The 112842-nt window shown below is 63.2% G+C and carries 108 protein-coding genes (1 of these 108 running past the window's edge); 47 read left to right on the top strand and 61 right to left on the bottom strand.

The window, feature by feature from the left end; all coding sequences use genetic code 11:
- Both V6765_RS15335 and nadC read left to right on the top strand, forming a co-directional pair.
- Positions 1–362, top strand: the 3' end of a protein-coding gene (locus V6765_RS15335; protein WP_448430272.1) for an L-aspartate oxidase. The gene continues 1156 nt to the left of window position 1, outside the view; only the last 362 of its 1518 coding nucleotides appear in the window; its start codon lies beyond the left edge, outside the window; the stop codon is at positions 360–362.
- A gap of 10 nt (positions 363–372) precedes the next feature.
- Positions 373–1218, top strand: coding sequence for a carboxylating nicotinate-nucleotide diphosphorylase (nadC, locus tag V6765_RS15330; RefSeq protein ID WP_448430270.1), 846 nt, complete (start codon positions 373–375; stop codon positions 1216–1218).
- On the opposite strand, the gene V6765_RS15325 is transcribed toward nadC, so the two are convergent.
- The gene (locus tag V6765_RS15325; protein ID WP_448430268.1) at positions 1200–1742 is read right to left on the bottom strand and encodes a dihydrofolate reductase family protein; all 543 of its coding nucleotides are present in this window, start codon (positions 1740–1742) and stop codon (positions 1200–1202) included. The genes nadC and V6765_RS15325 overlap by 19 nt on opposite strands.
- A gap of 44 nt (positions 1743–1786) precedes the next feature.
- On the opposite strand from V6765_RS15325, the gene V6765_RS15320 reads away from it, so the two are divergent.
- Both V6765_RS15320 and V6765_RS15315 read left to right on the top strand, forming a co-directional pair.
- Positions 1787–2365, top strand: a complete 579-nt coding sequence (locus V6765_RS15320; protein WP_448430266.1) for a TetR/AcrR family transcriptional regulator — start codon at positions 1787–1789, stop codon at positions 2363–2365.
- A gap of 140 nt (positions 2366–2505) precedes the next feature.
- Complete coding sequence (locus tag V6765_RS15315) at positions 2506–2880, top strand: DUF2147 domain-containing protein (RefSeq protein WP_448430264.1); 375 nt, start codon at positions 2506–2508, stop codon at positions 2878–2880.
- Positions 2881–2884: 4 nt separating this feature from the next.
- On the opposite strand, the gene V6765_RS15310 is transcribed toward V6765_RS15315, so the two are convergent.
- Positions 2885–4711 (bottom strand): SLC13 family permease, encoded by a 1827-nt coding sequence (locus V6765_RS15310; RefSeq protein ID WP_448430262.1) that lies wholly within the window; start codon positions 4709–4711, stop codon positions 2885–2887.
- A 513-nt stretch (positions 4712–5224) separates the two neighbouring features.
- Between V6765_RS15310 and V6765_RS15305 the strand changes: the two genes are divergently transcribed.
- Positions 5225–6325: a DUF2778 domain-containing protein gene (locus V6765_RS15305; RefSeq protein ID WP_448430260.1), complete on the top strand. Its 1101-nt coding sequence runs from the start codon at positions 5225–5227 to the stop codon at positions 6323–6325.
- A 60-nt stretch (positions 6326–6385) separates the two neighbouring features.
- Here the strand turns inward: V6765_RS15305 and nrdF are convergent, their stop codons facing one another.
- From nrdF to cyoA, 9 genes are all read right to left on the bottom strand, one after another.
- The gene (gene nrdF, locus V6765_RS15300; RefSeq protein WP_448430258.1) at positions 6386–7366 is read right to left on the bottom strand and encodes a class 1b ribonucleoside-diphosphate reductase subunit beta; all 981 of its coding nucleotides are present in this window, start codon (positions 7364–7366) and stop codon (positions 6386–6388) included.
- 17 nt (positions 7367–7383) lie between these two features.
- The gene (gene nrdE / locus V6765_RS15295) at positions 7384–9573 is read right to left on the bottom strand and encodes a class 1b ribonucleoside-diphosphate reductase subunit alpha (RefSeq protein WP_448430256.1); all 2190 of its coding nucleotides are present in this window, start codon (positions 9571–9573) and stop codon (positions 7384–7386) included.
- Positions 9574–9575: 2 nt separating this feature from the next.
- On the bottom strand, positions 9576–9977 hold the full coding sequence (gene nrdI, locus V6765_RS15290) for a class Ib ribonucleoside-diphosphate reductase assembly flavoprotein NrdI (RefSeq protein ID WP_230722036.1): 402 nt from the start codon (positions 9975–9977) through the stop codon (positions 9576–9578).
- Positions 9978–10107: 130 nt separating this feature from the next.
- Positions 10108–10329 (bottom strand): glutaredoxin-like protein NrdH, encoded by a 222-nt coding sequence (nrdH, locus tag V6765_RS15285; protein ID WP_018065714.1) that lies wholly within the window; start codon positions 10327–10329, stop codon positions 10108–10110.
- A gap of 691 nt (positions 10330–11020) precedes the next feature.
- Positions 11021–11743 carry an SURF1 family protein gene (locus V6765_RS15280; protein WP_448430253.1) on the bottom strand — a complete coding sequence of 241 codons (723 nt, stop codon included), beginning with the start codon at positions 11741–11743 and terminating at the stop codon, positions 11021–11023.
- Positions 11744–11950: 207 nt separating this feature from the next.
- Positions 11951–12397, bottom strand: coding sequence for a cytochrome o ubiquinol oxidase subunit IV (cyoD, locus tag V6765_RS15275; protein WP_230722034.1), 447 nt, complete (start codon positions 12395–12397; stop codon positions 11951–11953).
- Positions 12394–13011: a cytochrome o ubiquinol oxidase subunit III gene (gene cyoC / locus V6765_RS15270; RefSeq protein ID WP_448430251.1), complete on the bottom strand. Its 618-nt coding sequence runs from the start codon at positions 13009–13011 to the stop codon at positions 12394–12396. Before cyoC ends, cyoD begins: the two co-directional genes overlap by 4 nt.
- The gene (gene cyoB, locus V6765_RS15265) at positions 13008–14990 is read right to left on the bottom strand and encodes a cytochrome o ubiquinol oxidase subunit I (RefSeq protein ID WP_448430249.1); all 1983 of its coding nucleotides are present in this window, start codon (positions 14988–14990) and stop codon (positions 13008–13010) included. The genes cyoC and cyoB overlap by 4 nt, the downstream gene beginning before the upstream one ends.
- Complete coding sequence (gene cyoA, locus V6765_RS15260; RefSeq protein WP_448430247.1) at positions 14990–16096, bottom strand: ubiquinol oxidase subunit II; 1107 nt, start codon at positions 16094–16096, stop codon at positions 14990–14992. The genes cyoB and cyoA overlap by 1 nt, the downstream gene beginning before the upstream one ends.
- 514 nt (positions 16097–16610) lie before the next feature.
- On the opposite strand from cyoA, the gene V6765_RS15255 reads away from it, so the two are divergent.
- A complete protein-coding gene (locus V6765_RS15255; protein ID WP_448430245.1) occupies positions 16611–17015 on the top strand; it encodes a hypothetical protein in 405 nt (134 codons plus the stop codon).
- Positions 17016–17203: 188 nt separating this feature from the next.
- On the opposite strand, the gene V6765_RS15250 is transcribed toward V6765_RS15255, so the two are convergent.
- A complete protein-coding gene (locus tag V6765_RS15250) occupies positions 17204–18265 on the bottom strand; it encodes an aldo/keto reductase (RefSeq protein ID WP_448430243.1) in 1062 nt (353 codons plus the stop codon).
- Positions 18266–18396: 131 nt separating this feature from the next.
- Positions 18397–19305, bottom strand: a complete 909-nt coding sequence (locus tag V6765_RS15245; RefSeq protein ID WP_448430241.1) for a LysR family transcriptional regulator — start codon at positions 19303–19305, stop codon at positions 18397–18399.
- 109 nt (positions 19306–19414) lie between these two features.
- On the opposite strand from V6765_RS15245, the gene V6765_RS15240 reads away from it, so the two are divergent.
- Entirely contained in the window at positions 19415–20050 is a 636-nt protein-coding gene (locus V6765_RS15240; RefSeq protein ID WP_448430239.1) for a class I SAM-dependent methyltransferase, read from the top strand.
- A 283-nt stretch (positions 20051–20333) separates the two neighbouring features.
- Here the strand turns inward: V6765_RS15240 and hslU are convergent, their stop codons facing one another.
- From hslU to V6765_RS15215, 5 genes are all read right to left on the bottom strand, one after another.
- On the bottom strand, positions 20334–21635 hold the full coding sequence (hslU, locus tag V6765_RS15235; RefSeq protein WP_230722026.1) for an ATP-dependent protease ATPase subunit HslU: 1302 nt from the start codon (positions 21633–21635) through the stop codon (positions 20334–20336).
- Positions 21636–21648: 13 nt separating this feature from the next.
- On the bottom strand, positions 21649–22152 hold the full coding sequence (locus V6765_RS15230; protein WP_448430237.1) for a GNAT family N-acetyltransferase: 504 nt from the start codon (positions 22150–22152) through the stop codon (positions 21649–21651).
- Positions 22142–22702 carry an ATP-dependent protease subunit HslV gene (gene hslV / locus V6765_RS15225; protein WP_448430235.1) on the bottom strand — a complete coding sequence of 187 codons (561 nt, stop codon included), beginning with the start codon at positions 22700–22702 and terminating at the stop codon, positions 22142–22144. Before hslV ends, V6765_RS15230 begins: the two co-directional genes overlap by 11 nt.
- An 83-nt stretch (positions 22703–22785) precedes the next feature.
- Complete coding sequence (locus V6765_RS15220) at positions 22786–23214, bottom strand: DMT family transporter (protein ID WP_448430233.1); 429 nt, start codon at positions 23212–23214, stop codon at positions 22786–22788.
- The gene (locus V6765_RS15215) at positions 23211–23690 is read right to left on the bottom strand and encodes a DMT family transporter (RefSeq protein ID WP_448430918.1); all 480 of its coding nucleotides are present in this window, start codon (positions 23688–23690) and stop codon (positions 23211–23213) included. Before V6765_RS15215 ends, V6765_RS15220 begins: the two co-directional genes overlap by 4 nt.
- Positions 23691–23831: 141 nt before the next feature.
- Between V6765_RS15215 and hisB the strand changes: the two genes are divergently transcribed.
- From hisB to coaA, 6 genes are read left to right on the top strand one after another with little or no spacing between them, the layout of a single operon-like run.
- Positions 23832–24440, top strand: coding sequence for an imidazoleglycerol-phosphate dehydratase HisB (gene hisB / locus V6765_RS15210; RefSeq protein ID WP_448430231.1), 609 nt, complete (start codon positions 23832–23834; stop codon positions 24438–24440).
- Between the two features lie 24 nt (positions 24441–24464).
- Positions 24465–25121 (top strand): imidazole glycerol phosphate synthase subunit HisH, encoded by a 657-nt coding sequence (gene hisH, locus V6765_RS15205; protein ID WP_448430229.1) that lies wholly within the window; start codon positions 24465–24467, stop codon positions 25119–25121.
- Between the two features lie 35 nt (positions 25122–25156).
- Positions 25157–25882 (top strand): 1-(5-phosphoribosyl)-5-[(5-phosphoribosylamino)methylideneamino]imidazole-4-carboxamide isomerase, encoded by a 726-nt coding sequence (gene hisA / locus V6765_RS15200; RefSeq protein WP_448430227.1) that lies wholly within the window; start codon positions 25157–25159, stop codon positions 25880–25882.
- A 4-nt stretch (positions 25883–25886) separates the two neighbouring features.
- Entirely contained in the window at positions 25887–26669 is a 783-nt protein-coding gene (hisF, locus tag V6765_RS15195) for an imidazole glycerol phosphate synthase subunit HisF (protein WP_448430225.1), read from the top strand.
- Positions 26670–26685: 16 nt separating this feature from the next.
- Positions 26686–27009 carry a phosphoribosyl-ATP diphosphatase gene (locus V6765_RS15190; RefSeq protein ID WP_448430223.1) on the top strand — a complete coding sequence of 108 codons (324 nt, stop codon included), beginning with the start codon at positions 26686–26688 and terminating at the stop codon, positions 27007–27009.
- Positions 27006–27998: a type I pantothenate kinase gene (coaA, locus tag V6765_RS15185; RefSeq protein WP_448430221.1), complete on the top strand. Its 993-nt coding sequence runs from the start codon at positions 27006–27008 to the stop codon at positions 27996–27998. Before V6765_RS15190 ends, coaA begins: the two co-directional genes overlap by 4 nt.
- A gap of 21 nt (positions 27999–28019) precedes the next feature.
- Here the strand turns inward: coaA and V6765_RS15180 are convergent, their stop codons facing one another.
- The 5 genes from V6765_RS15180 to V6765_RS15160 form a co-directional block, all read right to left on the bottom strand.
- Positions 28020–29543: a tripartite tricarboxylate transporter permease gene (locus tag V6765_RS15180; protein WP_448430219.1), complete on the bottom strand. Its 1524-nt coding sequence runs from the start codon at positions 29541–29543 to the stop codon at positions 28020–28022.
- Between the two features lie 10 nt (positions 29544–29553).
- The gene (locus tag V6765_RS15175; RefSeq protein WP_448430217.1) at positions 29554–29985 is read right to left on the bottom strand and encodes a tripartite tricarboxylate transporter TctB family protein; all 432 of its coding nucleotides are present in this window, start codon (positions 29983–29985) and stop codon (positions 29554–29556) included.
- 20 nt (positions 29986–30005) lie between these two features.
- Positions 30006–30953 (bottom strand): tripartite tricarboxylate transporter substrate binding protein, encoded by a 948-nt coding sequence (locus tag V6765_RS15170; RefSeq protein WP_448430215.1) that lies wholly within the window; start codon positions 30951–30953, stop codon positions 30006–30008.
- Positions 30954–31085: 132 nt separating this feature from the next.
- Positions 31086–32087 carry an alpha/beta hydrolase gene (locus V6765_RS15165; protein WP_448430213.1) on the bottom strand — a complete coding sequence of 334 codons (1002 nt, stop codon included), beginning with the start codon at positions 32085–32087 and terminating at the stop codon, positions 31086–31088.
- A gap of 79 nt (positions 32088–32166) precedes the next feature.
- Positions 32167–32616 carry a MaoC family dehydratase gene (locus V6765_RS15160; protein ID WP_448430211.1) on the bottom strand — a complete coding sequence of 150 codons (450 nt, stop codon included), beginning with the start codon at positions 32614–32616 and terminating at the stop codon, positions 32167–32169.
- Positions 32617–32770: 154 nt separating this feature from the next.
- Between V6765_RS15160 and V6765_RS15155 the strand changes: the two genes are divergently transcribed.
- From V6765_RS15155 to V6765_RS15140, 4 genes are all read left to right on the top strand, one after another.
- On the top strand, positions 32771–34195 hold the full coding sequence (locus tag V6765_RS15155; protein ID WP_448430209.1) for an aldehyde dehydrogenase family protein: 1425 nt from the start codon (positions 32771–32773) through the stop codon (positions 34193–34195).
- Positions 34196–34220: 25 nt separating this feature from the next.
- Positions 34221–34841 carry a nuclear transport factor 2 family protein gene (locus tag V6765_RS15150; RefSeq protein WP_448430207.1) on the top strand — a complete coding sequence of 207 codons (621 nt, stop codon included), beginning with the start codon at positions 34221–34223 and terminating at the stop codon, positions 34839–34841.
- Positions 34842–35138: 297 nt separating this feature from the next.
- Positions 35139–36281: a TAXI family TRAP transporter solute-binding subunit gene (locus V6765_RS15145; RefSeq protein ID WP_448430205.1), complete on the top strand. Its 1143-nt coding sequence runs from the start codon at positions 35139–35141 to the stop codon at positions 36279–36281.
- A gap of 10 nt (positions 36282–36291) precedes the next feature.
- On the top strand, positions 36292–38283 hold the full coding sequence (locus tag V6765_RS15140) for a TRAP transporter permease (RefSeq protein ID WP_448430203.1): 1992 nt from the start codon (positions 36292–36294) through the stop codon (positions 38281–38283).
- Positions 38284–38354: 71 nt separating this feature from the next.
- Here the strand turns inward: V6765_RS15140 and V6765_RS15135 are convergent, their stop codons facing one another.
- Together V6765_RS15135 and arfB are read right to left on the bottom strand one after the other, a co-directional pair.
- Positions 38355–38966 carry an alpha-ketoglutarate-dependent dioxygenase AlkB family protein gene (locus tag V6765_RS15135; protein ID WP_448430201.1) on the bottom strand — a complete coding sequence of 204 codons (612 nt, stop codon included), beginning with the start codon at positions 38964–38966 and terminating at the stop codon, positions 38355–38357.
- A gap of 5 nt (positions 38967–38971) precedes the next feature.
- Positions 38972–39409, bottom strand: a complete 438-nt coding sequence (gene arfB / locus V6765_RS15130) for an alternative ribosome rescue aminoacyl-tRNA hydrolase ArfB (protein ID WP_448430199.1) — start codon at positions 39407–39409, stop codon at positions 38972–38974.
- A 242-nt stretch (positions 39410–39651) separates the two neighbouring features.
- Between arfB and V6765_RS15125 the strand changes: the two genes are divergently transcribed.
- Positions 39652–40092: a glyoxalase superfamily protein gene (locus tag V6765_RS15125; protein WP_448430197.1), complete on the top strand. Its 441-nt coding sequence runs from the start codon at positions 39652–39654 to the stop codon at positions 40090–40092.
- Positions 40093–40413: 321 nt separating this feature from the next.
- Here the strand turns inward: V6765_RS15125 and V6765_RS15120 are convergent, their stop codons facing one another.
- On the bottom strand, positions 40414–42021 hold the full coding sequence (locus tag V6765_RS15120) for a phosphoenolpyruvate carboxykinase (RefSeq protein ID WP_448430195.1): 1608 nt from the start codon (positions 42019–42021) through the stop codon (positions 40414–40416).
- A 333-nt stretch (positions 42022–42354) separates the two neighbouring features.
- Here V6765_RS15120 and V6765_RS15115 point away from each other — a divergent pair, with 333 nt between their 5' ends.
- The 7 genes from V6765_RS15115 (at position 42355) to V6765_RS15085 (ending at position 48128) form a co-directional block, all read left to right on the top strand.
- On the top strand, positions 42355–43071 hold the full coding sequence (locus V6765_RS15115; RefSeq protein WP_448430193.1) for a response regulator transcription factor: 717 nt from the start codon (positions 42355–42357) through the stop codon (positions 43069–43071).
- Positions 43072–43195: 124 nt separating this feature from the next.
- Complete coding sequence (locus tag V6765_RS15110; RefSeq protein ID WP_448430916.1) at positions 43196–44902, top strand: stimulus-sensing domain-containing protein; 1707 nt, start codon at positions 43196–43198, stop codon at positions 44900–44902.
- On the top strand, positions 44899–45381 hold the full coding sequence (locus V6765_RS15105; RefSeq protein WP_448430191.1) for an HPr kinase/phosphorylase: 483 nt from the start codon (positions 44899–44901) through the stop codon (positions 45379–45381). The genes V6765_RS15110 and V6765_RS15105 overlap by 4 nt, the downstream gene beginning before the upstream one ends.
- Positions 45382–45494: 113 nt before the next feature.
- Complete coding sequence (locus V6765_RS15100) at positions 45495–45896, top strand: PTS sugar transporter subunit IIA (protein WP_448430189.1); 402 nt, start codon at positions 45495–45497, stop codon at positions 45894–45896.
- 8 nt (positions 45897–45904) lie between these two features.
- Positions 45905–46180: an HPr family phosphocarrier protein gene (locus V6765_RS15095; RefSeq protein WP_230721536.1), complete on the top strand. Its 276-nt coding sequence runs from the start codon at positions 45905–45907 to the stop codon at positions 46178–46180.
- A gap of 54 nt (positions 46181–46234) precedes the next feature.
- Positions 46235–47020, top strand: a complete 786-nt coding sequence (locus V6765_RS15090) for a ThuA domain-containing protein (RefSeq protein WP_448430187.1) — start codon at positions 46235–46237, stop codon at positions 47018–47020.
- Between the two features lie 16 nt (positions 47021–47036).
- Entirely contained in the window at positions 47037–48128 is a 1092-nt protein-coding gene (locus V6765_RS15085) for a Gfo/Idh/MocA family protein (protein ID WP_448430185.1), read from the top strand.
- Positions 48129–48207: 79 nt separating this feature from the next.
- On the opposite strand, the gene V6765_RS15080 is transcribed toward V6765_RS15085, so the two are convergent.
- Complete coding sequence (locus tag V6765_RS15080; protein ID WP_448430183.1) at positions 48208–48963, bottom strand: Crp/Fnr family transcriptional regulator; 756 nt, start codon at positions 48961–48963, stop codon at positions 48208–48210.
- A 317-nt stretch (positions 48964–49280) separates the two neighbouring features.
- Between V6765_RS15080 and V6765_RS15075 the strand changes: the two genes are divergently transcribed.
- Positions 49281–50351 carry a glycosyltransferase gene (locus V6765_RS15075; protein WP_448430181.1) on the top strand — a complete coding sequence of 357 codons (1071 nt, stop codon included), beginning with the start codon at positions 49281–49283 and terminating at the stop codon, positions 50349–50351.
- A gap of 14 nt (positions 50352–50365) precedes the next feature.
- On the opposite strand, the gene V6765_RS15070 is transcribed toward V6765_RS15075, so the two are convergent.
- The 7 genes from V6765_RS15070 to V6765_RS15040 all read right to left on the bottom strand — a co-directional run bounded on the left by V6765_RS15070 (position 50366) and on the right by V6765_RS15040 (position 58376).
- The gene (locus V6765_RS15070) at positions 50366–51886 is read right to left on the bottom strand and encodes an aldehyde dehydrogenase (NADP(+)) (protein ID WP_448430179.1); all 1521 of its coding nucleotides are present in this window, start codon (positions 51884–51886) and stop codon (positions 50366–50368) included.
- Positions 51887–51898: 12 nt separating this feature from the next.
- Positions 51899–53035, bottom strand: coding sequence for a fumarylacetoacetate hydrolase family protein (locus V6765_RS15065; protein ID WP_448430177.1), 1137 nt, complete (start codon positions 53033–53035; stop codon positions 51899–51901).
- A 98-nt stretch (positions 53036–53133) separates the two neighbouring features.
- Complete coding sequence (locus V6765_RS15060; protein WP_448430175.1) at positions 53134–54084, bottom strand: alpha/beta hydrolase family protein; 951 nt, start codon at positions 54082–54084, stop codon at positions 53134–53136.
- A 40-nt stretch (positions 54085–54124) separates the two neighbouring features.
- A complete protein-coding gene (locus tag V6765_RS15055; protein WP_448430173.1) occupies positions 54125–55327 on the bottom strand; it encodes a CaiB/BaiF CoA transferase family protein in 1203 nt (400 codons plus the stop codon).
- Between the two features lie 71 nt (positions 55328–55398).
- Positions 55399–56367 carry a Bug family tripartite tricarboxylate transporter substrate binding protein gene (locus tag V6765_RS15050; RefSeq protein WP_448430171.1) on the bottom strand — a complete coding sequence of 323 codons (969 nt, stop codon included), beginning with the start codon at positions 56365–56367 and terminating at the stop codon, positions 55399–55401.
- A 3-nt stretch (positions 56368–56370) separates the two neighbouring features.
- On the bottom strand, positions 56371–57933 hold the full coding sequence (locus V6765_RS15045) for a tripartite tricarboxylate transporter permease (RefSeq protein ID WP_448430169.1): 1563 nt from the start codon (positions 57931–57933) through the stop codon (positions 56371–56373).
- Positions 57930–58376: a tripartite tricarboxylate transporter TctB family protein gene (locus V6765_RS15040; protein ID WP_448430167.1), complete on the bottom strand. Its 447-nt coding sequence runs from the start codon at positions 58374–58376 to the stop codon at positions 57930–57932. The genes V6765_RS15045 and V6765_RS15040 overlap by 4 nt, the downstream gene beginning before the upstream one ends.
- 124 nt (positions 58377–58500) lie before the next feature.
- Between V6765_RS15040 and V6765_RS15035 the strand changes: the two genes are divergently transcribed.
- From V6765_RS15035 to V6765_RS15025, 3 genes are all read left to right on the top strand, one after another.
- Complete coding sequence (locus V6765_RS15035) at positions 58501–59448, top strand: LysR family transcriptional regulator (protein ID WP_448430165.1); 948 nt, start codon at positions 58501–58503, stop codon at positions 59446–59448.
- Between the two features lie 142 nt (positions 59449–59590).
- Complete coding sequence (locus V6765_RS15030; protein WP_448430163.1) at positions 59591–60133, top strand: biliverdin-producing heme oxygenase; 543 nt, start codon at positions 59591–59593, stop codon at positions 60131–60133.
- A complete protein-coding gene (locus tag V6765_RS15025) occupies positions 60130–62652 on the top strand; it encodes an HWE histidine kinase domain-containing protein (RefSeq protein WP_448430161.1) in 2523 nt (840 codons plus the stop codon). Before V6765_RS15030 ends, V6765_RS15025 begins: the two co-directional genes overlap by 4 nt.
- 17 nt (positions 62653–62669) lie before the next feature.
- Here V6765_RS15025 and V6765_RS15020 read toward each other — a convergent pair whose 3' ends face one another.
- Genes V6765_RS15020 through V6765_RS15010 form a run of 3 tightly spaced genes read right to left on the bottom strand, consistent with a single transcriptional unit; the run spans position 62670 to position 64332 of the window.
- Positions 62670–63032, bottom strand: coding sequence for a helix-turn-helix domain-containing protein (locus tag V6765_RS15020; protein WP_448430159.1), 363 nt, complete (start codon positions 63030–63032; stop codon positions 62670–62672).
- Positions 63029–63586, bottom strand: a complete 558-nt coding sequence (locus V6765_RS15015) for a Smr/MutS family protein (protein ID WP_448430157.1) — start codon at positions 63584–63586, stop codon at positions 63029–63031. Before V6765_RS15015 ends, V6765_RS15020 begins: the two co-directional genes overlap by 4 nt.
- 44 nt (positions 63587–63630) lie before the next feature.
- Entirely contained in the window at positions 63631–64332 is a 702-nt protein-coding gene (locus V6765_RS15010) for a Tim44/TimA family putative adaptor protein (RefSeq protein WP_448430155.1), read from the bottom strand.
- Between the two features lie 172 nt (positions 64333–64504).
- Between V6765_RS15010 and V6765_RS15005 the strand changes: the two genes are divergently transcribed.
- Together V6765_RS15005 and secB are read left to right on the top strand one after the other, a co-directional pair.
- Positions 64505–65029: an FxsA family protein gene (locus V6765_RS15005; RefSeq protein WP_448430153.1), complete on the top strand. Its 525-nt coding sequence runs from the start codon at positions 64505–64507 to the stop codon at positions 65027–65029.
- Positions 65030–65134: 105 nt separating this feature from the next.
- Positions 65135–65620, top strand: a complete 486-nt coding sequence (gene secB, locus V6765_RS15000; protein ID WP_448430151.1) for a protein-export chaperone SecB — start codon at positions 65135–65137, stop codon at positions 65618–65620.
- Positions 65621–65723: 103 nt separating this feature from the next.
- Here secB and V6765_RS14995 read toward each other — a convergent pair whose 3' ends face one another.
- The 13 genes from V6765_RS14995 to betI form a co-directional block, all read right to left on the bottom strand.
- Complete coding sequence (locus V6765_RS14995; RefSeq protein ID WP_448430149.1) at positions 65724–67160, bottom strand: aldehyde dehydrogenase family protein; 1437 nt, start codon at positions 67158–67160, stop codon at positions 65724–65726.
- 21 nt (positions 67161–67181) lie between these two features.
- Positions 67182–68252: an ABC transporter ATP-binding protein gene (locus V6765_RS14990; protein ID WP_448430147.1), complete on the bottom strand. Its 1071-nt coding sequence runs from the start codon at positions 68250–68252 to the stop codon at positions 67182–67184.
- A gap of 43 nt (positions 68253–68295) precedes the next feature.
- Positions 68296–69003 carry a GntR family transcriptional regulator gene (locus V6765_RS14985; RefSeq protein WP_448430145.1) on the bottom strand — a complete coding sequence of 236 codons (708 nt, stop codon included), beginning with the start codon at positions 69001–69003 and terminating at the stop codon, positions 68296–68298.
- A 38-nt stretch (positions 69004–69041) separates the two neighbouring features.
- On the bottom strand, positions 69042–69896 hold the full coding sequence (locus tag V6765_RS14980) for a carbohydrate ABC transporter permease (protein ID WP_448430143.1): 855 nt from the start codon (positions 69894–69896) through the stop codon (positions 69042–69044).
- Positions 69893–70834 carry a carbohydrate ABC transporter permease gene (locus tag V6765_RS14975; protein WP_448430141.1) on the bottom strand — a complete coding sequence of 314 codons (942 nt, stop codon included), beginning with the start codon at positions 70832–70834 and terminating at the stop codon, positions 69893–69895. Before V6765_RS14975 ends, V6765_RS14980 begins: the two co-directional genes overlap by 4 nt.
- Positions 70835–70916: 82 nt before the next feature.
- Positions 70917–71381, bottom strand: coding sequence for a hypothetical protein (locus V6765_RS14970; protein WP_448430139.1), 465 nt, complete (start codon positions 71379–71381; stop codon positions 70917–70919).
- Between the two features lie 7 nt (positions 71382–71388).
- Positions 71389–72987 (bottom strand): GMC family oxidoreductase, encoded by a 1599-nt coding sequence (locus V6765_RS14965; protein ID WP_448430137.1) that lies wholly within the window; start codon positions 72985–72987, stop codon positions 71389–71391.
- A gap of 30 nt (positions 72988–73017) precedes the next feature.
- The gene (locus V6765_RS14960) at positions 73018–74244 is read right to left on the bottom strand and encodes a mandelate racemase/muconate lactonizing enzyme family protein (protein ID WP_448430135.1); all 1227 of its coding nucleotides are present in this window, start codon (positions 74242–74244) and stop codon (positions 73018–73020) included.
- A 178-nt stretch (positions 74245–74422) separates the two neighbouring features.
- Positions 74423–75769 carry an ABC transporter substrate-binding protein gene (locus tag V6765_RS14955; RefSeq protein WP_448430914.1) on the bottom strand — a complete coding sequence of 449 codons (1347 nt, stop codon included), beginning with the start codon at positions 75767–75769 and terminating at the stop codon, positions 74423–74425.
- Between the two features lie 218 nt (positions 75770–75987).
- The gene (betA, locus tag V6765_RS14950; RefSeq protein ID WP_448430133.1) at positions 75988–77667 is read right to left on the bottom strand and encodes a choline dehydrogenase; all 1680 of its coding nucleotides are present in this window, start codon (positions 77665–77667) and stop codon (positions 75988–75990) included.
- Positions 77668–77891: 224 nt separating this feature from the next.
- Positions 77892–79355, bottom strand: coding sequence for a betaine-aldehyde dehydrogenase (gene betB, locus V6765_RS14945; RefSeq protein WP_448430131.1), 1464 nt, complete (start codon positions 79353–79355; stop codon positions 77892–77894).
- 3 nt (positions 79356–79358) lie between these two features.
- On the bottom strand, positions 79359–80876 hold the full coding sequence (gene betC / locus V6765_RS14940; RefSeq protein ID WP_448430129.1) for a choline-sulfatase: 1518 nt from the start codon (positions 80874–80876) through the stop codon (positions 79359–79361).
- Complete coding sequence (betI, locus tag V6765_RS14935; protein WP_448430127.1) at positions 80873–81463, bottom strand: transcriptional regulator BetI; 591 nt, start codon at positions 81461–81463, stop codon at positions 80873–80875. Before betI ends, betC begins: the two co-directional genes overlap by 4 nt.
- Positions 81464–81648: 185 nt before the next feature.
- Between betI and choX the strand changes: the two genes are divergently transcribed.
- From choX to choV, 3 genes are all read left to right on the top strand, one after another.
- The gene (gene choX / locus V6765_RS14930) at positions 81649–82590 is read left to right on the top strand and encodes a choline ABC transporter substrate-binding protein (protein WP_448430125.1); all 942 of its coding nucleotides are present in this window, start codon (positions 81649–81651) and stop codon (positions 82588–82590) included.
- A 181-nt stretch (positions 82591–82771) separates the two neighbouring features.
- The gene (gene choW, locus V6765_RS14925) at positions 82772–83608 is read left to right on the top strand and encodes a choline ABC transporter permease subunit (protein ID WP_448430123.1); all 837 of its coding nucleotides are present in this window, start codon (positions 82772–82774) and stop codon (positions 83606–83608) included.
- Entirely contained in the window at positions 83608–84648 is a 1041-nt protein-coding gene (gene choV / locus V6765_RS14920; RefSeq protein WP_448430121.1) for a choline ABC transporter ATP-binding protein, read from the top strand. Before choW ends, choV begins: the two co-directional genes overlap by 1 nt.
- A gap of 47 nt (positions 84649–84695) precedes the next feature.
- Here the strand turns inward: choV and V6765_RS14915 are convergent, their stop codons facing one another.
- From V6765_RS14915 to V6765_RS14890, 6 genes are all read right to left on the bottom strand, one after another.
- Positions 84696–85688 carry a WavE lipopolysaccharide synthesis family protein gene (locus V6765_RS14915; protein WP_448430119.1) on the bottom strand — a complete coding sequence of 331 codons (993 nt, stop codon included), beginning with the start codon at positions 85686–85688 and terminating at the stop codon, positions 84696–84698.
- Positions 85689–85840: 152 nt separating this feature from the next.
- Positions 85841–86179, bottom strand: coding sequence for a hypothetical protein (locus tag V6765_RS14910; protein WP_448430117.1), 339 nt, complete (start codon positions 86177–86179; stop codon positions 85841–85843).
- The gene (locus V6765_RS14905; protein ID WP_448430115.1) at positions 86176–86916 is read right to left on the bottom strand and encodes a glycosyltransferase family 2 protein; all 741 of its coding nucleotides are present in this window, start codon (positions 86914–86916) and stop codon (positions 86176–86178) included. The genes V6765_RS14910 and V6765_RS14905 overlap by 4 nt, the downstream gene beginning before the upstream one ends.
- Positions 86913–87563: an HAD family hydrolase gene (locus V6765_RS14900; protein WP_448430113.1), complete on the bottom strand. Its 651-nt coding sequence runs from the start codon at positions 87561–87563 to the stop codon at positions 86913–86915. The genes V6765_RS14905 and V6765_RS14900 overlap by 4 nt, the downstream gene beginning before the upstream one ends.
- Before the next feature lie 2 nt (positions 87564–87565).
- A complete protein-coding gene (locus tag V6765_RS14895; protein ID WP_448430111.1) occupies positions 87566–88192 on the bottom strand; it encodes a phosphodiesterase in 627 nt (208 codons plus the stop codon).
- Positions 88192–88935, bottom strand: coding sequence for a glycosyltransferase family 2 protein (locus V6765_RS14890; protein WP_448430109.1), 744 nt, complete (start codon positions 88933–88935; stop codon positions 88192–88194). Before V6765_RS14890 ends, V6765_RS14895 begins: the two co-directional genes overlap by 1 nt.
- A gap of 336 nt (positions 88936–89271) precedes the next feature.
- Here V6765_RS14890 and V6765_RS14885 point away from each other — a divergent pair, with 336 nt between their 5' ends.
- The 12 genes from V6765_RS14885 to V6765_RS14830 all read left to right on the top strand — a co-directional run bounded on the left by V6765_RS14885 (position 89272) and on the right by V6765_RS14830 (position 104219).
- Positions 89272–90273, top strand: a complete 1002-nt coding sequence (locus tag V6765_RS14885) for a Gfo/Idh/MocA family protein (RefSeq protein WP_448430107.1) — start codon at positions 89272–89274, stop codon at positions 90271–90273.
- 2 nt (positions 90274–90275) lie between these two features.
- The gene (locus V6765_RS14880; RefSeq protein WP_448430105.1) at positions 90276–91850 is read left to right on the top strand and encodes an acyl CoA:acetate/3-ketoacid CoA transferase; all 1575 of its coding nucleotides are present in this window, start codon (positions 90276–90278) and stop codon (positions 91848–91850) included.
- A gap of 382 nt (positions 91851–92232) precedes the next feature.
- Complete coding sequence (locus V6765_RS14875) at positions 92233–93000, top strand: enoyl-CoA hydratase/isomerase family protein (protein ID WP_448430103.1); 768 nt, start codon at positions 92233–92235, stop codon at positions 92998–93000.
- Between the two features lie 2 nt (positions 93001–93002).
- Positions 93003–94520, top strand: a complete 1518-nt coding sequence (locus V6765_RS14870) for an aldehyde dehydrogenase family protein (RefSeq protein ID WP_448430101.1) — start codon at positions 93003–93005, stop codon at positions 94518–94520.
- 99 nt (positions 94521–94619) lie between these two features.
- Positions 94620–95876, top strand: coding sequence for an ABC transporter substrate-binding protein (locus V6765_RS14865; RefSeq protein ID WP_448430099.1), 1257 nt, complete (start codon positions 94620–94622; stop codon positions 95874–95876).
- A 275-nt stretch (positions 95877–96151) separates the two neighbouring features.
- Entirely contained in the window at positions 96152–97054 is a 903-nt protein-coding gene (locus tag V6765_RS14860) for a carbohydrate ABC transporter permease (RefSeq protein WP_230721490.1), read from the top strand.
- Entirely contained in the window at positions 97051–97932 is an 882-nt protein-coding gene (locus tag V6765_RS14855) for a carbohydrate ABC transporter permease (protein ID WP_230721489.1), read from the top strand. Before V6765_RS14860 ends, V6765_RS14855 begins: the two co-directional genes overlap by 4 nt.
- A 5-nt stretch (positions 97933–97937) precedes the next feature.
- On the top strand, positions 97938–99047 hold the full coding sequence (locus tag V6765_RS14850; RefSeq protein ID WP_448430097.1) for an ABC transporter ATP-binding protein: 1110 nt from the start codon (positions 97938–97940) through the stop codon (positions 99045–99047).
- A 2-nt stretch (positions 99048–99049) separates the two neighbouring features.
- Positions 99050–100534, top strand: coding sequence for a GMC oxidoreductase (locus V6765_RS14845; protein ID WP_448430095.1), 1485 nt, complete (start codon positions 99050–99052; stop codon positions 100532–100534).
- Positions 100531–101283 (top strand): 3-ketoacyl-ACP reductase, encoded by a 753-nt coding sequence (locus V6765_RS14840; protein ID WP_448430093.1) that lies wholly within the window; start codon positions 100531–100533, stop codon positions 101281–101283. Before V6765_RS14845 ends, V6765_RS14840 begins: the two co-directional genes overlap by 4 nt.
- A 125-nt stretch (positions 101284–101408) precedes the next feature.
- Complete coding sequence (locus V6765_RS14835) at positions 101409–102989, top strand: GMC family oxidoreductase (RefSeq protein WP_448430091.1); 1581 nt, start codon at positions 101409–101411, stop codon at positions 102987–102989.
- A gap of 228 nt (positions 102990–103217) precedes the next feature.
- A complete protein-coding gene (locus V6765_RS14830; protein ID WP_448430089.1) occupies positions 103218–104219 on the top strand; it encodes a LacI family DNA-binding transcriptional regulator in 1002 nt (333 codons plus the stop codon).
- Positions 104220–104475: 256 nt separating this feature from the next.
- Here V6765_RS14830 and ispG read toward each other — a convergent pair whose 3' ends face one another.
- From ispG to V6765_RS14810, 4 genes are all read right to left on the bottom strand, one after another.
- The gene (gene ispG / locus V6765_RS14825) at positions 104476–105732 is read right to left on the bottom strand and encodes a flavodoxin-dependent (E)-4-hydroxy-3-methylbut-2-enyl-diphosphate synthase (protein ID WP_448430087.1); all 1257 of its coding nucleotides are present in this window, start codon (positions 105730–105732) and stop codon (positions 104476–104478) included.
- A gap of 53 nt (positions 105733–105785) precedes the next feature.
- On the bottom strand, positions 105786–106964 hold the full coding sequence (locus tag V6765_RS14820) for an MFS transporter (protein WP_448430085.1): 1179 nt from the start codon (positions 106962–106964) through the stop codon (positions 105786–105788).
- Entirely contained in the window at positions 106961–107746 is a 786-nt protein-coding gene (locus V6765_RS14815; protein ID WP_448430083.1) for a DeoR/GlpR family DNA-binding transcription regulator, read from the bottom strand. The genes V6765_RS14820 and V6765_RS14815 overlap by 4 nt, the downstream gene beginning before the upstream one ends.
- Before the next feature lie 97 nt (positions 107747–107843).
- Positions 107844–108326 carry a MarR family winged helix-turn-helix transcriptional regulator gene (locus tag V6765_RS14810; protein WP_448430081.1) on the bottom strand — a complete coding sequence of 161 codons (483 nt, stop codon included), beginning with the start codon at positions 108324–108326 and terminating at the stop codon, positions 107844–107846.
- Between the two features lie 78 nt (positions 108327–108404).
- Here V6765_RS14810 and V6765_RS14805 point away from each other — a divergent pair, with 78 nt between their 5' ends.
- Positions 108405–109286: an EamA family transporter gene (locus V6765_RS14805; protein ID WP_448430079.1), complete on the top strand. Its 882-nt coding sequence runs from the start codon at positions 108405–108407 to the stop codon at positions 109284–109286.
- A 37-nt stretch (positions 109287–109323) separates the two neighbouring features.
- On the opposite strand, the gene pyc is transcribed toward V6765_RS14805, so the two are convergent.
- Positions 109324–112785: a pyruvate carboxylase gene (pyc, locus tag V6765_RS14800; RefSeq protein ID WP_448430077.1), complete on the bottom strand. Its 3462-nt coding sequence runs from the start codon at positions 112783–112785 to the stop codon at positions 109324–109326.
- Positions 112786–112842: the final 57 nt, after the last annotated feature.

Raw genomic sequence — 112842 nt, 5'->3', positions numbered from 1 at the left:
CGCCCCCTGCCCCCGAGCGTCGGCTTCCGGCGTTGTCGCTAGCGGCAGCGCCCCGTCTTGCGACCGTGCGCGGCATCGCTTCGGGCGCGCTCGGCGTCACCCGGAACGGGGCAGCGCTTGGCGATGCCATCGCCGCCCTGCTGCCGCTCGCCGAAGGCAGCGGCCCGGATTCCGATCCGGCGATCGTCGCGCTCTCGATAGCAGTGTTCGCCGCGATGCGCGAAGAATCGCGCGGCGGCCATGCCCGCACCGATTTCCCGCAAAGAAACCCGGAAAGCCGGCGTCAGCGCATGACGCTCGACGACGTGTTCGCCCACGCCCGCGCCCTTGCCGCGCGCCCCGCGCTTGCCCGTAGCGCCTGAGGACCATGCCATGCTGCCCCGCCTGATCATCGAACCCACTGTCCGCCGCGCGCTTGAGGAAGACCTCGGCCTTGCCGGCGACATCACCGCCAATGCCGTGATCCCGGCCGGCCACCGCTCCACCGTGGTGATGGGCGCGCGCCGGCCCGGCGTGATCGCCGGCCTCGATGCCGCCGAACTCGCCTTCAATCTGGTCGACCCGGCCATCAGCATGACCCGAAATGTGGAAGATGGCGCGAAGGTTGAGGCCGGCGATATCGTCGCCACCGTCACCGGTCCCTCGCGCGCGCTACTGACGGGCGAGCGCACCGCGCTCAACTTCCTCGGCCATCTCTCCGGCATCGCGACTGTCACCGCCGGCGTTGTCGCGGCCGTCGAGGGCACGGGCGCTGCGATCGTGTGCACCCGCAAGACCACGCCGGGGCTGAGGGCGCTGGAGAAATACGCGGTGAAGGCCGGCGGCGGCGGCAATCACCGCTTCTCGCTCGCCGATGCGGTGCTGATCAAGGACAACCACATCGCGATCGCCGGCGGCATCCGCCCCGCGCTGCGGGCCGCGAAGAAGCATGCCGGCCACATGGTCAAGATCGAGATCGAGATCGACACGCTCGACCAGTTGCGCGAGGCAATGGACGAGGGCGTCGACGCGGTGCTGCTCGACAACATGTCGCCGGAAACGCTCAGCGAGGCGGTTTCGATTGTCGCCGACCGCGCGATCACCGAGGCCTCCGGCGGCATCACGCCCGAGACCGCCGGCGCGGTCGCGAAGGCCGGCGTCGACCTGATCTCGATCGGCTGGCTGACTCATTCCGCACCGGTGCTCGATATCGGACTCGATTACCGGGAAGCCGTCTGAGCAAAACTGTAATGCAGCCGGACACAGCCTCGATCTAGCGTGGTGGCGCTGATCAGGCGCGGTTGCGCCGCAAACCCCGTCGCCGGAAACAGCGGCGACCCGCCGCCGATCAACTCCGGCATGACATAGATCTCGATCTCGTCCAGCGCGCCGCGCTCCATGAACGCCATCTGCAGCTTGCCGCCGCCGAGCATCCAGACGTCGCCATCATCGAGCGCGCGCAGTTCCGCGATCAGGCTGTCGACGTCCGCCCTCGTCTCAATTGCCCCCTTCGGCCGGTCGATGGGGCGCGACGTCACCACCAGCGCCCGCTTGCCCTCATAGGGCCAGGGACCTTCCATGCGGTCCAGAAAGTCATAGGTGCTCCGGCCCATGACCACGGTGCCAATCCGCTCCAGGAAAAGATTGTAATCGTGCTCGCCGAGATCGAGCCCGTCATAGCGGAAAAGCCAATCGAGATTGTCGTCCGGTCCCGCGATGAAGCCGTCGAGACTGACGGCGATATAACCCACAATTTTTGCCATGGTTGCTCCTTGTTAATAAATAAACATTCATTTATAAATAGACCATGCCCAGACGCAAGACAATTTCCGAACCCGCCCTGCTCGCCGTGTTGCTCGACGCGATCGCCGAAACCGGTCCGGATGGCCTCACCTTTGCCAGGGCGGCAGCACGCAGCGGCCTTTCCGCGCCGACGCTGGTACAGCGCTTCGGCGACCGCGCGGCGATGGTCGAGGCCATACTGCTTTACGCCTGGGACCGGCTTGATGAGGCAACCGAAGCCGCCGATGCCGCCTTTCCGGTCTCGCCGCGCGGCGCGGTCGACCTGCTTCTGCATCTCACGCCCGATCCCGAACATGGTCTTGACGGTGGACTGCCGCTTCTGCGCGAGGACATGCGCAACCCGGCGCTGAGGGCGCGCGGCAGGGCCTGGGGCGAGCGGCTCGCGGCCGCGCTTGCGCGCCGGCTCGGCGACGACCCGGCACTGGGCCGGCAGATGGCGAGCCTGTGGCAGGGCGCGATCATCTGGTGGGGCTTCAACCGCAATGGCCCGCCGCAGGCGGCGATCGGCGCGGCTCTCGAAGGCTGGTGCCGCACCGCTGGCCTCGATCAGCTGGCTGCCCCATCGGGCTCCGCTTCCCGGTAGCGCGTCCGACAATAAAAACGCCGCAAAACGAACCGGCGGGCGTTTTTGCCCGTAATTCCCCTTGTCTGGTTGTTGTTGATGCGCGCGGCGCAAAGGCCCGCCTTTGCCGGTCGCGCGCAAAACCGTGAGAGGAGACAGGGATGAACCGGAGAACCTCATTTTTGCTTGCGCTTCCGCTGGCGGCCGCGCCCGGCCTCGCCGAAGCCTCCGACCTTGCCGGGGTGTGGGCGCGCGGCGATGGCAAGGCGCGGGTGGTGGTCGAGCAGTGCGGCGAAGACCTGTGCGCCACCAATGTCTGGGTCAGGCCGGGCACGCGCAACGAACGGGTCGGCGACACGCTGGTCATGGATGTCGACCCGGTCGGCCCGTCGCGCTATGAGGGCCGGGCCCGCGATGTGCGGCGCGGCCTCACCTATTCGATGGAGATCTCGCTCGACGGCGCGGCGATGGAGACGCGCGGCTGCATTCTCGGCAAGCTGATCTGCAAATCGGCGAACTGGACCAGCATGAACTGAAGGCTCAAAGCCCGTAATACCAGGGCGCCGTCAGCGCGAACACCACGGCGAGCAGCACGATCAGGGGCACGCCGGCGCGGATGAAATCGCCGAAACTGTAATGGCCCGGCCCCATGACCATGAGATTGGTCTGGTAGCCGATCGGGGTCGCGAACGAGCAGTTGGCGGCATAGATCACGGCTGCGGCGAAGGCCTCCGGCGGCGCGCCGATCTGCCGCGCCATGCTGAGCCCGATCGGGATGAACAGCGCGACCGCCGCATTGTTGGAAAGCACATTGGTGAGGATCGAGACGCCAACGAACAGCATCACGATCATCAGCCACGCCGAGGAGCCGCCGCCAAGCGCGACGATCCCTTCCGCGATCAGCTGCGCGCCGCCGGTTGCCTGAAGCGCGGTCGCCATGGCGATCGACGCGCCGACGAGCAGGTATATCTGCCGGTCGAAGGCGCGGGCTGCCTGTTGCAGCGTCAGGCAGCCGAACAGGATCATCAAAAGCGCGCCGGCGACGGCATTGACCACCATCGGTGTGAGACCCGTGGCCGAGAGGATGACGATCGCCGCGAAAATGCCGCTCGCCAAGAGCGCCTTGTCGCGCGGCGGGACGCTTTCGGCCGAATGCTCGAGCAGCAGGATATCGTGATTGCCGCGCATGGCGCGCAGATCGTCCTCGCGACCACCGATCAGCAGCGTATCGCCCGCCTCGAAACGCAGTTGCGAGAACGGCGTGCGCGCCATCCGGCTTTTGCGGCGGACGCCGAATATGGTGATGTTGAAGCGCTGCTGGATGCCGCTGAAGCGGACCGTGCGGCCCTCGAACAGCGAGCCGGGCGTGATCACCGCTTCGGCCAGATGATAATGCGCGCCGACCCGCCGTTCCGCCGACGGCGCGGTTCCATCCGGCGGCGCCATGAGGCTGATCTCGCCCTTGGCCAGCAGATCCATGAACCCCTTGCGGGTCCCTGTCATCTGCAGCCGGTCGCCCGGCTGCAGCGTCAGACCGTCGTCATAGGGCGGCAGCAGCACCTTCTCCTCACGGACCAGGGCATGCAGCGACATCGGCGTCAGCACGGGAAAGAAGCCCGAGCGGGCGCGTTCCCCGACAAAGCGGCTTTCGCCGAGCAGAACCACCTCGCCGAGAAACTGGGTGCCGGCGCTCTCCTGTTCGAAGCGCTTTTGCGACCGTTCCCGGGTGAAGATCCGCGGCATGACGAACAGCACATAGACAGCGCCGGAAACCGCAAGGATGACGCCCATGCCGGTGATATCGAAGAAGCCGAGATTGACGCCCTCGCGGCTGGCGATCCCGGCCGCGATCAGGTTCGTCGAGGAACCGATCATCGTGGTCATCCCGCCCAGAATGGTGATGAAGGAGAGCGGCATGAAAATCTGGTAGGGCGGCAGGCGGAACCGCGCGGCAAGCGAGGCCAGCACGGGGATGAAGATGACGACGACCGGCGTGTTGTTCAAAAAGGCCGAGGTGATGCCGCAGGTCGCCAGGATCACGACGATCAACATGCGCGGATTGGCGCCGTAGAACTGCCCGATCCGGTTGGTCACGCCCTCCAAAGCGTCGGTCGCAAACAGGCCCTGGCCGACGATCAGGAGAGCCAGCACAGTGACCAGCGCCGGCGAGGAGAAGCCGGCAAGCATATCCTCGATCGGCAGCGGCTTTCCGCCCTCCAGCGTAAACGGGAACGCGCCGAACAGCACCAGAAGCATGCCGAGCGCGGCGAGCGACACCGCCTCGATCGGGAACCGGTCGAGGGAATAGAGACCGATCGTCCCGACGATAATCGCCATTGTCGCCACAAGATGAAAATGTTCGATCAAAAGAGCCTCATCAAAGAAGTCCGGACACGCCTGCCCCGCGACCGAAGCGATCCCCTCGCTCCCGCAAAATCTGGCTGTCCCGGCGTCATCGAAAAGGCGACTTTGACAGCATTCCAGCGGCTTCCGCAAGTGTTGGCTAAAAAGTCCGCCGCGACTGCACCGTCCTCAAGCCTGCCGTATTTTCGGGCTTTATCGGACGTGGCCGCATTTTCTCCTATTTTGGGTTCTAGGCGCTCCTTGAACCCAGTGACGCAAACGTAAAGGTCAAATGACCCAATACCAAGAAGGCCAAATCCAGTGTTAGAGGACCAAGCCCGCATGCCGCCACGCAATTTTTTTTCCCTTCGTAAAACCCCGACATCCAAAGGCGCTTCCGCCTGTTCGGGCCGTCGTGACACCCGCCAGTCTCTGATCGTCCGCTCAGGCCGTAATGAAAAATTTACCCTGCGCCCAGTATTTTTCCGACTGGCACCTGTCACACCGTCTTTGAGTTTTGCGTAGGAAGTGTGTTTCGTGACGTCGATCAAGAATTCGAAATCCCGCCCCAAGCGAGATCGCAGGAACGGCTTGCTGCGGCTTTCGCTCGCGGGCATCATGGTGGCGATCGCCGGCGGCGCGATCATCACCATCGCCTCATCGCCGATCCTTTCGGCGACGGTCTCCAAACCCGAATTCGCCTCCTCGCGCGGCATCAGCCTCACGGTCAATCCGGCGTTCAAGGCGCCCCAGCGCGCCCAAAGCGCCAAGGAAGCGCGCCTTCTTGCCGCCAGAACCGGACAGAGCCGCGCGAAGCCGGCGCTTGCTCCGGATGATATAAGGCAGGCCCTTCTTGCGGGTCGGTTGGAACAGGCCGGTCGCATGGCGCTCGCCGATCTCCAGCGCGGCCTTGTCGGCCGCCAGATCGCCGATAATGCCGGCTCCGAAATTGCGCTTGCCGGGGTTCCGCCCGAGCTTCAGCCGAAGATGGCACCGGCGGCGGTCCCCTCGCCCGCCGCCCCGTCCACCGCGCTTGCGGCACTCGCTCCAAGCGGCGACACCAATGCCGACGACGCCTTCAAACTGGTGCTCCAGGGCGCCGATTCATCCCGTCTCTCGCCGGGCGAAGTGCCGGTGCCGGCCAAACGGCCCGCCGGCATGCAGCTTGCCTATGCCGATTTCGGCCATGACGATCTCAGCGACATCATGGGCGAGGTGCCCGGCCGCACCAAGAAGGTCGCCGTCTACGACATCTCCGCGGCCAAGGTCTACATGCCGGACGGCGAAGTCATGGAGGCCCATTCCGGCAAGGGCAAATACCGCGACGACCCGAACCATACGCATGTGAAGATGGCCGGCGCCGTTCCGGCGGCGACCTACAAGCTGACCATGCGCGAATCGCTGTTCCATGGCGTGCCAGCACTGCGCATGACCTCGGTCGACGGCACCAATCCGCTCGGCCGCACCGGCATTCTCGCCCATACCTATATGCTGCGCACGCCGGGCGATTCCCATGGCTGCCTGGTGTTCAAGGATTATTACAAGTTCCTGAAAGCGTGGAAGGCCGACAAGGTTGATTATATCGTCGCCGTTCCAAGCCTCGAGGAAGGGGCCAGCACGCTGCTGGCGAACCGGTAAAACTGACGCGGCCAGGCGTCTCCGCCTGGCCGTAAAATACCCGAGACTCTGCTGAAGGGATCAGAAATCCCAGTCGTCGTCCTCGGTGGCGATCGCCTTGCCGATGACGTAGGACGAGCCGGAGCCGGAGAAGAAGTCGTGGTTTTCGTCGGCGTTCGGCGACAGCGCCGAGAGGATCGCCGGGTTCACCTTGCAGGCTTCCGGCGGGAACAGCGCCTCGTAACCGAGATTCATCAGCGCCTTGTTGGCGTTATAATGCAGGAAGGCCTTCACGTCCTCGGTGAGCCCGACCGCATCGTAAAGCTGCTCGGTGTATTTGGACTCAATTTCATAGAGTTCGAACAGCAGGCCGAAGGTGAAGTCCTTGATCGCCTCGCGCTCGGCCTCGGACACCTTCTTCAGCCCCTGCTGGAACTTGTAGCCGATATAATAGCCGTGCACGGCCTCGTCGCGGATGATCAGGCGGATCAGGTCGGCGGTGTTGGTGAGCTTGGCGCGGCTCGACCAGTACATCGGCAGATAGAAGCCCGAATAGAACAGGAAGCTTTCGAGGAAGACGCTGGCGACCTTCTTACGAAGCGGATCGGTGGCGCGGTATTCCTGCAGGATGAGCTGCGATTTTTCCTGGAGGAAGGCATTTTCCTCAGACCAGCGATAGGCATCGTCCACTTCCGGCATCGAGCAGAGCGTGGAGAAGATCGAGGAATAGGAGCGCGCGTGGACGGCCTCCATGAAGGCAATATTCGTCAGCACCGCTTCCTCGTGCTGGGTCACGGCATCCGGCATCAGCGTGATCGCGCCGACCGTGTTCTGGATGGTGTCGAGCAGCGTCAGCCCGGTGAAGACGCGGATGGTGAGCTTCTGCTCGTCCTCCTTCAGCGTCGACCAGGACGGAATGTCGTTCGACAGCGGCACTTTTTCCGGCAGCCAGAAATTGCCGGTGAGCCGGTTCCAGACCTCGAGGTCCTTCTCATCGACGATACGGTTCCAGTTGACCGCGCGCGGCACGGCGATGGCGGGCTTCTTTGTCTGCATGTTCATGGTTTTTCCCCCGCGCATTACAGGCTGCACGAAACACAGCCTTCGACCTCGGTGCCCGAAAGCGCCATCTGCCGAAGACGGATGTAGTAAATGGTCTTGATGCCCTTTTTCCAGGCGTAGATCTGCGCCTTGTTGACATCGCGCGTGGTGGCGGTGTCGCGGAAGAACAGCGTCAGCGAAAGGCCCTGGTCGACATGCTGGGTTGCAGCAGCATAGGTGTCGATGATCTTCTCCGGCCCGATTTCATAGGCGTCCTGGTAATATTCCAGATTGTCATTGTCCATGAACGGCGCCGGATAGTAGACGCGGCCGATCTTGCCTTCCTTGCGGATCTCGATCTTGGAGACGATCGGGTGGATCGAGGCCGTGGCGTTGTTGATGTAGGAGATCGAGCCCGTCGGCGGCACGGCCTGAAGGTTGCGGTTGTAAAGCCCGCCCTTCATCACCGCTTCTTTCAGTTCCAGCCAGTCCTCGCGGGTCGGCAGGTCGATGCCGGCCTTTTCGAACAGGTCGCGCACGCGCTCGGTCGCTGGTGTCCATTCCTGCTCGGTGTATTTGTCGAAATATTCGCCGCTGGCATATTTCGACTTTTCGAAGTCGGCGAAGGAGACGCCGCGTTCGACGGCGATCCGGTTCGAGGCCTTCAGCGCGTGATAGGTCACGGCGTAGAAATACATGTTGGTGAAGTCGACGCCTTCCTCCGAACCGTAGAAGATGCGCTCGCGGGCGAGATAGCCGTGCAGGTTCATCTGGCCGAGGCCGATGGCGTGGCTTTCGTCATTGCCCTTTTCCACCGACGGTACGGAGGAGATGTGGCTCATGTCGGACACGGCCGTCAGCGCGCGGATCGCGGTGTCGACGGTGCGGCCGAAATCGGACGAATCCATCGCCATGGCGATGTTCATCGAGCCGAGATTGCAGGAGATGTCCTTGCCCATATGCTTGTAGGAAAGGTCTTCGTCGAATTCGCTGGCTTCCGAGACCTGCAGGATTTCCGAGCAGAGATTGCTCATCGAAATCCGGCCGGCAACCGGGTTGGCGCGGTTTGCCGTGTCCTCGAACAGGATATAGGGATAGCCGCTTTCGAACTGCAGCTCGGCCAGCGTCTGGAAGAAGGCGCGGGCATTGATCTTCTTCTTGCGGATTTCCGGGTTGTCGACCATCTCGCGATAGTGCTTGGAAATTTCCACCTCGGTCATCGCCTTGCCGTAGACGCGCTCCACGTCATAGGGCGAGAACAGGTACATGTCCTCATTGTTCTTGGCGAGTTCGAAGGTGATGTCCGGGATCACCACGCCGAGCGACAGCGTCTTGATGCGGATCTTTTCGTCGGCATTTTCGCGCTTGGTGTCGAGAAAGCGCATGATGTCGGGGTGATGCGCGTTCAGATAGACCGCGCCCGCGCCCTGGCGCGCGCCGAGTTGGTTGGCGTAGGAGAAGCTGTCTTCAAGCAGCTTCATCACCGGGATGACGCCGGAGGACTGGTTCTCGATCTTCTTGATCGGCGCGCCATGCTCGCGGATATTGGTGAGCGACAGCGCCACGCCGCCGCCGCGCTTGGAAAGCTGCAGCGCCGAATTGATCGAGCGGCCGATACTCTCCATGTTGTCTTCGATGCGCAGCAGGAAGCAGGAGACCAGTTCGCCGCGGCTCTTCTTGCCGGCGTTGAGGAAGGTCGGGGTCGCAGGCTGGAAACGGCCGGCGATGATTTCATCGACGAGCGCGGTGGCAAGCGTCTCGTCTCCCTTGGCAAGCGCGAGCGCGACCATGCAGACGCGGTCCTCGTAGCGCTCGAGATAGCGTTTGCCGTCGAATGTCTTCAGCGTATAGGCGGTGTAATATTTGAAGGCGCCCAGAAACGTCTGGAAACGGAACTTCTTGTCGAAGGCGTGGTCCCAGAGATCGCGCACGAAATTGAACGAATACTGGTCGAGCACTTCCTGCTCGTAATAGCCCTCGTCCACCAGATAATCGAGCTTTTCCCGTAGGTTATGGAAGAACACGGTGTTCTGGTTGACGTGCTGCAGGAAATACTGCTTGGCCGCCAGCCGGTCCTTGTCGAACTGGATGTGCCCGTTCTCGTCATAGAGATTGAGCATCGCGTTCAGGGCATGATAGTCGAGCGTCGCGGGCTTCGCCTTGGCGGCGCCCTTTTCCGCGACCTTCTCGGTGCCCTGCACGGTTTCTTCCTCGGCGCTTGTGGCCATCCTCAATTCTGCCGTTTCCAAAACTCTTCCAGCCCCTGTCTGACGTTGTTGACATCCTCTTCCGTGCCGAGAAGCTCGAAACGATAGAGGTACGGTATCTTGCATTTTGCCGCGATGATATCGCCGGCAATGCCGTATGTATTTCCGAAATTCGTGTTTCCGGAGGCTATGACGCCGCGAACCAGCGCCCTGTTTTCCGGATCGTTGAGGAACTGGATGACCGGTTTCGGCACCGCTCCCCTGCCGTCGCCACCCGCGTAGGTCGGCACGACCAGCACATAGGGCTCGTCCACCTTTTTCGTGTCGCCCTGCGGGCCGAGACGCTTTGCCGGAAGGCCTGTCTTGGTCACGAAACGATGGGTGTTGCCCGTAGCGCTGGAATAGTAGACGAGCATGCCCGTCATCCTCTTGTCCTCTTCACCAACACGGCGCGCCCGTCTGACGCGCCGTCTGATCGCTCAGGCGCCCGCCGCATGGATGCGGCGCAACGCCTTCTTCAGGCTTCGCCGGCTTGTCAGCCGGCGGCATTCATGGTCAGGCAAGCGCGCCGATCATGTCCGGACGGAAGCCCGACCAGTGCTGCTCGCCGGCGACGACGACCGGGACCTGCCGGTAGCCCATGCCAACGACCTGATCATAAGCATCGTTGTCCACCGACACATCAACCACTTCATAGTCGAGGCCCTTGCGCTCCAGCGCGCGGGTCGTTGCATTGCACTGCACGCAAGCCGGTTTGGAATAGACAGTGATCTTCATCGTTATCCTCGCATAATCATTTTCTTCAAAAAGCGCCGCCGGGCGAACCCTCGGCGCTTCCCGCGCATCTGGCGAGGCTGGCGGCCAATACGGCATAGCCTCGTCCCGGACCCATGGCCGGCTTCCGCCTGATCAAAACGCCGGCGGTTGCAAACGGCCGCCGCCACCATTTCTCAACAGACATCTCGAACACATTGACCGGACTGGCATTTCGGCTCTCCAGAAGCCGGCAGAAATCGCGCTGTCCACGAGGAACACCAATCCGACATATGCCTATGGAGACTCAAAAAACCTGAGAACCGGACGCCGCTGACGTGTCAGCATTGATTCGATAGACTCACCATAACACAATATCTGCGAACTGGAATGCCCGAACCAACCATATATAGTGTTTCGTGGACCTGTTTTCCACATTCAGGGTTAACGCATTGTGACAGGGAAAAAATACAGGCCGGAACGGGCGAACAGTGCTGATGCAGCATGTGCCGGCCCGGCGAATCGGTCTTGGGAAATTGCCGATGGCCGTGAAGATGGCCCCTCGCCACCGGCAACGGCTACCAACCGAAAGTTGAACCGTCATGCACGCGGGATTTCTTTCGCGCTTTCCACAGGGGGGACAAAAAGCAGGGGATGAACGAAACTTCAGGCCGGCAACAAAGCGCTCAAGGGACAAGCCTTTGAGAAGCCAGCCCTATTCGTCGTCGGGGGACGATGGCCGCCGCTCATAGCGCAGCACGAAGACATAAAGCCCGAGCGTGCCGAGCGCCATCGCAAACCATGTCAGCGCATAGCTCAGATGTGCATTGCGGAACGAGACCACGGTCAGGCCGCCGATCGGCAGCTTGCCCGCGGGGCCGCTGGCTTCGGCGTCGACGAAATAGGGGGCGAACGGCACAAGACCTCTGGTCCCCATGATCGAGGCGACGTCGCGGCGATACCATTTGCCATCGGCCGGATCGTTGGAGCGTGAAAACAGCCAGCCTTTGCTCTCCGACATGCGCAAAAGCCCATCGACGGTGACCTCGCCTTCAGGCGCGCGATAATTGGCGGGATTGTCCTGCCTGCCCTCCGGCACGAAGCCGCGGTTGATCAGCACATAGCTGCCGTCATCGCGTAGAAGCGGCGTCATTACGAAATAGCCGGCGCCGAGCTGGGTCGGATAGTAGATCAGCGTCTGCGCCGCCTCGATATAGCGCCCGGTGACGCTGACATGGCGATAGGCGTCGTCTTCGCGCGTGACAGTCTCGTCCGCCCCCGGCGCGGGCGCCGCCGGCGCCTCAACGCGGGCATCGACGGCGGCGATGAGATCGCGCTTCCATTGCAGGCGATAGACCTGCCAGATGCCGAGCGCGGTGAAGCCGGCAAACAGGATTGCGGCGATCGCGGTGATAATCAGAAATTTCTTGCGGGACATGGCGGCCATTGCGGCAAGGACCTTTCGGGCCGGTGTCTTACAATGCTTTGTAAAGCACGCAGGACGACGGCGCGTCACCTCCGGCGCAATCAAGGCCATCGCCCTAGAAGGCGCCTCGGATTGGAATGACGCCGGAACGTGGCGAAACGGCGTTCGCCGGATAAAAACGGAACCGCCCCGCAGCCTGGCTGCGGGGCGGACAAAGCGTTACTGCTGGCCCTGCACGATGATATTGCCGGTGACGCCGGCGTCGCGCAATTGCTGGGCAATCTCGGGCGTGGCGCAAACGATGGTGCCGTCGTCGAGATAGGTGAACCCGCTTTCCGGCAGCGGCATCATGTATTTGTTCATGTTGTGCATGACCCAGAGCGAGCCCGCCAGCACGATCAGGAGCAGGATCAGCGCCAGAAGCGAGGACGCCATGGTCCAGCCCTGTTCCTGATTGGTGCTGAGCAGCAGGAAATAGCGCAGATGCACCAGGATCTGGGCCGCGGCGCAGATCATCACCACCGTCAGCAGGAAGGCCTTGCTGGAGATTGCGTCCGCCATCACCAGCCCGAAGGGGATGATGGTCAGCACCGCCGCCAGCACGAAGCCGGTCATCAGCCCCTTGAAGCTGCCATGGCCGTGGGAAGTGTGTTCAGCGCTGCTCATAGGATCGCTCCAGTAAGATAGACCAGCGAGAAGACGCCGATCCAGATCAGGTCGAGGAAGTGCCAGAACATCGACAGCGTCGAGACCCGGCGGCGCATCGGCTCGTTCAAGCCACGCTTCGAAACCTGGAAAAGCAGGACGATCAGCCAGATCGTGCCGAAGGTCACGTGCAGGCCGTGGGTGCCGACCAGCGTGAAATAGGCCGACAGGAAGGCCGAACGGTCCGGCGTGGCGCCTTCGGAAATCAGGTCGTGGAACTCGTAGACTTCCATCGCCAGAAAGCCGACGGCAAACAGGCCTGCGACGATCAGCCACTTCATCACGCCGGCCTTGTCGCCCTTGTCCATGCGCAGCATGCCCATGCCGAAGGTGACCGAGGAGAACAGCAGCAGCGCCGTTTCCACCAGCGCGAACCACAAATGGAACAGATCGTTCGGCGCCGGACCGCCCGCATAGGAGCGGCCGAGCACGGCATAGGTCGCGAACAACGTGCCGAAGATCAGGCAGTCGCTCATCAGGTAGACCCAGAAGCCAAGCTGCGTCGGACTATCGTGATGGGCGTGGTCGTCGTGATGCGCGCTCGTATCGGCGCCCGTATCAGCGATCGTCGTCATACAAGTGCCTCCTTGGCCTTTTCCTGGTCGCGGGCGACCTGTTCGGCCGGAATGTAGTAATCACGGTCGAAATCGAAGGTATGGTAGATGATCGAGCCGACAGCGAGCACGAAGCTCAGCACCACCAGCCACCACATGTGCCACACCAGGCCGAAGCCGAGCGCCAGGCAGAAGAAGGCGGGCACGATGCCGGCCCAAGTGTTCTTCGGCATGTGGATCGGCTTGTATTCGGTCGGCCACTGGAAGCCTTCCTTCTTCATCCGCCACCAGGCATCACGGCCGGTCACGACGAAATCGGCAGGGAAGTTGTAGGGCGCGACCGGAGAAGTGGTCGCCCATTCCAGCGTGCGGCCGTTCCACGGATCGGGACCGCATTTCCGCGCGTCGCGGTTCTTGATGGAAACGACGAGCTGGATCACGGTGGAGGCGATGCCGCAGCCGATCAGCAGCATGCCGATGCAGGCGATGATGAAATAGATCTGCCAGCCGGCATCGGTGTAGCTCTGCAGACGGCGGGTGACGCCCATCAGGCCGAGCACATAAAGCGGCATGAAGGCGACGTAGAAGCCGATGCACCAGAACCAGAACGAGCGGCGGCCCCATTTGTCGTCCAGCTTGAAGCCGAACACTTTCGGCCACCAGTACTGGTAACCCGCCATCAGCCCGAAGACCACGCCGCCGATGATGACATTGTGGAAGTGGGCGATCAGGAACAGCGAGTTGTGGAGCTGGAAGTCGGCCGGCGGAACCGCCAGCATGACGCCGGTCATGCCGCCGATGGTGAAGGTGATCAGGAAGCCCACCGTCCAGTACATCGGGGTCTCGAACCGGATGCGACCGCGATACATGGTGAACAGCCAGTTGAAGATCTTCGCTCCCGTCGGCACCGCGATGATCATCGTCGAAATGCCGAAGAAGGTGTTCACATTCGCCCCGGAGCCCATGGTGAAGAAGTGGTGCAGCCAGACGACGAAGGACAGCACCAGAATGCAGGCCGTGGCATAGACCATGGTGCGGTAGCCAAACAGCGGCTTGCCCGAGAAGGTAGCTACCACTTCGGAGAAGATGCCGAAACAGGGCAGGATCAGGATATAGACTTCCGGGTGGCCCCAGATCCAGATCAGGTTCACATACATCATGGGGTTGCCGCCCATGTCGTTGGTGAAGAAGTGCATGCCGAGATAGCGGTCAAGCGCCAGCATGGCGAGTGTTGCCGTCAGCACCGGGAAGGCGGCGACGATCAGCACGTTGGCGGCAAGCGTGGTCCAGGCGAACACCGGCATGCGCATCATCGTCATGCCGGGCGCGCGCATCTTCAGGATGGTCGCGACCATGTTGACACCCGATAGCGTCGTTCCTATCCCCGCTATCTGTAGCGACCATATGTAATAGTCGACCCCCACATCGGGCGAGTATGCGATCCCCGAAAGCGGCGGCATGGCGAGCCAGCCGGTGCGGCCCAGAAGACCGATGAACAGCGAGACGTTGAGCAGGATGGCGCCCGAGACGGTCATCCAGAACGAGAAGTTGTTCAGCCAGGGAAAGGCCACGTCGCGCGCGCCGATCTGCAGCGGCATCGCGATATTCATCACGCCGACCAGGAAGGCCATGGCGAAGAAGAAGATCATGACCGTGCCGTGGGCGGTGAAGATCTGGTCGAAATGGTGCGGCGGCAGATAGCCCTGCGCCCCGCCGGCGGCGATCGCCTGCTGGGTGCGCATCATGAAGGCGTCGGTGAAGCCGCGGAACAGCATGACCAGCGCCAGCACGATATACATCACGCCGATCTTCTTGTGGTCGACCGAGGTGAACCACTCGCTCCACAGATAGCCCCATTTGCGATGGTAGGTGATCAGGCCGAACACCGTCAGAAAGGCAATCACCACGGCGGCGAAGGTCACATCCAGGATCAGGACATTATAGGGAATGTCGGCCCAGGTGAGCTTGCCGAAAATGAAGTTCCAGAAATCAGATCTCATTACTGCCTCGCGGATTCGGATGCGTTCGGCGCATTGTCGCCGCCGGCCAGGTTTGTGACCGTCTGGTCAGGGTTCTTGACGTTGACCGGGCCCTTGGTCGGCTCGTCCGGATTGGCGTGGAGCGTTTCCTCGAAGGCGTGCTGGTCGAAGCCCTCACCGGGCGCGAACTCGTCATAGACATAGGAATCCTTGGTTTCGATCCCCTTCAGTCCGCCGCCGCCCATCATGTCCTGCATCATCATGTCGCCGATGCAGACCTTGCCCGGTTCGACGCACAGGCCGACGATCTTGTCGAACAGGTTGTCGGCGACGCCGTTGTAATAGGACACGCTGTCGGCAACTGTCGGCTTCGCCAGCGTCTGGTAGGCGTCGACCGTAAGTTCGGAACCGGAGGTCTTGACCGTGCTTAGCCAGTTGTCGAACTCGTCTTCGGATACGGCGAAGGTCTCGAAATCCATATGGGCATAGCCGGGACCGGAATAGTTGGCCGAGCGGCCGTAATATTTGCCGGCGTCATCGGCCACCAGATGCAGCTTCGTTTCCATGCCGGCCATGGTGTAGATCATGCCGGCGAGCGCGGGGACCGAAAATGTGTTCATCACCGATGACGAGGTCAGCCGCAGGTTCACCGCCCTGTCGGTCGGCAGCACGAGCTGGTTGACCACGGCGATGTTTTCTTCCGGATAGATGAACAGCCACTTCCAGTCGAGCGAGACCGCCTCGATCTCCAGCGGTTCGCCGGCGATATGGTCGAGCGGCTTGTAGGGGTCGAGACGGTGGGTATAGACCCAGGTCAGCGCCCCGAGCGCGATGATGATCATCACCGGAACGCCCCAGATGAAGGCCTCGAACAGGTTGGAATGCTCGAATTCCGGATCGTAATCATCGGTGGCCTTGCGCGAATCGCGATAACGCCACGGAATGTAGACCGCCATGACCAGCACCGGCACGATGATGACCATCATCAGCACGGTGGAGGCGATCAGCAGGTCGCGCTCTTCATTGGCGACCCAGCCTGCGGGGTCGAGAAGGATCAGCTGACAGCCCGAAAGAGCGAGCACAAGCGGCAGCAGCAATGCCGGTTTTATTAGCTTGGAAAGGTTCACAATCGTTTCATTCTCTGCCAAACGCCCGGGTTTCGCGGAAAAACGCGGGCCTTGTTTTCGATGACGTGTCTGCAGCCTGCCGGCCCCTGGTCCCCGCGACACCGGTGCGGCACAGACATTCCCGTTGAGACCGCCCGTCCTTCAGGACCGGGCGCACATGCGGCAGCTAGTAACCCAATTTCGTCAAAAATAAACCGCTTTCGTGCTGTGGCATTTTGGCACAAGGGCGTTAACGCGTCACCTATACCCCCGATTTTTTCGCGCGCATTGCGTGAAAATTGCCACGTCGCAAGGCGGCGGCTTCCGCCGCGCGGCAGATTGTCACGTCGGGCCCGATCCCTCCAGTCGAAAATTTCACCCTGCCGGTCGCGATGCGACTGGGTGGAACCAGCGGGGCAGTCCGCCCGTTGATTCTCCAACAATCACTTTTCGCAGTTGCGGTACTGGAAACTTTCATGCGACAATACGACACATGTGACAAATTGCGCATGACCGTTTCGAGGAGGAAACGACTATGACCGGCCTATTTTTCTTTCCCTATGTGACCAGCGCCGTGGGCGTTCTGCTCGGCGTCTACTGGACCAATGAAGCGCGCGAATATAACCGCCTCGACTATATCCTGCGCGCCTGCTTCATCTTCGTCATCAATATCGTGATCTCGTTCCTGCTGGAATTCGCCTTCCCGATGGAAACCGTGACCAGTTCGGGCATCGCGCTGTCGACCGCCTATTTCCTGGGTCTTTCGATCTACGCCGTGGTGCCGGGCCTTGCCTTCGGCCGGTTCACCGCGTTCCGCGCCCGCAATATGGGCCTCGACAAGTCCGCGGCCTACTGGTCCGCGATCCCGTTCGTGTTCATCTATTTCATGCTGGTCGCCCACAAGAGCGAACACAAAAAACCGACCGCCACCCACGCCTGATTGGCGTAGGACGGAGGAAATCAAAAAGCCCCGGCGGTGTGCCGGGGCTTTTTTGTTTGCGTTTTTTCGTCTCGGAGGCCCCCGCTTTTCAGTCCGGTGTTATCCGACCTCGTCGACCTTCTTTTCAAGAAGGCCGAACAACATGATGTCGCGATCAAGAGCGCTCTGAAAACGCTGAGCGTCCCGCCTCACTTCCCTTCGAGATAGGGCCCGATCAGCGCCAGATCGGCCTCGCCGAGACGTTCGCTGGCCGAATTGCGCTGGTGCCAGTAGGGGTATTGCAGCCAGGGCTGGCTGACGGCATCGAGGCGGCTGCGCTCGTCATCGGTGAGTTTCAGCTCGGCGGAGGCGAGGTTATCGCGGAACTGATCTTCCGTGCGTCCGCCGATGATCACCGAGGTCACGCCCTTGCGGCCGAGCGTCCAGGCAAGCGCCACCTGGGCCGCCGAAACATCGCGGGCATCGGCGATTTCCACCAGCGTATCGATGATGGTCCACAGCCGCTCCTCGTCGCGGATCGGCGGCTCGGTCCAGCCGGCGAACTGGCGGGTACCCTCCGGCGCCTTCTGGTTGCGACGATGCTTGCCGGAGAGAAGCCCGCCGGCGATCGGGCTCCAGACCAGGATGCCGAGCCCCTGATCCACGCTGATCGGCACCAGCTCGTTTTCGGCATCGCGGCTTTCGAGCGTGTAGTGAATCTGCTGGCTGACGAAGCGCTGACGGTGCTCGCGCTCGGCAATGCCCAGCGCCTTCATGATATGCCAGCCGGAGAAATTCGAGCAGCCGACATAGCGGACCTTGCCATGGCGCACCAGCGTATCGAGCGCCTCCATGGTCTCCTCCAGCGGCGTCATCCCGTCCCATTCGTGAACCTGGTAGAGGTCGATGACATCGGTCTTCAGGCGCTTCAGGCTGGCCTCGCAGGCGGCGATCAGGTGGTGGCGGGACAGGCCGGCATTGTTCGGTCCGTCGCCCATGGCAAAGCGCGCCTTGGTCGCGATCATCATCTTGTCGCGGCGCGGCTTGTCCATGATCTCGCCGATGATTTCCTCGCACACGCCTTGCGAATAGGCGTCGGCCGTATCCATCAGGTTGACCCCGGCATCGATGCAGATATCGACGAGACGTCTTGCGTCATCAGCGCCAAGATCGCCCACGGTCTTGGCCCAGCCAACGCCGCCGAAGGTCATGGTGCCCATGGTGATGGTCGAGATTTTGAGGCCCGAACGGCCGAGCTGGCGATATTCCATGATGTTCCTCCGGGATGTCTTTTCGGATGTTTGAAAGGTGGCGTCGCCACGCGCGACACAACAATGAGAGTGGCCTCATCGTAAGCAGCGGCCGAAGCGAAATCAATTCCCGCGGAGAAATCCGCCCGGCGCTACCGGTCGGCCTCAGCCGAAAGCGCGCCAAGACGGTCGGCGATGATATCGAAGACCACCCGGATGCGCCGGCTCGAATGCAGTTCGCGGTGGGTGACCAGCCAGATCGGCACCGTGATCGGCCGGAAGGCCGGAAAAACCTCTTCCAGCTCGGCAAACAGCCCGGCATCCTCCCGCATCATCAGGCCGATGCCGAGCCCCGCGCGCATCAGCTCCATCACCAGCGTTCCGCTCTCGGTGATCACCGGAAAATTGTTGGCCGTGAGCTCGATCCCGGCCTCGGCATAGATCGGCAGCAGCTGCTCGCGATATTCGAAACCGATGAAATCGGCGGTCTGCAGCTTCTCGATGGTGACCGGCCGCCCCAGCCGGTCGAGATAGGCGCTCGAGGCATACATGACTGCGAAGGAAACGCCGACATGGCGGGCGATCAGCTCCGCCTCGGTCGGCCGGGCGTGGCGTATGGCGATATCGGCCTCGCGGCGGATGAGGTCGCTCAGATGGTTCGATGTCCTGATTTCGAGCGCGATGCCGGGCGCCTCGCGCCGCACGGCCTCCACGATCGCGGGCAGATGATAGGTCGCCATCGCATCGGTGGCGGCGATCCGCACCAGGCCCTCGACCGCCTGGGAATGACCGGACGCGACGAGCGAAATCCTGTTGGCGGCGCCCGTCATGGCACGCGCCTCGGCAAGAAGCTGAAGGCCCGCCGCCGTGAGCGTCATCGACCGGGTGCCGCGTTCGAACAGGATGACACCGAGGCTTTCCTCCAGACCCGCCACCTGGCGGCTCAGCGTCGGCTGGGTCAGCTTCAGGGCCCGCGCCGCGGCCGAAAGCGAGCCTTCCTCGGCCGTGGCGAGAAAGGCGCGCACCTGGTTCCAGTCATAGGACACTGCATTCCATTTCATCGAAATCCGTATAGCAGTTCTAGGAATTTAGGCAATTCCCGCATAGGCTGAAACCGAGTAGAAGCGGCCCGGCTTCATCAGACAGTGCGAGAGCAGCGGGGATAGTGCGATGCCGGTTTCCAAGACGAAAACCAAACGCTTCTGGGACAAGATAGCGGCAAAATATGCGAAGGATCCGATCGCCGACGAGGCGTCCTACCGGACCAAACTCAACGTCACGCGCGACTATCTGGGACCGGATATGCGGGTGCTCGAATTCGGCTGCGGCACCGGCACGACCGCGCTTTACCACGCCCCGGCCGTGGCCGAGATCGACGCCTTCGACATTTCCGACGCCATGATCGCGATCGCCCGCAAGAAGGCGGAAGATCAGGGGATCAGCAATGTCCGCTTCCAGCAGGGCGATATCGATGCGCTTGCGGGCAGCGCCGGTCGCTACGATGCGGTCATGGCGCATTCGATCCTGCATCTTCTGGAAGACCGCAAGAGCGTCATCGCCAAGGTCCACGCGATGCTGAAGCCCGGCGGCGTCTTCATTTCCTCAACCGCCTGTCTCGGCGATTTTTCATTCTATATCAGGGCGGCGATCCCGGTCATGCAGATGGTCGGCAAGGCGCCCCATGTCGGCATGTTCACCGAAGATGAGCTCGTCGCGGAAATGGAAGCAGCCGGTTTTGTAATCGCCCACCGATGGTGCCCCGGCAAGAACAAGGCGGCTTTCCTTGTGGCCCAGAAGGCGGAATAGCAAGGCCGGAACACGCGTTCCGGTCTCGGCCTGCATACGGCCATGATGCAGACCCTCTGAGCCTGCCTGCAACTCTGTCCGTCACCCCGGACTTGATCCGGGGTCCAGGGCTACGGAACGCCGCACGTGCAAAGGGCTACCGTTGATAGACCTCGAAAGCTGGCCCTGGATGCCGGGTCAAGCCCGGCATGACGAACGTATATTTCGAGGACGCCGCCAACAAAAGGAGGCCGGAAACATGCGTTCCGCCCTCCTTCTGCAAGAACGAACTGCGGAAATGCCGCTACAGAATATACCGCGACAGGTCGGTGTCCTGGGCCATGTCGCCGACATGCTTGCGGACATAGTCGCTGTCGATGGTCAACGCCTGTCCGGACTGGTCGGGGGCGGTGAAGGAGATTTCGTCCAGCACCCGTTCCATCACCGTCTGCAGCCGGCGTGCGCCGATATTTTCGACGGTGGCGTTGAGATGCACCGCAACATCAGCGAGCGAATCGATCGCATCCTCGGTGAAGTCGAGCGAGACTTCCTCGGTTCCCATCAGCGCCTTGTACTGGCGGATCAGGCTGGCCTCGGTTTCCGTCAGGATGCGGCGGAAATCTTCCTTGGTCAGCGCCTGCAATTCGACGCGGATGGGCAGGCGGCCCTGCAGCTCCGGCAGAAGGTCCGACGGCTTGGAGACGTGGAAGGCGCCGGACGCGATGAACAGGATATGGTCGGTCTTGATCGGACCATACTTGGTGGCAACCGTGGTGCCTTCCACCAGCGGCAGCAGGTCGCGCTGCACGCCTTCGCGGGAGACGCCGGCACCCATGCGGCCATCGCCGGCGGCGATCTTGTCGATCTCATCCAGGAACACGATGCCGTCTTCCTGCACGAGGCGAACGGCCTCACGCTGGATCACCTCGTCATCGAGCAGCTTGTCGCTTTCATCGCGAACCAAGTCGTCATGGGAAGCCTTGACCGTGGTGCGGACCTTCTTGGTCTTCTGCTGCTTGCCGAACATTTCGGAAAGGTTGAGCACGCCGATATTGGCGCCGGGCATGCCCGGGATCTCGAAGCCTCCCATGCCGGAACCGGTATCGTTGATCTCGATGTCGATTTCCTTGTCATCAAGTTCGCCGGCGCGCAGTTTTTTACGGAAACTATCGCGGGTGGCGGGCGAGGCGGTCTTCCCGACCAGTGCGTCAAGCACGCGCTCCTCGGCATTGGCGTGGGCCTTGGCCTGCACCTCCTGGCGCTTCTTCTCGCGCACCAGCACGAGGCCGATCTCCACGAGATCGCGGATGATCTGCTCCACATCGCGGCCGACATAACCGACCTCGGTGAACTTGGTGGCCTCGATCTTGATGAAGGGCGCGCCGGCGAGTTTGGCAAGCCGGCGCGAGATCTCGGTCTTGCCGACGCCGGTCGGGCCGATCATCAGGATATTCTTCGGCATCACCTCGTCGCGCAGGTCATCGGGAAGCTGCTGGCGGCGCCAGCGGTTGCGAAGCGCGATCGCGACGGCGCGCTTGGCGTCGTGCTGGCCGATGATGTGGCGGTCGAGCTCGGAAACGATCTCGCGGGGGGAAAAATTGGTCATCTGTCACTGCTCCTCAAGGGTCGCGGGCCATCAGCAGCGCCGGACCGCCTGTCATGCTGAAAGTTCCAAGCCGGACAAAGCCGGCCTTCTCGTAGGCGCGGATCGCCGCCGCGTTATCGGGATGCGGATCGACGAGCACGCGCTTCGCGCCGTCATTCAAGGCCCGCTCCGCCATGGCGGCAACCAGCCGTGTGCCGAGGCCCTTGCCGATCATCTCCGCCGGGCCGATGAACTGGTCGACGCCGAACGTGCCCTTGGGCTGGCCCTCAAGCGCCGGCTCGTTATCGCGCTCATGATCAAGATCGCAGAGCTGGATATAACCAAACGGCACGTCATCCAGCAGCACCACGAAGGGCGACACCGTCGGATCTTCGATATGGGAGCGCATCTGCTCGACCTGTTTTTCCGCGCGATGCCACCACGCGGCGACATGCGGCGCGGCGAGCCAGCGGGCCATCAGGTCGAGATCATCCTCGGCAAGCGGGCGGAAGCCTATGACGCCGTCACTATGCGGCATCCAGCGTTTCCACGATGATGTTGCCATTGGTGTAGACACAGATCTGCGAGGCAATTTCCATGGCCCGGCGGGCGACATCCTCGGCGGGCTTATCGGTATCCATCAGCGCAAGGGCTGCGGACAGCGCGTAATTGCCGCCGGAGCCGATCGCCATGACGCCCTGCTCGGGCTCCAGAACATCGCCATTGCCGGTGACGGCAAGGGTAATGTCCTTGTCGGCGACCAGCATCATCGCTTCAAGATTGCGCAGGTACTTGTCGGTGCGCCAGTCCTTGGCAAGTTCCACGCAGGCGCGCATCAGCTGGTCGGGATATTGCTCGAGCTTGCGCTCCAGCCGTTCCAGCAGCGTGAAGGCATCGGCGGTGGCGCCGGCGAAACCGGCGATGACATTGCCGTTCTTGCCGATGCGGCGCACCTTGCGGGCATTGCCCTTCATCACCGTCTGGCCGAGCGAGACCTGGCCGTCGCCGGCCATCACCACCTTGCCGTCCTTGCGCACGGTGATGATCGTCGTCGCATGCATGGTGCCGAAGGGATTGTGTTCGCTCATGATCAAAAAACCTCAATTGCGGCCCGTCGCGACGGGCCTTTCCGGCTCCCTATGTAGGCAGCCATGCCATATTTGCAATCCGCTCAGGCTCTCGGACGGGCCTGCGCCAGAAGAATGCCGGCCAGAATGAGCGCGAGGCCGGATATCCGAAGCACCGGCGAGGCCGTCACCCCCTCCGCCATATCCATCGCCGCGCCGGCGATCATCTGGCCGCCGATGATCAGCACCGCCGTGTTGACCGCGCCGATCTTCGGGATCACCCACGAGCCGGCGGCGACGAAGATCACCCCGAGCGGCCCGCCGAGCCAGGCATAGGGCGGAATATCGGAAAACGAGGTCGGCCACAGGCCGCCGATCGCAAGCAGTACCGCGCTCATGACCGCGAAGCCGACAAGATGGTTGTAGAAAGAGGACGTCATCGGCGAGGTGGAGAGGCTGAGGCGCCCGTTGACCTGCCGGCTGAGGATCACCAGGATGCCGGTAACGACTGCATAGATGATTGCCGCGATCATATCTCCGCCCCCGAAAGGATGACCAGAAGGCCGCCGGCGAGAATCAGCGCCACGACAATCACATCACGCCGGTCGAGCCGGCGCGCCGGCAGGCCGAAAAAACCCCAATAATCCGCGGCCAGTGAAAACAGCACCTGGCTGGCAAGCCCGATCGCGATCGCGCCGGAGAGCGCCAGCGGCGAATTGACGGCCAGTGCGGCGCATACCACGGTCGCCGCGCCGAACACGCCGCCGAGATAGGCCCACCACGGGATCGAAGGCTTCTGCACTGCCGCGCCCGCCCGCTTCCTGAGGCCAAGAAGCCCGAGCAGCGCGATCGACACCACCGTGCCGGTGGCATGCGCCGTCCAGGAGGCGAACATCGCGTTGCTGTGAAAGCTCATGACGGCGTTCAGATGCGTCATCAACGCCAGCACGCAGCCGGATGCGAAGGCGGCGAGGAAATAAAGCAAGGCGGGGCGTTGGGCGGCGGGCATCGGAAGGGCTTTCAATGACGATTGCTCCTCCCTTAGCCGAGAATGGGCGCGCGGGAAACACGCCCGCTTTTCTTTTGCGCTTCCCGACCCTGCCTGATAAGAAACGCCCATTATCCCGTTTCGATGGAGGCATCAGGCATTATGGCCGCTCAGACCGAAGCCCGCCGCGCGGAAATTTCGCGCTCGACCAAGGAAACTTCCGTTTCCGTGACCCTCAATGTCGACGGCACGGGCGAGGCGCGGATGGCGACCGGCATCGGCTTCTTCGACCATATGCTCGACCAGCTCTCCCGCCATTCCCTCATAGACATGACGATCGAGGCCAAGGGCGACCTCCATGTCGACGACCATCACACGGTGGAAGATGTCGGCATCGCCATCGGCCAGGCGCTGGCCAAGGCGCTCGGCAACCGCGCCGGCGTGACCCGCTACGCCTCGATCGATCTCGCCATGGACGAGACCATGACCAAGGCGGCGCTCGACCTTTCCGGCCGGCCCTTCCTGGTGTGGAACGTCACCTTCCCGAGCGAGAAGATCGGCACATTCGACACAGAGCTGATGCGCGAGTTCTTCCATGCGCTCGCCCAGAATGCCGGCATCACGCTGCATGTGCTCAATCACTATGGCGCCAACAGCCACCATATCGCCGAGACCTGTTTCAAGGCGGTGGCGCGGGCCTTGCGCGCGGCTGCCGAAATCGATCCCCGTCAGGAAGGCCGCGTTCCCTCCACCAAGGGCATGCTGGCCTGAGGCCATAACACCGGAAATGACACCATGACCCAGACAGTCGCGATCATCGACTATGGTTCGGGAAACCTGCGCTCGGCCACCAAGGCCTTCGAACGCGCCGCCCGCGAAAGCGGCGCAAACGCAGAGATCGTGCTCACCGACAGGGCCGATGTGGTCGCATCCGCCGACCGCATCGTGCTGCCGGGTGTGGGCGCCTATGCCGATTGCCGCGCCGGCCTTGCAGCCGTTAACGGCATGGTCGAGGCGATCCGCGAGGCGGTCGAGCAGAAGGCCCGCCCCTTCCTCGGCATCTGCGTCGGTATGCAGCTGATGTCGGAGCGCGGTCTGGAGAAGACCACCTCCGAAGGCTTCGGCTGGATCGCCGGCGATGTCGTGCCGATCACGCCCGCCGACCCCAACCTCAAGATCCCGCAGATCGGCTGGAATACGCTGACGTTGACGACCCCGCATCCGCTCTTCAACGGCATCGAGACGGGCGAGAACGGCCTCCACGCCTATTTCGTGCACTCCTATCACCTTGCCGCGAAGAAGCCGGAACAAGTGATCGCCACCACCGATTACGGCGGCCCCGTCACCGCCTTCGTCGCCGACGGCAACAAGGCCGGCAGCCAGTTCCACCCGGAAAAGAGCCAGACCCTCGGCCTCAAGCTGATCGCCAATTTTCTGACGTGGGCGCCGTGAGGCTGCCTCGCACTATTTCGAAAGACTGAAGCCAGATGATCCTTTTCCCCGCAATCGACCTGAAAGACGGCCAGTGCGTGCGCCTGAAGCTTGGCGACATGGAGCAGGCGACGATCTATAATCCCGATCCGGGCGCACAGGCGAAGGCCTTCGAGGATCAGGGATTTTCGTGGCTGCATGTGGTTGATTTGAACGGCGCCTTCGCCGGCGAGAGCGTGAACGGCGCGGCGGTTGACGCCATCCTGAAGGCGACGAAAAACCCGGTGCAGCTTGGCGGCGGCATCCGTTCGCTCGCCCATATCGAGAACTGGCTGTCAAAGGGTCTTGCCCGCGTCATTCTCGGCACCGTGGCGGTGCGTGACCCGGAACTGGTGAAGGCCGCCTGCAAGGCATTTCCGGGCAAGGTCGCCGTCGGCATCGATGCACGCGGCGGCAAGGTCGCGGTCGAAGGCTGGGCGGAAGCCTCCGAACTTGAAGTTGTCGAGCTTGCCAAACGCTTCGAGGGTGCCGGCGTCGCCGCGATCATCTACACTGATATCGATCGCGACGGCATTCTGACCGGCATCAACTGGGACTCCACGCTGGCGCTTGCAGCCGCCGTCGAAATCCCCGTCATCGCCTCCGGGGGGCTCGCCTCGATGGACGACATCGCCCGGATGACGAAGCCCGACGCCCAGATCCTCGAAGGTGCAATCTCCGGCCGCGCGCTCTATGATGGCCGGATTGATCCGGCGGAAGCGCTGGCACTGCTGAAAGGCTGATCCCATGACCCTCAAAGCCCGCGTCATACCCTGTCTCGACGTCAAGGACGGTCGGGTCGTCAAAGGGGTGAATTTTGTCGATCTTATCGATGCCGGCGATCCGGTGGAAGCGGCCGAGGCCTATGACGCGGCGGGTGCCGACGAGCTCTGCTTTCTTGATATCACCGCCACCTCCGACAATCGCGAGACGATCTTCGATGTGGTGACCCGCACCGCCGAGCACTGCTTCATGCCGCTCACCGTCGGCGGCGGGGTGCGGACCGTCGCCGACATCCGCAAGCTGCTGCTTTGCGGCGCGGACAAGGTGTCGATCAACTCGGCGGCGGTGAAGAACCCGGAATTCGTGGCGGAAGCCGCCGACAAGTTCGGCAATCAGTGCATCGTCGTGTCGATCGACGCCAAGCGGCGGGAAACGCCGGCCGGCGAAGGCGACAGCGCCTGGGAAATCTTCACCCATGGCGGACGCCAGCCGACCGGCATCGACGCGGTGAAATTCGCCCGCAAGGTCGTTAATCTCGGCGCGGGCGAAATCATGCTGACCTCGATGGATCGCGACGGCACCAAGGCCGGCTACGACATCGAGCTGACCCGCACGCTTGCCGATGCGGTTTCCGTGCCGGTGATCGCGTCGGGCGGCGTCGGCACGCTTGATCATCTGGTGGAAGGCATTCGCGATGGCCATGCCACCGCCGTTCTGGCTGCGTCAATTTTTCACTTCGGCACCTATTCCATAGGCGAGGCGAAACAGTATATGGCTGACAGCGGGATTGCCGTCAGGCTCGACTGACGGCAAAGGAGAGGACATGTCAGAATTCACGCTTGCCGATCTCGAGGCAATTGTCAGAACCCGCGCCGCGGCTTCGCCCGAGGAAAGCTGGACCGCCAAACTCATAGCCGGCGGCCAGCGCAAGGCCGCCAAGAAGCTCGGCGAGGAAGCCGTCGAAGCCGTGATCGCGGCGATCGCCGAAGACCGCGAGAACCTTGTCGGCGAAAGCGCCGATGTGCTGTTCCATCTCCTCGTGGTTCTGAAGATCGCGGACATTCCGCTCTCGGCCGTCATGGACGAACTTGCAAGCCGCACCGGCCAGTCGGGCATCGCCGAGAAGGCGGGACGCGCGCCCTCATGATCGCCGGTTTCGAGGAAACGCTGGTCGCGGAGGGTGATGTTTCCGGGGGAACCGTCTCGCCCTATCGCTTCTTCACCGCCGAGGAATGGTCGCATTTCCGCGCCGATACGCCGCTGACGCTGACCGCCGAGGAGGTTCGCAAGCTCCGCTCGCTGAACGACCCGATCGAACTTGAAGAGGTGCGGCGCATCTACCTGTCGCTGTCGCGGCTGCTGTCGAGCCACGTGGAATCCTCGCAGATGCTGTTCCGCCAGCGCGGCCAGTTCCTCAATTTCGGCGAGGCGGACGCGAAAACACCCTTCATCATCGGCATCGCCGGCCCGGTCGCAGTCGGCAAGTCGACCACGGCGCGCCTGTTGAAGCAGCTTCTCGCCCGCTGGCCCTCCAGCCCCAAGGTCGATCTCGTCACCACCGACGGCTTTCTCTATCCCAATGCCGTCTTGGAGATGGAAGGGCTGATGCGACGCAAGGGCTTTCCCGAAAGCTTCGACACCGCCGCGATCCTGCGCTTCCTTTCGGCGATCAAGGCCGGCATGCCGAATGTGAAGGCGCCGCTATATTCGCATCTGAGCTACGACGTTCTGCCCGACGGCTTCGTCACCGTCGATCGTCCCGATATCCTGATCTTCGAGGGCATCAACGTGCTGCAGGCCCGCGACCTGCCGGCCGGTGGCCGGATGGTGCCGATGGTCTCGGATTTCTTCGACTTTTCGATCTATATCGACGCCAGCACCGACCTCATCCATCACTGGTATGTCGAACGCTTCATGAAGCTGCGCCAGACCGCCTTCCGCGACCCGGCCTCCTATTTCCATCGCTATGCGCGGCTGACCGAGGAGGACGCGCTGTCAACGGCGGAGGATCTGTGGAACAACATCAACATGAAGAACCTGATCGAAAACATCCTGCCGACCCGCCCGCGCGCCGACCTGATCCTGCGCAAGGGCCGCGACCATCTGGTGGAAACGGTCGCGCTGAGAAAACTCTGAGCGCAACCGCGAGACAGCCGGTCAATCCTCGATCGGCTCGGGTTCCGGCTTCTTTTTCCTCTTCCTCGGCCCCAGATAGACGATCGAAACCACCGAGAGCGCCAGAAGCACGAGCGCGATCGGATGCTGGAACACGACCATCGGGTCGCCGCGGCTGATCAGGATCGACTGCACCATCTTCGACTCCAGCTCCGGCGTCAGCACATAGCCGATGATGAAGGCGACCACAGAAAAGCCGAAACGCTGCATGAAATAGCCGAGCACGCCGAAGGCGAGCATGATGTAGACACCGAACATCGAGCCGGCGGTGACATAGGCCCCGGTGATGCACAGAAGCAGCGCTGCCGGATAGACCACCGAATTGGGCGCGGCGATCGCCATCGACCAGATCCGCATGCCGACCTGGCCGACCCCGAGATTGCAGAAATTGGCGATCAGCATCGCCCCGAACAGACCGTAGATCAGCCTTCCCTGCTCCTCAAACAGGAGCGGGCCCGGCTGGACGCCGTGAATGATGAAGGCGCTGACCAGTAGGGCGGCCGCGATATTGCCGGGAATGCCGAGCGTCAGAAGCGGGATCAGATTGGCGCCGACCACAGCGGAATTGGCGGCCTCCGACGCCGCGATGCCGCGCGGATCGCCCTTGCCGAAGCTTTCCGGATCCTTCGCAGCCTGCTTGGTGACCGAATAGGATAGAAATCCTGCGGTCGCCGAGCCGAGCCCCGGGATCGCCCCGATCACCGTGCCGATCACGAAGGCGCGGATCGCGACATATTTGTTGGCGAGCAACTCCGTCAGGGTAACGCCCCTGTCGTCCGGATCGTCGGAACGCACCCGGATCGGCGAGGCCGTGCTTGTCGCCCGCGTGGTCGCCGCGATCTGGCGGAAGATCTCGGAGACGGCCAGAAGCCCGATCGACATCGCTGTCAGCGGCAGGCCGTCATAAAGATCGAGCGAGCCGAAGGTGAAGCGCGGCGTGCCCAGCCCCGGATCGATGCCGACGGAGGCGAACAGAAAGCCGAGCGCCGCCGCCATCAGCCCCTTCACCATCGAATTGCCGACAAGCCCGGTGATCACCGTGAAGGCGAGGATCATCAGGGCCGTAATCTCGATCGGCCCCATGCGGAGCGCCACCAGCGCCAGCGGCGCGGAGATGGTGATCAGCACGATGTCGCTCGAAATGTCGCCGAAGACCGAGTAATAGAGCGAATATTTCATCGCCTTCATCGGACGGCCTTTCTTGGCCATCGGGTGGCCGTCCAACGCGGTTGCCGCCGATTCCGGCGTGCCCGGCGTGTTGATCAGGATCGCCGGGATCGCGCCGCCAACCGTGCCGCCCTTGTTGACCGAAATCAGGAAGGCCAGCGCCGTCAGCGTGTCGAGCGTGTAGGTGAGCGGAATGGCGATCGCGAGCGCCATTAACAGCGTCATGCCGGGAATGGCGCCGACGATCTGGCCGACGGCGACGCCGAGAATGATATAGAGAAGATTGGTGAGCGTGAGCGCGTCCGTCAGCCCGCCGATAATGGTTGCAAAATCTGGCATCAGGGCGCTCTCAGAATGAAATTGCGGGCAGCGGACGGCCCATGACGATGACGAAGACGAACCATGTGCCGACCGGAACGGCGGCAATCGTCGCGGCAAGCCAGGCATAGCGCCGCTCGAACATGAAGGCGCAGATCACCGCCATCAGCGCCACCGCCGAGGGCAGGAAACCGATCCGCGGCATGGCAAGCGCCGCCACAAGCACCGCGACGGTGAGACCCGCCAGACGGGCGAACTCGTAGCCATCGAACCCGGCCGCCTCGCGGGGCTTCATGACGAGTTGCACCGCGCCGAGCAGGATGAACAGCCAGGCCGCGATCCTTGGAAACAGCGACGGATCGATCGGCCCGGCGCTGGCGGTGACCTGATCGGGGATCAGGTAGAAGAGAAGGAAACCGCCGAAGATGATGGCGGCTCCCCCGATCAGACGTTCGAACTGCATGCTGCCGGACCTTTCCCGCGTCACTTGCCGAGATAGGTTTTGTAGAACTTCGCGTTTTTGGCGATCCTGTCCGTCGTGCCCTGAGGCCCGAGGTTGAGCGGCTCGTTTTCAAGCCTCGTCATCAGCTCGCCATAGCTTTCGGAATCGACTGCCTCGTCGAGCGCTTCCTCTAGGCAGGTCCGGATCGCCGGGTCGACGCCCTTGGGGATCATGAAGATCGTCTGCCCCTCGATCGTGGCATCGAGACCGACCTCCACCAGCGAGGGCGAATCCGGCGCATAGGGCACGCGCGCATCGGTGAGCGAGGCGAGCTGGTTCATCGCGCCGGCCTTGATCTGCTGCACATGCTGGGTGCCCTGGGTGGTCGCGTCGACATGGCCGCCGAGTGTCGATTGCAGCGCGTCGGCAGCGCCCTTGCTCGGCACCGCGATCAGGTTGACGTCATAGTGCTTGGCCATCTGGTCGACAAGGATTTCCTGGCTCTTGCCGCCGACGGCGATGGTCGCGCCATTGTTTTCCTTGGCATAGGCGATGAACTCCTCGAGATTCTGGTAGGGCCGGTCGACCAGGGCGACGAGGCCGTAATTGATCTGCATCGCCGTGCCCAGGTAGTCGAAGCTTTCATAGGTATAGGGCGTGTCGTCATTCTCGTAAGGGTTCAGCGCCACCGTGCCGGTCGCGCCGACGCCGATCGCATAGCCGTCCGGCTTCATGTTCATCAGCATCGCCGACATCACCCCACCGCCGGCGCCCGGCTTGTTGTCGACGATGACCGTCCAGCCCTGGCTCTCCTCGATTTCGGCCGCGATCGCCCGCGCGATCGCATCCGTGCCGCCGCCGGCGCCATAGCCCACCAGCATCTGGATCGGCTTTTCCGGAAAGCCATCCGGGCAGTTCGCCGCGTAAGCGCCGGTTGCCGTCATTGCGGTCATGCCAAGCACGATCGTGCCGAAAATTCTCTTGTTCATGATAGTCCTCCTCCGTTGAGGGTGCTGGCCTCCATCCCCGATGCCATTTCACACCCTTCTCCTCCTGCTGCCTACCAAGCCCCGTTCCGCAATCATACCGCGCGGGCTGGGCGTTTCGACAGGCGAAATATCTCAGCGTCCCAGAAAGGCTTCCATTTGGCCGAGCATCGCATCCCGCCCGCGTTCCGGCCGGTCGAAAAGAATGTAATGCGTGGTGTTTTCCGGCTGCCAGTACAACACGTCCTCTGCATTGATCAGGTCCGCCGCCAGCGCATCCATGTCATCCTTCCGGCTCAGCGTGTCGAATTCCGGACGCACGATCATGACGCGCGCATAGACCTGGCTGGCATCGACCAGCTTGTGGCCGATGCCCATCAGAAACAGGTCTTCCAGCATGCCATTGGGGCTGCGATAGGTCGGCGGATCGCGATCCTTCGCGGTCGGGTCGCCGTCGATCAGCGCCTGTTCGAAGGCCTTGACGATCGCCGGATCGCGCCAGGCGGTCTTGTCCGCGATCGGGATCTGCCGGTCCCATTCGCGGGTCAGCATGTCGACGGCGTTGAAGGTGTAATTGCCGAAATGCGGCCGGTTGAAATGGCCGGGCCGCGCCGGGTCCTCCCATTGCGAGCCGTGGCAGAATTTCGGGTGGTTGCCGGTCGCGCCATACATCATGACGTAGAGCACGAGATGGCTGACCTTTTCGGGAAAGAGCGCCGCATAGGCCATCACGCAGGTGCCGCCGACGCCCCAGCCGAACATGCCGACCCTGCCCTGACCGCTCGCGGTGCGCAGATGGTCGACGGCGGCGTCGAGATCGCGCGTCAGTTCCAGCGTGCGGTAAAGCGGTCTCGTCTTTGCCGGCGGCTTTTCCATTTCGGGCGGGCGCTCGGACCGGCCGAAGCCGCGGCCGTCGACGATGTAGCAGCGATGCCCTCTTCTGGCGAGGTCTTCGGCAAGCGAGCCGTTCGGCACATCGAGATCATACTCCGACAGGCCGGGTATGCGGGTGCCGTGCATCAGGATCATCGGCACCGCTCGATCGGGCGCCGTGGCATCCACGACCTCCCGGATCGCGATCCTCACCCCGTCGCGCGTCGTTACGAAAAAATCCCTGCGGCTGATCTCGCCCACCATGCATCCCCCTTGTTGTTGCGTTGTTCACAGGCGCTGCGGCGCATCCCCTGCCGCCATCGCGTTTCGTCAGCCGGAAGACTTACCCGGCATTGCGCGCGGGCACCTGACCCAGAGACGTGTAGGTCATCACTGTCTCGCCATCCTGGTTGGTCATCGTCACTTTGGTGCGGATGCGGCCGTATTCGGGACGTTTTTCGTGCCTGGTGGTTTCCACCACCTCTCGGGTTACGGTCAGCTGATCGCCGGGCTTGACCGGCCTGCGCCAGCGCAATTCGTCGATGCCGAGGCCCACCATCGGCGTTTCACCATAGCCGCCCTCCTCCACGAAAAGACGCATGGACAGCGCCGCAAGCTGCCAGCCGCTGGCGATCAGCGAGCCGAACCGGCCCTTGGCCGCGGCTTCCGGATCGGTATGCATCGGCTGCGGATCATATTCGCCGGCAAAGCGGATGATATCGGCCTCCGACAGGGAAGTGGTCTTGCTGGTCCAGGTCTCGCCGACCTCGAAATCCTCGAAATAGCGCCGCATGCGGTCCTCCTTTTATGAGATGATGTTCTAGATAGCCGCGCAACGCCAGGCAAAAGCGCGCGGCCCTCATTTCGGCAGACGAAATGCGGCAGCGCCCCGATTGCGGCCCGGGCGGTTGCGGCTAAAGTCGCTGCAGCCGAGCGAGGGAGGGATCATGGACGCGCTTGAATTCTATATCGACGGGACCTGGGTGAAACCTGACGGCGCGCGCGAGATGGCAATCATCAACCCGGCCGACGAGCGCCAGATCGGCCGGGTCGCGCTCGGCTCCGCCGCTGATGTCGATCGCGCCGTTACCGCCGCGCGCCGCGCCTTCGACGCCTGGTCCACGACCACCCGCGAGGAACGGCTGGAGGCGCTCCGCCGCATCGTCGACGGCTTCCGGGCGCGACTGCCGGAACTTGCCCGGTTGATGACGATGGAAATGGGCGTGCCGATCACCTTTTCCACCGAGCGGCAGGCGACGGTGGCGCTGTTTCACTTCGAAGAGGCGATCCGGGTTCTGGAAGCTTACGAATTCGAGCGCGCAGAGCCGACCGGCATCATTAGGCGCGAGCCGATCGGCGTCTGCGGCATGATCACGCCGTGGAACTGGCCGCTGAACCAGATGGCCTCCAAGATCGCACCGGCGCTCGCCACCGGCTGCACCATGGTGCTGAAGCCGAGCGAGATCGCGCCGCTGAGCGCGAGGGCGCTTGCCGAAATCATCGATGCCGCGGGCCTCCCCGCCGGCGTGTTCAACCTCGTCCAGGGCGACGGCCCGACCGTCGGCGAGGCGATCGCGAGCCATCCGGAGGTCGACATGGTCTCGATCACCGGTTCGGCCGGCGCGGGCATCCGCGTGGCAAAACTTGCCGCCGATACGATCAAGCGCGTGGCGCAGGAGCTTGGCGGCAAGTCCGCCAACATCATCCTGCCGGATGCCGACATGGCGAAGGCCGTCGCCGCCGGCGTCCACGCCTGCAACACCAATGCCGGCCAGAACTGCCAGTCGCCGACCCGCATGCTGGTGCCGCGCGGCCACCGCGAGGAGGCGATCGCGGCCGCCCGCGGCGCGATCGAAACGATCGTGCTCGGCGATCCGATGGACCCGAAGACCACGATGGGCCCGCTGGTGAGCCAGTCCCAGTTCGACAAGGTGCAGACGCTGATCGCCGCCGGCATCGCAGAGGGCGCGACGCTGGTCGCCGGCGGGCCCGGTCGCCCGGCCTTTGCCAATGCCGGCTATTTCGTGCGGCCGACCGTATTCGCCGACGTCACGCCCGACATGCGGATTGCACGCGAGGAGATCTTTGGCCCGGTGCTGTCGATGATGTTCTATGAAAGCGAGGACGAGGCGGTCGCGATCGCCAACGACACGCCCTTCGGCCTTGCGGGCTTCGTGCAGTCGCCCGATCCCGAGCGGGCGCGCAAGATCGCCAATCGCATCCGCGCCGGCCGGGTCTACTATAATGGCGCGCCCTTCGACCGGTCGCTGCCCTTCGGCGGCTACAAACAATCCGGCAATGGCCGTGAATTCGGCCTTGCCGGCTTCGAGGAATATCTGGAAACCAAGGCGCTTGTCGGCTTTACGGCCTGACCGATGCACTAACGCGGAGGACAATATGCAACCCGAAACCGAACAGCGCCTGCTGGAGATGCTGGAGCGCGAGGAACTTTTCGACCTGGTGCGGCGGGAGCGCTTCGCCCGCGACCAGGGGCGCTTCGATGTGATGCGCGAGTGTTTTCACGACGATGCCTATGTGCGCACCAGCTGGTATGACGGCAAGGGCGGGGCCGCCTATGTCGATTCCACCCGCGCCTTCATGCAGAAGGTGCGCGGCGGCAAGCACTGGGTGTTTCCCGCCTTCGCCCGCATCAATGGCGACCGGGCGACCGTGGAAAGCCCGGCGATGATCTTCAACCGCGCGAAGCTGGAAGACACCGCTGTCGATTTCCACGTCTTCTGCCGTTTCTTCTCGCGTTGCGTGCGCGAGAATGGACGCTGGAAGATCATGAGTTTCGAAGTGCTGTTCGAGCGCGACGTGATGAGCGCGGTAAACCCGCGCGAGGCGCTGCCGATCGACTGGGACAAGCTCGAGAGCTATCGCCCGAGCTACTGCTTCCTGTCCTATCTCCAGGGCAGCCGCGGCATCACAGTCAACCAGGACCTGCTGGGCGACGACCGCCCCGAAGCCCTCGCCGCCTTCCACGACGGCGAGGAGGCGTGGCTTGCATCAAAGTGATTGGAGCTGATGCAGATATGATGGGGAGCTTTAGGCCGAAGCCTCTCGCAACAAGCGTCTGCGTTCTTAACCTCAAGTCTACAACTGTCAGCGGCTTTCAGGGCCGCTTTTTTTCTGCCGCCAGGGTATCATCGTCTCCGGCACATATCGCGGCACCTATTTCGTCTAGCGAAACGCATCTGGATTGAAATATCCCGGAAACGCAAGTCATCCTAGTTTCGGCGCGGGACGGCAGAAAGGCCGCGATTGCGCTGGCCATGCCAAGGAGTCAGCCAAAATGACGAGGAGGAAAGACCAATGAGATTATTTGCGCGCATGGCGCTCGGTGCACTCTGCCTGGTGGCGGGAGGCGCGGTCGCCGCTGATGATACCGTAACGCTGCCGAAAACGCTGGTGTGGACCAGCTTCGACACCGGCAGTCTTGGCTATAACCAGTCGATAGCGGTCGGCAAGGCGCTGGAAGATGCCTATGGCATTTCGCTGCGCGTGCTGCCGGCCTCCACCGACCTTTCGCGCATTGCGCCGGCGCGCGAGGGCCGTGTACCGTTCGCGCTGGCCGGGAGCGATGCCTTCTATGCTTTCGAGGGTGTGCTGAGCTATGCCGCGCCCGAACTCGGGCCGCAGAAACTGACAGCCGTGGATCTCGCGGGCGCCGATAATGGCGTGGCCATGGGCGTTGCCGAGAATGGCGACATCAATTCGATCCAGGACCTGAAGGGCAAGAAGATCGGCTGGGTGGTCAGTTCGCCCTCGCTTCAGTCCAATGTCCGGGCGTTTCTGGCCTTTGGCGGCCTTACCGTCGATGATGTCGAGCTTGTCGATCAGCCGAGCTATGGCGGCGCCTGGCAGGCGTTCACCAGCGGCCAGATTGACGCGATGACGGCGGTGACCTCCGGCAGCGGCGTGCTGGAACAGGCGGCGGCCTCGCCGCAGGGCCTGAAATGGCTGCCGCTGCCCTTCTCCGACAAGGAAGGGTGGGAGCGCCTGCAGGCCGTCAACCCGCACTTCACCCAGCGCAAGGCCACCGTCGGCGTCCATATCGACGAGGACCATCCGCTGGAATGCGCGGGCGTGCCCTATCCGGCGCTGATCACCTACACAGCACCTGAAGACCTGGTCTACAACGTCACCAAAGCGATCGACCTGCAGGCCCCGGTCTATTCCAAGATGCAGTCGGGAACCTCGGGCTGGGCGGCAGACCGCCAGGTGTTCGACTGGGTCGTGCCGTATAATGCCGGCGCCATCGAATACTACAAGGAGGCCGGCGTCTGGACGGACGAGATCCAGAAGCACAATGATGACCTCGTCGCCCGCGGCAAGGTGCTGCAGGATGCCTGGGCCACGATGGAAGGCGAAAGCGGCGACGGTTTTGCCGAGAAGTGGATGCAGGTGCGCGCCGATGCGCTGGAAGCAGCGGGCTTCCCGGCTTATTTCAGGTAAGAGAATAAGAATGTCCGAACCGGAAAAGATCTATCATGACGGCGAGTCTACGCCGACTCGCCATCTCCCCGGTCCGGCGCGATGGGCGGTCAGGGTCTTTACCCTGATCCTCCTCGTGCTCGGCACCAACCAGACGTTTAATCTCGGATCGCATTTCGGTTTCACGATCCTCGAAAACCAGTATTTCTATCTCGTGCTGGCGCTTGCCATCCCGATGGTGTTTCTGCTGATTCCCGGCTTCGGCGGCAACACCGCCAAGGGTCCGGGCATCATCGACTGGGCGCTTGCTGCGATCACCGTCGGCACGCTCGCTTATTTCGTCATCCATTCCTATGACATCGTGCTGCTCGGCTGGGAAATGTCGCCGCCTCAAACGGCGGTGATCTTCAGCGCGATCCTGTGGGTGCTCATGCTCGACGCCGGCAGGCGCGCGGGCGGGCTGATCCTCGGTCTGATCGTGCTGTTCTTCTCGGCCTATCCGCTGTTTGCCGACCGTATGCCGGGGCCGATCTCGGCGTTCTCATCGCCGTTTTCCTATGTCGCCGCCTATCACGCGATGAGCCTTGAAAGCATGCTCGGCATTCCGCTGAAGGCGTTCGCCAATCTCGTGTTCGGCTTCGTCGTGTTCGGCGCAGCACTGGAACATACCGGCGCGGGCCGGTTCTTCATCAATCTCGCCTTCGCGCTTCTCGGTCACGTCCGCGGCGGACCGGCCAAGGTCGCGATCCTTTCGAGCGGGCTGATGGGCTCGCTTTCGGGCAGCGTCGTCACCAATGTGCTGACCACCGGCGTCATGACCATTCCGGCCATGCGCAGGGTCGGCATGAAGGGCACGATGGCGGCCGGGATCGAGACCTGCGCCTCGACGGGCGGCGTTCTTATGCCGCCCGTCATGGGGGCCGCCGCCTTCGTCATGGCGGATTTCCTGCAGGTGCCCTACGCCACGATCGCGGTGTCTGCCGCGATCCCCGCCTTCCTCTATTTCATGGGCCTGTTCATCCAGATCGACGCGCGCGCCGCGCGTGACGGGCTGAAGGGCATTCCGGTCGAGGAACTGCCGAAGCTGAAACAGACTCTCAAGGAAGGCTGGCACCATGTCTTCGCCTTCGGGCTTTTGACCTTCATGCTGCTGGTGATGCAGAACGAGCAATATGCGCCCTTCTATGCCACCGCCGCGCTACTGGTGATCAACCAGATCGTCTCGAAGACCGATCGCTGGGGCAAAAAGGAACTGCTGCATTTCATCGATTCGCTTGGCCGACTGTTCGCAACGCTCGCCGCAACCCTTGCCGCCGTCGGCATGATCGTCGGCGGGCTTTCGATGACCGGCCTTGCCGGCACGCTCGTCAACGACCTGTTGTCGATTGCCGGCGACAGCCCCCTGCTGCTCCTGATCATGGGCGCGCTGACGAGCCTCGTGCTCGGAACCGGCATGACGGCGACGGCGTGCTACATCTTCCTCGCGGTGATGCTGGCGCCGGCGCTGATCCAGGTCGGGCTCGATCCGCTGGCCTCGCACCTGTTCATCTTCTACTGGGGCATGCTGTCCTTCATCACCCCGCCGGTGGCGCTCGGCGCGTTTGCCGCCGCATCGGTCGCCAACACGCCGCCGATGCGTACCGGCTTCGAGGCGATGAAGATCGGCAGCATCGTCTATTTCATCCCGTTCTTCTTCGTGTTCGATCCGGCGCTGATCGGCCACGGAAGCTGGGGCAATATCGTGGTCTCGCTGATGTTGGCGCTGTTCGGGGTATGGATGTTCGCGGGCGGCATCCAGGGCTATATCATGGGCATCGGTCCGGTGTTCCGCGACAGCCCCTATGCCTGGGTCCTCAGGCTGCCGCTGCTGATCGGCGCGATCCTGATCGCGCTGCCGGGCGAAGCGATCGCCGGGATCGGCGATCTGGAACTGCTGGCGATCGGCCTTGCGGTAATGTCGCCGGTGGTGATCGCGGCGCTCATCCAGAACCGCCGCGGGTTAAGTCCCACAAGCGCGGTGTGAACACAGCCTCCCAAGGCGCGCCGGCGGGTCATGCCCGCCGGCTTTTTTGTGTGCGGTGACAGGTAGACGCGCTACGCCGTCACCCGCCGCAGTGTCAGATTGATCCGGCCGCCATTCTTCAGAAGCGTCGAGGTGCCGGGATAGGTGCGGGTGACGCCGTGGAAGGCGAGGCGGCTCTTGCCGGCAAGCAGGACGATATCGCCGCTCTTGAGCTTCAGCGACACCGTCTTGCCGCCCCGCTCGGTCCCTCCGACGCGGAACAAGCAGGTATCGCCGAGCGAGACCGAGAGCACGGGCGCGTTGAAATCGGCCTCGTCGCTGTCCTGATGCAGGCCCATCTTGGCGCTCTCGTCGTAGAAATTGACGAGGCAGGCCTCGGGCGGACGCTCGTAATCGGCAAGCGTATCCCAGAGGTTCAGAAGGCTCGCCGGCATCGGCGGCCACGGCCTGCCGGTCACCGGATGGGTTTCCTGGTAGCGGTAGCCGCGCTGCTTGTCGGTGACCCAGCCGAGCGCGCCGCAATTGGTCATCCTCACCGACATCGGCTTGCCGGTGCGCGGCATGGTCGGCACATAGAGCGGGGCGTCCGCGACCACGGCGCGGATTTCGCCGACCAGCGCCTCCTGGGCGGCGCGATCGAGATAATCCGGCAGATAGCGGAAGCCTTCGGGCAGGTCGTTCATCGCTCTCACTCGTCCGGCGCGGGCTTGCCGCGCATCTTCTTGATGGCGCCGCGTCCGGTCTTGGCCTTCAGCCGGCGCTCGATCGAGCCCTTGGTGGGTCGGGTCTTGCGGCGTCTTGGCGGCGGCGGGGCGGCGGCGGCGAGGATCAGCTCCTTCAACCGCTCGCGGGCATCCTCGCGGTTGCGCTCCTGGGATCGGAACCGGTTGGCCTCGATCATCAGCACGCCCTCCTTGGAGAGTTTGCGGCCGGCGATGCGCGCGGCGTTGCGCTTGACCGTGTCCGAGAGCGAGGGCGAGGCCGTGAGCGGAAAGAACAGTTGCACGCCGGTCGCGACCTTGTTGACGTTCTGCCCGCCGGGCCCGCCCGACAGCACGAACTGCTCGGTCAGCTCCCAGCCGAAAATGGTGATCCGGTCGTTGATGATGAGATCGCTTGAGGCCATGGATGGCGTTATCTCACGCTCCACCCTGCCCTTCAAGGCCGCGGGCCTTGCTTGACGCGGAGAAAAAACCGGCGTACCGAGCAGGAACGGCAAGGGTCGCCGGCCGCCCGCGGGTTTATTGAAGCCCATGGTGAAGTGCCCGTTGAACCGATGAGCGAGTTTTTCAAACCTTGCGCATTCGCGTTTCAGGCAATGCGGGCACCGGAACACCATAAAAGCGAATGCGAAGGAAAGACTTCGCAATGTCTCATACACCACTGCCATCCCTTGAGACGCTCAAGGATCAGGCGAAACGCCTGCGTTCTCGGCTGGCCCAGGAAGGCCAGACCATCAGCCACTCCCGCGCGCTGGAACTGGTTGCCGCGCAATACGGTTTTCGCGACTGGAACACGCTGCATGCAAGGGTCGGCAACCGGCCGCCGCTCAATCCATGGATGCTCGGCGCGCGCGTCAGCGGAACCTATCTCGGCCATCCCTTCACCGCCGAGGTGATCTCCGTGCAGGCCATGCAGAACAGGCCCGGCTACTACCGGCTGACGATGAAATTCGACGAGGCGATCGATGTCGTCACCTTCGAGAGCTTCTCGGCCTTTCGCCGCCGGATCAACTGCACCATCAACGAAACCGGCCGCTCGCCGGCAAAGACCTCGGACGGACGCCCGCATGTGGAGCTGTCGTGGTAGCTGGTTGCTCGCGGAAAACAAAAATACCCGGACGACCTCAGTGTCCTTGTATCCAGTCTGTTAACAAACCTGTCCTTAAACTCGGCGTCACCCTCGGGCTAGACCCGAGGGTCCAGGCAACCCGGCAAGGATTCGCAATAAGTCCACTGAGATTCAATGACTTAAGTCGCCTGGATGCTCGGATCAAGTCCGAGCATGACCCCTGAGAGGAGAGGGCCATCCCCGCCAACACCTCGCATTTGGAAATGCTGCAGCAGCCCGAATACCCGGACGACCTTCGCCGTCCGGGTATCGCGCACCCTTTAAGGTCTCGCCTGTTTCTCAGGCCGCGGCCAGCACGCCCGGGGAAGCCGCCTTGACGCCGGCGTCCACATGGTCCTCGAACTTGGCGAAGTTGGCGACGAACATGGCGACCAGCTTCTTTGCCTGCGCGTCGTAGGCGGTCGGGTTCGACCAGGTGCCGCGCGGGTTGAGGATGGCGGCATCGACGCCCGGCACCGCGACCGGCACCTCGAAGCCGAAATTGGCATCGGTGCGGAACTCGGCGCCGGCGAGACGGCCCGACAGCGCTTCGGCCAGCATCGCGCGGGTCTGGCGGATCGGCATCCGGCTGCCGGTGCCATAGGCGCCGCCGGTCCAGCCGGTATTGACCAGCCAGCACTGGACGCCGTGTTTGGCGATCAGCGCCTTTAAGAGATTGCCGTATTCGGTCGGGTGACGCGGCATGAACGGCGCGCCGAAACAGGTCGAAAACGTCGCTTCCGGCTCGGTCACGCCCTTTTCGGTGCCCGCCACCTTGGCGGTGTAGCCCGACAGGAAGTGGTACATCGCCTGTTCGGGGCTGAGTTTCGCAATCGGCGGCAGCACGCCGAAGGCATCCGCCGTCAGCATGATGACGGTCTTGGGATGCGGCGCGAGACCTGTGCGCGAGGCGTTGGGGATGTAATCCAGCGGATAGGCGCAGCGGGTGTTCTCGGTCAGCGAGCCATCGTCGAAATCGGGCTCGCGGTCGGCATCGAGCACGACGTTTTCCAGGACCGTGCCGAACCGCTTGGTGGTGGCATAGATCTCCGGCTCGGCCTCCGCCGAAAGCCGGATGGTCTTGGCGTAGCAGCCGCCCTCGAAATTGAACAGGCCATCCTTGCCCCAGCCATGCTCGTCATCGCCGACCAGCGTGCGCGCCGGATCGGCCGAAAGCGTGGTCTTGCCGGTGCCCGACAGGCCGAAGAACACGGCGGCATCGCCATCCGGGCCGACATTGGCCGAGCAGTGCATCGGCATCACGCCGCGTTCCGGCAGCAGGTAGTTGAGCACGGTGAACACCGACTTCTTCATCTCGCCGGCATAGGAGGTGCCGCCGATCAGCACGAGACCGTTGACGAGATCGCAGGCGATCACGGTTTCGGTGCGGCAGCCATAGCGTTTCGGATCGGCCGAAAACGACGGCAGGTTGATGATCGTCAGCTTCGCCTCGAAATCCTCGACCTGATCGCGATCCGGGCGGATCAGCAAATTGCGGATGAACTGGGCGTGCCAGGCATATTCGGTGATCACCCGCGTCGGCAGGCGGTTGGCCTCGTCCGCACCGCCGATCAGGTCCTGGACGAACAGATCCTTGCCGGCGGCATGGGCCAGCATGTCGGCCTTCAGAAGCGCGAAATGCTCCGGCGACATCGGCTTGTTGTTGTCCCACCAAATCTGGTCGCGCGTGGCGTCGTCTGAGACCACGAACTTGTCCTTGGCCGAGCGGCCGGTGTGCTGGCCGGTAAGCGCGCGCAAGGCGCCACCGGCCGTCAGAACCGCTTCTCCACGACGGATCGATTCCTCGCAGAGTTCGGCCGGAAGGAGGTTGTAATAGACCGATTTCAGGTCTTTCAGACCCGCGCTCTCGACCGGAAAGCTGCGATTGTAGATTCCATGCTCCGCCATGTTCTCGCCTTTCAAGAGAAATTCAATTTTTTAAAAACATATTAAATTAATTCGCATCCGACAACCGGGGATGTCGCAAAATCTAATGAAATCAGTTATTTAATCGATTAAAGAAAATCCACACATGACAGTGTTATGAAATTTATCCTGCTTTCTCATGATCTTAACTGCTCATCCGAGTTGGTCCGCGGCTCGTTTTAAAACGCGGCGTCAGCGCGGAGCGGGCGGCCTTGCCACAATTTGTTCCAGTTTTTTTCCAAGAAATGCTAGAAACAGAGAGTTGGTCCGCTCTGCGGCGGCCCTTCCAAAAACAGATGCTGACAGGGAGTTCCCATGCAGACGATCGCTCTGGTCGATGACGACCGCAACATTTTGACCTCGGTGTCGATCGCGCTCGAATCGGAGGGGTACCGCGTCGACACCTATACCGATGGCGCGACCGCGCTGACCGGGCTCCAGGCCAACCCCCCGCAGCTTGCGATCTTCGACATCAAGATGCCGCGCATGGACGGGATGGAACTGCTGCGCCGCCTGCGCCAGAAATCCGATATGCCGGTGATCTTTCTGACCTCGAAGGATGAAGAGATCGACGAGCTGTTCGGCCTGAAGATGGGCGCCGACGATTTCATTACCAAGCCGTTCTCGCAGCGCCTGCTGGTGGAGCGCGTGCGCGCAGTTCTGCGCCGGGTCGCCGCCCGCGAGGCCGCCGCCAACGGCGTCAAGCCGACAGACGGCGAGGCCAACCGTCCGCTGGAGCGCGGGCCGCTGGTGATGGACCGCGAGCGCCACACCTGCACCTGGAAGGGCGGCCCGGTGACGCTGACCGTCACCGAATTCCTGATCCTGCAATCGCTCGCCCAGCGCCCGGGCGTGGTCAAGAGCCGCGATGCGCTGATGGATGCCGCCTATGACGATCAGGTCTATGTCGACGACCGCACCATCGACAGCCACATCAAGCGCCTGCGCAAGAAGTTCAAGATGGTCGATAACGACTTCGATATGATAGAGACGCTCTACGGCGTCGGCTATCGCTTCCGCGAGGCGGCCTGATTTTCAAGACGACGACCGGCGCACCACCGAGAGCGGCCGCGCCGGGTAGCCAGGACGTAGCGTGACGGACACAGCCAAGAAAACAGCCAAACCGGCCCGGCGCTGGCGAAAGCCCTTCGCCGTCATGCGCTGGGTGCTGGCCTCGACCGTGTTTTCGAGCCTCAACTGGCGCATCCTGTTCTTCAACCTTCTGGCGCTGTTTTTCCTGGTCGGCGGCATTCTCTACCTCAACCAGTTCCGCGAGGGCCTGATCGACGCGCGCGTCGAAAGCCTGCTGACCCAGGGCGAGATCATCGCCGGCGCGATCGCCTCCTCGGCCTCGGTCGAGACCGACACGATGACGATCGACCCGCAGAAGCTTCTGGAACTGCAGGCCGGCGAAAGCGCCCGGCCGACCGCCAGCGACGAGGATCTGCGCTTTCCGCTCAACCCCGAAAAAGTGGCGCCGATCCTCAGACGGCTGATTTCGCCGACAAGGACGCGGGCGCGGATCTTCGATCCCGACGCCAATCTGATCCTCGATTCGCGCTATCTCTATTCGCGCGGCCAGGTGCTGCGTTACGACCTGCCCGCCGCCAGCCAGGATGATACCGAAAGCATCGGCGACAAGCTCGGCAATCTCATGAACCGGTTCCTGCAGCCCGGCAACCTGCCGCGCTACGAGGAGGCGCCGGGCGGCGACGGCTCGATCTATCCGGAGGTCGTCAAGGCGCTTGATGCCCAACGGTCGGCGGTCGTGCGCGTCACCGACAAGGGCAAGCTGATTGTCTCCGTCGCCGTGCCGATCCAGCGTTTCCGCGCGGTGCTCGGCGTGCTGCTTCTGTCCACCCAGGCCGGCGATATCGACGAGATCGTCCATGCCGAGCGGATCGCGATCATCCGCGTCTTCGGGGTCACCGCGTTGGTGACGATGATCCTGTCCTTCATGCTGTCCTCGACGATCGCAAGCCCGCTGCGCCGGCTGTCGGAAGCCGCCGTGAGGGTGCGCCGCGGCGGCCCGCGCGAGCGCGAGGAAATTCCGGATTTCTCCGCCCGCCAGGACGAGATCGGCCACCTCTCGACGACGCTTCGCGAGATGACCACGGCGCTTTACGACCGGATCGACGCGATCGACAGTTTCGCGGCCGACGTCGCCCATGAGCTGAAAAACCCTCTGACCTCGCTGCGCAGCGCCGTGGAAACCCTGCCGCTGGCGAAAACCGAGGAATCCAAGGCCCGGCTCACCGAGATCATCCAGCATGATGTGCGCCGTCTCGACCGGCTGATCAGCGATATCTCGGATGCCTCCAGGCTCGACGCCGAGCTTGCGCGCGAGGACGCCAAGCGCTTCGATGTCGAAACCCTGCTCACTGATCTGGTGAAAATCTCGCGCGAGACCAGCAAGCGACACAAGCAGGTGACGATCGGCTTCACCGCCCATCCCGGCAATCACGGCAAGAGCGCGTTCGAGACCTACGGCCATGACCTGCGCATCGGCCAGATCGTCACCAATCTTATCGAAAACGCCCGCTCCTTCGTCCCGGAAAAGACAGGCCGCGTCGACGTGGCGCTGACCCGCACAAGGGCGCAGATCATCGTAACGGTCACGGATAATGGCCCCGGCATCCGTCCCGACGCGCTGGAGCGCGTCTTCGAGCGGTTCTACACCGACCGGCCCGACGGCGAGGCCTTCGGCCAGAATTCCGGTCTCGGCCTGTCGATATCGCGCCAGATCGCCGAGGCCCATGGCGGCACGCTGACGGCGGAAAACGTCGCCGATGCGGAAACCGGCGAAATCAAGGGCGCGCGCTTCACCCTCACCCTGCCGGCGGCCACTGGCAAGGCGTCATGACCGAAGCGGTCAATCTGCATGCAACCGCAATCGTGCTCGGCGCGACCGGCATCCTGATCACCGGTCCGTCAGGGGGCGGCAAAAGCGCGCTGGCGCTTTCGCTGATCCGGGCCGGACGGCTGCACGGTCTTTACGCAAGCCTCGTCGCCGATGACCAGGTGCTGGTCTCGGCGCTGAACGGCAGGGCGGTGGCGGCCGCGCCGCCGGCGACTGCGGGCCTTATCGAAATCCGCGGGACCGGCCTTGTGCCGATCGACCATCTGCCGGAGGCGGTGCTCGATTTCGCGCTTCTGCCCGTCGATCCGGCCACGGCCGAGCGGCTGCCGGCGACCGGCGAGCGGCTCGATCTTGTTGCCGGTCTGACGCTGCCGCTCGCGCGCCTCGTGTGGCCTTCGCCCGATCCGTTTTCGGCGCTTGCGGCACTTTGTCCCGGCCTCGAGCAGGGCCTTGCCGCGCGCCCGCGGCTGGCGGAATACTGATCGCGCCTCTTCGAGCGCGACTGTTTTCATGTGTGATTTCGCCGTTTTGGCTTGCACTTCGCGCCCGCTTCGACAAGATGCGAACGTTATCGCCCCGAGAAGGAGCTTGGTGAATGATCGGACTGGTTCTTGTGACCCATGGCGGCCTGGCGGAGGAATTCCGTCTGGCGGTCGAACATGTTGTTGGGCCCCAGGATGCCATCGAGACGATTTCGATCGGCCCGGAAGACGACATGGACCGCCGCCGCGACGATATCGTTGCCGCCGTCGGCAAGGTCGATGCCGGCCACGGCGTCATTATCCTGACCGACATGTTCGGCGGAACCCCCTCAAACCTCGCGATTTCCGTCATGAACAGCGGCACCACCGAGGTGATCGCCGGCGTCAACCTGCCGATGCTGATCAAGCTTGTGGCCGTGCGCCAGGAAAACGACATGGCAAAGGCGCTTGCCGAGGCGGAGGATGCCGGCCGGCGCTATATCAATGTTGCAAGCCGTGTGCTGAGCGGGAACTAGCAGGCCATATGGAAACCGTTACACGCCGCCTCACCATTCTCAACAAAAGGGGGCTGCATGCGCGCGCTTCGGCGAAGTTCGTCCAGACCGTCGAAAAATTCGATGCCTCCGTCGCCGTCGCCAAGGACGGCATGCGCGTGGGCGGCACGTCGATTATGGGGCTGATGATGCTTGCCGCCGGCATCAACAGCACTATTGTTGTCTCAGCCGCGGGCGCCGAGGCGGAAGCGGCGCTCGATGCCATCGAGGCGCTCGTCGCCGACCGTTTCGGCGAAGAAGGCTAAGCCCGACCGCAACGCGTCCCGCGCCGCGCCAATCCGGAAAAATGGATATCAGACATGACCATCAGAACCCTTGTTTGGGGCGAAAACGTCCACGAGCAGACCAACGAGACCGTGGCCGAACTCTATCCCGGCGGCATGCATACCGCCATCGCCGAAAGCCTCAACCGCAATGACGGCATCAAGGCGGACACCGCCGTTCTGCAGGACCCCGAGCACGGCCTGACGGAAGAGCGGCTCGCCGCAACCGACGTCTTGCTGTGGTGGGGCCATGCCGCCCATGGCGACGTTTCCGACGCGGTTGCCGAGCGCGTCTGCGAGGCGGTCTGGAGCGGGATGGGCATGATCTTCCTGCATTCGGCGCATTTTTCCAAGCCGTTCAAGCGGCTGATGGGCACGGCCTGCAATCTCACCTGGCGCGAAGCCGGCGAGCGCGAGCGGCTTTGGGTGACCTCGGCCAACCACCCGATCGCCGAAGGCGTCGGCCCGATGTTCGAGCTTGAAAACGAGGAGATGTATGGCGAGCCCTTCGGCGTGCCGGAACCGCTGGAGACCGTGTTCGTGAGCTGGTTCCAGGGCGGCGAGGTGTTCCGCTCCGGCCTCACCTACAAGCGCGGCGCGGGCAGTGTGTTCTACTTCCGCCCCGGCCACGAGACCTATCCGACCTATCACGACGCCAATGTCCAGCGCGTGATCGCCAATGCCGTGCGCTGGGCCCATAACCCGGCCCGCCGGATCGCCGATCCGACCGCCGCCCCCAACGTGCCCGTCGACGAGGCGCCCGAGAAGATCACCGAGCGCGGCGCCCGCCTGCACAATCCCGGCGAAGACGGTTTTCGCTGACCACGGAGACAGCCCGATGACGAAGACGAAGAAACCGGTACGGGTGCTGATTGTCGGCACCGGCGGCATGGCGCGCGTTCATGCCGAAGCCTTTGCCGAGATGGATGGCGTGAGCGTGGTGGCGGGCGTCGATCCGCGCGCCGATGTGCTCGCCGCCTTCTGCGACAAACACGGGATCGAAGGCCGCTACGCCACGCTTGCCGACGCGATCGAGCAATGCGATTTCGACGCCGCCTCGGTGGTGACGCCCGACGGCCTGCACTATGCCACGACCATGCCGCTGATCGCCGCCGGCAAGCATGTGCTGTGCGAGAAGCCGCTCAGCACCGATTACGCCTTTGCCTCCGAGATGGCGTCTGCCGCCGAGGCAGCGGGCATCGTCAACATGATCAATCTCAGCTACCGCAATGTCGCCGCGCTGCAGAAGGCGGCGGACATGATCGCCGCCGGCGAGATCGGCGCGGTGCGCCATTTCGAGGCCTCCTATCTGCAGAGCTGGCTGACACAGGACGTCTGGGGCGACTGGCGCACCGAGCCCGGCTGGCTGTGGCGGCTTTCCACCGCGCATGGCTCCAAGGGCGCGCTCGGCGATGTCGGCATCCATATCGTCGATTTCGCCACCTTTGCCGCCGGCTCCGCGCCGCATTCAGTCTCCTGCCGCACCGCCGTGTTCCACAAGGCGGAGGGCGACAGGATCGGCGAATATACGCTCGACGCCAATGACAGCTTCGTCATGCATATGGACCTCGCAAACGGCGCGATCGGCACGGTCACCGCGTCGCGCTTCGCCTCCGGCCACCACAATGATCTTCGCCTCAGGATTTACGGCGACAAGGGCGGGTTGCAGGTGCTTTTCGAGCGCAATGAGAGCCGTTTGCGCGCGGCCATCGGCCCGGATGCGCTTGCCAAGGAGGAGTGGAGCGATATCGACTGCCCGCCGGTCCCGACGATCTACCAGCGCTTCATCGCCGCGATCCGTGGCGAGGCGCCGGCCGAGCCGACCTTCCTGCGCGGCGCGGAACTGCAGCAGGTTCTCGACCTCGCCGGCCGCTCCCAGGAAATGGGAAGCCGTTCGCTGACGCTCGAGGCGGTTGCGGAACCGTCGTGAAACCCTTCCTCGCAGAGCAAATTAACTGAATTTCAGTTAATTTGCCCTAACAGGCTGAAAACAAAGGGATTCGACATATTCAGGCCTCGACGGGCGTTCCGTCGGGAAACCAGGATGTGTCGAGATTGGTGTGGCGGTCGGAGAAGTCGCAGATGCGCTTCATCCGGTCCTCCTCGAGAATTTCCACCGAGCCATTGGAGCGGCGGATCAGGCCGTCCTTTTCTAGCGCGGTGAAACTGCGGCTGACATAGACATTGGTGAGCCCCAGGACGTCTGAAATCTCGGTCTGGTTGAGCGGCAGGCGGAAGGTCGTGGTCATCGTCGTGTTGGTGATGCGCAGCCGGGCCTGGAGGTCGAGCAGCAGATAGGCGATTCGTTCGCGCGCGCTCATGCGACCGATGGCGCGCAGGAAATCGATCATGATCACCTGGTTGCGCACCGCAAGCGCAAACAGCAGCGCGGCAAGCTGCGGCGCGCGCTTGAACACCTCATCGAGGTCCTTTTTCGGAAACGGGCAGAGCCGCACGTCTTCGGCGGCCCTCAGCACCGTCGTGCGTTCGGTGAAGGCGATATCGGGAAACCCGACGATATCGCCCGGATGATGTATCTCCACGATCTGCCGGCGGCCGTCCTTGAGGTCGGCATAGCTGTAGAGCCATCCCTTCTTAACCACATAGAGGTGAATATTCTGGTCGCCCTCCTGGTAGACTTCGTCATTCTTGGCGAAATCCTTTTCCTCGCGTTCGAAGCGGGCGATGCTCTCAAGCGAAGCCTCATCGAGTTCGGCATAATGCGAGAGCTTCTGGGCCAGACAGCTTTTCGTGTGCGCGTTCATCTTTCCAAAACCTTCCGGCAGGGCGACTGTGGTGAAATGCTCGCTGCCACTGCAATTATGGCCGAATGATGGCGGCAACTGCAATCATCATGGTCGGGTCCGGCGATACTTTATGCGCGGCGTCCTCGTTTTCAACGTAATTTTAGACGATTTGTAACCAGTTTAATGCGCGCCTTTTCTAAACAGTTCAGGTAAATGACAAACGAGGAGGGCCCGATGTCAGAATTGCCATCGGGCCAAAAGAAGCAGTTCGCGGCCGGGCGGTTCCTATGGTCCGTGAAAATCCTTCAAAACGAACAAAGAAAGGAGGCACTCTAATGTCCTCCGCCATTGCTGTTATAGATCCTTATTGCCTTACACCCTACACGCTCGGCTCGCTGGAAGCCGGGGTGCTCAGCGGCGCCGAATCGATCGCCATGCGCGTTGCGAAAGCCCATGGCAGAAATTTCCGGTTTCACTTCTACCAGAACGGCCGCACCGATATCGACCGCGACGTCTGCGGCTTCTACCGGCCGCTCGGCTCGCTGAAGGCGGACGATCTCGCCGGCGTTCAGGCGATCGCGGTGGTCAGCTCTTGGAAATCCGCTCTGAAGGCGCGCAAACTCAACGCGCACGCCCCGATTTTTCTCAGGCTCCATTCGAACCCGGGACGGCACAACCGCCGCATGGGCGAAGCGCTTGCCGACGCCGGAATCGAGATCGTCTGCGTCTCTCATGCGCATGCGCGTCACGTGCGCGAATTCCTGAGCGCGGAAAACGAGAGGCTGCCGAAGATCACGACGATCTACAACCCGGTCGATGACCATCTCGCACCCGATGACACGCCGCGCGACGTGAACCGGCTGTTCTTTCCCGGCGCGCCGCTCAGGGGCATTTCGGAGGTTCTCGCCAAGTTCGAATTGCTCCGCCAGCAGCGCCCCGAGCTGAAGCTCGATATCGCCGAAGACGGCAACAAGATCTGGCCAGATGGCGCGCCGCCGGCCGGCGTCGCCTTCCTGGGGCGGCTCGACCATGACGAGATGATTGACCGAATGCGCCGGTCGCTTTGCGTCTTCTATCCGCAGACGCGGTTTTTCGAACCCTTCGCCCTGCAGCTTGCCGAGGCGAATGCGGTCGGCACGCCGGTGCTCGCGGATGAGGGGCTGGCGGTCAATATGGAAATTCTGGGCGGTGAGAGCCAATGCGTCGACACCGGCGACATCGATGCGATTATCGACCGGCTCGACGCTTGGCGCGAGACGCTGCCGAAGGTTACGGCCGCGCCGCATTACCGCATTTCCAATGTCGCGGAGTTGTGGCGGCAGAAGCTGACCGGAGTGCTTCAGCCGCCCTTGGGCGGCGCGAACGCCGCCCCGGATGCAGCTGCGGCGGCACCGGTTTTTCGTTAGAGCCCTGAAGGGCCTTAGCCCGTATGCCGCAAATCCTCCGGCAGCAGCGCCGTCGGCATGTTCTGATAGCAGACCGGCCGCAGGAAGCGACGTATCGCCATGGTGCCGACCGAGGTTCCGCCGAAATTGGTGGTCGCCGGGTAGGGCCCGCCATGGACCATGGCATCGGCAACGGCGACCCCGGTCGAAAACCCGTTGGCGAGCAGCCGGCCGGCCTTGCGCTCCAGCACCGGCAGCAGCGAGCCGGCGAACTCGGCGTCATCATGATCCATGTGCAGCGTGCAGGTCAGCTGTCCCTCCAGTCGCTCGGCAACCGCACGCATCTCCTGGGCGTTCGACGCCACTACAACGATGCCGAGCGGGCCGAACACCTCGTGGGAAAGCGCCGGGTTTTCGATGAACGCTGCCGCGGAAACCTTGTAGAGCGCCGGCGCCGCATTTCGCTCATGCGCCTCCATCTTGACCAGCGTCTCGACCCCGGATGCATGGGCAACCGCATCGCTGCCCTTGCGAAAGGCCTCGGCAATGCCGTCGGTCAGCATCGTCGCCGCCCCGACCCGGCCGAGCTCCTCGGCAGCCTCTTCGGCGAAACGGTCGGCCTCGGGGCCCGCCAGCGTCACCATCAGGCCCGGATTGGTGCAGAACTGGCCGACGCCCATGGTCAGCGAGCCGGCCCAGCCCTTGGCGATCTCGCTGCCGCGATTGGCGAGCGCGTCCGGCAGCAGGAAGTTCGGATTGACCGAGCCGAGCTCGCCGAAGAACGGGATCGGCTCATCGCGACGGGCGCAGAGATCGAACAGGGCCTTGCCGCCGGCAAGCGACCCGGTGAAGCCGACGGCCTTGATCAGCGGATGGGTGACGAGCATCGTGCCGGCCTCATGCGAGGCGCCCTGAAGCAGGGAGAACACGCCGGGGTGAATGCCGCATTTCTCCGCCGCCGCGGCAATCGCCTCGGCCACGATCTCGCCCGTTCCCGGGTGGGCGGGGTGGCCTTTGACCACCACCGGGCAACCGGCGGCAAGTGCGGAAGCGGTATCGCCGCCGGCCGTTGAAAACGCCAGCGGGAAATTCGACGCGCCGAACACGGCCACGGGACCGATCGGCCGCTGGATGAGTTTCAGATCCGGCGTGGGCGGGGTCGCCTCGGGATTGGCGGCATCATGCCTGCGATCGAGATAGTCGCCGTCCATGATGTGACGCGCGAACAAGCGGAGCTGGCCCGTCGTGCGGCCGCGCTCGCCTTCGAGGCGGGCTTCCGGCAAGCCGGTTTCCGCCACGGCGATCGCGGTGATGTCGCTGCCGCGTTTCTCGATCTCGTCGGCGACCTTGTTCAGAAATTCCGCACGGGTCCTGCGCGACGTGTAGCCATAGTCCCAGAACGCGGCCTCGGCGGCCTTGGCAGCCTCATCCACCAGCGCCTCATCGGCTTCGAAATAGTCGAGCGGCTTGCCCGTCACCGGCTGTAAGCTGAAGCGTTTGGCGGTTTCTTTCCATTCGCCGCCGACCAGGTGCCGGCCATGTGGTTCGAAAGTCATAGATGTCTCCATTCAGATGAGGTCGCGTTCGCCGAGATTGGTCATCAGCGCACGAATGCCGAAAGTCCACGGCGGGCATGACGTCGAGAGGCGCACGGTGTTGGTGAGCCGGCCAAGTCCCGCGGCTTCGATCGTAACCCTGTCGCCGATCTTGTGGGTGAAGCCTTCACCCTTCACGTCCCGGTCCTCGGTGGGCGCAAACAGCGTGCCGAGGTAAAGCATGAAGCCGTCGGGATATTGATGATGCGTGCCGATGGTCTGGGCGACGAGCATTTCCGGGTCGCGGCTTATCTCCGACATCGATGAATGCCCTGTCATGGTGTAGCCGTCCTCGCCCTCTACCGTCAGCGTCAGCTCTGCCCGGCGCACATCGTCGAGCTTGAAGCGATCATCGAACAGCCGGATCATCGGCCCGATCGCCGCCGAGGCATTATTATCCTTCGCCTTGCCCAACAGCAGGGCGGAGCGGCCTTCAACATCGCGCAGATTGACGTCATTGCCGAGCGTGGCGCCGACGATGCGGCCCGTCGAAGATACAGCGAGAACAATTTCGGGCTCCGGATTGTTCCATTTCGAGACCGGATGAAGGCCCACATCCGCGCCGGGTCCGACCGAGGACAAAACCTGCGCCTTCGAGAACACCTCCGCATCCGGGCCGATGCCGACCTCGAGATACTGGCTCCACAATCCTTCCTCGATCAAAGCCTCTTTGACCCGGGCCGCAGCCCTGGAGCCAGCCTCCAGGTTTTTCAGGCTGTCGCCGATCTTCTCGCCGATGCGAGCGCGGATGGTTTCCGCCTTCGCGGGGTCGCCGGCGGCCTTCTCCTCGATCACGCGCTCGACCATGGAGCGCGCAAAGGTGACGCCGCACGCCTTGATGGCCTGCAGGTCACAGGGGCTCAGCAGGTGGACCGGATCGCCGGGACGCGCCGCTGCAATGTCATCGAGCGGACCGAGCAACCGGCCTTCAGCGTTGCGGACATAGGCGACAGGGTCCGCCATCTCGCAAATGTCGCGCACCGTCGGCGCCGCTCTGTCGGTTATGTCGAAGAGCGCGCCATCGCGCACCGTTACGATTGCGGGTCCGTTTACTTCCGCAAGCCAGACGCGGCCGACATAGACGCCGGTTGGGTCGTCGATAATGCTCATCCCTGCCTCCCTTGGATCTGGCCTGCAAGAATGCGCAAAATGGCGTTTGACGCAAGCGCCCTCGCCGGCAGACGCGCCTCCCGGGCCGCGGAAAAGCGCTACTTGCGCGATATCTGCGCGGGCCAGTCGGCGATGCGGTCTTCAAGCGCGGTGAGCCATGCCCGCGCATTTTCGTCATCCACAAGATGGGCATCAAGGAAGGCGAGGGTCAGCATGGAGACCGCTTCGCGCTGGTCGGGGTGGCCGGGGGTCGGGTCGTTATCGGTCATGCCGCCGAGAAAATGATCGGCCTCATGCAACACGGCGAGATATTTGTCGCCGGCGGGCGCATGATGAAACGGCTCGGTCTTCCAGTTCCAGTCCTGCCCCTTGGCGCCGCCGTCCAGGGTGCCGGTCACCGTCAGCACGGGCCCGTCCATCGCGGCCCAGGAGCCCTCGCGCAGGCCCTGCTGGCCGCGGCCCTGGCCGCTCAACAGCACGGCGGCCGCAAACCGCGGATCCCGGAAGCTGCGCGGGCCTTCGCCCGGCATGTCGATTTCCGCGCCAGCGAGCAACTGCGAGGTATAGGCGCCGAAGGAATGGCCGGCGATGGCGGTGGGCAGGGGCGTGGACGATGCACCGATGGTTTTCTCCCGGATTTCCGCCAGATTGTCCATGATGGCGGTGACAATCCGGATCCGCTCCATCCAGTAGTGCGGCGTAAGCAGAATCTGGAACATCCGGTCTCTCAGCGGCGGAAAGATGATCCACTTTGAAACTTCCGGACCATCGGGCGCGAAGCCGAGCTCGCGCGCCACAGCTTCGAGCGCGGCGACGCCATCGGCAAAGGTCGGATGGATGACGAGATAGCCATGGCTTGCCAGAAACGTGGAAAGTTCGACATGATCTCCGCCATGGCCGCCGAGGCCATGGCAGAAAATGACGATGCCCTTCGCCTGTCCTTCGGCGGGAAAACGGCAGACGAGCGGCAGGCGCGCGTCCCGGTCCTTTATGTCAAACCGGACGGTGTTGACGGCGCCGGCCTGTCCCGGCCAATCGTTTGCGTCCATTGTCATGTCCTCACTTTCACCTCATCACGGTGCGCCTCGTTCAGATAACGCCGGCGCCGCGCAAGTCGTCGATCTCGCCGTCCGAAAGGCCGATCTCCTGCAGCACGTCCGCGGTATCGGCGCCGAGTTCGGGGGGCGGCGCATGCGCGGTCACCGCCTCGCCATTGGCGCGGAAACTCATCGAGGGTACATGTATCGGCCCGGCATGGCCTTCGATCCGGAATTCGGAAAGCAGGCCGCGCGCGGCAATATGCGCTTCCGAAAGGGTTTCGTCGAGACTGCGCACCCTGGCGGCGGGAACATCGACTTTTGCCAGCAGGGCCTCCCATTCATCCGCCGTACGCGTGAGGAAAGTGACGTTCAGCGTTTCGCGCAATGAGGCCGCATTCTCCTTGACGGCGGCGGGCGTGTTCCAGCGCTGATCGGCGAGAATATCATCGCGGTCGATCGCCTTGCAGAGCCTCATGAACTGCGGCGCATTGTTGGCGGCCAGCATCAGCACGCCATCCTTTGTCTCGAATGCGCCCGAGGAGGGGCTGGCGCTCCAGGCCTCGTTACCGCTCTGGGTCGGCATCCATCCGGCGGTCATGTGCTGGGTCATCAGCGAGGCCATCAGCATCAGCGCGGTATCGAGCATGGCGACGTCAACCTCGACGGCCTTGCCGGTGCGGGCGACCTCCAGCAGCCCGGCCATGATCGCCTGCGCGGCATTCATGCCGGTTGCGAAATCGATATAGGGCGCGCCGACCTTGGTCGGGCCGTTGCCCGGCTTGCCGGTGGTCAGCATGATGCCGCACATGCCCTGGATGACGTGGTCATAGGCGGGCCTGGCGCTCCACGGTCCGTTCTGGCCATAGGCGGAGATCGAGCAATAGACGATATCCGGCTTGATCGCCTTCACGGCCTCGAAGCCGAGGCCCAGCCGCTCGGCGACGCCGGGCTTGAAATTCTCCACGAAGACATCCGCGCCCGCGATCAGCTTCTTCGCGATCTCAAGACCCTTCGGGTTTTTCAGATCGAGCGTCACGGATTTCTTGTCGGCATTCTGGGTCAGGTAGCTCGAGGCCATGCGCCGCGCTGTGAGCTCCGGCAGCAGGCCGCCGATGCGCGTCCAGTCACCCTCGCCGGGCTTTTCGATCTTGATGACTTCGGCGCCCATCAGGGCCAGTTGATAGGTGGCATAGGGGCCGGCCAGAACCTGGCTCAAATCGATGACCCTGACGCCCTTGAGTGGCTGAAACATAACGGATTTCCGGTCTTGGGAGAGGAGCGCCGCGCGATCGCGCGACGCGATTTCGTCTGGCAGGCGGCCTGCTATTGCGCCGCCTTCTTGGCGGTCTCGATGATCTGCCTGTTCTTGTCGTAGGAAGAGTGTATTTCCTGATACGCCTCATCGACACCCAGGAACTTGATCGGGATATCGGCAGCAGCAGTGATCTTCTGGAAGCTCTCATCGGTTTCGGCGAAGGAAAGCGCCTCGGCGAGACGCTCGAGGATCGCGCGGGGCGTTCCCTTGGGCAGGAACAGGGTCGTGCGCGAATCCATCGCCATCGGATAGCCCTCCTCATCGATGGTCGGAACATTCGGCGCGGACGGGTGGCGGAAGGTGGTGAGCGCCGAGATCGTCTTCAGCTCTTCCGGATAGCGATAGTGGATGCCGCCGGAAAACGCCGCCGCCACCTGGTTGCCGAGCAGCGCATTGATCATCTCGCTGCCGCTTTGCAGCGGCACGATATTGACGTCGATATCATTCTGCTTGCTCAGCGCCTCGATGTAGAGCCGCGCTTCGGGGCTCAGCGCGCCGAAGCTGGAGCCCGGATTTTCCTTGGCCCATGCCAGATATTCGGTGAGATTGTCGTAGGGGCTGTCCTTGCGGGCGGCCATGCCGACCTGATAGGCGGTGATCATGCCGGCATATTCGAAATCATCCGAGGTGAAGTTGATGCCCTCCATGATGAATGGCGCGGTGTTGACCACCGAGTTCGACTGGAACAACATGGTATAGCCATCGGGCTTGGCCTTGGTCAGCTCGCGCGCGGCGACCGCTCCGCCTGCGCCCGGCTTGTTGACGATATTGATCGGCTGGCCGAGATGGTCGGACATGACCTGAGCGGCCGCGCGGGCGACCAGATCGGTCTGGCCGCCGGCGCCGTAACCCACCAGCATGGTGATCGGCCGGTCGGGATAGGCGTCTTGGGCAAAGACCACGCCGGAGAGACTGGCTAGGCTCAAGGCCGCGCCGCTGAAAAGGCCGAAAAGGCCCCGTTTGGTTATCGATTTCATCGCTCATCCTCCCTTTTGATTGCGAGAAACGTCCCGGTCTTCCGGACCGGTAAAATCATGCGCGTCGTGCCGGCCGAGCGATACCGCCATCTTGCTGCCATGGCCGATCCACCAGGCAATCACCACGGTCAGGACCAGAAAGACGAGCGCGATCGGGTGTTGCAGCAGGTTGAGTGCGTTGTGATCGAGCAGTTGCAGCGACTGGCGGAAGCTCAGCTCCAGATTGGGGCCGATGACGAAGCCGATCAGGAAGGTGACGAAGGAAAAATCGAGCTTGCGCGCGAAGAACCCCACCACCGCGAAGGCGAGCATCACATAGATCGAGAAAATGCTGCCGGTTTCCATGTAGGCCCCGATGCTGCATAAAAGCAGCACGCCCGGAATGATCAACCGCATCGGCGCCTTGATGATCTGGGCGAAGACGCGCTGGCCGAGATAGCCGATCGCCAGCATGATCACGCTGGCGCACAGCATCGCGGCATAGACATCGGCGACGAGGCGCGGCTGCTGCTTGAACATCAGCGGGCCGGGCGTCAGCCCGTGCAGGATGAAGGCGGCGATCAGGATCGCGGCGATGACGCTGCCGGGAATGCCGAGCGCGAAGAGCGGGATCAGGCTTGCCGGCACGACGGCGTTGTCCGCGCTTTCGGCGGCCGCCACGCCCTCGATCATACCCTTGCCGAATTTCTCCGGCGTCTTGGAGGCCTTGCGGGTTGCGCCATAGGACATGAACGAGCCAACGCTCGCGCCAAGGCCCGGCAGGATGCCGACGACCGAGCCGATCAGCGTGCCACGCGCGATCGCGGGAAAGCAGCGACGCCACTCCGACCACAGGATCACGCGGTCCTCGCGCCTGTCGCTGTCGCGGATCTGGTCGGTCGCGGAATCGAGCGCCTTGAGATTGCCCGCCTGCACCACCATCTCGGCGACCGCCAGCATGCCGATCGCCATCGGCACCAGCTTGATGCCGTCATCGAGTTCCAGCAGACCGAAGCTCATGCGCGGCACGAAGGTCTCGGTCTCGAACCCGATTGTGGCGAAGAAGATGCCGAGCGCGCCGGCAATCAGCCCCTTGGTCATCGAGGTGCCGGAAAGCCCGCCGATGAAGGTGAGCGAGAACAGCAGGATCGCGCAGAGCTCCACCGGTCCGATCAAAAGCGCATAACGCGCCAGCGGCGCGGCCAGCATGATCAGGATGATGGTGGAGAGAAAATCGCCGATCACCGAGGCGAACAGGCCCATTTTCAGCGCCTTCTGCGCCTTGCCCTGGCGCGCCAGCGGATAGCCGTCGAGCGCGGTCGGCGCCGAGGACGGTTCGCCGGGCGTGTTGAGCAGGATGGCGGAGACCGCGCTGCCCGCGCCGCTGCCCTTGGCGATGCCGATCAGCATGCCGATGGCCGCCGGCGGCGTGAGATAGAAGGTCAGCGGAATGGCGACCGCCACGCCGGTGCCCTTGCCAAGCCCCGGCAGCGCGCCGACGACATAGCCGATGAACACGCCGAGCGCGACCCATATCAGCGTGGCCGGGTGCAAGACATCCTGAAAACCGAGAAGGATATGGCTCATAGAATGCCCGTCCCCAGCAGCTTGTAAAACAGCAGCCAGACCGCGATCAGCAGTCCGGCGGTCATGCCGATGATCACCAGCGGCCGCCGCTCGCCCAGAAGCATCAGGCTCGCCGCCACCAGGAAGATGCCGCCGGCAAGCGGGGCGAGAAGCAAATAGAGCGCGATCGAGATCAGGAACACCGCGCCGATCTTGACCAGCGCCAGCATTTCGCCGCGCGTGATCGTCGGCTCGGCATCCTCCGGCGCGGGTTTGGCGCGCAGATTGGAAAACGCCAGAAAGGCCGACAGCGCGACCACGACGATCATCATCATGTTCGGCACGAGGCGGGGCGACATCATGCCCTGAGGCCCCTCGCTAATCCCTTTCGGAATGATGAAGACAAGCGCAAACAGGCCCAGAAGAGCCAGAACAACGCCGGAAACGATATTGGCGCGTCTCAATTTTTCCTCCCGATCGGTGACGCGTCGGCGATAAACGCCTGCCGTCACGCTCCTCGGTTGCACTATTTGCCGATTTAGCCAAAAGAAATAGTAGAAACTTTCTTCAATATGATAAGTTACGCTTATGGCTAGTGCATCACACCGACTCGATGGCCTGCGTTTCAGGCATCTGCGCATCCTCGAACTGATCGACGAGCATCGCTCCCTGCGCGCCGTCGGGCAGGTCCTCAATCGGACCCAGCCCGCGGTTTCGCAAATGGTGAAGGACCTGGAATATGCCTTCGGCGTCGAGCTGGTGGCGCGGTCGGTGCGCGGCGTCGAGCTGACGCCCGCCGGCCGCGTCGCCCTCGAGCGTGCCCGCTCAGGGCTGTCCTCGCTTGACCATCTTGTGGCCGAGCTGAAGACCAGCCCCTCGCCGATCGTCAGGATCGGCGCCAATCCGGCGCTGAACTTCAATCTGCTGCCCGCAGCGCTCAAAATTCTCGACGCCGAAAGGAGCGCGGTCCGCTACCGCATATCGGTCGGCGTTGTCGGCGATGTGTTGCGCGAGCTCTGGGAGGGCCGGCTTGACTGCTATGTCGGGCGGATCGACTGGAACCATATCCCGAAAAAGGTGATGCCGGTGTTGCGCCACGACCCGCTGACGCGCTCCGATCTTGTGATTGCCTGTTCGAAGAACCATCCGCTGGCGGAACGAACCGACATCGACATCGCCGAGCTGGCCGCGTGGCCATGGCTGCTGCCGCCGGAAGAGAGCAATAACCGCGTCGAGCTCGAAACCGAGCTGCGCAACCACGGCGTGATCCTTCCCCAGCCAATGCTGGAGCTCAACGCCGGCCCTGGTTCGCTGCTCACGCTGACCCATGAAATGCAAGTGCTGACGCTCACCCCGCGTTTCATGCTTGAAAGCCGGCTCGCCGGCGGCGAGGTGGTCGCGCTCGACATTCCCGGTTTCACGCTGCCGCAGATCCAGGTCGGGTTCGTCACGCTGGCCGAACACGAAACCATGGCCTCCGTCCGGGCCTTCCGCGAGGCCCTGCGTCAGGCCGCCAGGGCGCTGACGGGCGAATAGAACCGGCCGATCGCGACCCGGTTTAATCTGGTTTAAAGCCCGCCCCTTTCTGTCTCCCCATAATCGCAATCTTCTGGCGCGGCCTGCATTATTCGTCTACAAGGTCGCGTTTCCCGTATATTAATTTTCCCTAAAGTGGCGAATGGAACTGCTTGCCGAACTGCGAAACAATACCAGCGACCTGCATGAGCGCCTCGATCGCGCGGTCAGCCGCACTCCGTTCGCCTCGCCCCAAGGCTATCAGCGTTTCCTGCTGATGCATGCCCGCGTGCTGCCTGAGGCCGAGCGCTGGCTTGCCGCCCAACCGCTCTATGCGACGCTTCCCGGCGACAGGCTGCGCACGGCGGCGCTTGCGCGCGATCTTGATGCGCTTGCGCTTTCAATGCCGGCCGGCGATTGCGTCGCCGACAACAGCAGCTCGGTCGCGGGTCTGGCTTATGTGCTGGAAGGCTCCCGGCTGGGCGCGCGTTATCTGCTTGGCCAGTTGGCGAAGGCCGGCGCGCCCTACCCCGTCGCCTTCCTGCGCCATGGCGAGGGCGAGGATCACTGGAAAACTTTCCGGGTCTGGCTTAGCGCCCAGCCTGCAACCCAAAGCGCCGTCGCAACGGCCGTGACGTCAGCCAGGGCACTTTTCGATGCCTATCTGGAGGCCGTTTGCCATCTTGAAGGAGAACAGGCGCAATGAACGACCGGGTCGATCTGACCAATTGCGATCGCGAGCCGATTCATCTTCTCGGCCGCGTGCAGGAATTCGGCTTTCTGGTCGCCGTCGCGCCCGACTGGACGATCTCGCATGTCTCCGAAAACATCGGCAATTTTCTCGCCGTCGCGGCAGCGCCGTTGCTTGGCCGGCAGGCAGAGGCGCTGTTGCCGGCGGAGACGATCCACACCATCCGCAACCGCCTGCAATTCCTCAACCCGCATCGCGGCGTCGAGGTGATCTATGACCTCAGCATCGCCGGTTCTGAGAGCCGGTTCGATGCCTCGGTGCACCGGTTCAACGACACCATCATCATCGAGTTCGAGCCCGCCACCCCGGTGGAGGGTGCTGCCACCGACATGGCCAATGTGCGCAACGCCATCGACCGCATGGCCGAGCTTCCGTCCTTCGCCGCGGTCTATAGCCACACCGTGCGCTTCGTGAAGCTGATCACCGGTTTCGATCGGGTGATGCTTTACAAGTTCGGCGCGGACGACACCGGCGAAGTGGTGGCGGAAGCCAAGAAGCACGATCTCGAACCGTTCCTGAACCTGCGCTATCCCGCCACCGACATTCCCAAACAGGCGCGCGCGCTCTATGTCGAAAACCCGATCCGGCTGATCGCCTCGGTCGCCGACGAGGGCGCGCCGCTCCTCGCCCGTGACGGCAAGGTGCTGGACCTTTCGGGAAGCCGGCTCAGAAGCGTGTCGACCATCCATCTCGAATATCTGCGCAACATGAATGTCGGCGCCTCGATGTCGATCTCGGTGATCGTCAACGGCGCGCTGTGGGGGCTGATCGCCTGTCACCACGGCGCGCCCCATGTGCCCTCGATGCGGCTTCGCAACGCCGCGCTGCTGTTCGGCCACATGCTGTCGCTGGTGCTACAGACCCGCCTTTCGGCGGACGAGCGCGCCAATGACGAGGTGGTGCACCGGCTGACGACGCATATTTCCCGCACGCTTTCGAAAGACACCACCACGCCGGAACTGCTGCGGTCCTCCGCCGAATCCTTCGCCGACATTCTCAAGGCCGATGGCTACGCCGTGGTTCAGGAGAACAAGGTCGTGACCGGCGGCGATGCGCCGGAGGCGGCCGATATCCTCGCGCTCTGCGACCATCTGAACGCGCTGCCCGGCAACGCCGTCTACGCCAATCACGAGATCCAAAAATTCATGCCGGACGCAGAGCGCCTTGTCGAAAAGGCAGCCGGCGTGCTGTCGATCCCGATCTCGCGCTCGCCGCGCGACTATCTGCTGTTCTTCCGCGCCGAACTGGTGCAGCAGGTCAACTGGGCCGGCAATCCGGAAAAGCCGGTGAGCTACGGCCCGAACGGCGCCAGGCTGACGCCGCGTAAGAGTTTCGAAACCTGGCAGACCACGGTGCGCGGCCAGAGCGCGCCCTGGTCCGCCGCCGACATCCGCGCCGCCTCGCAATTGCGGATCATGCTGCTGGAAGTCGTGCTGCGGCTGACGGAAGAGGCCGGGCGCGAACGCAAGCGCGCCAATGAGAAGCAGGAATTGCTGATCGCCGAGCTCAACCACCGGGTCCGCAATATTCTGGGCCTGGTGCGCGGCCTGATATCGCAGACCAGCGTTGGTGCGATCTCCACCACTGAACTGGTCGCCAAGCTCGATGGCCGGGTGCAGACGCTGGCGCGCGCCCACGACCAGATTACGCGCCACCACTGGGCCCCGGCCGCGCTGACGGAACTGATCGAGGCGGAGGCGGAAAGCTACCTGCTTGACCGAAAGACGCGGCTTGAAACCAGCGGCCCCAACGTGCTTCTGACGTCGAAGGCCTATACCGCGATGGCGCTGGTGATCCACGAGATGATGACCAATTCCGCCAAATACGGCGCGCTGTCATCACCGCGCGGCACGGTCAGGATCGACTGGAGCCTCGGCCCGGACGAAAGCCTCCAGATCGACTGGCGCGAGATTGGCGGACCGCCGGTAAAAGCGCCGGAGCGCCGCGGTTTCGGCTCGACCATCATAGAGCGCACAATACCGTTCGAGTTGTCCGGACGGGCCGATATTTCCTATCGGCTTGAAGGCGTGACGGCCGCGTTCTGGCTGCCGGGCGAACATGTGGTTGCAGAGGAGTCCGCGTCGGTGCCCGCCGCTGCCCATGAGGTCGCCGCGGCGGCCGTCTTCACGCCCCCGGAAACGGTACTGGTGGTCGAGGACAATCTGATGATCGCCATGGATGCCGAGATGATCTTCGAGAAGCTCGGCAGTCTGGAGACCGTCATCGCGCCGACGGTGGAGGCGGCGATGGGCATGCTCGACCAGCGCGACAGCCCTTTCGGCTTCGCCCTTCTCGACATCAATCTCGGCAATGAGACCAGCTTCGAGGTGGCCCGGCGGCTGCAACGCGACGGCATACCCTTCGTGTTCGCCTCCGGCTATGGCGACAGCCTGACGCTTCCCGAAGGCCTCGAAGATATCCGCATTCTGTCGAAACCCTACGACAAGGACATGATCAGGGGACTGTTCGGCTGACTGCGGCTGACAAAGCCTCAGCGTTTCAAATGCTTTTCCAGCACCGCCTCCAGTTCCGCCACCGCATCCTCATCCAGCCGGCCGATACTGCGCGACAGATGGTTGGCGAAGGCGGTGTGGGCGGAGGGCAGGCCGATCGTGTCGATCACGACACGCGGATCGGACTGGTCGGCGATCTCGAAGAACGCCTCGGCGTCGTCCCAGATGATGTGGAAATAGCCCGCGACCCGCTGCAGGAAATCGAAGCTCGGCTTGCCGCGCCGGCCATGTTCCAGCGCGGACAGGTAGGCGGGGGAGACGCCGATCGCCTCGGCCATCTGCTTTTGCGTGACGCCGCGTCTTGCCCGCAATTCGCGCACGGCATCGCCGAAGGGGGTCATGCCGCCCCTCCCTTCCGGCGCGCAAGGCGGACATAAAGCGCGCCTTCGCCGCCATGCTGGCGGGCGGCGGTCTCATAGGAGGAAATCAGCGGCCGAAAATCCGGCAGCGAGAACCATAGCGGCACAGTGCGCTTCAGCACGCCGTCGCTGCCAAGCGACGCGCCCTTGCCGGTGATCACCAGGATATGGCGGTGGCCGCGTTCATGGGCGCGGCGCAGGAAGGATAGAAGCAGCGCATGGGCCTCGTCCTGAAACAGGCCGTGCAGATCGATGCGGGCATCGATGCCGATCCGCCCGCTGGCGAGCTTCCGTTTCACCGGCCGCTCGAGCGGATGGTGGCGCGGCTCCTTCGGCTGCCGGAGCGCAAGCGGCGAAACGCCGGCGCGCGGCGGCTCGGCCTTTATGGGTGCGGGCGCTTTCGGGCTCATCATCTCGGCGAAATTTTCGTCCGGGGCCTCAAGTTTTTCCGCCTTGCGGCCGGGAAGCGGCCGCGCCGTGCGGGCTACCTTGTTCCACAAATCGCGTTCCTCGGACGAGAGCTTGCGCCGGCTCATCAGTCGAACTCCCGTCAGGCGGCAGGCGCCGCCGGATCAATCGCCTATTCGGAGGCCGTGGCGATCAGCTTCCAGTTCGGATCGCGCGCCTTGGTGTCGCGGGCGAAGGTCCAGAGATCCCGGATTTCCGCGATTTCTTCCGGATCGCCCTCGACGACCTCGCCATCCCTGCCATAGGTGGCCGAGATCATCTGGCTGACGATGCGGAGCGTGATCCGGGCTTCGGACTTTTCGACCTCCGCCTCGGTAATCTCCGCCTTCTCGATGCCGACGAAATTCGCCCGCACCGTCTCGCCCTTGGCCTCGCGCTCGCTGATGGCGGCGTTGAAGCCGTCATAGACCTCCTTCGACAGAAGGTTCTTGAGGCTGCGCCGGTCGCCCTCGGCAAAGGCCATCACGATCATTTCATAGGCCGAGCGCGCGCCCTTCAGGAAGGCGTCGGGATCGAACTGCGGATCGGCGGCGGCAATCGCCTGGAGGCCGGAATTGACGTCGCTTCCCGCCGGCGCGATCCTGTCGATCGCGGCCTTGCGGGCGGCTTCCTGTTCCTTCTCGACGCCCGGCAGAGTGATCACCTTGCCCTCGCCGCGTCCCGGCTCCAGCGCATCGGTGCGCGAACGCACCGGCGTCTGCTCGTAACGTGGCTTTTCGTTGCCGGTGCGCCGCCCGAGAACGTTGCGAAGCTGGAAGAAAATCACCACAGCCGCAATCAGGAAGAAGAGGGTTATCAGATCGCTTGTGCCCATTTCGTCGTACCCGCGGCTTTCCTTGTTGTTTTCCTATCCCCATATAGACTTCACAGGGCCATGATTCAAATGTAACACATCGGATTATCAAGCGCATTTCCCATGGGCCGCGAAAAGGGAAAGAAAGCCAGAAAATACAATCTGGAAAAGACAAGCCAGACAGGAAACCGACTTGCCGCTTCTCATCGCCATCATTCTCTACCCGTTCATCGAAATCGCCGGCTTCATCGTCGTCGGCCGCGCGATCGGCCTGTTTCCGACGCTGGGCCTGATCATGCTGACCGCCGTGATCGGCGCGATCCTTTTGCGTATCCAGGGCTTCAGCGTGTTGCAGAGGCTGAACCAGGACGTCCGCGACGGCGGCAATCCGGGCCGCGACCTCGTGCATGGCGGCATGATCGTGCTCGCCGGCATCCTGCTGCTGCTGCCCGGTTTCGTCAGCGATATCTGCGGTTTCCTGCTGTTTGTGCCGCCGTTTCGCGATTTCGTGTGGAAGCGGATGAGCCGCAACATGGTGGTGGTTTCCGAGCGCTCCGCCGGGTTCAGCTACACGAGGCGCGAGCCGCCCAGCCACGAAGGCCCGCGCGAGGGGCCGAAAGTGGTCGATCTCGATGCCAATGATTTCTCCCACGACCCCGATCCGAATTCGCCCTGGGCGGGCAAGGGCAAGCCCGACGACAACGACAAGCCCAAATAGGCTGAAATGCAGGCCTTCACGGCCCGAACCGCCGGCACGAAGGGTTGTACGCCCGCCGGCGAGATGCTAATTCGCACACAACGACATTACTCGAAAGGACGCGCAATGGCCGAGGAAAACGGAGCGGCGGAGAAGAAGCCGAGCCCTGCACTGAGCATTCTCACCCAGTACATCAAGGATCTTTCCTTCGAAAATCCGGGAGCTCCCGCCTCGCTGCAGAAGCGCGACGCCCAGCCGGCGATCAACATCTCCGTCAATGTCAACGCCAACCCGCTCGGCGACGACACCTACGACGTGCTGCTGTCGCTGAAGGCGGAAGCCAAGTCGAACGACAAGCCGATGTTCCTCTGCGAACTGGTCTATGGCGGCGTATTCCGCGTGGCCGACTTCCCGAAGGAGCACGTGCTGCCGATGCTGTTCATCGAATGCCCGCGCCTGCTGTTCCCCTTCGCCCGCCAGATCGTCGCCGACGCCACCCGCAATGGCGGCTTCCCGCCGCTGCTCGTCGACCCGATCGACTTCGCGCAGATGTTCCAGAAGCGCATGGCCGAGGAACAGGCCCGCGCCAAGGTGCAGCAGCCGGCCAACTGAGCGGCGCAGCACTTTCTGAATTGAAAAAACCCGGCCGCGAGGCCGGGTTTTTTGTTGGGCACATTCCCTTGGCCGCCATTGCCGCCAAGGAACGTTGTGCCGGTTACGACGACCAGCCAGAGACCGATTTCACGGTCATGTATTCCTCGAGCCCCCAGACGCCGCCCTCGCGCGCGCCGCCTGAATGGCCGACGCCGCCGAAGGGCGAGCCGGCACCGCGCGGCTCGCCGTTCATCTCGACCATGCCGGAGCGCAGCAGCCGCGCCAGCCGGTTGCGCCGCGCGCCATCGCCGCTCTGGACATAATTGGTGAGGCCGTAGCGCGTGTCGTTGGCGATCGCCACAGCCTCCTCCTCATCGGCAAACGGGATGATGCTGAGAACGGGGCCGAAAATCTCCTCGCGCGCGATGGTCATGGCGTTGTCGACATCGGCGAACACCGTCGGCTGGACGAAATAGCCGCGGTTGAAGCCGGTCGGCAGGCCGGGACCACCCGCCACCAGCCGCGCGCCCTCGCGAATGCCGGTCTCGATCAGGTCCTGGATCTTGTCGAACTGCCCCTTCGATATCACCGGCCCCATATGCTTCCCCTCGGCCGATGAGGGGCCGAGCGCGATCGCGCCGGCCGCCGCTTGCGCCTTTTCCACGGCGGTCTCGTAGACCGAACGCTCGACCAGCATCCGGGTCGGGGCGTTGCAGTTCTGGCCGCTGTTGATGAAGCATTGCCGCACGCCGCGCGCGACGGCATCCTCGTCGGCATCGGCAAAGATGAGGTTGGCGCCCTTGCCGCCCAGTTCCAGCGCGACGCGTTTGAAGCTGTCGGCCGCGCCGCGCATGATGCTGGCCCCCGCGCGGGTGGAGCCGGTAAAGCTGATCATCGCGACATCGGGATGTTCGACGAGCCGCGCGCCGGCGGTCGCGCCATCGCCGTTAACGAGGTTAAAGACGCCCGCGGGCGCGCCGGCCTCGTGAATGATCTCGGCGAGCAGGTTGGAAGACAGCGGCGCGAGCTCCGACGGCTTCAGCACCATGGTGCAGCCGGCAAGAAGCGCCGGTATGACCTTCAGCGCGACCTGGCTCATCGGCCAGTTCCACGGCGTGATCAGGCCGACGACGCCGATCGGCTGCATCAGGATGCGATCATCCGGCGCATGCGGCCCGAGCGGCCTTACGAAATCGAAATGCTCCATGGCGGTAAGAAAATTGGTCATATGGCGCAGGCCTGCCGCCGCCTGACGGGTGCGGGCAAGCTCGATCGGCGCGCCCATTTCCTGAGAGATGACGCGCGCCATCTCTTCGATGCGGCCGGCATAGATATCGTGGATGCGTTTAACGAGCGCGACCCTGACTTCCGGATCGCTTTCCGCCCATGCCGGAAAGGCGCGCTTGGCGGCCGCCACTGCGGCATCGACCTCGTCTGTCCCGGCAAGCGCAACCGTGCCGAAGGGCTGCTCGGTGGTGGCGTCGACCAGCGTGTGGCTTGCTGTCGAAGCCGCTGGCGTCCAGCGACCGTCGATATAGAAATTGCTGAGTTCAAGCATCGGTCTTTTCCTTTCGCGCGGTCACACCGGATCTTCCAGCGCCAGTTCCGGCACCGGAGCGGCATCGAAGAAATGGATCGCATCCGGCGCGACTTGCAGATGGATCGTATCGCCCGGCTCCGCATCCGTGCGCCCGCGCACCAGGATGCGGATAACCTCGTCGGCAAGGCGGGCCGTGATCTGGGTTTCCGAACCCGTCGGCTCGACAATCGTGACCATCGCCGGCCAGCCGCTTTCGGCAAGCACGAAATGCTCGGGCCTGACGCCGACCGTGACGCGCTGCCGCCCCTTCGGTTCGGCGGTGGGCAGCGGCAATATCCGCCCGTCGGCAAGCTTCAGCCCGTTCCCGGCGACGATATCGCCCTGCAGGAAGTTCATCGGCGGCGAACCGATGAAGGCCGCGACGAACAGGCTGGCCGGCTTGTCGTAAAGCTCGAGCGGCGGGCCTTCCTGCTCGATCACGCCGCCATTCAAAACCACGACGCGATCGGCAAGCGTCATTGCCTCGATCTGATCGTGGGTCACGTAGATGGTCGTGGTCTTCAGCCGCTGGTGCAGCTCCTTGATCTCGGAGCGCATCTGCACGCGGAGCTTGGCGTCGAGATTGGAGAGCGGCTCGTCGAACAGGAACACATTGGGATCGCGCACGATCGCGCGGCCCATGGCGACGCGCTGGCGCTGGCCGCCGGACAATTGCCGCGGCTTACGCTCAAGCAGCGGCTCGAGCCCGAGAATGCGCGCGGCATCGCCGACGCGCCGCTCGATCTCCGCTTTCGGCACGCGTCGCTGCTTGAGCGCGAAGCCCATATTGTCGCGGACATTCTTGTGGGGATAGAGTGCATAGTTCTGGAACACCATAGCGATGTCGCGATCCTTCGGCGCGACGTGGTTGACCACGCGGTCGCCGATCACGATGTCGCCGCCGGTAATGCCTTCAAGCCCGGCGATCATTCTCAGAAGGGTCGATTTTCCGCACCCGGAAGGGCCGACCAGCGCGACGAATTCGCCATCCTCGATATCGATCGAGACGCCGTGCAGCACCTCGACCGCGCCGTAGGATTTGCGCACCTTGCGGATTTGAACCGTACCCATTCCAAAACTCCTCCCTTTGCCGCCCCTTTCCGGGACGCCTGATTTATGTCGCGGAAGCGCGGCGGCCCTCGGCCCGTCGGTTCGCGCCCTTGGCCGGCGCGGCCTCGATCAGATCGATCAGGAAATCGCCGGTGTTCTTTTCGTGCTGGTTCACAAGCGCGGCCGCAGCCGTGAAATCGCCCGCGCGCAGCCGGTCGCGGATGGCCTTATGCTCTTCCAGGGCATCGGCGAGACGCCCCGGCTGCGGCGGAATGCCGTGGCGCTGGGCCGACATGAGGCCATGCATGTTTTCAAGCAGCCTGCGGCACCAGGGCGATTCAGGATTGTCGCAGAGCAGCAGGTGAAACTCGTAGTTCTTGGACCCGAACAGGTCGAAATCCTCGGCTTGCAGCGCCGTGGCCGAGATCGCGATGTTCTCGTCGATCTTCGCCAGCCGTTCTGCATCGAAATTCCGGGCGCCAAGCTCCACCGCAAGGCCGCATATCAGGCCGCGCAGGGCGCTGATCTCGCGGATCTGCTCGGCGCGCAGGCCCTGCACCACGGCGCCGATATGGTTCTGCACCTCCAGCCAGCCATCGGAGGCAAGGCTGCGGATCGCCTCGCGGATCGGCGTCTCGCTGATGCCGAGCGCAAGCGACACTTCCCGCGTGGTGATCCTGTCGCCCGGGCCGACCGTGCCGGACAGCACCATATCCTGGATATGCTGCCGGGCATGTTCGGCCTTGGTCATGTAGGTCTTCGGGTGGTCCATGGTTTCCGTCCAGTTCCGGTTTTGAGGCTCCGGCGCAATTATCCCTTGGTCGCGCCGTCAGCCAAGCCCTTGATAAGCCACTTCTGCACCAGAAGCGCGAAGATCACCACCGGAACGACGGTGATCGTGCCGACCGCGGTGAGCGCGCCCCAGTTCGCGCCGTTGACCGTGTCGCCCGCAATACCGGCAATCGCCACCGGTATGGTCGAGGCATTGCGGTTGGTGAGCACGAGGGCGAACAGCAGTTCCTCCCAGGCCAGAATCATGCTGAAGATCAGAGTCGAGAGCAGGCCAGGCAGCGAGATCGGCAGGATGATCTTGAAGAAGGCGCCATAACGCGAGCATCCGTCGATCATGGCGGATTCCTCGAGTTCCTTCGGCAGCGAAAGGAAGAAGCTGCGCATCAGCCACATCACATAGGGGATCAGAAAGGTGCTGTAGGCGAGGATCAGGGTGATGTGCTTGTCGGTCAGCCCGAACTTGCGCGCCACAAGAAACATCGGAACCGCCAGCGCGATCGGGGGCACGCCGCGCGACAACAGGATCAAAAGCCCGATCGTGCCGGCTCCACGCAGCCGGATGCGGGCAAGCGCATAACCTGCCATGGTGCCGACCACGATCGACAGCAGCCCGGAGCCGGTGGCGACGATGACGGTGTTGATCAGCCGCCGGACGATATCGGCGCGCGCGATATATTCCTTGTAGGTCGCAAGCGTCGGCGTGAAGAAGAAGGTCGGCGGATTGGTGAAGATGTCCACCTGCTGCTTGAACGAGGTCAGCACCATCCAGTAGATCGGAAACAGGAAGAACAGGCTGACGATGATGGCGGCGGCGATCCGCAGCCTGTGCCCGAACGCGCCTGCAGGCGCTGACGATGGGACGGGGGCGCTCAAAACAGTTCCTCCAGCTTGCGGCTGCCGCGCAGGAAAATGCCGGTCAGCACCATGGTCAGGATCAGCACGATCACGGCCATCGCCGCGGATTCGGCAAAGCGCAGCGAGCGGAACGCCTCCTCGTAGATGAACAGGTTGATGACATTGGTGGCCTTGCCCGGCCCGCCATAGGTGGCGGCGAGCACAATGTCGAACATCTTCACCGCGCCGAGCCAGCGGATAACGAAGGTGGCCGCGATCACGGGCACCAGCAGCGGCACGGCGACGGACCAGAGCGTGGACCACCAGCCGGCGCCGTCGATCTTGGCGGCCTCGAACACATCCTTGGGCAGGGCAAGCAGCGCGGCGGTGGCGATCAGCACGATGAACGGGGTCCAGCGCCATGTGTCGATGATGATGATCGAGGCCATGGCGAGCCTGGCGTCGCCGAACCAGTCGAGCGGGCCGAGACCGACAAGGCCGAGCCAGTAATTGGCGATGCCCCAGAGCGGATCGAGGATCATCCGCCACATGCCGCCGGCGACCGCGGGGGCAACGACCATGGGAATGATGAACAGCGCGCGCAATATGCTCCGGCCCCACCACTCGGCATTGATAAGATAGGCGATGCCGAAGCCGAGCACGACCTGCAGCGGCAGGGCGATCACCAGATAGATCAGCGTGACCTTCAGCGATTCCCAGAACCGGTAGTCGCCGATCACCTCGCGGTAATTCTCCCAGCCGACCCATTGATCGGCGCTGAAACTCGCAAGATCGAAGGAGGAGAAGCTGATCTCGATCGTGTAGAAGATCGGATAGGCCAGCATGACGATCAGCACCAGCATGCTCGGCATCAGGAATGACCAGCGGCCAAGAAGGTCGGCGAGCGCATGCCGCCGGGCGTGGCGGGCGGCCCCGCCATCCGCGGCATCGCGGCGCAATGCAGTCTCAGTCGTCATCCCGGTCTCCTCTCATGCTTCCTCGTCCTTTCCGCCCCTCATCCGATGGCATCTTTCTCGCTGTCGCCAGTGCGCGCCTTGTTCAGGGCGCACGCCAGATCGGACCGCGCGCCCGCACCGGATCAAGCAGCGACAGGTCGCCCGCCTCCACCGCATATCCTTCCGGAAACGGCGGACGGACCTCGATGCCGATCGATGCCATGACCCTGTCATCGCGATAATAGCAGCGCGCGGTGACGGCCTCCATCACGCCGGCAAGCGCCGGCTCATCGGCGCGGAAGACCCGCAGGATCGTGGCCTGCTCCTCGCGCGAAAGCCCGGCAAAGCCGGTCACGGCCCGCGCCTCGACCGCCGCCAGCGCCTCTGCCAGCGCCTGCCGGTCACGGCCGACCGATCGCAGGATATCGGCATAGATCGCCGGATCATCGGCGCCGGGCACGCCGTGGCGCGCGCTTGCCGGGATCATGTGTCCGACGATCGCAAGCAGCGTCTTGCTATCGTCCTCGAATGGCGGCGGTTCCGCGCGGTCTGTCATCGTCTGTGTCATGGCCGGTTCAATCAAAAAGCTCGTAGAGGCGGGTCTTGATCTGGTCGGCGACGTAGAGCGCCACCGCCTGGATCGTCGAGGTCGGGTTGACGCCGCCGGAGGTGACGAAAACGCTGCCGTCGACGATGAACAGGTTCTTCACATCGTGGCTGCGGCCCCATTCATTGACGACGGAGCTCTCCGGGTCCGTGCCCATGCGCGCCGTTCCCATGAGATGCCAGCCGGCATAGGGCAGCGGCGACCGGGTGGTGATATCGCGCGCGCCGGCGGCTTCCAGTATCTCGATGCCGCGCGCGACCGAATGGTCGAGCATGAGGCGCGAATTCTCGCTCAGCCGGTAGCTGATCTTCGGCGCTGGAATGCCGTTTTCATCCTTCAGATCGGGATCGAGCGTGACACGATTTTGCGCCTCGGGCAGATCCTCGCAGATCGCCAGCATGCCGGCGCTGTGGCCGAACAGGCGGCGGAAGGCATCATGATGGTCCTCGCCCCAGGGCAGCAGGCCATCCGCCATGCCGGTCATCGCCGTGCGAACCGGGCCCATGCCGCGCGAAAACTGATAGCAATAGCCGCGCACGAAGCCGCGCGCCGCTTCCGTCTCATAGAATTCATGGCTCCAGATGCAGATCGGCGAGCCGCGATGACCATCCATCGGCTGGTCGAAATGGCCGCGTATCTGGGCATAGGGGTGGAGCATCAGGTTGCGCCCGACAAGGCCGCTGGAATTGGCGAGGCCATCAGGAAAGCGGCCGGACGCCGAGTTCAGCAACAGGCGCGGCGTGCCGATACCGTTGCAGGCAAGGATCACGATCTCGGCCGGCTGGAACTGCTCCTTGCCGTCCGCGTCGAAATAGTGAGCGCCCGTCGCCATGCCGTCCGGGCCGGTCTCGATCCGGCTGACGCGACAGCGCGGCCGTATCTCGACGCGCGCGCGCTGCGCCTCCGGCCAGTAGGTCAGATCGGTCGTGCCCTTGGCCCCCTGAGCGCAACCGGAGCCGCATTGGCCGAGATTGATGCAGGGCGCGCGGCCCTCATATTCTCGCGTCGCGATCGCCGCATCCGACGGCCACCAGTGCCAGCCGAGATCGTTCATGGCCTTGCCCAGCACCTCGCCCGTGCGCCCGAGCGGGATCGGCCCCATGACCTGATCTTTCGTAGGATAGGCCGGGTCGCCCGCCAGGCTGGCAACGCCCATCATCCGGTCGTTGAGCGCGAAGAAGGGCTCCAGCGTCTCGTAGTCGATCGGCCAGTCATCGGCGACGCCATCCAGGCTGCGGACCCTGAAATCGGAGGGGTGGAGCCGGGGATAGTGCCCGGCATAGAGGATGGTGCCGCCGCCGACGCCGTTGAAATTGGAGATCTTGATCGGCGAATCGTCGTCATTGACCGGATAGTCGGCGGCAAGCCGCCGACGGTTCGGGCTGAGGGCGAAGTCCTCCGTCAGGCGCGCTTCCCAGTCCCGCCCGTTGCTGGGGAAATCTGACGTATTCTGCCAGTCCCCCTGATCCAGGCACAGGATACGCATCCTGGTATCGGCAAGGCTCCAGGCCACGGCCGCGCCGGACGCGCCCGCGCCGATGATGAGGACATCCACTTTCTCATTCATGATCGAAGCCCGCGCCTCCCTCGCTTGCCATTATACCGAAAGCTTCGAGGCTTCGGTGCGCTGCCACATGCCGGCGCCTGGAACCGGCGGATACTTGGCAAGCGCCGCCTCGATCGGTTCCGTGCCCCAGCCGGGCCTGTCGGGAAGGATGAGATAGCCGTCCTTGAATTCCGGCTGATGGGTGAAAATTTCCGCATCCCAGCCGATCCGGTCGATATCGGTTTCCATGATCGTGAGGTTCGGCACTGCCGCGCAGAAATGCGCATTCATCATCGTGCACAGATGACCATAGAAATTGTGGCAGGCGACATTGGTCTCGTAGGCCTCCGCCGCGGCGGCGATCTTCATCGACTGCCAGACGCCGTTCCACGGCGTATCGATGATCGCGACATCGACGGCCTGTGCGCGGAAGAAGGGCAGAAACTGCTGCAGACCGATCAGGGTCTCGCACGAGGCGATCGGATGCCGGCTCTGCGAGCGGATATAGGCGAGCGCCTCGGGATCGAGCGTGTCGATCTCGACCCAGAACAGGTCCAGATCGGCGATCTCCCGCAGCATCTTCACATAGCCGTCCGTCTTTCCGTTGAAATTGAGGTCGAGCAGCATGTCGATGTCGGGACCGGCGGCTTCGCGCATGATCTCGAGATGCTGGCGCAGGCCGGCAAGCGTCTTGCGCTCGACATTGCGGCCGGTCTCGTAGGGACGGCCGAAGCCGGGAGACCAGGGCTCGATCCGGCCCTCCGCGTCATAGCGGAAGATATTGGTCTTGAGCGCCGAAAACCCCTTTTCGCCGACCTCGCGGGCGATCTGCTTGACACCGTCGATATCGGTGATGCCGGGCGAGAAATGCTGGGTGCGGGTGCGATAGGACACGCAATGCGACCAATAGACCCGGATCCTGTCGCGCACCTTGCCGCCGAGCAGAACATGGCAGGGCACGTCCAGCGCCTTGGCCTTGATGTCGAGAAGCGCGTTTTCGATCGCCCCCAGCGCCTGGCCGACGACGCCGCCGGAGCCGGGCCGCGTGACATTGCGCAGATCCTCGCGGATATGCTCGTGATGCATCGCGCTCTTGCCGATCATGCGCGGCGCAATCTGGCTGATCGCCGCGCCGACGCCGGGCGAGCCGAAATACTCGTCGAACTCGCTCCAGCCGACGATCCCGTCCTCGGTGGTGATCTTCAGGAAATTGTAGTTGCGCCAGGAATTGCTGCAGGACAGCGTCTTGACGTCACTGATTATGGCCTTCGTTGGCATCATGGTCCTCAGTCGGTATGGGCGCGGATATCTCCGACCCAGGCATTCGATGCCGAAAGCATCGACACGATCTCGCTCGCGCCGCGTCTCCGCCGGCAAAAGCTCTCGATAAATTCTGGAAGTTCGGCGGCGGATGCGGGAATGCCCCGCATCCGTATCGTCTGGTTGGCTGAACGGCCTAGTTCAGCACCCTGGAAATCTTCTTGGAGGCGGTATCGAGCGCCTCCTGCGCGGTCGCCTGACCGGCAAGCGCGCGGGCAACTTCATCCGCAAGCACCTGCTGGGCGGCATCCGATTTCGGGCTGCGGATGCGCCACATCTTGCCCTCTTCGGCAACTTCATAGGCATTCTGCAGCGTGGCATAGACCGGCGCCAACCACGGCTCGCTCGGCTCTCCGGAAAGCGTCGACTTGCGGGCCGGGAACGAGCCGACCAGCGCGGCGTTTACGCTCTCGCCCTCCTTGGAGGTCAGCCACTGGAGGAAGGCCCATGCCGCCTCGGGATGTTCCGTCTTGCTACTGATCCCGGCAATCCAGATGCCGCGATGCGTGCCGGCGCGGACATCGCCGACCGGAAGCACCTGAATGCCGACCTCATCGGTGGTGAGCGTCGTCGACTGCGGATCGACGGCGGTCGACTTGTAGACGCTGCCCCAGGTAATCATGTTGGCGACCGCGCCCTGGCGGAAGGCCTGGAGCGATTCCGAGAAGCCATGGCTGAGGCCGCCGGGCGGCGCATAGTCCAGCAGACGCTTGTGGGTTTCCAGCGAGGCGACGCCGACTTCGTTTGCAAAGGCGGGGTTGCCGTCATCATCGAGCAGGCTGCCGCCATTGGCATTGAGAATTGACTGCCAAATGGTCGGCGTCAGCGGCTCGCGCACGAAATAGGTATCGATCGCCCAGGCATCGACCTTGCCGTCGCCATCGGTATCCTGGACCAGCTTCGGCGCATTTTCGAAGAACTGCGTCCAGGTAAGCTCCGGCGTCGGCGCGGGCACGCCGGCCTTGTCATAGAGTGAGCGGTTATAGAACATCAAAAGCATGTTGGAGCGGACCGGGACCGCATACTGGACGCCATCCCATTCGCCGGCGGCAAGCGGCGCGGCATTGAAATCGGCCCAGTCGTAATCCGCGTCGGTGATCGCGGCGATCTCGTCGCCCTTGAGATCCATCAGCGCGCCGATTGAGGCGAGCTGCGGCACCCACGGATCATCCGCCAGCAGGATATCATATTCCGGATCGGGGCTCGTGGCATCGAGCATCATCTTGGCGAGCAGTTCCGTATAGGGAACGCCGTCGATGCGCACCTCGACATTCGGAAACTTCTTGTTGAATTCCGGAACCAGAATTGTCTGCCAGGTATTGGCGAATGCCTCATTGGCCATGATCTTGATTTCGACCGGATCGCCCGGCGAACCCAGGCCCTCCTGCGCATGGGCCGCAGCGAGCGGCATTGCCGCCAGCACCAAAGCCGTAGCCATCCCCTTGAGCACGCGCCGTCTTGCGGCACCCTTTCCTCCAATCATGCTTTTCACGACTTGCTCCTCCTCCGCGTTGCGTGTTCTATATTCTATAGAATATGGAAATTGGGTTCGTCAAGCGCCCGCAAAAGAGGTTCTTGCGATGGACGAATAGCCGCGTCACGGCGGAACCGGCGCGCAGGGAGGCTTGGACCGAACGCCCGGATCGGACATTCGGTCTCAGAAATAACTATTGAAAATCAAAGAGGTAAGTGGCGGCTCGCCTATCGGTCCGACGTGTGCCGGCGCGGGTTCATCCACGGCTCGGCATTTTCGGGCGCAAGCGGGTGGCGGCCGAGGATGTGGTCGCTGGCCTTTTCGCCGACCATGATCGACGGCGCGTTGAGATTGCCGTTGGTGATGCGCGGGAAGATCGAGCTGTCGGCAACCCGCAGTCCGTCGACGCCGATGACCCGGCATTCGGGATCGACCACCGCCATCGGATCGCTGGCCGCGCCCATCTTCGCCGTTCCGCAGGGGTGGTAGGCGCTTTCGGCATGCTCACGGATGAAGCCGTCGATCTCGTCATCGCTCTGGATATCGGAGCCCGGCTGGATTTCCTTGCCGCGATAGGGATCGAAGGCGGCTTGCGCGAAGATCTCGCGGGTGAGACGCACGCAGCGGCGGAAATCGGCCCAGTCTTTCTCATGGCTCATATAGTTGAACACGATCTTCGGGTCCTCCGCCGGATCGGCGCTTTTCAGCGTGATCTCGCCGCGAGAGGGCGAGCGCATCGGGCCGACATGGGCCTGGAAGCCATGACCCTCGGCTGCCGCCGTGCCATCATAGCGCACCGCCATCGGCAGGAAGTGATACTGGATATCGGGATAATCGACGCCCGCCGCCGAGCGCAGGAAGGCGGCGCTCTCAAACTGGTTCGAGGCGCCGATGCCGTTCTTGAAGAATAACCATTGTGCCCCCGCCAGCGCCTTTCCGAACAGGTTCCAGTGCTTGTAGAGCGTGATCGGCTGGGTGCTCGCCTGCTGGATATAGACCTCCAGATGGTCCTGCAGGTTCTTGCCGACGCCGGGACGGTCCGCAACGACGGCGATATCGTGTTCGGCCAGCTCCGAAGCCGGACCGATGCCGGACAGAAGCAGCAGTTTCGGCGTGTTGATCGAGGAGGCGGCGAGGATGACCTCGCGGCGCGCCCGCACCGTTTCGACCCTGCCGCCGCGCTCGATCTCGACGCCGACGGCGCGGCCGTTCTCGATGATCACCTTGCGGGCGAAACAGCGGATGAGGTCGAGGTTCTCGCGCTTCAGCGCGGGCTTGAGGTAAGCATTCGCCGCCGACCAACGCCGGCCTTTCCACACCGTCTGCTCCATCGGCCCGAAGCCTTCCTGCTTCTCGCCGTTATAGTCATCCGTCAGCTCGAAGCCTGCCTGTTTACCCGCCTCGACAAAGGCGTGAAACAGCGGGTTCTTGCGCGGGCCGCGGGTGACATGCAGCGGACCGGCATTGCCGCGCCAGGACGGATCGCCGCCATGGCCGCTGTCATGCCAGTTTTCCATGCGCTTGTAATAGGGCAGCACATCCGCATAGCCCCAGCCGCTCGCACCGCTTTCGGCCCAGTGGTCGAAGTCCATCGCGTGGCCGCGCACATAGACCATGCCGTTGATCGAGGACGATCCGCCGATCACCTTGCCGCGCGGGGTGGCGAGCCGGCGGTTGCCGAGGTTGGGCTCCGGCTCGGAGGTAAAGCCCCAGTCATAGCGCTTCATGTTCATCGGATAGGAAAGCGCTGCCGGCATCTGGATGAACGGCCCGATATCCGTACCGCCATATTCCAGCACCAGCACCGAATATTTCCCGTCCTCCGACAGCCGATAGGCCATCGCCGCGCCCGCGGAACCGGAACCCACTATGACAAAATCTGCTTCAGCCAATTTAGAACCTTTCATTGCCGCAGTGGGCGACCTTTTTCTCAGACGAACCGCATAGCCCCCAATCGATCTCCCCCCTTGAGGGGGAGATGTCGCGAACGCGACAGAGAGGGGTAGAGGGCGTAAGCCCTAAAAGCCGCAGTCTCCGTGCTCTCGGAGAGGATTCACCCCTCTCTGCCCCTGTCGGGGCATCTCCCCCTCAAGGGGGGAGATTGTTTGGTGCGGAGGCGCCGCTCTGAAAATCAATACGGACTATCCACCTTGCCCAGCGCCACATGCACCGTCTTCACCTGCGAATAAAACTCCATCGCCGCCCTGCCGTTCTCGCGGCCAAAGCCCGAATGCTTGACCCCGCCGAAGGGGATTTCGACCGGCGTCAGGTTATAGGTGTTGATCCAGCAGATGCCGGCGGCGAGCCTGCCCGCCACGCGGTGAGCGCGGGAGATATCCTTGGTGAACAGGCCAGCGGCCAGGCCGAACTCCGTACCGTTAGCGCGTTCGATCACCTCATCCTCGCTGTCGAAGGCGAGCACGCTCATCACCGGCCCGAAGATTTCCTCGCGCGCGATCGTCATGTCGTCGGTGACATCGGCGAACACGGTGGGTTCGATATAGCTGCCTTTGTCGAAGGCATCGCCCGGTGGAACGCCGCCGCCGATCACGAGCCGCGCGCCTTCCGCCTTGCCTTTTTCGATGTACCCCATCACCTTTTCGCGCTGGCCTTCGGAGATCAGCGGGCCGAGATGGGTCTCGGGGTCGAGCGGATCGCCGAGACGGATCGCTTTCGTGCGCTCGGCAAGCCGCGCCAGGAATTTCTCCAGAATCGACTTCTGCACGAACACGCGGGTACCGTTCGAGCAGATCTGGCCGGTGGAATAGAAATTGCCGAGCATCGCGCCGCCGATCGCGTCTTCCAGATCGGCATCCTCGAACACCACCAGCGGCGACTTGCCGCCGAGCTCCATGGTTACATGGCGCATGCCGGAAGCGGCCGCGGCATAGACCTTGCCGCCGGTCGGCACCGAGCCGGTGAGCGAAACCTTGGCGGTGGCCTTGTGGGTGGCAAGCGCCGCCCCGACATCGCCAAAACCCTGAACGACATTGAACAGACCCTTGGGCGCGCCGGCCTCGATGAAGATCTCGGCGAGTTTCAGCGCGCAAAGCGGCGTCATTTCGGAGGGCTTGAACACCATGGCATTGCCGCAGGCAAGCGCGGGCGCCGCCTTCCAGCAGGCGATCTGGGTCGGATAGTTCCACGCTCCGATGCCGACGCAGACGCCAAGCGGCTCGCGCACCGTATAGGCAAAGGCATCCCCCAGCGGCACGCTTTCGCCGGAAAGCGAGGCGGCCTGCGCGGAAAACCATTCGAGGCTGTCCGCCCCCGACGTCGCATCGGCCACCAGCGTTTCCTGTATCGCCTTGCCGGTGTCGAGCGTTTCGAGCTCGGAGAGCGCCTCGTTTCGCTCGCGAATGATATCGGCCGCGCGGCGCAGCACCCGGGCGCGCTCGACCGGCAACCACGATGCCCATTCCTGTTGCGCGCGAACGGCGGAAGCCATCGCCTTGTCGATGATCGCAGGCGTCGCGCTATGAAGGTTCGCGATCACCTCGCCGGTCGCGGCATAGACGCTCTCGAACGCCTTGCCGGCCGCGTCTTCCGCATATTCGCCGTCGATGAAATGGCTTGCTTTCGGCTGAGCCCGCATAATTTACTCCCCTCGCGGCCAGCGCTGGCTGGCCTCGAGTATGTTGAGATCCATGTGATTGCGCATGAAGCGCTCGGAGGCATCCTTGAACGGCTGGAAATCCCAGGGACGGTAGTGCCCGGCCCTCAGCGCCTCATAGACGACATGCCGTCGCGCCTGGCTTTCGCGCACCTCGTCGTCATAGGCCTTCATGTCCCAGTATTCCCGCACCTTCGCCGCAAACGCCGCCGCCTTTTCGGCATGGGCCGGATCATCGGCGAGGTTGTTCAGCTCATGCGGATCGGCCTCGAGGTCGAAGAGCTGGGGCGGGTCGAGCTCGCAGTGATTATACTTGAACCGGCCCTCGCGGATCGAGACCAGCGGAGCCTGAGAGGCTTCGGCCGCATATTCCATGCGCACCGGAAGCTTGCGTTCGGCACCGCGCGCGATCGGCAACAGGCTTTCGCCATCGACCCACGGTTCGATTTCGCCAAGGTCAATGCCGGCGATATCGGCAAGTGTCGGCGTGATGTCGATCGAGGAGGCCGGCGTCTTGACAAGACCGGGTTCAACGCCGGGCGCTGCCACCATCAGCGGCACGCGGGCCGAGCCCTCGTAGAAGCTCATCTTGTACCACAGCCCGCGCTCGCCCAGCATGTCGCCATGGTCGGAGACGAACACGATCGCGGTGTCCTCGCCATAGCCGACGCTATCGAGTGCGGCGAGGATTTCGCCAATCTTGTCGTCGATATAGGAGACATTGGCGAAATAGGCCCGCCGTGCATTGCGGATATCCTGCTTGTCGATCGTGGCCTTGTGCCAGTCATTGGCATCCAGAATGCGCTTGGCGTGATTGTCCTGTTGATCGTAATCGAGCGTGCCGATCTCGGGATCGAGGTGATCGCAATCCTCGTAGAGATCCCAGTATTTCTTGCGCGCCACATAGGGGTCGTGCGGATGGGTGAAGGAGACCGTCAGCATGAATGGCCGATCTTCCTTGCGGCGGCCGAGATCGTAGATCTTGCGCACCGCCTCATAGGCGACCTCGTCGTCATATTCGAGCTGGTTGGTGATCTCGCCAATGCCCGCCCCGGTGACCGAGCCCATATTGTGATACCACCAGTCGATCCGCTCGCCGGGCTTGCGGTAATCCGGGGTCCAGCCGTAATCGGCGGGATAGACATCGGTGGTCAGCCGCTCCTCGAAGCCGTGCAGCTGGTCGGGCCCGACGAAATGCATCTTGCCGGAAAGCGAGGTCTGGTAGCCGGCGCGGCGCAGGTGATGGGCATAGGTCGGGATATCGGGCGCGAACTCGGCGGCATTGTCATAGACGCGAGTGCGGCGGGGAAGCTGGCCGGCCATGAACGAGGCCCGCGCCGGCGCGCAGAGCGGCGAGCCGGTATAGGCGTTCTGAAACCGCGCCGAGCGGGCGGCGAGCTTCTTCAGGTTGGGGGTATGCAGAAAATCGGCCGGGCCATCGGGAAACAGCGTGCCGGCAAGCTGGTCGACCATCAAAACGAGAATGTTCGGTCGCGCACTCATGAAGACATCTCCTTGGCGAGCGTGAGTTCGAGATATTCCAGCGTCATGGCGACGGCGTCGCTCCGGCTCATGCCGAAATCCTTCAGCGCGGCGCGCAGGTAGAAACCGTCGATCAGGGAGCCGAGCCCGGTGGCGATCCGCCGGGCGGCCTCAAGGGGTACAAGCTGGCGCAGCGCGTAGACCAGGTTGGAGCGCAGCCGCGCCTCATAGATCGAGAGCAGCCGACTGGCATCGCCCTTCTGCTGGGCCTGGACGTAAAAGGCGAGCCATGCGGCCACAACAGCGGGGTCGAACTGATCCGGCCCGAACGAGGCCTCGATGATCGCCTCGAGCCGCTCTCTGGGCGTGGCCGCATCCTTGTAGCGGGCCTTGACCGAACTGCCGAACTCGTCAAGGATACGGCGCATGGCCGCAAACAGGATCTTTTCTTTGGAGCCGAAATAGTGATGCGCGAGCGCAGGCGAAACGCCCGCCCGCTTGGCGATCTTGGCGACCGTAACCTCGACCATGCCGACCTCGCCGACTTCGGTGATGGCCGCACGTACAAGCGCTTCGCGACGTATGGCTTCCATTCCGATCTTAGGCATTGGCTGAACCCGCTGAAAAAATGCTCACTGGCGCTGTCTGGCGAATTTCTGGGCAACCCGCCGTTTACATGACTTAGCATATGTTATATTGATTGACCGATCAATCAAGGAAGCCGCCAGTTTATTTTGACACGCCGAACGATCCATCACGGCCTTCGACAAACGAACCGAAAGGAAACGCTGACATGTCTTATAACTTGAAACTGACCCTCGCCGCGCTTGCCGCCGCGACCGCTCTTTCCGCCGGCGCCGCCAGGGCGCAGGAAGCAACCGCCTGCGATAGCGTCAGCTTCTCCGATGTCGGCTGGACCGATATCACCACCACCACGGCAACCGCCAAACACATTCTGGAAGGCCTCGGCTACAAGGTCGACGTCAAGGTTCTCTCCGTGCCGGTTACCTTCGCCTCGCTGAAGAGCGACGACGTCGATGTCTTCCTCGGCAACTGGATGCCGGCCCAGACCAGCGCGATCACGCCTTATATCGATGAAGGCGAGATCGATGTTATCGCCACCAATCTCGAGGGCACGAAATACACGCTCGCGGTGCCGACCTACACCTATGAAAAGGGTCTGAAGACCTATGGCGACATTGCCAAGTTCGGTGATGAGCTGGACCACAAGATCTACGGCATCGAGCCGGGCAATGAAGGCAATGCCTATCTGGTTTCGCTGATCGAGGCGAACAAGGATGGTCTCGGCGACTTCGAGGTTGTCGAAAGCTCCGAGCAGGGCATGCTCGCCATGGTCGGCCGCAAGTACCGCCAGGAACAGCCGATCGTGTTCCTCGGCTGGGAACCGCATCCGATGAACGCCACCTATTCGCTGAAATACCTCACCGGCGGTGAGGATTTCTTCGGTGGCGAGGGCATCGTGCGCACCGTCACCCGCAAGGGCTATGCGGAGGAATGCCCGAATGTCGCCAAGCTGCTTGAAAACCTGAAGTTCACCCTGCCGATGGAAAACGAAGTCATGGGCAAGATCCTGAACGACGGCGAAAACGAGGGCGATGCCACCGCCGAATGGATCAAGGCCAATCCGGATGCCCTTGACGCCTGGCTTGAGGGCGTGACCACCACCTCCGGTGAACCGGGGCTGCCGGCGGTCAAGAAATCGCTCGGTCTCTAAAATACTTCAAGCCCGGCAAGCCAACGCTTTCCGGGCTTTCCTTTTTCGATGATGATAGCTTTTCAGCCGCGCATTTCGCGGCGCGGGCCCGGGGCAAAATGCCGGGGCCGGATCGCTCTGCGTCGCCCTGGCCGGCCGCGCGTTTCGACACACTGAATTCGGGGAACAAAGGAGCAGTCTCTTGCACTGGCTGACGGATTACAAAATCCCGCTGGGACGATGGGCCCAGGATATTTTCGACTGGCTGCAAATGCATGGCGGCTGGTTTTTCGATGGACTCGCAGAGGTCATGGGCTGGCTGATCGACCAGCTCCTGTGGATCCTCCAGGCGCCTGGACCGATCGTGATCGCGGTGATCGTGACCGCGGCCTCCTACTGGCTGCAGCGCAACTGGAAGGTCTCGCTGTTCGTCTTTCTCGGCTTTTTGTTCATCATCAACCAGGGCTATTGGGAGGAAACCACCGAAAGCCTGGCGCTGGTGATCTCGTCCTGCATCATCTGCATGGCGATCGGCGTTCCGATCGGCATCTTCGCGGCCCACCGGCCCCGCCTCTATCAGGTCCTGCAGCCGATCCTCGACCTGATGCAGACGCTGCCGCCCTTCGTCTACCTGATCCCGGCGATCGTGTTCTTCGGCATCGGCATGGTGCCCGGTCTGCTGGCAACGGTCATCTTCGTCGTGCCCGCCTCGATCAGGCTCACCTATCTCGGCGTCTCCTCCGTGCCCAAGCCATTGCTTGAGGCGGCGGACGCCTTCGGCGGCACCGGCTGGCAGAAGCTAACCAAGGTCGAACTCCACTATGCCCTGCCGCAAATCATGGCCGGCCTCAACCAGACCATCATGCTGTCGCTGTCGATGGTGGTGGTTGCAGCCCTCGTCGGCGCCGACGGGCTCGGCGTGCCGGTGGTGCGCGCGCTCAACCAGGTCAATCCGGCGCTCGGGTTCGAAAGCGGCTTCGTCATCGTCGTCGTCGCGATCATCCTTGACCGCGTTCTCAAGATCGAGAGGAAAAGGTAATGGCCGATTCAGTCGTTTTTGAAGATGTGAACATCGTGTTCGGCGACCGGCCGCAATCAGCCCTGCCGATGATGGACGAGGGCAAGAGCCGCGCAGAGGTGCAGGAGGAAACCGGCCAGGTGCTCGGCGTTCACAACTGCTCGCTTTCCGTCGGCGAGGGCGAGCTTCTGGTGCTGATGGGGCTGTCCGGCTCCGGCAAGTCGACGCTGCTGCGCGCCGTCAACCGGCTGAACCCGGTCTGCCGCGGCCGCGTGCTGGTCAATGACGGCAACGGCATGACCGACGTGACGGCCGCGGACGCCAAGACGCTGAGGAACATCCGCCTGTCGCGGGTTTCCATGGTGTTCCAGCAATTCGGTCTGCTGCCGTGGCGCACCGTCGTTGAAAATGTCGCGCTCGGGCTGGAATTCGCCGGCATGGGCCAGAAGGAGCGGCTTGAAAAGGCGCGGGCCCAGCTTGAGCTGGTCGGGCTTCAGGACTGGGGCGACAAGCTTGTCGGCGAATTGTCGGGCGGCATGCAGCAGCGCGTCGGCCTTGCCCGCGCCTTTGCCACCGAGGCGCCGATCCTATTGATGGACGAGCCGTTCTCCGCGCTCGACCCGCTGATCCGCACGCGGCTTCAGGACGAACTGATCGAGCTGCAGAGAAACCTGAAGCGCACCATCATCTTCGTCAGCCACGATCTCGACGAGGCGTTCAAGATCGGAGACCGGATCGCGATCATGGAAGGGGGGCGCATCGTCCAGTGCGGCACGCCGTCGGAAATCGTGCGCAAGCCGGCCGACGCCTACGTCGCGGACTTCGTCGCCAATGTGAACCCGCTGGGTGTCCTGCGCGCGCAGGATGTGATGAGCGAAGACGAAGCCCTTGCGGATTCGCCCACCGTCGAGGCCGAAACCAAGCTTTCCGCGATGATGGATGCGCTCGGCGACGGCAAGGTGCTGCGTGTGGTGAGCAAGGATGGTAAGACGCTCGGCAGCATCCGCCCCTCCGACGTGGTCACCGCGCTCAATCCTGAAAGCAACCAGGAATCGGCATGACGCGTTCCTGACTCTGTTCCCGGCCTTGCGCCGGGAGCGCGGTCATCTCAGCGCGGCAGCAGGAAAAACTCCAGCACGCCGGTTCGGATTGCCCGGCGGCGGACCTTGCTCTTGAACGGCAGCGAGATGACGTTGCCGATCAGACGACAGATCTTGTAGGGCTTGTAGAACTTTTCAATCCGCTCGCGCTCGGGGTCTTCCACAGGCACCGGCGTGCTGGCGTCGACATGCTTGCGGTAGAGCCCGATCCACTCATTATGGGTGTAGCAGGTCATGAACGAGTTCGGATGCACCTTCATCACGAAGGTCGGCTTGGAGGGCATCAGGTCGAACTGGTCGAAGGTGAGAAAGACGAAATTCGAGGCGAAATATTTCTCGGTTTCGAGGATCGCCTGCGGATTGGCGTCCTTGTAAAACGCGCAGGGCACATGCCGGCCGTCGCGGCGCAGGGCGTTGACGAAAATATGCTGCTCGGGCGTGTAGCGGTTGTAACGCTGGCCGCCGGTATCCCAGTTCGCCTCCTCCTCGGTCATCAGCGGTACGTCGAACATCTTGCGGATGTCGTCGGTGTAGCCGAAGAAGGCGAGGTCCGAGGGGTGGAACGGAAAGCTCACCCGCGAGCGCGGATTGCGCGAAAAATAGCAGGCCGCCAGCAGCTTATGCGAAAACACCTGATAGGCATCGACGCTGTCCGGATAGGCATCGAAAAACCGCAGGAATCCGTCGCCCGTCAGCCTGAAATCGGTGCGCATGCGGAAGCAGAAACGGGTATCGACCTTTTCCAGCCCGGCGCGGGTGCCGACGATCTGGCGATTGACATTATTGGGCTTCTCGCCGGCGCGCGGGGAATAGTAGAAAAAGCCCGGATCCTCGCACAGCACCACTTCGTCGCAGTCGAGACCCGAAGTATCGGTTCCGACCCAGGTCGACAGAATGATCCTGGAGGAGGGAAAAAAGCGTCTGACCGCTGCGAAGCTACCGCGCAGGAAAGACTTGTCCACCACGCCCTGGAACAGAAATGTGATTTCGCCTTTGTCCATTTTCCCGCACCCCGCTGCTGCCAGCGTGCCCCAACTGAAGTCAACTAATATACTACACGTAGACCCAACAGATGTTGAGCGCTATTACCGAACGCCGTTAAGGTCCGGCGCCAACCGTATGCGAAACGCCGGCGTTCCGGGTTCGCTCCATTTCATACCTGCCCGGCGGGCCCCATATACTTGTCATTACTGGCGCCGGGAAGCTTCACCACCACATTGATGCTGCCATCCTCCAGACATTCGAAATCAGTTGCCTCTCCCGGCTCCATCACGATGATGTCGCCGGCGCCATACTCGACGCCATTCATGCGCACACGCCCCTGAACCACGACGGTGTATTCGGTGGCGACCTTGTGAAAATGCATGGCCTCGCTGTCGCCGCGATCATAACGCTTGACAGCGACCTCAACATCCTCGGTCTTTGCAAGGCTGGGTTCGAAATTGCCGATGAACCAGCCCTTCACCATGTCGTCGAGCCGCGCGGTTTTCAATGCAGCAGCCCCTCCTTGTGGTCATTGAGCTGGGAGATGTACTGCGCAAGCTGCATCTCCGTCTTCAACGGATGAAACCTGTCATTGCTGATGAACTCGATGCCGACCTTGGCGTGGCGCAGGATCATCTCGTTGATGGTCTGGCTGATGTAGAAAGCGTTGTTGATCTTGCGATCCTTGCGCACGACGTTGAGCGCCGCGCGCACGAAATCCTTGCCGCTGCGGAAATAATAGAAGCTCACCAGCGCATGCTTGCTGATCGGCCGCTTTTCGGCGACCTCGCAGACATCGCCGTCCTCACCGAGCAACGCGAAGGAATAGCGCGGATGCACCGAGCGGAAGGCCAGCACGCCGGCATCGCAGTCGCGCTCGCGGAAGGCTTTGACGATACCGTCAAGATCGGCCTCGACCAGTTCGTCGGCGGCGACCAGCACGATCTCCTCGTTCTCATCGATATGTTCAGCCGCCAGCAGCGCGGTGCACACCGAACCCGCCGTCGGGCCCGCAACCTCAACGCAGAGGCCGTTATCGGTGGTCTGGCGGATCACGTCATCGACATTGAACTTGCGGATATCGGCGGACCTGACGCAGAAGATGATCTCTCGCGGCGAAAGCTTCTGGAGGCCGGCGATCTGGCGTTCCAGAACCAGCTCCTCGTTGAACTCGGTCATGTAGAGCGGATAGAGCTCGCTCTTGATGTCGAGGTTTTCACCGCCCATCAGCACAACGATTTTCATGCCGCCGATCCCACTGACTTGGCTGCCTGATCGATCTCGGCGATCCGCGCCTTGATCCCGGCATAATTGACTTCGTCCACTTCCTTCACGACCATCACATGCGCGCCGGAAGCGGTCGCGGCCTTTATGCCGTTCGGATTGTCCTCGACGATCAGGCATTCCTTGGGGGAAAGCCCCATCCGCTCGATCGCCTTCAGGTAGATTTCCGGGTCCGGCTTGCTTTTGGTGACGTCCTGATTGGACAGCTTGAAATCGAGATAGGGCGCAAGGCTCGCCTTTTCCATCATCAGCGTCACGGTATCGCGCATGGAATTCGAGGCCACCGCCAGATGATAGCCTTCCATCCGCAGACGCGACAGCGCGTATTCGTGGTCGAAGCGCGGCCGGCAGCGCTCATAGATGATCTCCATCGTGTAGCGCTGCTTCATCTCATTGAGGAAGTCATGAAGATAGGGCGGCAGTTTCTTCTCCACGCTCAGCCGCTGCAGCTTGGTGCGCGTCGGCAGGCCGTCATAGACGGTGCGATGCTCGTGGCGCTCGATGGTGAAGCCGAACAGGCCGAGCGCCCGGTTGAGCGCGTCATAGTGCCATTCCTTGGCCTCGATCAGCACGCCGTCCATGTCGAAAATGACTGCCTTGATCGCCATCTTCACTCTCCCGAAAAATAATCCCGCGCCGCCTCCGGCGCATCGGTGCACAAATAGAGCCGGCTGCTATCGATGCATTTGGCCGATTTTATGATCGACCATTGCAGCGCGGTATCGCGCCGGTGCAGGTCGCTCGACACCACACAGACCCGCTTTCCCTGGCCAATCAACCCCTCGACGAGACCCGGACCGAACCAGTCGGAGCGGAAGGAGTCGAGCCAGACTCCGTCGCATTGCTCAAGCAACGGCGCATTGGGCTGAAGATCGCTCAAACCCGTGAATGCGGTCAACCCGTCAGCCAATTGCCGCACCAGATCGGGAAGCGACATGTCGAACACGAAATAATTGGTGTGGCCATAGGCCGCCAGTATCTCCTTCACCTTGCCGCTCAACCCGTCCGCCTTGATATTCAGCGCCAGCATCAGGTTCCGGCCAGCCATGACATCAAGAACGTCCGAAAGCCGCGGCTCGTTCCCGAGAGGCATGTCATGGGCAATGACAATTTCGCCCTCGTGGTCGCGCAGGTCCGTTTCCGTGCCGAAACCGCGATCGAAGGAGCGGACGAAGGCCGTCATGGCGTTCTTTTCCGCGGCGCTCTCCCAAAGCCCCCTGTGCGACAGAACCTCCATCAGCGCACCTTTTCCGAAACCGGATGGGCCAGAAACAGATCGAGGTCGGAGGGAATGCCGAGACCATACATGCCGTCGGCCTCGTTGCCGATCGAATAATGACCGATCCTGCGGCCATCGCGGATCAGGTAATTATAGGCCGGACAGATGTAGAACTCGCCATTGACGCGTTCGTCGTCGCCGATCATCGCCTTGGTAGCCGCCACCAGATCGCGTCCGGTCTTGAAGTTATAGACGCCGACCGTGGCATCATTGGAGATCACCCGCTTCTCCGCGGTCTCGACAACCCGGCCGTTCTCCTCGCGCACGAATGACCATTTCGGGTCATCCGCCTTCATCGTCATGATCATGCCGTCATAGCCGCCGTCGTCCATGAAGCGGAGATAGTCGTTGATGTCGATGTCGATATACTGGTCGGAATTGGCGGTCATGACCGGATCGTCATTGTCGATCAGGTGTCCGGCAAGCATGACCGTCGAGGCCTGGCCTTCGGTGATATGATCAATGCCGATGATCTCGACATTGCCTGCAAGCGCTTTCAGCTTTTCCTCCAGCCCGTAATCGCGAATGTGAGCGGACTGGCAGATGAAGATGAAACGATGATCGACGGCCGGCGTCAGATTTTCGACGACCACCTGGATCATCGGCTTGCCATGCACCGGAATAAGCGGCTTCGGGTCGCTATAGCCCGCATCGGCAAAACGGCTGCCGCGACCGGCCATCGGTATCACAATATTCAGCACTTAATCATCCCTGCCGGCTTCTTGCCGCCTATGCTCCTGCCGTTACAAAAGCACGTTCCTGATCATACCAGATCAGCTCAATCCATGTTCTCAACAAAGCTTACCTGTAGTCGCACGATATGAACAGTGATTGCGTTACCGCGCGGTGGTGTGGCCCGAGAACATGACTTCCCCGGATTTTAGGTAGTCCATGCGAAAGCCGCGGGCAACCATGCATGGCTCCTTCGTCCGATTATCCCAAACTATACTAAATTTCCGGGCACGGATTGACGTGGCGCAACCGATGGCCTAGAAATCGGAAAAATTGGAACGTGCCAAAAAGACGGGAGGCAGGGCATGCAGTGGGGGCTTATCGGCGCCAGCACGATCGCGGCCGAGTATATGATCGGCGCGATCAGGGCGCATGAAGGCAACAGCGTCAGCGCCGTGCTCTCGTCCAGCCGCGCGCGCGCCGATGCCTATGCCGCCGCCCATGGCATCCCCAATGCCGACACGGACCTTTCCGTCCTTCTGGCGCGTCCGGAGATCGATGCGGTCTATATCTCGACCACCAATGAAAAGCATCACGACCAGGCGCTGGCCGCCATTGCCGCCGGCAAGCATGTTCTGTGCGAAAAGCCGCTGGCGATGAGCGTCGCGGACGCAAGGACGATGGTGGAGGCCGCGCGCAAGGCCGATGTCGTGTTTGCCACCAACCATCATCTGCGCTGCGCCGGCGCGCACCGCGCCGCAAAGGCGCTGGTCACAGAGGGCCGTATCGGCAAGGTGCTGTCGATGCGGGTGTTCCACGCCGTCATGCTGCCGGAGCATCTGCGCGGCTGGCGCATCGACAATCCGGCGGCCGGCGGCGGCGTGATCCCCGATATCACCGTGCATGACGCCGACACCGTCCGTTTCTACCTTGATGAGGACCCGCAGCGGGTCGTGGCCCAGTCCGTCAGTTCCGGGCTTGGCAAGGGCGTCGAGGACAGCGTGATGTCAGTCTGGACGATGCCGTCCGGCGTCATGGTTCAGAGCCATGAGAGTTTCACCCATCCGTTTGCCGGCTCCGGCCTCGAAGTTCATGGCAGCAAGGGCTCGATCTTCGCCCGCAACGTCATGTCCCAACGGCCAACCGGAACCATCACGCTGGTGACTGCCGATGGCGAGAGCAATGTGCCCTACCAAAGCGAAGGCCTCTATGAATACGCGATCGCGGCCTTCAACCGCGCCGTTTCAGGCGAAGGCCGGCCGGCCGCGGACGGGATCGACGGCGTCAAATCGCTCGCCGTCGCCATGGCCGTGCGGCAGTCGGCGCTTGAGGGCCGCGCTGTCGACGTCAATTACGAAGGATATTGAGCATGCCGGGCAAGATCGTCACCGCAGAGGCTGCCGTCAGCCACATCGCCGACAGCGCCGTCGTCTCGGTCTCCTCCTCCTCCGGCCTTGGCTGCCCGGACAAGGTGCTGGAAGCGCTCGGCGCGCGCTTTGCCGCCACCGGCCATCCGCGAAAGCTCACCACCATCCACCCGATCGCCGCCGGCGACATGTACGGCATCAAGGGCATCGACCATATTGCCCAGGACGGCCTCCTCGACACCGTGATCGCCGGCTCCTATCCGAGCGGCGCGTCGTCGCTGCCCATGCCGGAAATCTGGAAGATGGTCGTCGAAAACCGGATCGCGGCCTATAACGTGCCGTCCGGCATATTGTTCGACATGCAGCGCGATGTGGCGGCCAAACGCCCCGGCGTGCTGACAAAGGTCGGTCTCGACACCTTCGTCGATCCCGAACGGCAGGGCTGCGCCATGAATGACCGCGCTGCGGAAAGCCCAATTGTCTCCCGCGTCGACTTTGCCGGTGATACCTGGCTGCACTTCAAAAACTTCGCGCCCGACGTCACCATCCTGCGCGCGACCACCGCTGATGAACACGGCAACCTCACCTATGAACACGAAGGCGCCTATCTCGGCGGGCTCGATCAGGCGATCGCCGCGCGCAACAATCGCGGCATTGTCATTGCCCAGGTCAAGCGCGTGACGGCGGCCGGCACGCTGCGGCCGCATGATGTGCGGGTTCCGGGCCACCTCATCGATTTCATCGTGGTCGATCCCGGCCAGTACCAGACCACCGAGACCTTCTACGACCCGGCAATTTCCGGCGAGATCATCCATCCGCTGGAGGATTTCGAACTGGCCGAACATGGCATCGAAAAGGTGATTGCCCGCCGCGCCGCGATGGAGCTTGCCGCGGGCGAGACCGCCAATCTCGGTTTTGGCATCTGCGCGCTGGTGCCACGAATCCTGCTGGAGGAGGGCCATGCCCGCAAGGTGACGTGGGCTATCGAGCAGGGCGCCGTTGGCGGCGTGCCGCTGACCGGCTTCGCCTTCGGCTGCGCCTCCAATGCCGATGCCTTCATGCCCTCGCCCAACCAGTTCACCTATTTCCAGGGCGGCGGCTTCGACGTGACCTTCCTGTCCTTCCTCGAGGTCGACCGCGAGGGCAATGTCAACGTCTCCAAACTCGGCAAGAAACCGTATCTCACCGCCGGCTGCGGCGGTTTCGTCGATATCACCGCCAATGCCCGCAGAATCGTTTTTGCCGGGCTTTTCGAAGCCGCGGCGACGCTTGTCCTCTCCGCCGACGGCCTGAAAGTCGAAAAGCCCGGCAAATTCTCCAAGATGGTCGACGACGTCGAGCACGTCACATTTTCCGGCCGCCGCGCCCGCGAAACCGGTCAGGACGTGCTCTATGTCACCGAACGCTGCGTGATGCGGATCACCGATAACGGCCTTCTCGCCACCGAAATCATGCCCGGCATCGACCCCGAGCGCGACATCGTCGCCGCCTCCGGCGGCCGGGTGCGGGTGGCCGAGAACGCGACCACGATGCCGCTGTCGCTGCTTGGCGAAAAGCCAATGGGGCTGGTGCTGTGATGGGTGCTGCAGGAAAAGCGCCCGTATGGGAAACGAAGACAGGCCACCTCCAAACAATCTCCCCCCTTGAGGGGGAGATGCCCCGGCAGGGGCAGAGAGGGGTGAACCCTCTCGACAGGTTCGGAGCTTGCGGCTCATGCCCCTACCCCTCTCTGTCGCTTTCGCGACATCTCCCCCTCAAGGGGGGAGATTGTAAGGTGGGCTTGGCAAGGTTACACACCGCCGCCGACGCCGCACAACCTCTTACCCCCTTGCGTCATGCCGGGCTTGACCCGGCATCCAGCGCGAATGGCACACGCTTCGCGACGCAAGTCGTGGGGCCCTGGACCCCGGCTCAGGGCCGGGGTGACGGAAGGAAGGAAATGCCTAAGGAGACCACCCCATGAGCGCCCTTCATCTCATCCGCCACGACGCCATTGCCGAACTCAAGCTCGACAATCCGGCGAAGCTCAACGCCTTCACGCCGGACATGCTGACAGCGCTCGATACCCATCTCGATGCCATCGACGCCGACCCTGACATCCGCTTCGTCATCCTCACCGCCGAGGGTGACCGCGCATTTTGCGCCGGCGCCGATATCCAGGCCTGGGGTGATCTGCCGCCGGCCGAGTTCGCCCGCCACTGGGTGCGTGACGGCCACCGGCGGTTCGACCGTCTGGCGCGGCTGTCGAAGCCGACGATTGCCGCGCTCTCCGGCCATACGCTGGGCGGCGGACTGGAGCTTGCGGCAGCCTGCGATATCCGGGTCATGACGCCCAACGCCACGATCGCAATGCCCGAGCCGAAGATCGGCATGGTGCCGGGATGGTCGGGCACGCAGCGCGTGGCGCGGCTTCTGCCGGAGCCGGTAATCAAGGAGATGGCGCTGTTCGGACGTAGGCTGGATGCGACACGCGCGGTTGCGCTCGGCTTCGCAGCCGAAATTGCCGAAGACGCACGCGCCGCCGCCTTCGATATCGCCGATGGCGCGTTCGCCTCCTCGGCTTACGCGACCGAAATCGCCAAATACATGCTTCATGCCGGCTACGGTGAAGATACCGCCGCCATGATCGAAACGCTCGGCAGCGGCATGATCGCCGCCTCCGCCGACAAGGCCGAGGGCGTCGCCGCCTTCCGCGAAAAACGCAAACCCGCATTCAAGGGCAGATAGGCATGACCGATCTTACCATCATCCCCGCCGGCAGCCCGCTTCAGGAGCCCGTCTTTCAGGCAAGGCATCTGATCGATGGCAAGTGGCAGACTTCCGCCGATGGCGCGAGTTTCGAACGCCAGTCGCCGGCCCATCTGGTGACCGTCACCAATGCCGCAAAGGGCGGCGTTGCCGAGACCGAGGCCGCGATCGCCGCCGCCCGCGCCGCCTTCGATGATGGCCGCTGGTCGCGGCTTTCCGGCAAGGATCGCGCCACCGTGCTGCTCCGGGTCGCCGATCTGATCGAGCGCGATCTTGACAGGATCGCGCTGCGCGACACGCTGGAAAGCGGTAAGCCGATCAGCCAGGCCTGCGACGAAATCGCGGGCGCTGCCGATCTCTGGCGCCACGCCGCGGCCCTCGCCCGCACGCTGTCCGGCGACAGCCACAACACGCTTGGCGATGACATGCTGGGCGTGGTGCTGAAGGAGCCGGTCGGCGTCGCCGCGCTGATCACGCCGTGGAACTTCCCCTTCCTGATCGTATCGCAGAAACTGCCCTATGCGCTTGCCGCCGGCTGCACGGCCGTGATCAAGCCCTCCGAGATGACGCCGTCCTCGACCGTGATCCTCGGCGAACTGCTGATCGAGGCCGGCATTCCCGATGGCGTCGTCAACATCGTGCTTGGCTACGGCGATCCGGTCGGGACGACGATGTGCGAGAGCGTTGATGTCGACATGGTCTCGTTCACCGGTTCCACCGGCGTCGGCAAGGCGATCGTGCGCGCCAGCGCCGGAACCTTGAAAAAGGTCTCGCTCGAACTCGGCGGCAAGAACCCGCAGGTGGTGTTTCCCGATTGCGATCTCGACGATGCCGCCGACGCGATCGTGTTCGGCGTCTATTTCAACGCCGGCGAATGCTGCAATTCCGGCTCGCGCATCATCGTCCATGAAGACGTTGCCGAGACGTTGACGGAAAAGGTGGTGGCACTTTCGCGGAAGGTCGCTTTCGGCGATCCGCTCGATCCTAAGACTAAAGTAGGGGCTATCATTTCCGAGGCGCATTTTGCAAAGATCGACAGCTATGTGGAGGCCGCGCGCGAGGCCGGAGCGGCGATCCCGCTCGGCGGCGGAGCGCTTGAAATCCCGGGGTTGTCAGGCCGTTTCTATGGGCCTACAGTTGTAACAAATATCAGTTCAGGCATGGCAATCGCACGGGAGGAGGTCTTCGGACCGGTGCTGTCGGTCCTGACCTTTAAATCGATTGAGGAGGCAATCGCACTGGCCAATGACGCAAGCTACGGGCTGTCGGCCGGCGTCTGGAGCAGGGATGTTTCGACCTGCCTCGCCTTCGCCCGCCGCGTTCAGGCCGGCACAGTGTGGACCAATACCTGGATGGATGGATATTCCGAGCTGCCGTTTGGCGGCGTCAAGCAGTCCGGCCTCGGCCGCGAGCTGGGTCGCTACGGGCTTGAGGAATACCTGGAGGTGAAAACCGTGACGATGCGCATCGGTCGCTCGCGCGCGCCCTGGGTGGAATGAACTGTTCCCTTCCAAGGGGAACATGAGGAGGAAATGCCTGCCGGGCCCCGTGGAGCAATGCTCCCCCGGCGGGACCATAAACGCAGACAGGAGGACACTATGCGTTTGAATTTTGCGAAAAGTGCAGCCGTTATCGCGATCGTCGCGGCCTCGGCTTCGGCGACGTCCGTGAAGGCAGAGGATGTGGAAGTCCTGCACTGGTGGACGTCCGGCGGCGAAGCCTCGGCGCTCAACGTGCTGAAGGAAAACCTGCAGGATCAGGGCATCGGCTGGCAGGATATGCCGGTCGCAGGCGGCGGCGGCGAACAGGCCATGACGGTGTTGCGCGCCCGCGTGACCGCCGGCAACCCGCCGGCCGCCGTGCAGATGCTCGGCTTCGACATCACCGACTGGGCCGAGGAAGGCGCGCTTGCCAACCTCAACGACATCGCGGCGGAGGAAAACTGGGACGAAGTGGTCCCGGAAGCGCTGCAGAAGTTCTCGAAATATGACGGCAACTGGGTCGCAGCGCCCGTGAACGTCCACTCCACCAACTGGGTCTGGGCCAACAAGTCGATCCTTGACGAACTCGGCATCGAACAGCCCCAGACCTGGGACGAGCTGGTCGCGGCGCTCGACAAGGTCAAGGAATCCGGCAAGGTGGCGATCGCCCATGGCGGCCAGCCCTGGCAGGATGCCACCATCTTCGACGCCGTCGTGATGGCGACCGGCGGACCGGAATTCTATCAGGCCTCGATGATCGATCTCGATCCGGAAGCCCTCGGCTCCGACACGATGAAGGAAGTGTTCGACCGCATGACCGTTCTGCGCGGCTATGTCGACGACAACTTCTCCGGCCGCGACTGGAACCTGGCATCCGCCATGGTCATCAACGACGAGGCCGCCTTCCAGTTCATGGGCGACTGGGCCAAGGGCGAATTCCTGAAAGCCGGCCTGACCCCGGGCGAGGATTTCCTGTGCTTCCGCTTCCCCGGCACGCAGGATCAGGTCACCTTCAACTCCGACCAGTTCGCCTTCTTCAACCAGGGCGACGAGCCGACGGCACAGCAGGTCGCGCTCGCCAAGGCGATCATGTCGCCGGAATTCCAGTCGGCCTTCAACGTCGTCAAGGGTTCGGTTCCGGCGCGCACGGATGTTTCCGACGCCGATTTCGACGCCTGCGGCAAGCAGGGCATGAAGGATCTGGCGGCGGCCTCGTCGTCCGGCAACCTGTTCGGCTCCATGGCTCACGGCCATGCCAACCCGGCCTCGGTCAAGAACGCGATGTACGACGTGATCACCGCCCAGTTCAACGGCGAGTATGATTCCGAAACGGCAACGGAAGAGCTGGTGACTGCGGTTCAGATCGCGCAGTAAAAGGCTCGTCCGGGCGTGGTTATGGCCGCGCCCGGACGGCTTGAACTGGCTGGGCTCGATGATCCCGCCCCACGCCGATCTCCCCCCTTGAGGGGGAGATGCCCGGCAGGGCAGAGAGGGGTGCAGCGCCAGCCCGAAACTCTGAATAAGCGGTGAGGGTTTACCCCTCTTTGTCGCTTTCGCGACATCTCCCCCTCAAGGGGGGAGATTGATTGGTGCACGTTGCACCGCCTCGAATAACACCGGCGGCAGGGCCGCCAATCCGGAGGGTTTGAATGGCTTCGTCCGCGCAAAGAAGCGGGAGAGCGGGGGATTTTCTACGCGATGCCCTGCCGAAGATCGTGCTCAGTCCATCGCTCGCGATGGTGCTGATCTTCGTCTACGGCTTCATCGCCTTCACCGTCTATCTCTCCTTTACCGACAGCCGCATCCTGCCGAGCTTCGATCTCGTCGGCTGGAAGAACTACATCAACCTGTTCCGGCTCAGGGCCTGGACCATCGCGATCAAGAACGTCGCGATCTTCGGCTCGCTCTATATCATCTTCTGCTGCGCGATCGGGCTGATGCTGGCGATCTTCCTCGACCAGAAGATCCGCGCCGAGGGGTTCATCCGCTCGATCTATCTCTATCCGATGGCGCTGTCCTTCATCGTCACCGGCACCGCGTGGAAATGGTTCCTCGATCCCGGCATCGGGCTTGAGGCGGTGATGCATTCCTGGGGATGGACCAGCTTCCAGTTCAACTGGATCAAGTCCAACCAGATGGCGATCTACACCATCGTGATCGCCGCCGTCTGGCAGACCTCCGGCTTCGTCATGGCGATGTTCCTCGCCGGCCTGCGCGGCATTGACGGCGAGGTGCTGAAGGCCGCCCAGATCGACGGCGCGTCGAATTTCTCGCTCTATCGCCGGATCGTGATCCCGCAGCTTCGCCCGGCCTTCATGTCGGCGATCGTGGTGCTCGCCCATATGGCGATCAAGTCCTACGACCTCGTGATCGCGCTGACCGGCGGCGGGCCGGGGCGCGCCACGGAGCTGCCGGCGACCTTCATGTATTCCTACACCTTCACCCGCAACCAGATGGGTATCGGCGCTGCCTCGGCCGTGATCATGCTGATGTCGGTCGCCGCCATCATGGTGCCCTATCTCTGGTCGGAACTGAGGGAGAAGAAGCAATGAGCAGCAACGCTTCCACCCAGGTCGTCTCCACGGGCCGCACGGCGCGGTTCTTCATCTACACCGTGCTCCTGATCTTCTGCCTCTATTACCTGCTGCCGCTCTACGTGATGCTGGTCAACTCGCTGAAGCCGCTCCGCGAAATCCAGGCCGGCGGGATGATGAACCTGCCCGAGGCGCTGACCTTCGAGCCTTGGAAAAGCGCATGGTCGACCGCCCAGATCGGCGTGCAGGCCACGGGTCTCAAGCCCTATTTCTGGAACTCGATCCAGATGGTGGTTCCCGCCGTGGCAATCTCCACCGTGCTAGGCGCGCTCAACGGCTACGTGCTGACCAAATGGCAGTTCCGCGGCCACAACATCATCTTCGGCCTGCTGCTGTTCGCCTGCTTCATTCCGTTCCAGATCGTGCTGATCCCGATGGCGCGCATTCTCGGCATTATCGGGCTTGCGGGCTCCGTGCCGGGGCTGATCTTCGTGCATCTGGTCTATGGCATCGGCTTTTCGACGCTCTATTTCCGCAACTACTACGCCCAGTTTCCGAGCGAACTGGTGCGCGCGGCGATGATCGACGGCGCGGGTTTCTTCACCATTTTCCGCCGCATCCTGCTGCCCTCATCCGGGCCGATCGCGGTGGTCTGCATCATCTGGCAGTTCACCAATATCTGGAACGACTTCCTGTTCGGCGCCTCGTTCTCCGATTTCAACAGCCAGCCGATGACGGTGGCGCTCAACAATCTCGTCCAATCGTCGACCGGGGTGAAGGAATACAATGTCCACTTCGCCGGCGCGATCATGGCGGCGATGCCGACATTGCTCGTCTATATCGTCGCCGGACGCTATTTCGTACGCGGCCTGATGGCCGGCAGCGTTAAGGGTTAAGGTCCATGGGTTTTCTGAAAATTGACAAGGTCACCAAGAGCTTCGGTTCCCTGACCGTGCTGCACCAGACCGATATCGAGGTCGAGGAGGGCGAGTTCCTCGTCCTCGTCGGCCCGTCGGGCTGCGGCAAGTCCACGCTGTTGAACATGATCGCCGGTCTCGAGCCGGTCTCCTCCGGCGATATCGTGATCAACGGCCGCTCGATGAACGGGGTGCGCCCGGCGGAACGCAACATCGCCATGGTGTTCCAGTCCTACGCGCTCTATCCGAACATGAATGTCGCCGAAAACATCTCCTTCGGTCTCGAAATGCACGGCGTGCCGAAGGAAGAGCGCGAAAAGGCGATCGACAGCGTCGCCGACCTCTTGCAGATCAAGCATCTTCTGAAGCGCAAGCCCGGCCAGCTTTCCGGCGGCCAGCGCCAGCGCGTCGCCATGGGACGCGCGCTGGTGCGCGACCCGGACGTGTTCCTGTTCGATGAACCGCTCTCCAACCTCGACGCGAAACTCCGCGTCGACATGCGCACCGAGATCAAGAAGCTGCACCAGAAGCTCGGCACCACCATCGTCTACGTCACCCACGACCAGATCGAGGCGCTGACGCTGTCGACCCGTATCGCAGTGATGTTCGGCGGTCATGTCCAGCAGCTCGGCACGCCGAAGGAAATCTACGACAATCCGGCCAACATGTTCGTCGCCGGCTTCATGGGCTCGCCGTCGATGAACCTGTTTCCGGCGAAGGTCACGGTCGAGGGCGGCAAAGCGGTGGCAAAGTTCCCGCTTGCCGATGGCAGCACCGCCGAACTGCCCTTCCCCGACGGAACAATGACCGATCATGGCGGACGGGATATCATTCTCGGCATCCGTCCGGAGGCGATCACCGACGAGCTGGGGGCAGACCGCTCCTCCGGGGCGGTGCATATCATCAAGGCGAAGGTCGAGGTGACCGAGCCCGCGGGCTCCGATACCTTCGCGGTCGCCGAGATGGGCGGCAAGGAGGTCACGGCCCGGTTCCGCGCCGATGTCGAGGTCAAGCCGGGTGACGTCTTCCCCTTCGCCGTCAATATGGACAAGGCAGTCGCCTTCGACCCGAAGACCGAAGAGCGGCTCCGATAGCAATGCGGGTTTCGCCTGATGTGGTCATCATCGGCTCCGGCATGGGCGGGGCGACGCTTGCCGCAAGCCTCGCGCCCACCGGGGCCGAAATCCTGATCCTGGAACGCGGGCAGCAGATCCCCGACGACGCGCCAGCGCGCGATCCCGACCGGATCTACAGAAACAGCGCCTTCCGCTCCGACGAGACCTGGCTGGATGCGGACGGCAAGCCGTTCTCGCCCGGCAATTATTACAATGTCGGCGGCAACACCAAGCTCTATGGCGCGGTGCTCTACCGCTACCGCCGGCAGGATTTCCAGGCGATGGAGCATCTCGGCGGCGTCTCGCCGGCCTGGCCGTTTGCCTATGAGACGCTCGCGCCATATTACGATGCCGCCGAAGCGCTCTATCAGGTGCGCGGCGATTTCACCGAGGATCCGACCGAACCGCCCCATGCCGGGCCATACCCCTACCCCGCCGTGCCGGACGAGCCGGCGCTTGCCGCTGTCCGGCGGCGGCTGGAGAAAGCCGGGCTGCATCCGGCGGCGCTGCCGCTCGGCGTCGACCTCGACCGCTGGCTTTCCCACGGGCATGATGGCTGGGACGGCTATCCCGACATCCGCTCCGGCAAGATGGATGCGGAGACCTGCGCGCTTGCCGCCGCATTGTCTCATAACAATGTACGCATGGAGACGGGGGCCCGTGTAACCCATATGACGGCCGAGCCCGATGGCCGCCGGATCGCCGGTGTCACGTACGAGCAGGCCGGCCAGACCATCACGGTGACGCCGAGGATCGTGGCGCTGGCAGCCGGCGCGGTGCAGACCGCCGCGCTTCTTCTGAAGTCCTGGCTTGCCAATTCCTCCGGCCAGGTCGGCCGCAATTTCATGAACCACAACGCCACGGCGATGATCGCCTATGATCCGCGGTTCGCCAATGATGCTGTCTACCAGAAGACCTTCGCGATCAATGACTGGTATCTTGCAGACGGCGACAACGGTCCACCGCTCGGCAATGTGCAATTGCTGGGCCGGGTGGTGCCGAAAATCCTGAAGGCGACCACGCCCTCGATGCCGATGGCGCTCGCAACGCACCTCTCGCGTCATTCCGTCGATTTCTACGCGATCTCGGAGGACCTGCCGAACCCGGAAAGCCGGGTGGTGCTCAATGGCAATGATATCCAGCTCCTGTGGCGGCGCTCCAACATGGAGGCGCATAATCGTCTGGTGAAGCGGATGAAGCAGGCGCTACGGCGCGCGGGCTTTCCCGTCGTGCTGTCGCGTCTGTTCGATGGCCGCGTACCCTCGCACCAGTGCGGCACGGCGCGGCTCGGCGATGATCCGGCGACCGCCGTTCTCGATCCCGATTGCCGCAGTTTCGACCATGACAACCTTTACGTCACCGACGCCTCGGCGCTGCCGACGTCAGCCGCCGTCAATCCGTCTCTGACGGTCGCGGCCCTCGCGCTGAAGGCCGGCGACGCCATCAAACGGGAGCTTGCAAAATGAAAACCGCGCTGATCACCGGCGGCCAGCAGGGCATCGGGCTTGGCATCGCCAGAGCCCTGGCCGGTGCGGGCTATACGATAGCGATCACCGCCGAGGCCGATCCCGAGAGCCAGACGGTCCGCGAGGCCCTGGCAGGACTTGGCGACAAGGCCAGCTATTATCGCCACGATGTGCGCGAAACCGCTGCAATTCCCGGCCTGCTTGACCGGGTTGAGGACGATCTCGGCCCGCTCACCACCTTCATCTCCAATGCCGGCGTTGGCGCGCCGATCCGCGGCGACATGCTCGACCTGTCGCCGGAAAACTTCGATTTCGTGATGGATGTGAACCTGAAGGGCGCGTTCTTCCTGGCGCAGGCGGCCGCAAAGCGCATGCTCGGCCATGATCAGGGCTACCGCGCGATCATCTTCATCACCTCGGTCAGCGCCGAAATGGTCTCGGTGGAGCGCGCCGAGTACTGCATCTCCAAATCCGCCGCCGCCATGGCCGCAAAACTGTTCGCGGCCCGGCTGGCTCCGGAAAATATCGGCGTCTTCGACATCCGCCCCGGCATCATCAAAACCGGCATGACGGCGGGCGTGAAGGACAAGTACACCGCCCGCATTAAAGCCGGCCTCGTGCCGGCCGCCCGCTGGGGCACGCCGGAGGACGTCGCCGCGGCCGTATTGCCGCTCGCCCGCGGCGACCTCGCCTTCGCCACCGGCTCGGTGATCGCGGCCGATGGCGGACTTTCGATCTCACGGCTGTGACGCGCTGGACAAGTCAAACCCCTCCGCCCGCAGTACCGTCCTAGTCACTGGCTCAAGCTCATCGTCTCGATTTTATTTGGAACGTTCCTAAACCTGTGCTAAATCGCCCTCGGGAGGATCATTGCATGGTCTATGATTTCATCATTATCGGCGGCGGTTCGGCCGGGTGCGTGCTGGCGGCGCGGCTTTCCGAAAACCCGGAGGTCAAGGTTCTGCTGCTGGAGGCGGGCGGCAGGGATCGGCATCCGTTCTATACGCTGCCGGCCGGATTCGCCAAGATGACCAAGGGCATCGGAAGTTGGGGCTGGCACACCGTTCCGCAGCGGCACATGAACGACATGTCGATCCGCTTTACCCAGGCCAAGGTCATCGGCGGCGGCTCGACCATCAATGCCCAAATCTATACCCGCGGCAACCGTCTGGATTACGACGAGTGGCGGCAGATGGGCTGCACCGGCTGGGGCTATGACGATGTACTGCCCTTCTTCAAGAAGGCCGAAGACAACGACACCTTCGACAACGACTATCACGGCAAGGGCGGGCCGCTCGGCGTTTCGAAGCCTTCGGCGCCGCTGCCGATCTGCGAGGCCTATTTCCGCGCGGCCAGCGAACTCGGCATTCCCTTCAACGCCGACATGACCGGGGAGAAGCAGGACGGCGTCGGCTATTACCAGTTGACACAGAAACATGCGCGACGCTCCTCCGCCTCAAAGGCCTATCTCGGCCCGGCGCGCCATCGCAAGAACCTCACCATCCGCACCGGCGTCGAGACCCGCCGCATCCGGATCGAGAACGGCCGGGCGACCGGGGTGGAGCTTGCGGGCGGCGAGGTGCTGACGGCGGGCCGCGAGGTGCTGCTATCCTCAGGCGCCATTGGCTCGCCGCGGCTGCTGATGCTCTCCGGCATCGGCCCGGCCGAGCATCTGCGCGCGGCCGGCATCGAGGCGGTCTTCAACCATCCGGAGATCGGCGAGAACCTGCAGGATCATCTCGACCTCTTCACCATTCTCGAATGCGCCGGCGATTTCACCTATGACAAATATGCCCAGCCGTTCTGGTCGGCGGTAGCCGGCCTGCAATATCTGCTCACCCGCAAGGGCCCTGTCGCCTCCAGCCTGTTCGAGACCGGCGGCTTCTGGTACGCGGAACGGGACGCGCGCTCGCCGGACATCCAGTTTCATCTGGGCCTCGGCTCCGGCATCGAGGCGGGCGTGGAGAAGATGGTTAATCCCGGCGTCACGCTGAATTCCGCTTATCTGCGACCGCGTTCGCGCGGCTCGGTGCGGCTGAAATCGGCAAATCCCGCCGATGCGCCGCTGATCGACCCGAATTACTGGGCCGACCCCCATGACCGGGACATGTCGATCCGCGGGCTGAAGCTGGCGCAGGAGATCATGCATCAGGATGCGCTCAAACCCTTCATCAAGCGTGAAATGCTGCCGGGCCCCGAGGTGAAGACGGATGACGACTATTTCGCCTATGCCTGCCGCCACGCCAAGACCGACCACCACCCCGCCGGCACCTGCCGCATGGGCAGTGACGATCGCGCCGTGGTCGATCCCGAGTTGAAATTCAACGGCATCAACGGCCTGCGCGTTGTCGACGCCTCGATCATGCCGACGCTGATTTCCTCCAACACCAACGCCGCAGCGATCATGATCGGCGAAAAGGCCGCCGACATGATTGCGCGTGAGCACGGGTTGTGAGGGCTTGCGCAGTGTGCCGGAAGGGGGCATGAAGCAAGCTTCGGCTTTAACGGGTTCTCCCTTTCTTTCGAGTCATCCTCGGGCTTGACCCGAGGATCCAGGCAGCGTTTTCCGTGTCGCCTGGATGCTCGGGTCAAGCCCGAGCATGACGCAAGAAGAAGGCGACGAGCAAAGAAAAATAGCGTCACCCGTGCCAACAAACGCAGTACGCGACAAAGGGAACAGGAAGTGGCGAAACGACCGACGATCATCGATGTGGCCCACCATGCGGGCGTGTCCAAGTCGACGGTCTCGCTCGTGCTGCAGAATTCGCCGCTGGTGAAGAAGGCCACACGGACGCGCGTCGAGCAATCGATGCAGGCGCTGAACTATGTCTATAACCGCACCGCCGCCAATCTGCGCGGAGCGGAGGCCGGGCTGATCGGCCTTGTCATAAACGACCTGCGCAACCCTTTCTTCGCCGAATTCGCGGCAAGCGCCCAGATGACCTTCGCCGAGCATGGCTTCGCCACCGTGATTGCCAATACCGACGAGGATATCGGCATCCAGGCGCAGGTGATCGCCTCCATGGTGGAGCACGGCGTTTCGGCGCTGATCATATCGCCGGCCTATGGCGATGAGGGGGCGGTGTTCGAGCGGATCGGCCGCGCCGGGCTGCCGGCGCTGCAGGTGCTGCGCATGGCGTCTCCCGATACCGCCCGTTTTCCCTTCGCCTCGCTGGATTACGAGGCCGGAAGCCTTGAGGCCGCGCGACATCTCGTCGAGAGCGGCGCGCAGAAGATCGCCTTCGTCGGCGGCCTGCCGGACCGGGCGGTGACCCAGGAGCGCATGGCCGGCTACCGCGCGGTTCTCGGCGATCGCGAACCGGTGACGCTGCTCGGCCGCCCGACCCGCGCCTTCGGCCGCGAGGCCGCGCTGAAGCTCGCGGCAGACCGTCAGGGCATCGATGCCGTGCTCTGTTTCAACGATCTGGTGGCGCTTGGAATGATGGCCGGCTTTGCCGAGGCCGGGATCGCGGTCGGCCGCGATATCGCGCTGATCGGCTTCGACGATATCGAGGAATGCGCGCTGGCTTTCCCCAAACTCTCCTCCGTCCATTGCGATATCGGCGCCTTCGGCCGCGACGCGGCAGCCACCATGCTCGCCTGGCTGGAAACCGGCGACCGCCCGCCGGAACGGCACCTGTCGCCGGTCACGCTGGTGGTGCGGGAGACGAGTGGAAGAGGGTAAGGTTGCAGGAGCGGCCAGGCTCCAACAATCTCCCCCCTTGAAGGGGAGATGTCGCGAAAGCGACAGAGAGGGGTCTGGGCATAAGCCGCAAACTTCGTGCTCTCGGATAGGGTTCACCCCTCTCTGCCCCTGTCGGGGCATCTCTCCCTCAAGGGGAGAGATTGTGGTTGAGAGGCTTCCTGATACGCCACAGCACCGCACCCGATATGGGCCTCATCCCGGCCGTTCCAGCGCGCAAATAGCGGAACCGTTCTTGCTACTCGGCCGCCTGCTTGCCCGTGCCGAAACGCTGCTCGATATAATCCGCCACCATCGCTTCGAAATCGGCGGCGATGTTGGGGCCGCGTAGGGTCTTGGCCTTCTTGCCGTCCACGAAAACCGGCGCTGCCGGGGTCTCTCCGGTACCCGGCAGCGAGATGCCGATATCGGCGTGCTTGCTTTCGCCCGGACCGTTGACGATGCAGCCCATCACCGCGACGTTGAGCGCTTCCACGCCCGGATATTTCTCGCGCCAGACCGGCATGTTCTTGCGGATGTCGGACTGGATCTTGGAGGCGAGCTCCTGGAACACGGTGGAGGTGGTGCGCCCGCAGCCGGGACAGGCGGCGACCACCGGCACGAACTGGCGGAAACCCATGACCTGGAGCAGCTCCTGCGCCACCTGCACCTCGCGGGTGCGGTCGCCGCCGGGCTCGGGCGTCAGCGAAACGCGGATGGTGTCGCCAATGCCGTGCTGCAGCACATAGCCCATCGACGCGGAGGAGGCGACGATGCCCTTGGTGCCCATGCCGGCCTCGGTGAGGCCGAGATGCAACGCGTGGTCGGAACGCTCGGCGATCATCGAATAGACCGCGATCAGATCCTGCACCTGGGACACCTTGGCCGACAGGATGATGCGGTTCCTCGGCAGGCCGATCTCCTCTGCAAGCTCGGCGGAAAGCAACGCCGATTGCACGATCGCCTCGCGGGTGACGTCGCGCGCCGAAAGCGGGGAACCGGCTTCCGCGTTCTCATCCATCAGCCGGGTCAGCAGTTCCTGGTCGAGCGAGCCCCAGTTGACGCCGATCCGGACCGGCTTGTCGTAGCGGATCGCCATTTCGATGATATCGGCGAACTGCTTGTCGCGCTTGTCCTTGAAGCCGACATTGCCGGGGTTGATGCGGTATTTGGCAAGCGCCTCGGCGCAGGCCGGGTGATCGGCCAAAAGCTTGTGGCCGATATAGTGGAAATCGCCGACGAGCGGCACGTCGAGGCCGAGATGCTCCAGCCGGTCGCGGATTTTCGGCACGGCGGCGGCCGCCTCATCACGGTCCACGGTGATGCGCACCAGTTCGGAGCCGGCCTTGGAGAGGGCGGCGACCTGGGCCACGGTCGCGTCGATATCGGCGGTGTCGGTGTTGGTCATCGACTGCACCACCACCGGCGCGCCGCCGCCGACGATCACGCCGCCGACATCGACGGCCACGGAAGCGCGGCGCGGCAGCGGGTCGTAGTTCGGGCGGGCGAGCGACATGGTCTTCTCCGGATATTCCATTGCCCTTCAGGTGGTACAATGCCGCGCGCTTGTCAACTCTCGCGCTCGCGCTCGGCATAGCGCGCCATCGGCGCCATTAAGAACACGATGACATGCAGCAATGACAGGCCGGTGAAGATCGGCGCGAAGCCGATATGCTCGGCGATGAAGCCGATCAGCGACGGCGCTGCCAGAATGCCGGAATAGCCGAGCATTGTGGTGACCGAAAGGCCGATGCCGGGCTGCAGCCCCGGCAGGTTGCCCGCCGCCGAGAATGCCACCGGCACCAGATTGGAAATCCCCGCGCCCGTGATCGCAAAGCCGATGATGACCACGGCCAGGTTGGGCGCAAGCCCGACGCACAGAAGACCGGCGACCGAGGCGGCGGAGCAGAAGCGCACCGTGTTGACCGGGCCGAAACGGTCGCGCACATGGTCGCCGGCAAAGCGCATGATCGTCATGGCGAGCTGGAAGGCGGCGTAACCGAAACCGGAGGCGAACAGGGTGATGCCGAGCTCGTCGCGCAGATAGACCGCGCTCCAGTCCAGTACCGCGCCTTCCGGGATCATCGAAAACAGCGCCATGATGCCGATCAGCCAGGGCAGCGGCGTCATCGGCAGGCGCACCTTCTGCCGGCGCACGCTTTCCTCCGGTGCATCGCCGAGAATCCTCGGAAAGGCAAAGGCAAGCATGCCGGCCCCGATGACGGTGACGGCCAGCGCGTGCCCGAGCGGGCCGACAGCGGAGATCAGCAGACCGCCGAGCCCCGCGCCGGTCAGTCCGCCAAGGCTCCAGAACGCATGACAGGACGACATGATCGCCCGGCCCTCGGCCTTTTCGACAGCCACGGCATTGCCGTTCATCGCCACATCCATCGCCGCCATCAGGCCGCCGAACACGAACAGCGCCAGCACGGCCAGCGGGATCGTACCGGCCAGGCTGACGAGCAGCAGCATCGGGGTGAAGATCGCGGCAACGGCCTTGACGACCTGGGCAGAGCCGAATTTCGCGATCATCACGCCGGTGAACGGCATCGCCAGCATCGACCCGACGCCGAAGGTCAGGATCATCAGACCGAGACCGCTTTCGGAGAGGCCGAGCCTTTCGGCGAAGACCGGAATCTTCGGAGCCCAGGAGCCCATCACGAAGCCGTTCATCAGGAACAGCAGCGAGGTCGCAAGCCGCGGCTTCGACATGTAGCGCGGGCGCGGCGCAATGGTGGAAATGGTCATCTGGCGGCTGTTCCGTCTGTCGTTTCAATCAGGTTCACGCCGGCCTGCAGCAGCGCGGCGCGGCTTTCGGGCGCGATGCCAGGCCCGAGGACAAGCCCGTCCAACGCTTCCAGCGCGATCACGCTGCAGGGCGCGCGGGTTTCAAGCTTGTCAGCGGTCACGGCGGTGATCACCCGGCGCGCATGGAGCGCGACCTCGCGCTTGAACAACGCGTCGTCATAGTGAAAGCAGGTCAGCCCCGCCTCGATATCGAGGCCGCAGGCGCCGATCAGGCAGAGATCGAAGTGGAAGCGCTCCAGCTCGGCGATCGCCTTGGCGCCGATCGCGCCGCCGACCTCGGGATGGATCATGCCGCCGATCATGATCACCGTCTGGCTTTCGCGCCCATCGAAGACGGTCGCGATCGCCGGCGCGTTGGTGACGACCGTCACGGCGCGGTCTTCGGCGAGCGCGCGGGCGGCGGCGATATTGGTGCTGGAGGCGTCGAAAAACACCGTCATGCCATCCTCGATCTGGGCGGCCAGCATCCGTCCGAGCATCTCTTTCTCGCCGGCATCGCGGCTCTTGCGGTGGCCGAGCGTTCCGCGCGCCGGCGCAATCGGCAGGGCCCCGCCATAGACCCGCTCGCACAGGCCGCGGGCGGCGAGATCGCGCAGATCGCGCCGGATCGTGTCTTCCGAAACCTTGAATTCCGCCGCCAGATCGGCCGCCAGCACCCGCCCCGAAGCCTTGAGGCGTCCGAGGATGATGTCCTGACGTTCGCGGATGAGATAGTCGTTCATGCATCACCCAAATCGTGCATAAACGTGCATAATATGGATTGAATGTGCACGCAAGTCCAAACAGGACACGCTTCTTCTTCGTTGAAAGCCGAGAGGACTATTCGAACGCGGCCAGCCACCGCGCCAGGAGGGCGTCGAGCGCCGCGCGCTCCGCCGGGTCGAGGGCCGCGATCAGCTTGTGTTGATTTTCAACATGGGCGGTCACGGCCTCGTCGATCAGCGAGAAACCCTTGTCGGTGAGCGCCACGGAGAAGCCGCGACCGTCTTCCGGGTTTCGGCGGCGGGCGATGAAACCGGCCGCTTCCAGCCGGTCGAGGCGGTTGGTCATGGTGCCCGAGGTCACCATGGTCCGGTCCATCAGCGCCGAGGGCGAAAGCGCATAGGGCGGGCCGCAACGCCTCAGCGTCGCCAGCACGTCGAAGCTGGCGGCATTCAGCCCGTAGCGGGCGAAGACCGTTTCCAGATTGCGCGCGAGATGCACCTGCAGCCGCTTCAGCCGGCCCATGACGCCCATGGGCATGGCGTCGAGGTCCGGGCGCTCCGCCTGCCACTCGGCCAGAATACTGTCGACATGATCCATGGCCAAAGCCTGTCGGAAAAATAGCTTGACGTCAAACTAATTCGATATAGTTTGACGTCAAGATAAATGGAGGCGATCATGCCGAAACCATCCGATTTCCTGCTGACCGCGCTGGCGCCGGCCATCTGGGGCACGACCTATATCGTCACCACCCAGTTGCTGCCGGATGGCTACCCGCTGACCGTCAGCCTGTTGCGCGCCCTGCCGGCGGGCCTTATCCTGCTCGTCCTTGTCCGGCAATGGCCGAAGCCCGCATGGCTGCCTAGGCTCTTCGCACTCGGTTTTCTGAATTTCACCCTGTTCTGGGGCCTGCTGTTCGTGGCCGCCTACCGGCTTCCGGGCGGGGTGGCCGCGACGCTTGGCGCGACGCAGCCGCTGATCGTGCTGTTCCTGGCGCGGGGTCTTATCGGCGCGCCGATCCGACCGCGCGCCGTCGTCGCCGCGCTCGGCGGGCTTGTCGGCGTGGCCCTGCTGCTTCTGTCGTCAACGATCACGCTCGATCCGCTCGGCATTGCCGCCGCTTTCGGCGGCGCGCTGTCGATGGCGCTCGGCACCGTGCTCACCCGCCGGTGGCAGTTCCCGGTCGCGCCGCTGACGCTGACCGCCTGGCAATTGACCACGGGCGGCATTCTGCTGCTGCCGCTGGCGCTTGCGCTGGAACCCGGTTTTCCGATGCCGGACGCCAGGGCCTTGGCAGGCCTCGTCTGGCTGGGCCTCGTCGGCGCGGCGCTCACCTATTTCTTCTGGTTTCGCGGCATCGCCCGCATCGGACCGGGACCAGCGGCCCTGCTCGGTCTCCTGAGCCCACTCAGCGCCGTTCTGCTCGGCTGGATAATCCTCGGACAGGCGCTGTCCCCACTGCAGGTCGCCGGCGCCGTTCTGGTCCTCGCCAGCCTCTGGATCGGCCGCTCGGCGAGCCGCGCCGCCGCCTCCGCAAACAAAAAGATCCCGGCCGAATGACCGGGATCTCGAGCTCTTTGAGCGGCATACGGGTTCACTACCCCTCGTAGACCACCAGCAGGTCCTTGGCGTCGATCTGGTCGCCGGCCTTGACGTGGACTTCCTTGATGACGCCATCGCGATCGGCGTGGAGGGCGGTTTCCATCTTCATTGCCTCGATCGAGACCAGAACGTCGCCGACGGAGACCTGCTGGCCGGCGGAGACGCCGACGGTGGAGATCACGCCCGGCATCGGCGCGCCGATCTGGTTTGCATTGGTGGGATCGACCTTCTGGTTGACGCCGGCGCCGGCGCCGGCATTGCGGTCCGGAACCTTGATCGAACGCGGCGCGCCGTTCAGCTCGAAGAACACGGTGACCATGCCTTTCTCGTCGGCGCTGGTGATCGCCTGGTTCTGGATCACCAGCGTCTTGCCGCGCTCGAGATCGGCGAACAGCTCGTCGCCCTCGTCAAGCCCGTAGAAATAGGCAGGCGTGGGCAGAACCGAGACCGGACCATAGGTCTCGCTCGCCATGGCGTAATCGACAAACACCTTGGGATACATCAGGTAGGAGGCCAGTTCGAAATCGTCGATCTCGCGGCCGATCTTTTCCTCCGCTTCCTTGCGTAGCGCGTCCAGATCGGCGTCCTCCAGCAGCGAGCCGGGGCGTACGGTGTAGGGTTTTTCGTTCTTCAGAGCCTTCTTCTGCAACCCTTCCGGCCAGCCCGCCGGTGGCTGGCCGAGGTCGCCCTTCAGCATGGAGATAACCGATTCCGGGAAGGAGATGTCCTTCGCCGGGTTCTCGACATCGGGAACGGAAAGGTCCTGGCTCACCATCATCAGCGCCATGTCGCCGACCACCTTGGAGGACGGCGTCACCTTGACGATGTCGCCGAACATCTGGTTGGCGTCGGCATAGGCCTGCGCCACTTCGTGCCAGCGGGATTCGAGGCCGAGCGAACGCGCCTGCTCCTTGAGATTGGTGAACTGGCCGCCCGGCATTTCATGCAGATAGACTTCCGAGGCCGGCCCCTTGAGGTCGCTTTCAAACGCGGCGTACTGGTGGCGCACCGCCTCCCAGTAGAAGGAAATGCGGCGGATATAGCCGGTATCGAGGCCCGGATCGCGCTCGTGACCCTTCAGCGCCTCGACGATCGAACCGAGGCAGGGCTGCGAGGTATTGCCGGAAAACGCGTCCATGGCCGCATCGACGGCATCGACGCCGGCATCAATCGCCGACAGCACAGTGGCGGCCGAAATTCCGGACGTGTCGTGGGTGTGGAAATGGATCGGCAGTTCTGTGGCATCGCGCAGGGCGGTGAACAGCTGCTTCGCCGCCGCCGGCTTCAGGAGGCCCGCCATGTCCTTGACGGCGATGATGTGCGCGCCGGCCGCTTCCAGCTCCTTTGCCAGATTGGTGTAGTATTTCAGGTCATATTGCGGCCGCTTGGCGTTCATGATGTCGCCGGTGTAGCAGATCGCCGCCTCGCAGAGCTTGCCTTCCTCGGCCACCGCATCCATCGACACGCGCATGTTTTCCACCCAGTTCAGGCAGTCAAACACGCGGAACAGGTCGATGCCGCCCTTGGCCGCCTGACGGACAAAATATTTCACCACATTGTCGGGATAATTGGTGTAGCCGACGCCGTTGGCCCCGCGCAGCAGCATCTGCAGCAGCAGATTGGGCGCGGCCTCGCGCACCAGCGCCAGACGCTCCCACGGGTCCTCGGTCAGGAAGCGCATGGATACGTCGAAGGTCGCGCCGCCCCAGCATTCCAGCGACAGCAATTCCGGCAGCGCGCGGGCATAGGTGCCGGCGATCGATGCGATGTCGTGGGTGCGCATGCGGGTGGCGAGCAGTGACTGGTGGCCATCGCGCATGGTGGTGTCGGTCATCAGCACGCGCTTTTCGTGGCGCATCCACTTGGCGAATTTCTCCGGCCCCATCTCGTCGAGAAGCTGCTTGGTGCCGGGCTTCGGATCGCCCTCGATATAGGGAACCACGGGCTTGGCAATATCCTCGGCGGGCTTCGGCCGGCCCTTGGCCTCCGGATGGCCGTTGACGGTGACATCGGCGAGATAGGTCAGAAGCTTGGTGGCGCGGTCGGCGCGCTTGACCTGATCGAACAGCTCCGGCGTCTCGTCGATGAAACGCGTGGTGTAGCTGTAATCCATGAACTGCGGATGGGTGATGATCGCTTCGAGGAAGGTGAGGTTGGTCGCCACCCCGCGGATGCGGAATTCCCGGAGCGCGCGGTCCATGCGGCGCGCGGCCTCCTCGGGCGTCGGCGCCCAGGCGGTGACCTTTTCCAGAAGCGGATCGTAGTAGCGGGTGATCACCGCGCCGGAATAGGCGGTGCCGCCGTCAAGCCGGATGCCGAAGCCGGTCGCGCCGCGATAGGCGGTGATCCGGCCGTAATCGGGAATGAAATTATGCTCCGGATCCTCGGTGGTGATCCGGCACTGCAGCGCATGACCGCGCAGCTTGATCTCCTCCTGCGGCGGAACGCCGGAGGCGGCCTCGTCGCCGATCGGGTGGCCATCGAGAATGTGGATCTGCGCCTTGACGATGTCGATGCCGGTGACGACCTCGGTCACGGTATGCTCGACCTGGATGCGCGGATTGACCTCGATGAAGTAGAACTTTCCGGTATCGGCATCCATCAGATATTCGATCGTGCCGGCGCCGATGTAATTGGTGGCCCGGCCGATCTTCAGCGAATATTCGGCAAGCTCCTTGCGCTGTTCTTCGGAGAGATAGGGCGCGGGCGCGCGCTCCACGACCTTCTGGTTGCGGCGCTGGATCGAGCAGTCACGCTCGAACAGATGCACGACATTGCCGTGGGTGTCGCCGAGGATCTGGCTTTCGACGTGGCGGGCGCGCTCCACCAGCTTTTCCAGATAGACCTCGTCCTTGCCGAAGGCGGCCTTGGCCTCGCGCTTGGCTTCCGTCACCTCGCGGGCAAGGTCTTCCTTCGCGCGGATCACCCGCATGCCGCGGCCGCCGCCGCCCCAGGAGGCCTTGAGCATCACCGGATAGCCGACCTCCTCGGCCATGCGGGCAACCTCGTCCATGTCGTCGGGCAGCGGATCGGTGGCAGGCACCACCGGCACGCCGACCTCGATCGCGAGATTGCGGGCGGCGACCTTGTTGCCGAGCCGGCGCATGGTCTCGGCCTTGGGACCGATGAAGGTCAGACCCGCGGCCTCGCAGGCATCGACGAATTCGGGGCTTTCGGAGAGTAGCCCGTAACCCGGATGGATCGCATCCGCGCCGGAGAGCTTGGCAACCCGGATCACCTCCTCGATCGACAGATAGCTTTCGATCGGGCCCATGTCGTGGTCGAGATGCGGCCCACGGCCGACCTGATAGCTCTCATCCGCCTTGAAGCGGTGGAGCGCCAGCTTGTCTTCCTCCGCCCAGATTGCAACTGTCTTGATATCCAGTTCGTTTGCAGCGCGAAAAACGCGAATGGCGATTTCGGAACGATTGGCGACAAGAATTTTCGAGATCGGCAAGGGAGGGCCTCCAGGGGACATCTGCGGGAAAATCGCGATACCGAATTCATACCCAAA

It is taken from the genome of Martelella sp. FOR1707 (assembly GCF_053484265.1).
The sequence above is the reverse complement of the archived record's forward strand: the minus strand, read 5'-3'. Positions and strand labels throughout refer to the sequence as shown.

What these genes read in the sequence shown, in the direction of transcription:
- nadC (WP_448430270.1), top strand. Translation starts at nt 373, where the DNA reads ATGCTGCCCCGCCTGATCATCGAACCCACTGTCCGCCGCGCGCTTGAG.
- V6765_RS15325 (WP_448430268.1), bottom strand. Translation starts at nt 1,742, where the DNA reads ATGGCAAAAATTGTGGGTTATATCGCCGTCAGTCTCGACGGCTTCATC.
- V6765_RS15320 (WP_448430266.1), top strand. Translation starts at nt 1,787, where the DNA reads ATGCCCAGACGCAAGACAATTTCCGAACCCGCCCTGCTCGCCGTGTTG.
- V6765_RS15315 (WP_448430264.1), top strand. Translation starts at nt 2,506, where the DNA reads ATGAACCGGAGAACCTCATTTTTGCTTGCGCTTCCGCTGGCGGCCGCG.
- nrdF (WP_448430258.1), bottom strand. Translation starts at nt 7,366, where the DNA reads ATGAACATGCAGACAAAGAAGCCCGCCATCGCCGTGCCGCGCGCGGTC.
- nrdE (WP_448430256.1), bottom strand. Translation starts at nt 9,573, where the DNA reads ATGGCCACAAGCGCCGAGGAAGAAACCGTGCAGGGCACCGAGAAGGTC.
- nrdI (WP_230722036.1), bottom strand. Translation starts at nt 9,977, where the DNA reads ATGACGGGCATGCTCGTCTACTATTCCAGCGCTACGGGCAACACCCAT.
- nrdH (WP_018065714.1), bottom strand. Translation starts at nt 10,329, where the DNA reads ATGAAGATCACTGTCTATTCCAAACCGGCTTGCGTGCAGTGCAATGCA.
- V6765_RS15280 (WP_448430253.1), bottom strand. Translation starts at nt 11,743, where the DNA reads ATGTCCCGCAAGAAATTTCTGATTATCACCGCGATCGCCGCAATCCTG.
- cyoD (WP_230722034.1), bottom strand. Translation starts at nt 12,397, where the DNA reads ATGAGCAGCGCTGAACACACTTCCCACGGCCATGGCAGCTTCAAGGGG.
- cyoC (WP_448430251.1), bottom strand. Translation starts at nt 13,011, where the DNA reads ATGACGACGATCGCTGATACGGGCGCCGATACGAGCGCGCATCACGAC.
- cyoB (WP_448430249.1), bottom strand. Translation starts at nt 14,990, where the DNA reads ATGAGATCTGATTTCTGGAACTTCATTTTCGGCAAGCTCACCTGGGCC.
- V6765_RS15255 (WP_448430245.1), top strand. Translation starts at nt 16,611, where the DNA reads ATGACCGGCCTATTTTTCTTTCCCTATGTGACCAGCGCCGTGGGCGTT.
- V6765_RS15250 (WP_448430243.1), bottom strand. Translation starts at nt 18,265, where the DNA reads ATGGAATATCGCCAGCTCGGCCGTTCGGGCCTCAAAATCTCGACCATC.
- V6765_RS15245 (WP_448430241.1), bottom strand. Translation starts at nt 19,305, where the DNA reads ATGAAATGGAATGCAGTGTCCTATGACTGGAACCAGGTGCGCGCCTTT.
- V6765_RS15240 (WP_448430239.1), top strand. Translation starts at nt 19,415, where the DNA reads ATGCCGGTTTCCAAGACGAAAACCAAACGCTTCTGGGACAAGATAGCG.
- hslU (WP_230722026.1), bottom strand. Translation starts at nt 21,635, where the DNA reads ATGACCAATTTTTCCCCCCGCGAGATCGTTTCCGAGCTCGACCGCCAC.
- V6765_RS15230 (WP_448430237.1), bottom strand. Translation starts at nt 22,152, where the DNA reads ATGCCGCATAGTGACGGCGTCATAGGCTTCCGCCCGCTTGCCGAGGAT.
- hslV (WP_448430235.1), bottom strand. Translation starts at nt 22,702, where the DNA reads ATGAGCGAACACAATCCCTTCGGCACCATGCATGCGACGACGATCATC.
- V6765_RS15220 (WP_448430233.1), bottom strand. Translation starts at nt 23,214, where the DNA reads ATGATCGCGGCAATCATCTATGCAGTCGTTACCGGCATCCTGGTGATC.
- V6765_RS15215 (WP_448430918.1), bottom strand. Translation starts at nt 23,690, where the DNA reads ATGCCCGCCGCCCAACGCCCCGCCTTGCTTTATTTCCTCGCCGCCTTC.
- hisB (WP_448430231.1), top strand. Translation starts at nt 23,832, where the DNA reads ATGGCCGCTCAGACCGAAGCCCGCCGCGCGGAAATTTCGCGCTCGACC.
- hisH (WP_448430229.1), top strand. Translation starts at nt 24,465, where the DNA reads ATGACCCAGACAGTCGCGATCATCGACTATGGTTCGGGAAACCTGCGC.
- hisA (WP_448430227.1), top strand. Translation starts at nt 25,157, where the DNA reads ATGATCCTTTTCCCCGCAATCGACCTGAAAGACGGCCAGTGCGTGCGC.
- hisF (WP_448430225.1), top strand. Translation starts at nt 25,887, where the DNA reads ATGACCCTCAAAGCCCGCGTCATACCCTGTCTCGACGTCAAGGACGGT.
- V6765_RS15190 (WP_448430223.1), top strand. Translation starts at nt 26,686, where the DNA reads ATGTCAGAATTCACGCTTGCCGATCTCGAGGCAATTGTCAGAACCCGC.
- coaA (WP_448430221.1), top strand. Translation starts at nt 27,006, where the DNA reads ATGATCGCCGGTTTCGAGGAAACGCTGGTCGCGGAGGGTGATGTTTCC.
- V6765_RS15180 (WP_448430219.1), bottom strand. Translation starts at nt 29,543, where the DNA reads ATGCCAGATTTTGCAACCATTATCGGCGGGCTGACGGACGCGCTCACG.
- V6765_RS15175 (WP_448430217.1), bottom strand. Translation starts at nt 29,985, where the DNA reads ATGCAGTTCGAACGTCTGATCGGGGGAGCCGCCATCATCTTCGGCGGT.
- V6765_RS15170 (WP_448430215.1), bottom strand. Translation starts at nt 30,953, where the DNA reads ATGAACAAGAGAATTTTCGGCACGATCGTGCTTGGCATGACCGCAATG.
- V6765_RS15165 (WP_448430213.1), bottom strand. Translation starts at nt 32,087, where the DNA reads ATGGTGGGCGAGATCAGCCGCAGGGATTTTTTCGTAACGACGCGCGAC.
- V6765_RS15160 (WP_448430211.1), bottom strand. Translation starts at nt 32,616, where the DNA reads ATGCGGCGCTATTTCGAGGATTTCGAGGTCGGCGAGACCTGGACCAGC.
- V6765_RS15155 (WP_448430209.1), top strand. Translation starts at nt 32,771, where the DNA reads ATGGACGCGCTTGAATTCTATATCGACGGGACCTGGGTGAAACCTGAC.
- V6765_RS15150 (WP_448430207.1), top strand. Translation starts at nt 34,221, where the DNA reads ATGCAACCCGAAACCGAACAGCGCCTGCTGGAGATGCTGGAGCGCGAG.
- V6765_RS15145 (WP_448430205.1), top strand. Translation starts at nt 35,139, where the DNA reads ATGAGATTATTTGCGCGCATGGCGCTCGGTGCACTCTGCCTGGTGGCG.
- V6765_RS15140 (WP_448430203.1), top strand. Translation starts at nt 36,292, where the DNA reads ATGTCCGAACCGGAAAAGATCTATCATGACGGCGAGTCTACGCCGACT.
- V6765_RS15135 (WP_448430201.1), bottom strand. Translation starts at nt 38,966, where the DNA reads ATGAACGACCTGCCCGAAGGCTTCCGCTATCTGCCGGATTATCTCGAT.
- arfB (WP_448430199.1), bottom strand. Translation starts at nt 39,409, where the DNA reads ATGGCCTCAAGCGATCTCATCATCAACGACCGGATCACCATTTTCGGC.
- V6765_RS15125 (WP_448430197.1), top strand. Translation starts at nt 39,652, where the DNA reads ATGTCTCATACACCACTGCCATCCCTTGAGACGCTCAAGGATCAGGCG.
- V6765_RS15120 (WP_448430195.1), bottom strand. Translation starts at nt 42,021, where the DNA reads ATGGCGGAGCATGGAATCTACAATCGCAGCTTTCCGGTCGAGAGCGCG.
- V6765_RS15115 (WP_448430193.1), top strand. Translation starts at nt 42,355, where the DNA reads ATGCAGACGATCGCTCTGGTCGATGACGACCGCAACATTTTGACCTCG.
- V6765_RS15110 (WP_448430916.1), top strand. Translation starts at nt 43,196, where the DNA reads ATGCGCTGGGTGCTGGCCTCGACCGTGTTTTCGAGCCTCAACTGGCGC.
- V6765_RS15105 (WP_448430191.1), top strand. Translation starts at nt 44,899, where the DNA reads ATGACCGAAGCGGTCAATCTGCATGCAACCGCAATCGTGCTCGGCGCG.
- V6765_RS15100 (WP_448430189.1), top strand. Translation starts at nt 45,495, where the DNA reads ATGATCGGACTGGTTCTTGTGACCCATGGCGGCCTGGCGGAGGAATTC.
- V6765_RS15095 (WP_230721536.1), top strand. Translation starts at nt 45,905, where the DNA reads ATGGAAACCGTTACACGCCGCCTCACCATTCTCAACAAAAGGGGGCTG.
- V6765_RS15090 (WP_448430187.1), top strand. Translation starts at nt 46,235, where the DNA reads ATGACCATCAGAACCCTTGTTTGGGGCGAAAACGTCCACGAGCAGACC.
- V6765_RS15085 (WP_448430185.1), top strand. Translation starts at nt 47,037, where the DNA reads ATGACGAAGACGAAGAAACCGGTACGGGTGCTGATTGTCGGCACCGGC.
- V6765_RS15080 (WP_448430183.1), bottom strand. Translation starts at nt 48,963, where the DNA reads ATGAACGCGCACACGAAAAGCTGTCTGGCCCAGAAGCTCTCGCATTAT.
- V6765_RS15075 (WP_448430181.1), top strand. Translation starts at nt 49,281, where the DNA reads ATGTCCTCCGCCATTGCTGTTATAGATCCTTATTGCCTTACACCCTAC.
- V6765_RS15070 (WP_448430179.1), bottom strand. Translation starts at nt 51,886, where the DNA reads ATGACTTTCGAACCACATGGCCGGCACCTGGTCGGCGGCGAATGGAAA.
- V6765_RS15065 (WP_448430177.1), bottom strand. Translation starts at nt 53,035, where the DNA reads ATGAGCATTATCGACGACCCAACCGGCGTCTATGTCGGCCGCGTCTGG.
- V6765_RS15060 (WP_448430175.1), bottom strand. Translation starts at nt 54,084, where the DNA reads ATGGACGCAAACGATTGGCCGGGACAGGCCGGCGCCGTCAACACCGTC.
- V6765_RS15055 (WP_448430173.1), bottom strand. Translation starts at nt 55,327, where the DNA reads ATGTTTCAGCCACTCAAGGGCGTCAGGGTCATCGATTTGAGCCAGGTT.
- V6765_RS15050 (WP_448430171.1), bottom strand. Translation starts at nt 56,367, where the DNA reads ATGAAATCGATAACCAAACGGGGCCTTTTCGGCCTTTTCAGCGGCGCG.
- V6765_RS15045 (WP_448430169.1), bottom strand. Translation starts at nt 57,933, where the DNA reads ATGAGCCATATCCTTCTCGGTTTTCAGGATGTCTTGCACCCGGCCACG.
- V6765_RS15035 (WP_448430165.1), top strand. Translation starts at nt 58,501, where the DNA reads ATGGCTAGTGCATCACACCGACTCGATGGCCTGCGTTTCAGGCATCTG.
- V6765_RS15030 (WP_448430163.1), top strand. Translation starts at nt 59,591, where the DNA reads ATGGAACTGCTTGCCGAACTGCGAAACAATACCAGCGACCTGCATGAG.
- V6765_RS15025 (WP_448430161.1), top strand. Translation starts at nt 60,130, where the DNA reads ATGAACGACCGGGTCGATCTGACCAATTGCGATCGCGAGCCGATTCAT.
- V6765_RS15020 (WP_448430159.1), bottom strand. Translation starts at nt 63,032, where the DNA reads ATGACCCCCTTCGGCGATGCCGTGCGCGAATTGCGGGCAAGACGCGGC.
- V6765_RS15015 (WP_448430157.1), bottom strand. Translation starts at nt 63,586, where the DNA reads ATGAGCCGGCGCAAGCTCTCGTCCGAGGAACGCGATTTGTGGAACAAG.
- V6765_RS15010 (WP_448430155.1), bottom strand. Translation starts at nt 64,332, where the DNA reads ATGGGCACAAGCGATCTGATAACCCTCTTCTTCCTGATTGCGGCTGTG.
- secB (WP_448430151.1), top strand. Translation starts at nt 65,135, where the DNA reads ATGGCCGAGGAAAACGGAGCGGCGGAGAAGAAGCCGAGCCCTGCACTG.
- V6765_RS14995 (WP_448430149.1), bottom strand. Translation starts at nt 67,160, where the DNA reads ATGCTTGAACTCAGCAATTTCTATATCGACGGTCGCTGGACGCCAGCG.
- V6765_RS14990 (WP_448430147.1), bottom strand. Translation starts at nt 68,252, where the DNA reads ATGGGTACGGTTCAAATCCGCAAGGTGCGCAAATCCTACGGCGCGGTC.
- V6765_RS14985 (WP_448430145.1), bottom strand. Translation starts at nt 69,003, where the DNA reads ATGGACCACCCGAAGACCTACATGACCAAGGCCGAACATGCCCGGCAG.
- V6765_RS14975 (WP_448430141.1), bottom strand. Translation starts at nt 70,834, where the DNA reads ATGACGACTGAGACTGCATTGCGCCGCGATGCCGCGGATGGCGGGGCC.
- V6765_RS14970 (WP_448430139.1), bottom strand. Translation starts at nt 71,381, where the DNA reads ATGACACAGACGATGACAGACCGCGCGGAACCGCCGCCATTCGAGGAC.
- V6765_RS14965 (WP_448430137.1), bottom strand. Translation starts at nt 72,987, where the DNA reads ATGAATGAGAAAGTGGATGTCCTCATCATCGGCGCGGGCGCGTCCGGC.
- V6765_RS14960 (WP_448430135.1), bottom strand. Translation starts at nt 74,244, where the DNA reads ATGCCAACGAAGGCCATAATCAGTGACGTCAAGACGCTGTCCTGCAGC.
- V6765_RS14955 (WP_448430914.1), bottom strand. Translation starts at nt 75,769, where the DNA reads ATGATTGGAGGAAAGGGTGCCGCAAGACGGCGCGTGCTCAAGGGGATG.
- betA (WP_448430133.1), bottom strand. Translation starts at nt 77,667, where the DNA reads ATGAAAGGTTCTAAATTGGCTGAAGCAGATTTTGTCATAGTGGGTTCC.
- betB (WP_448430131.1), bottom strand. Translation starts at nt 79,355, where the DNA reads ATGCGGGCTCAGCCGAAAGCAAGCCATTTCATCGACGGCGAATATGCG.
- betC (WP_448430129.1), bottom strand. Translation starts at nt 80,876, where the DNA reads ATGAGTGCGCGACCGAACATTCTCGTTTTGATGGTCGACCAGCTTGCC.
- betI (WP_448430127.1), bottom strand. Translation starts at nt 81,463, where the DNA reads ATGCCTAAGATCGGAATGGAAGCCATACGTCGCGAAGCGCTTGTACGT.
- choX (WP_448430125.1), top strand. Translation starts at nt 81,649, where the DNA reads ATGTCTTATAACTTGAAACTGACCCTCGCCGCGCTTGCCGCCGCGACC.
- choV (WP_448430121.1), top strand. Translation starts at nt 83,608, where the DNA reads ATGGCCGATTCAGTCGTTTTTGAAGATGTGAACATCGTGTTCGGCGAC.
- V6765_RS14915 (WP_448430119.1), bottom strand. Translation starts at nt 85,688, where the DNA reads ATGGACAAAGGCGAAATCACATTTCTGTTCCAGGGCGTGGTGGACAAG.
- V6765_RS14905 (WP_448430115.1), bottom strand. Translation starts at nt 86,916, where the DNA reads ATGAAAATCGTTGTGCTGATGGGCGGTGAAAACCTCGACATCAAGAGC.
- V6765_RS14900 (WP_448430113.1), bottom strand. Translation starts at nt 87,563, where the DNA reads ATGGCGATCAAGGCAGTCATTTTCGACATGGACGGCGTGCTGATCGAG.
- V6765_RS14895 (WP_448430111.1), bottom strand. Translation starts at nt 88,192, where the DNA reads ATGGAGGTTCTGTCGCACAGGGGGCTTTGGGAGAGCGCCGCGGAAAAG.
- V6765_RS14885 (WP_448430107.1), top strand. Translation starts at nt 89,272, where the DNA reads ATGCAGTGGGGGCTTATCGGCGCCAGCACGATCGCGGCCGAGTATATG.
- V6765_RS14880 (WP_448430105.1), top strand. Translation starts at nt 90,276, where the DNA reads ATGCCGGGCAAGATCGTCACCGCAGAGGCTGCCGTCAGCCACATCGCC.
- V6765_RS14875 (WP_448430103.1), top strand. Translation starts at nt 92,233, where the DNA reads ATGAGCGCCCTTCATCTCATCCGCCACGACGCCATTGCCGAACTCAAG.
- V6765_RS14870 (WP_448430101.1), top strand. Translation starts at nt 93,003, where the DNA reads ATGACCGATCTTACCATCATCCCCGCCGGCAGCCCGCTTCAGGAGCCC.
- V6765_RS14865 (WP_448430099.1), top strand. Translation starts at nt 94,620, where the DNA reads ATGCGTTTGAATTTTGCGAAAAGTGCAGCCGTTATCGCGATCGTCGCG.
- V6765_RS14860 (WP_230721490.1), top strand. Translation starts at nt 96,152, where the DNA reads ATGGCTTCGTCCGCGCAAAGAAGCGGGAGAGCGGGGGATTTTCTACGC.
- V6765_RS14855 (WP_230721489.1), top strand. Translation starts at nt 97,051, where the DNA reads ATGAGCAGCAACGCTTCCACCCAGGTCGTCTCCACGGGCCGCACGGCG.
- V6765_RS14850 (WP_448430097.1), top strand. Translation starts at nt 97,938, where the DNA reads ATGGGTTTTCTGAAAATTGACAAGGTCACCAAGAGCTTCGGTTCCCTG.
- V6765_RS14845 (WP_448430095.1), top strand. Translation starts at nt 99,050, where the DNA reads ATGCGGGTTTCGCCTGATGTGGTCATCATCGGCTCCGGCATGGGCGGG.
- V6765_RS14840 (WP_448430093.1), top strand. Translation starts at nt 100,531, where the DNA reads ATGAAAACCGCGCTGATCACCGGCGGCCAGCAGGGCATCGGGCTTGGC.
- V6765_RS14835 (WP_448430091.1), top strand. Translation starts at nt 101,409, where the DNA reads ATGGTCTATGATTTCATCATTATCGGCGGCGGTTCGGCCGGGTGCGTG.
- ispG (WP_448430087.1), bottom strand. Translation starts at nt 105,732, where the DNA reads ATGTCGCTCGCCCGCCCGAACTACGACCCGCTGCCGCGCCGCGCTTCC.
- V6765_RS14820 (WP_448430085.1), bottom strand. Translation starts at nt 106,964, where the DNA reads ATGACCATTTCCACCATTGCGCCGCGCCCGCGCTACATGTCGAAGCCG.
- V6765_RS14815 (WP_448430083.1), bottom strand. Translation starts at nt 107,746, where the DNA reads ATGAACGACTATCTCATCCGCGAACGTCAGGACATCATCCTCGGACGC.
- V6765_RS14810 (WP_448430081.1), bottom strand. Translation starts at nt 108,326, where the DNA reads ATGGATCATGTCGACAGTATTCTGGCCGAGTGGCAGGCGGAGCGCCCG.
- V6765_RS14805 (WP_448430079.1), top strand. Translation starts at nt 108,405, where the DNA reads ATGCCGAAACCATCCGATTTCCTGCTGACCGCGCTGGCGCCGGCCATC.